Below are 109,146 nucleotides of genomic sequence, written 5' to 3' on the forward strand. Positions count from 1 at the left end.
GCTTCGGCGTCCGTGCCGCTCTCGTAGCTGTTGCCCATCAGGAACATCGTGTCGACGCCGGTCGCAGCCTTCGTTACCGATGCCGCATCATCGAGATCGCCGGCGACGACCTCGACGCCTGCGGCGGCCAGCCGCTTTGCGCCGTCGCTCTCCGGCTTGCGTGATATCGCCCTGACGCGATGTCCCCGCGAAATCAATGCGCGTACCACAGCGCCGCCCTGCTGGCCGGTCGCACCCGTTACCAGAACGCTTCTCGTATTGCTCATGTCGCTACTCCTTGTCGTTGGCGATATGGCAGAGGTAAGACCTGTCGCATTGAACCATAATGACCTATAGTTGGGAAACATCGTGCCACTGGTGAATACAATGCTCGACCTCAACGATATTGCCGTCTTTACCCGCGTCATCGAGGCCGGCAGCTTCACCGCCGCCGCCCGGCTGCTCGCCATGCCGAAGACGACGGTCAGCCGCCGCATCGCCGCGCTCGAGCGCGAGGTCGGCGTGCGGCTCCTGCAGCGCACCACCCGCAGCCTCAGGCTGACCGATGCCGGACGCCTCTATTACGAAGAGAGCAGCCAGGCGCTGCGCGCCCTCGAACAGGCCAATCTCCGCCTCGCCGAGGCACGCGCCGAACCCGCCGGCACGATCCGCATCTCGGCGCCTGTCGCCTTCGGCGGCCATTTCCTCGCGGCTGCGATCTTCGATTTCCTGGCGACCTACCCGAAAGCAAAGGTCGAATTGCGCCTGACCGACGACCGGCTGAACCTCATCGAAAACGGCATCGACCTCGCTTTCCGCACCGGCATTCTGGAAGATTCCACCCTGATCGCCCGCAAGCTCGGCTCGACGCACAGGGTTCTCTGCGCCAGCCCCGATTACCTCGCCCGCTGCGGCGCGCCCGATCAGCCGGCGGATCTCGCCCGCCACGACTGCGTCATTGCCGGCCAATCCGCCCAGGCGCAATGGCTGCTCGAAGGGCCGCACGGCCAGGAAACAGTTGCGGTATTGGGCCGTTTCGCCGCCAATGAAATGCAGGCGGTCATGGCCGCCGCGATCGCCGGCTACGGCATCGCCCAACTGCCGCGCACCGTCGCCGAATCCTGCTTCAGGAACGGTAGGCTGCGCCGCATTCTTCCAGACTATACCACGCCGGCCGGCGGCCTGCATGTCGTCTATCCGAGCAGCCAGCATCTGTCGCCGCTGGTCAAGGCATTCATCCAGGTGGCGGCCGAGCGCCTGAATGCGGTAAACGAGAGCAGCGATCTCGCGATCGTCTTGCGCTAGCCCCCGCGATGCCGCCGGCCTCGTTCACCGCCAAAGGAAGTCCGGTCCGGTGCTCTGCGATGTGAGCGTCAGCGTTCCGTCTGGCTGAACGACGTAGCTCTCGAAAACGCGATCGCCGAACTGGCCGAGAAAAGTGTGCTTGACCACCGTTCCCGGGCGATAGGGCGAATGAACGACCTTACCGCCATAGGTGAGACTATGAGGAACAGGCTGCGGCTCGCCGCCGACGCTGGCGCAGGCAGTGAGTGTGAAGAGAATGGCAATGAGCGTGTGCTTCATCTGGAATATCTTTCCTGCGAAAGCATCCCCGGCATGATGCCACAATCAATCCGGACGCCAAGAGAGAAGTGGCGCCTGCCTGTCACACCTCCTTCAGCACCACCTTGCCATCAAGGCTTCCGATCAAGGTCGCGCTCGCCTGATTGAGGCCGGCGACCTCGACGGCAATGCCGTGCGCCCTGAAGCGCTGCACCACCTTGTCGAGCGCAGCAACGGCGGTGATGTCCCAGAAATGCGCCTCGGACACATCGATCAGCACGGATTTGCCGATCGCATCCTGGACGTCGAAAGCTTCGACGAAGACGTCGGCGGAGGCGAAGAACACCTGGCCGGACACACGGTAGGCGATCCGCCCGCCCGTGTCTGGCGCCACCTCCACCCGCAACAGGCGGGCGACCTTGAAGGTGAAGAACACGCCGCTGAGCAGCACGCCGACGGTCACCCCGAGCGCCAGGTTGGCGGTGAAGACGGTGACGATAACAGTCGCCACCATGACGGCGCTCGACATTCTGGGATGGACCACCACGGCTCGAAGCGACGACCAGTCGAACGTGTCGATCGACACCATGACCATGATCGCCACCAGCGCGGCAACCGGAACCTCGGAGACCCAGGGCTTCAGCAGCACCATCAGGATCAGCAGGAAAGCGCTGGCGAAGAGCGTGGAGAGCCGGCCGCGGCCGCCATATTTCACATTGCTCACCGTCTGGCCGATCATGCCGCAGCCGGCGATGCCGCCGAACAGGCTTGCGGCCGCATTGGCGAGGCCGAGCCCGGTGCATTCGCGGTTCTTCGAGCTCGGCGTGTCCGTGAGATCGTCGACGACGCTCGCGGTCATCATCGATTCCAACAGCCCGACCATGGCGATGGCAAGCGCTGGTCCGGCGATGATCCGGAGGGTTTCCAGCGTCAGCGGCACCGCCGGCCACCCGAAGACGGGCAGCGAATCCGGCAGCTTGCCGAGATCGGCGACAGTGAGAACGGGAAGCCCGAACCCGATCGAGGCGACGGTGAGAATCAGGATGTAGATCAGCGGCGACGGGATCACTGTGGTGATGCGCGGCGTGAGATAGATGATCGCAAGCCCGGCACCCAGCACGGCATATTCCATCCAGCCGGCGCCGATGATGTGCGGCATCTGCGCGGCAAAGATCAGGATGGCAAGCGCATTGACGAAGCCAGTGCGCACGGACTTTGAGACGAAGCGCATCAGCACGCCGAGCCGCAGCAGCCCGAACGCGATCTGCAGCAGCCCCGCCAGCAGCCCGGCCGCAAACAGATAGGGCAGTCCATGGGCGTGCACCAGCGGTGCTGCGACCAGTGCAACCGACCCGGCCGCCGCCGAAATCATCGCCGGCCGTCCGCCGGTAAATGCAATGACGATGCCGATGACGAAGGAGGCGTAAAGCCCCACCTCGGGATCGACGCCGGCCACGAAGGAGAAGGCGATCACCTCCGGGATCAGGGCGAAGGTCGCCACGGCGCCGGCAAGCATTTCGCGCATGGGATTGGCGGACCAATCGCGACGGATGGAGGAAAGCAGCATCTGTTGAAGTCTCGCAAAGCAGGCCCGACGCACTCTGTCGAGCGGTCGCGTGACGGCATGCCGGTTTTGCGTTGTCTGGCGGATCGGCGGCCAGAAGAGCCACCCGGGGTCTCACCGGGTCCGTGGTGAATGCCGGTGGTATAGACGAGATTTTTGCCGCAGCGCAACATTCAAATTCGCGAAAGCGAAAAGCAAAAGCAGCCCCGGGCTCTGGCGCCTGTCAATCTCCCGATCAGACCGCCGCCTTGCTGTTATCGAAATCTCTGCGTCGGGCCGCCTCTGCCCGCGAGAGCGCGCTGACGATTCTCTCGTCGGTGAAGGGCTTGGAGATCACGTCGAGCGCCCCTTCGATACCGTGGCCGACATTTTCCGGACTGCCGGTCACGAAGATGACATCCACGCCGTGGCGGTCGATCAGCCGGCGCGCCAGCTGGGCGCCGCTCGCCCCATCGGAGAGACTGAGATCGACGAGCGCCACATCGCTTCTATGAGCGTAGGCAAGCGCCTGCTCCACCGTCGAAACTGGCCCGATAGTCTGGTGTCCGGCCTCTTGAGCGATGCGTTCCAGCTCCAGAGCGATGATATTCTCATCTTCAACGATCATGACCTTCATGGACAAGTCTCCCTTATCGGACCGCGGGCACACCCCAGGCAGCGGGTACAACGCCGACTGCGCAGGAATGTTTCCACCTTGCATTGAATTTCTTTCACAGAGTCGGACCCCGTCGCTCGGCATGCCCTCTCAACGATGGCGTTCCGGCCGAGGGAGATAGGCCGACGCCGAACAAACCGAGGCGCACCAGCCTCGGTTAATGAGCGCCCTTCGCTCAGGTGTCTACGTTACTCGTCCCTGCGCAGGAACCAGCCGATGGCGGAGTCGTTCCGGCATCGGGACAGCGGCAATTGCCGGACGGAATGGATGCGGCTGATCCCTCCCTCGCCGTCCATCTCCACGTCCATGCAGGCGCAGGCATAGCCGTGCGTGGCATTGGTGTAGACATATTCGCCGGCCGTAAGGTCGGGGATCTTGTCCATTCCTTCGGCCTTGTAGCCGCTGCCATTCTCCACGATGATCCAGCCGCCGTCGGCATCTTTGAGCGACCAGTTCGCCGTCGAAGGATTGTCCAGCCAGCCGCAGCGCCTCTCGGCATGCGCCGCCGCCGGTGCGAGAAGCATCATCAAAACAAACGCATGCAATCTCATCATCGCCCCTCAGTCTCGCCGGCCACTATGCTTGGTCAGTGGCCGGCAAGGCAACCGAGGCAATCTTAGATCTCCATCATCGCGCCAGCTCTCACGATTTCCCCTTGGCGCTTTCCTCCCGGAACGCCGCCTCGCCGGCGTCGGAGACCTCGACCCATTTCTTGTCGGGCTCGTCATCGGCAGTATAACTGTCGTGCCAGTTCCACCACTTATAGGTCGGGGTCTGCGGATAACCTTCGGGCGACTCCTCCCAGACTTCCTGGCGGCCGAGTGGGGTGATGTCGAGATAGTTCCAGGTGCCGCCCATCTGCTCGTCGCCGCGGTTGTTGATGAAATAGGTGCGGAAGATGCGCTCGCCGTCGCGGAAGAACACGTTGGTGCCGTGCCACTCGTCGACGCCGAAATCCTTGTCGAAGCTGTCGGTGATCGTAACCCACGGGATCGTCGTCCATCCCATCCGCGCCTTCAGCCGCGCGATGTCGGCCTGCGGCGCCCGCGAGGCAAAGACCAGGGTGGTGTCGCGGGCATTGAGATGGGCGACATGGGCGACCTGATCGGCCACCATCGAACAGCCGCGGCAGGCATGTTCGGGCCAGCCGAAGACGCCAGGCTCATAGAAGGCGCGGTAGAGGATGAGCTGGTGGCGGCCCTCGAACAGGTCGCGCAGGCTGACCTTGCCCTGCGGCCCTTCGAATGCATAGTCCTTCTCCACCGCCATCCACGGCATGCGCCGGCGCTCGGCGGCAAGCGCGTCGCGGGCGCGGCTCTGAGCCTTTTCCTTGACGAGCATCTGCTTCCAGGCAGCTTCCCAGGCTGCCTGCGACACGACTGCGGGTGTGTGCATGGCCATCTGTCCGCCGTTCTCTGTTGTGGTCATTTTGAAATCTCCTGGTTGCGGCGGATTCCCGCGCCTCTGGATGCAAAGGGCGCTTCCGTCCGCTGCTTGTCACTGTTGCAGGAGATAGTCTGGCAGCGGATCTCGGCCAGTGGGAGTAACAAGTGTGGCGCTATTCCGTAAGCCGTCTCATCGGCAGCCCTGCCATTTGCGAGCCCGTGGGCGAAGTACTCGCTCCGCCCGTTTCCAAGACCGCCATCGGTCGACCTGGAGTTCAGCAAGGACGAAGGATCTCATCTGGAAAGGCCTGCTCGCCCTCGTCGGTTCCCTTGTACGCGGCCTATATCGCCGACGAGTTGTTGGGCGGCGAAGCTCTCGGATGGATCGGCGGATACTGCAGTAGGTCCCGGCGCAATGCGATCGTCGAGCCGGTGCGATATTCGACTGGACGGCGATCTACCCGATAGAAATGGCGATGATCGGGAGAGTCGCCAAAGGCGAGTATCGGAAGCTTGCTCTTAGGTTAGAACAGGATGATTTTAAGCTGGGTGGACCCAAAATCATCCTGTTCTAAATTAAACAGTTAGAGCATGATGTCATAAGAAAACCGCTCACACCTTTCGCCACCATGCTCTGGGCGACGGATTGTTCGATATGACGACAGCCTCTTCCAGTGAATCGACCAGGCACGGCAGCGCCAGGATCTGCCGCGGCTGCTGGGATCAGATGCATATGCCGATCCCGATCGGCGGCCCGCTCGCTTTGCCTTTCCGTGCCTTGGGCATTACCCGCAGCAAGATGAACCCCGATATCTGCACGATCTGCGAGCGCTCCTTCCAATATGTCAAGAAGCAGCGCCAGATCACCGTCGACGCCACCATCCTGTTTGCCGATATCCGGGGATACACAGATTTGTCGGAGCGCATCGAGGCAGTGCAGCTGAGCGAGATCGTCAGCCTGTTCCAGGATCGCTGCGCGCAGGCGATCTGGGCGCATGACGGCATCGTCAACAAGCAGATGGGCGACGGCCTGATGGCGATCTTCAATTTTCCCATTGTGAGGAAAGATCACGCCAGCGCCGCGATCCTGGCCGCGCAGGAAATCCAGCGAAACTGCGCCGCGGCGCTGAACGGCCTGGCGCTCGACGCCCTGCCCGGCCGCACCCTCGGCGTCGGCGTCGGCATCCATTCCGGCGAAGTCCAGATCGGCGAATTCTCCAGCTTCCGCAGCGATTTCACCGCAATCGGCGGCGTCGTCAACCAGGCGGCAAGGCTGGAATCCCAGGCCGCCGCGGGCGAGATTCTGATCTCGGCGGAAACGGCTGCGAAGGCTGCCGATCTCGCGGCAGGCGCCGAAACGCGCATGCTTTCGCTGAAGGGCATCGAGCAGCCGGTTCAGGCACGGGTGCTGGTCAAGCGGTGAGCGACGGCGATTGCGGTCTTCTCAAAGCATCATCCCGCCGCCACCATGGCAGCCGCAGTTTCTCACGCTGTGATTGCGAAACATATTCGGCTACCAGCCGGTTAATCCTCCGGAAACAAACATCGCCTATCTCTAAGCTATTTTAATAGCTGGGGTATCTCATGGGCAGTTTTTCTCTGTTTCACTGGTTGATCGTCTTGATCCTGTTCGGCGTGCCATTGTTCTTCGTCTTCAGAAAACCGCTGGTTGGGCCGAACCGCTTCGGCAGCCGGCCGCCGGCCATGGGTTTCGGCCAGGCGATTGGAAGCTATTTCAAGAACTATGTGAACTTCAGCGGCAGAGCGAGCCGTTCGGAATTCTGGTATTCGACGCTCTTCGTCTTTCTCGTCGCCATCGCTTTGTATGTCGTGGATCGGACCGAAACCTTGAGCCGGATCTGGTCGCTGGCTACGCTTCTTCCGACGATCGCCATGGCCGCCCGACGTCTTCACGACGTCAACCGAAGCGGATGGTGGCAGCTTCTCGCACTGCTATTTCCCATTGGATCGGTTGTCGTGCTCGTATGGTACTGCAGGGCGTCGACAGTGGATGATTCCAGGGAAGCCGTCTTCGCGTGAGAAAATTGTGAGGATGGTCCTCGCGGGTTGAGCGGGTCCGAGGCACCTGTCATCGTCGCTACGCGGACTGCGGGGTGCGCGGTCCGCTTCTAAAACACCGCCTTCTATTTTTCCGCGATGCATTTAACTTTCCGGCAGGAAATGGAGCAACGCTGCGGACGCTGAGAGCGCATCGCCCTTGGCGGAGACCGCCTACACCACTCCGGCAAGGACAACCCGCCGCTCGAAATCCTGTTCTGCCCGGCCTGCGCCTGCAAAAGACGGCTACGGCCGCATGGCCGTCAACCAGCGGCTACCCCCCGGAACTCGTCGCCGACCTGCCGATCCACCATTTCGATCGCCCAACACATTCGACGACAACCCCTCAACGGGCGCTGCGTGACGGATCTGTAGTTTTTGACGGCATCAGGAAGGGGACCGGCGAGATTGGCAAAAGCCCGCCTCTGCTCAGAACTTCATGCTAATCAATTCCGGAAAATCATAGTATCGCAGCCGCTTATCGTGGCAGCGAGAGTCGTTCTTTTTCAGGTACAGTATCATGTTGTGTTGCAAGCCCAGGCCGATATAGGACCAGTTTGGATTGCTACGTTCCGTCGTACGCGTGCAATAAGCATAGATCTGCTTTTCCGGATTAAGCAGAACCACGCTGGAAATCTCGGCCTTTACGAAGTTCCCCGATTTAATGGTTCCCCGCAGAGCGTCGACGTACTCGCGTTTAATTGCATTGGAAGGCGGCCGCTGGGAATCCGCAACGGATTGCGGCACCGGAGTTTGGCATCCGGCCAGTGCCAGCAGGGCAGCGCAGGCAAGGAATTTAATCTTCATTCAATTGCAGCTCCTGGATCTAGGTCGAAGGATCGGATTTTCGAATGGCGAGGGCTGCAAACAGCGAGTATCGTGCCGCCCTCGCCCCTTCGTCAGGTTTTCATCCCGTTCATCTCAGGAAACGGGTAGTAACGCAGCCGCTTGTCGTGGCAGCGATCGTCGTTCACCGTCGCGCCCAGGATTTGGCCATCTGTGAAGGAGACGCCGAGATAGGCCCAGTCGCCCCAGCCGCGCTTGGGCACTATCCGCACACAATAAGCATAGATCTTCTTCTCGGGATCGAGCAGCACGACGCTCGAAATCCGGGCCCAAACGACTTCTCCCGCTTCGTGTCTGTAAGTTCTCTTGAAGACAATGTTGACGAAGTTCTGCCGGACGTCATTCGAGGGAGGGCGCTGGGAATCTGCAACGGATTGTGACACGGGGGCGTTGCAGCCGGCTAACATCAGCAAGGCAGCGAAAGCAAGAAGTTTTATTCTCATTCAGTCGGATCTCCAAAGAATCGGAGCGTGAAAAACGCTGCGCATTCCTACAAACACAGCGGGAATATTATTTGCAATACATGAGTATGAATATTGTTGACGCGGCGCAGGTGGCCGCGTGACGGGTGAATACGGCTGCGTCGCTTCCTCTATACCGGCGAGTTTGAAACGGGACTTCCGGCCCCCGTCTGATCATCATCGTCGATCGCCACGCCGGCTTCCAGCGCCGCAAGGATGAAAGCCTGCCGCACCGTCTCGGCCGGCATGCGCCCGGCAAGCCAGGCACGGCAGAAATCGATCGCCCGCTGCTGATGGACGCCGCCATTGACCGGCCAGTCGGAGACAAGTGCGTAGAGCGCATCCTGCGGTGAGCGGAGAACCAGCCGTTCGCCGGTATCAAGATCGATCGAGATCGGTTTCTTCCAGAAGGCGGAATGGTCACTAATGGCAGGAGCACCTGAGCTGGAGTGAAAGAAACGAAATGCGAGGTGGCAATTTCGGTTCCAGCACAGATTCGTGACGCATCTTTGCCGGTCATGTAGCTGCAGGAAGCGACGCTGCGGCATGTTCTTCGAGGCTAGCACCATGGGTTGCGCGCCTCAGATGGCGGGCGTCGGAGTGCCACGCGCTATAGAGACGTTGGAGGAGACAAGCGTTTTGCATCCGCCCGCTGCTGCGCACCGCCTCGCGCCAGCGACCAGGAGAGCCTTATCAGGCCGCCTTATCATCCTGCCCAACCACATTCCTGGAATATGACGGCGCCCAGGGCGAATTGCGCAACCTGGACGCAAAGTGACCCCTCGTAAACCCCGTCCGTCAGCCGGGCAACTTGCAGCCCTTGCTCATGCCGGCGGACTGCATGGCGGAAACCTTGCCCTTGGAAACGGCAACGTCGCCTTCCTTGTCCCCTCCGGCAACGCTGCCGATCGGGACGCCGACGAGGAAGACCCCGAAGGCATCGCCGTTCGCAGCGCTGATCTGCTGCTTCGACAGGCCGTCGAGTTTGACCTGCTCCTTCTTGAGTTCGACTGCGAGCGCCTGGCAGCTGAGGTTGGTATAGGCCGCCATCGGAATATCGGCCTGCACGATGGCGTCAGGACGTTTGGCGCAACTGGCCAGCGCCGCTGCCGCCGCGAATGCGATAATGATCTTGTTCATGAATGGTCCCCAATTCCCGCAGTAGCTGTACCACTGCCGCGCGCAGTGCGGGAGGCGACATATCCTTCAACCACAGACTTTTATTCCGGCAAAACTTGAACCCGGCAAAATGGAATAATGCCCCGCAACGGCCGCATTGTTGCGAAAATCCGAACGATTCATTCGTTTCCCTTTTGTACTCTTCCCTCTTCCCTTTCGTGCTGACTCTCTCCATATTCGCGCCATGGCCAAATCTCCGAAGAAATCCCCCGCCTCGAATGGTTTCGAAGAAGCCCCTCAATCGTCCTTCGAGGGCGCTCCCCTGTCAGGCTCCGTTGCCGATTGGGTGAAGCAGCTGGAGGCCGATGCCGAGGCGGCGGGCGTCGAGTCGCAGAGCGAAATCGCCTCCAAGGCCGGCAAGCACCGCAAGAAGGTGGAGAACGAGGCGCGCAAGCATTCCGAGGCCGTCAGCGTCAACAACAAGGCAACGGCGAGCAAGAGCGCCCGCGGCACCTCGATGGGCGGCTCGACCGACCCGAAGACCCGCGCCGCCGCCGGGCTCAATCCTGTGGCCGGTATGAATACGACGCTGGAGGAGGCCTCTTCGCTGCAGGCAGGCACCGCCGTCACCGCCACCGTCGAGGCGCTGTCGGCGCTGATCGAGAGCGGCAACCCGCTGCACAAGAACGGCAAGATCTGGATGCCGCACCGCCCTGCCCGGCCGGAGAAATCCGAAGGCGGCATCCAGATCCGCATGCAGTCGGATTACGAGCCGGCCGGCGACCAACCGACAGCCATCCGCGATCTCGTCGAGGGCCTGGAGAATGGCGACCGCAGCCAGGTGCTGCTCGGCGTCACCGGCTCCGGCAAGACTTTCACCATGGCCAAGGTGATCGAGGCGACGCAGCGCCCGGCCGTCATTCTGGCGCCGAACAAGACGCTGGCTGCCCAGCTCTATTCCGAATTCAAGAACTTCTTCCCCGACAATGCGGTGGAATATTTCGTTTCCTACTATGATTATTACCAGCCGGAAGCCTATGTGCCGCGCTCCGACACCTATATCGAGAAGGAAAGCTCGATCAACGAGCAGATCGACCGCATGCGCCACTCGGCGACGCGTTCGCTGCTCGAACGCGACGACTGCATCATCGTCGCCTCGGTCTCCTGCATCTATGGTATCGGCTCGGTCGAGACCTACACGGCGATGACCTTCCAGATGTCGGTCGGCGATCGGCTGGACCAGCGCCAGCTGCTGGCCGATCTCGTGGCCCAGCAATATAAGCGCCGCGACATGGATTTCACCCGTGGCTCCTTCCGGGTGCGCGGCGACACGATCGAGCTCTTCCCCGCCCACTTGGAAGACGCGGCCTGGCGCATCTCGATGTTCGGCGACGAGATCGACGCCATCACCGAGTTCGATCCGCTCACCGGCCAGAAGGTCGGCGATTTGAAATCAGTAAAGATCTACGCCAATTCGCACTATGTCACGCCGCGCCCGACGCTGAACGGCGCCATCAAGTCGATCAAGGAAGAGCTGCGGCTGCGCCTGGCCGAGCTTGAGAAGGCCGGCCGCCTGCTGGAGGCCCAGCGCTTGGAGCAGCGCACCCGCTACGATATAGAAATGCTCGAAGCCACAGGTTCCTGCCAGGGCATCGAGAACTATTCGCGCTACCTCACCGGCCGCGACCCCGGCGATCCGCCGCCGACCCTGTTCGAATATATCCCCGATAACGCCCTCGTCTTCATCGACGAAAGCCATGTCACCGTGCCGCAGATCGGCGGCATGTACCGGGGCGACTTCCGCCGTAAGGCAACGCTGGCCGAATACGGCTTCCGCCTGCCCTCCTGCATGGACAACCGGCCGCTGCGCTTCGAGGAATGGGACGCCATGCGCCCCGACACCATCGCCGTTTCAGCCACCCCGGGCGGCTGGGAGATGGAACAGTCCGGCGGCGTCTTCGCCGAACAGGTGATCCGCCCGACAGGCCTGATCGACCCACCGGTAGAGGTCCGCTCGGCCCGCAGCCAGGTCGACGACGTGCTCGGCGAAATCCGCGAGACTGCGGCCAAGGGTTACCGCACCCTCTGCACCGTGCTGACCAAGCGCATGGCCGAGGACCTGACCGAATATCTGCATGAACAGGGCGTGCGCGTCCGCTACATGCACAGCGACATCGACACGCTTGAACGTATCGAGATCCTCCGCGATCTCCGCCTCGGCGCCTTCGACGTGCTCGTCGGCATCAACCTGCTGCGCGAGGGCCTCGACATTCCCGAATGCGGCTTCGTCGCAATTCTCGACGCCGACAAGGAAGGTTTCCTGCGCTCCGAGACATCGCTGATCCAGACGATCGGCCGCGCCGCGCGTAACGTCGACGGCAAGGTCATCCTCTATGCCGACCAGATCACCGGCTCGATGAAGCGCGCCATGGAGGAAACCGGCCGCCGCCGCGAAAAGCAGATGGTCTATAACGCCGAGCACGGCATCACCCCGGAATCCGTCAAGGCCAGGATCTCCGACATCCTCGACAGCGTCTACGAACGCGATCACGTCCGCGCCGATATCTCGGGCGTGTCGGGCAAGGGCTTCGCCGATGGCGGCAACCTCGTCGGCAACAACCTGCAGACCCATCTCAACGCGCTCGAAAAGGGCATGCGCGACGCCGCCGCCGACCTCGACTTCGAAAAGGCCGCCCGCCTCCGCGACGAAATCAAACGCCTGAAGGCCGCCGAACTGGCGGTCATGGACGACCCGATGGCGAGAGAAGAAGCGAAGGCCATGGAAGGCGTCAGACGGAACGCCAAAGCGACCCGCGAATCCCTTCTCCCCACCGGGGGTCCGGAGGACGGGTCGAGACAAGCGGCTCGACCCGGGTCGGTGCCCGGCAGGGCGAATGAGGGGGCCACACCCTCCTACTTCTCAAGACCCAGCCTCGACGACATGGGCCCGGGCACAGACACCACCACGCCCCTCTTCCGCAAACCCCATCTCGACGATATGGGCCGCGACATCGCCGAACCCGCCAAGAAGAGCCTGTTCCGCAAAAACGACCTCGACGAAATGACCGTCGGCCGCACGGAAAAGCCGATCATTGGCCACCTGCCGGAAAAGCCCGATGCCGCCAAGGGAACGAAGCGGTTTTCGCCACTGCTCGAAGGCCAGCCGGAACGCGATGATGTACGACCGGTGGTCAGAGGGAAGACAGGCGTGGGGAGCTACGAGGACCCAGGCGAGCAGAAGCGCAAGGGGCGGACGAAGGGGAAGACTGGGCGGCCGGGACGGTAAGGCGAATGCGGCGCTGAGTGACGGAGCCCACTCCGCAGATTACCAACGCAGCGAACGACCCTACCCACTTTCACCCAAAACCGGTCCTCCCCGTCCCCGCCACCAGCGCAAAGTAAATCCGCTCCACCCGACAGGCCGCACTCCTGGCGCTCGCCTCATACCCCGCCGCCGGCCATCCGCGTCGAGGGCTGCCGTCGGCGGCGATCAGCCAGTACCAGCGTTCGTCCGACCCCGTCAGATCGATCTTGAAGATCCGCCCCATGCAGGCATCGCCGTAGAAGCCGATGAAATCGTCGCCGGGCTTCTCCTTCCACGAGTGACGCCATCTCCCCCGCGGCGTCTCACCGCTGATGACCATCTCCCAGCTCTTCCAGCCGTTATAATCCGATTGTGCCGTCAGCGAGCCGTCATAGAGTTTCGGCTCGATCTGCAGGCAGCCTTCCAGAAACTCCGCGACCGAGTTGCAAACGGTGCTCCACGCCTCGTCACTGTGCCAGGTCAGCTTGTACGCCAACTCATCGGAGACATTCTTCAAGGCTGCAGCCACGGCGGAGGCGACGCCTTCCCTGCTCGCCGGTTCGCCGCGCAGCCTGATGCGGACATAGGTGCAGAGAAAATCTGCGGTATCCCGGGCGATCGGTTCGATGACATGGAGCTTTCGGCGCTTGCCGACCTCATAGCCGCCGAAATCCCGGATGCGACGCTGAGGCTGTTTGCGAAGGGCATTGTTGAGGAACGACCTGAGAAGCGTTCCGATATTGTCTTGCATGCGTTTCCTCTCCTCGCGAGGATGTCTCTGCCGCATGGTTTCGTGTATGGCTCCGCCCGAGCCGGTAAAATCAGAGCAATTCCGGCGAATTGCCATACGCTTTTGCCGGCATTGCTCTAGATCAGCGTCGGTTCCGGATCGTCCTCGACCTCTTCGATGATCTCCGGCCTGTCATTCTTAGGAGAGCCGACATCCCGGCCGATCTTCCACATCGTCATCAGCTCTGCCGGGAAAGGTTTCATGAGATCGTTCGGGTCCGGTTCAGGTGACAGCCACCGCTCGTAATCCGCGCGATGCAGGATCACCGGCATGCGGTCATGAATCACAGCCATCATCTCGTTCGGCTCACAGGTGACGACGGCGAAGTTGCGGATGGACACGCCCTTCTCATCCGTCCACGTCTCCCGGACGCCGGCGAGCGCAAAAGGCGACCCGTCCGTCATGGCGATGGCATAGGGCTGCTTGTTCTTGCCGTTCCCGTGAATGTCCTTCCATTCGAAGAAGCCATTGATCGGAATGAGGCAGCGCCGCGACCGGTATGCCGAACGGAACATGCCGTTGGAAGCGATGGTCTCACAGCGGATGTTGACCGGCGGCGGCCGGCCGCCCGGCTTGGCCCAGGACGGCATCAGACCCCAGCGCGCGGTGACGAATATGGGGCCGGACGTATCGGGTTCGCGCACGATATCCCTGATGATAATAGGATAATCCTGCGATGGCGCTCCATTCCAGCGGGGGAAGCGATTTCCCAGCCCGTCGATATCCCCGCCCTTCACCGCAAAGGCGAAATTGCTGATCAATTCTTCAAGCGAGGTTTTAACGAAGATGCGTCCGCACATCGTGCTCTCTGTCGATGGAGTATTAGATGTTCCGATTATGTTCTCGACAGCGATGTCGTCAACCAAGCGTCAGTTGTGCCCGTTCAGAAATGCCTCTTCGCGGGCCTCGAATGAAGGGGAGAAGGGGGCGCCCTCGTGTTGAGACCAAGAGAATGGCCAGAACCAGCGATCGATCCCATTGCGAAGCAAGCGGAATTGGCAGAAAAACACGTCCGGCAAGCGACGCGACAATCGAATCGGAAATCACCCATGCCCGAACTTCGCATCGACCCCTTCCCCTCCGCCGCCGAACTCAACGCCCTCTGGTCGGCCGCCTGGAGCACGCCTAAAGCACCGGATTTCTCCCGCATTCTGTCCCGCAGCCTTGCCCATATCGGCGCCTATCACGACGACAGACTCGTCGGCTTCGTCAACGTCGCCTGGGATGGCGGCATTCATGCCTTCATCCTCGACCCCTCAGTTCATCCCGCCATGCGCCGCCAGGGAATTGCGACGCGGTTGGTCAGGGAAGCGACGAGAGTTGCGCGGGAGCGCGGCGCTGAGTGGCTGCATGTCGATTTCGAGCCGCACCTGACCGGCTTCTACCGCTCCTGCGGATTTACCGCTACCACGGCGGGTCTCATCAAGCTTGCATGAGAGCTCTCACTGGAAGCCGTGCTTAAACGGCAGGCGCCACGCCCGTCATCACACGGGTAGCGACGCCGATGGTCAGGCGCCGACGCGCAATGCCAATGCGCGCCAAGCGACTACAGTTTTTCACGCTTATACCGCGAGCTTATGCCCGCACAGGACGGGTATGAATTAAAAGACTAAAATACGACTTTTGGTTTGCAAATTCAAAGTGTTTCCCCAGTATTTCAGCCTTACTTTTTCGTTAAAAAACCAAGAAAAAATCACAATTTTTCATTGAAAACTTCATTAATGGTTGGCATAGATCCCCGAAGGGTTGTCGTCCGCTGAGCCAATAAACAGTTCTTTCGGGGATTTCTCATTTTTCAGAGTAAAACGCATCTTTGGGGAAGATTAAAATATGGCCTTGAACATTCTGGATACGAACGGCGACACAATTAACAACACCGGCACTGAATTCGAAGCCTATGACGTTATCCGCTACTCTGAAGCCAATCCTTCCGAAACTGTCTCTCTCACCGTCTCAGATTCCTCCGCGGCAGATCTGGCCGACGAGCTGGGCTCGGTATCCGCCAACGTGACCGGCTCGAGCGGCGACAACACGATCACGACAGGTGCCGGCAACGACACCATCTCAGGCGGCGACGGCGCGGACACGCTGAACGGCGGCGCTGGCGACGACACGATCTACGGCAATGCCGGCAACGACAAATTGATCGGCGGTGACGGCAACGATAGTATCACCGACGGTGGTTTTGGCTTTTTGACCGGACCTGATGGCAGCCCCCAGCCAGAAGTCGTTGACATTGACGGCGGCGACGGCGACGATTTGATAACCATTGAGAGATTCGCTCCGCTGATATCGGGAACGATCGATGGCGGTGCCGGGGTCGACATGTTGCGTGCCTCGGCGCTCCGGGGCTTGACGATCAAGAACGTCGAAGTGCTTGAATTGGCTGATTTTCAGGTTAGCGGTTCGAGTGCACAGTTCGAAAGCTTTGATAAGATCGCCAGATCGACCGATCCAGTCTTCAGTTTTGCCCCCTCACTGGTAGTGACGGATAGCGCCCACCTCGATCTTTCCGACGAACTGGGAGATCTCGGGACCCTTGTCCGCGGCTTCTCCGGCATTGACGTCAAAACCGGCGACGGCGACGATGAGTTTGCCGGCAGTAACGTCAACGACATTTTCGACGGCAGCGGCGGTAGCGATCTCATCAATGGCAACGACGGCGATGATAAACTGACCGGCGGCGCCGGCAATGACACCATTAATGGCGGCGCGGGCATCGACACGGCTGCATTCACAGGCAATTTCGCTGATTACTCCTTCGCCGTCGACGATGGCAGCCGCGTCGTGACGAGCGTGCTTGATGGTACGGATAGACTGACAGACATCGAATTGGCGCGCTTTGCCGATGGCGTCTACGACTTCGCGACGGAAACCTTCATGGTCAACAGCACCGAGCCGGGCACCCCGCTGAATATCCTGGACACCAACGGCGCCACGATTACCAAGACCGGCGCGGAGTTCGAAGCCTACGATCTCATCCGCGACTCCGAAATCAATCCTCTCGTTGCGGCTCACCTGGTCATCTCGGATTCCGGGACGGTAGACCTTTCCGACGAACTGGGCTCGGGCGCAGCAGATGTCACGGGCTCAGGCGGGGATAATGTGATCACAACAGGCGCAGGCAATGACACCATCGCAGGCGGCGACGGCGCAGATACGCTGGACGGCGGTGCCGGAAATGATTGGATCAATGGTGGAGTTGGCAATGACACACTGAATGGCGGCGACGGCAATGACCACATCTCTGGCGACGTCGGGAACGACGTGATCAGAGGCGGTGCAGGCAACGATACAATCGACGATGGTGAGCTTTTCGGCTTAGGTCCGGAAGTCATTGACATCAACGCGGGCGACGGCAACGATTCTATAAGCGTAGGGACATTGGCTCCGCTGAATTCCGGAATGATTGATGGCGGCGATGGGATCGATACGCTGCAAGCCGCTTCGCTCCGGGGCCTGACGCTCAAAAACATCGAAGTCCTTGAGACGGCAGGATGGTCGGTCGCCGGATCGAGCGCACAGTTCGAAAGCTTCGATAAAATCGTCTGGTCGACCGATCCGTTTGGCGATTTTCCCGCCGCGGTGACACTGACGGACAGCGCTCACCTCGATCTCGCCGACGAGTTGGGAGATCTAGGAGCGTTCGTCGACGGCGATGCAGTCGGCATTGACGTCAAGACCGGCGGCGGTGACGATGAGTTTACGGGCACCGACGGCAACGACATTTTCGACGGCAGCGGCGGCAACGACATCCTCATTGGCAATGCCGGCGATGACAAATTGATCGGCGGCGCTGGCAACGACACCATTAATGGCGGCGCGGGCATCGACACGGCCTTGTTCGCAGGCAATTTCGCCGACTATTCCTTTGCGTTGAACAATGGCGACTACATCCCGACAAGTGTTGCGGAGGGGACGGATACGCTGACAGGCGTCGAATTCGCCCGCTTTGCCAACGGCTCCTACGATTTCGCCACGGAAAGCTTCACAAGCAGCGATACCCAACCGAATGTGCCTTTGAATATCCTCGATACATATGGCTTCATAACGACCATGACCGGCGCTGAGTTCGAAGCCTACGATGTCATCCGCAACTCACCAACCGATCCTCTCGCCCCCGTCATTCTGTTCCTTTCAGATTCCGGGACGGTAGACCTTTCCGATGAACTGGGCTCGGCCGTCGCAGATGTGACCGACTTCGGCGGAGGCGATTCGATCATCACCACAGGCGCAGGCAGCGATAAAATCGCGGGCGGTTACGGCGCAGACACGCTGAGCGGCGGCGGCGGAAACGATTGGATTCATGGGGGAGATGGCAACGACACTCTGAATGGTGGTGACGGGAGTGATTTGCTCACGGGAGGAGATGGCAATGATATTCTAAATGGCGGTGACGGCAGTGACCAGCTCTCGGGCAACGTCGGGAATGACGTCATCAGGGGCGGCGCGGGCAACGATTTTATCTCCGATGGTGAACTGTTCGATGTTGCCCCTGAGGTCTACGACATCGATGCGGGCGACGGCGACGATTCCATAACTATACAACGATATGATCCAGTGGTTTCCGGAACCGTCGATGGCGGCGCCGGGATTGATACCTTGCAAGCCTCCACGCTGACAGGCCTCACCATCAAGAACATCGAAACTCTTCAAACGGTTGGCCATTTGGTTGATGGTCGAGCGCGCAGTTCGAAAACTTTGATGAGATCGATTCATTCGACGATTCTCGCCCCTCATTGGCCGTGACGGATGGCACCCATCTCGATCTTTCCGACGAGCTGGGGGATCGCGGCGCTTTCGTTACCGGCTATGCCTCTGGCATCGACGTCAAGACCGGCGGCGGCGCCGACGAGTTTGTCGGCACCAACGGCAACGACATTTTCGACGGCAGTGGCGGCAACGACCTTTTCAATGGCCGTACCGGCGACGACAAATTGATCGGCGGCGCCGGCATCGACACCGCGATCTTTTCAGGCAATTTCGCCAATTATTCCCTGGCTTTGAACAATGGCGATCACATCCTGACCAGCGCCGAGGAAGGAACCGATACGCTGACAGGCATCGAATTCGCGCGTTTTGCCGATGGCGTCTACGATTTCGCCACGGAAACATTCAAATTCAACAATACCGCGCCCACGGATATCAAGCTCTCGAAAACCGCCCTCTCGGAGGACACGCCGATCTGGACGACGGCCGGACTGCTCAGCGCCAAGGACGCCGATGGCGACGCCCTCACCTACACGCTGCTCGATGGCGCGGGCGACCACTTCCGTCTGAAGGGCAACCGCATCGTCACCTCGAAGGCGCTGGACTACGAGACGGACAAGTCGCACACGATCAAGGTTGCCGTCTCCGACGGCAGGGTCACGGTCGAAAAGGACATCACCATCAACGTCCTCGACGTCAACGAAGTCCCGGTTAACAAGGCGCCGATCAATCTCGCCTTCTCGCGCAGCTCGATCTCCGAGAATGTCGCGATCGGCACCTCGGTCGGCCTGCTTACGGCACGCGATCCGGAGGGCGGCATGGTGAAATGGCGGCTGACGGACGATGCGGACGGCACCTTCAAGCTGGTAGGCAACAAGATCCAGACCAAGGCCGCCATCGACTTCGAGAACACGCACAGCCTGACCTTTACCGCCGAGGCCTATGATGCGGCAGGCAACATCACCAGCCACGATTTCACGCTTGCCGTGAAGGACATCTTCGAGCCGGCGTCTTCCAGCCTGCTGCACGACGCTTTGATCTAACCTCGACACCGCCATTGCGGGGGACGCAGACCTGCGTCCCCTCGGACGCGGAATGCACCCGAATGGCTCAATGAAATCAGCAGCGCCGGAAATTGAGCCGGCGCGCCCACTTAAACCAGCACCATGCTCACGGTGCTGCGAGCTTCCAACCTGCGGCTGCCGAACCTCCGAATGAGGCCACCGTCCCGTCATCCGTTCTTGTAAAATTACAACGCATCTTTTGGGGAAAGTTAAAATATGGCCTTGAATATTCTGGACACGAATGGCGCCACCATTACCAGGACCGGCGCTGAGTTCGAAGCCTACGACGTCATCCGCCACTCTGAAGCCGCTCCCCTCGTCACCGTCAGCCTCGCCGTTTCAGATTCCGGCGTGGCAGATCTGGCCGACGAGTTAGGCTCCGTAGCGGTCAACGTGACGGGCTCGAGCGGCGACAACACGATCACCACGGGCGCAGGCAACGACATCATATTGGGTGGCGACGGCGCAGACACGCTGAGCGGCAGCGCCGGAAACGACACGATCTATGGCGGAGTTGGCAATGACACGCTGAATGGCGGCGACGGCGATGACAGGCTCTTCGGCGACGCTGGCAATGACGTCATCAAGGGCGGTGCAGGTGACGATGTAATTGTCGACGAAGGTTATACCAACGACGTCTTCAATATTGATGCAGGTGAGGGCAAGGACCTTGTGTCGTTGTCACAGGGTTTTACCAGTACGCCATCCGGAAAAGTCGATGGCGGCCCCGGAGTCGACACACTGCAAGCCAACAACCTCAGCGGCTTGACGATCAAAAGCTTCGAAATCCTAGACACACACGGATTCGATGTTGTCGGATCGGCCGCGCAGTTCGAAAGCTTCGAGAAGATTATTCCCGGCACGGTCGGTCCCTCCCCCACCACCACCTTGCGGTTGACAGACGGCGCACATGTCGACCTCTCGCAGGAGCTAGGCCCCGGCCTGATCTACATTTCTCCTGACAATTACGCCACAGGTATCGACGTCACGACCGGCGGCACCAGAGATTACCTGACCGGGTTAGGCGGAAATGACATCCTCGACGGCGGCGCCGGTGACGACCACGTCTGGGGCAATGAGGGAGATGACCGGTTGACTGGTGGGGCCGGCAACGACACCATCGAAGGCGGCAACGGAAACGACGTCATCAGGGGCGGCATCGGCAACGACAAGATCGTCGATGGTCAAATTACTGGCTCCAACCCCGAAGCATTCGACATTGATGCTGGCGACGGCAATGACACCGTGATCTTGCAGAACGACAACAGCGGGATTTCCGGAATAGTCGACGGCGGCGCAGGCACTGACAAGCTGCAAGCCGGCATGCTGACTGGCCTGACAATCAAGAACTTTGAAATCCTTGATACGGGAGTGTGGGCTACCGGCTCGGCGGCACAGTTCGAAAGCTTCGACAAGATCACAAACACAGATAATCCGGCCAATACCGTCCTCATGCGAGTGACCGACGGCGCCCATCTGGATCTTTCCGACGAACTGGGAAGCCGCAAAGTCCAAATCGTCGGCATTGGCTCCAGCATGGACGTGACTACGGGTGGCGGCGACGACCGCCTGGGCGGCACTGCTGGTAACGACACTTTGGACGGCGGAGACGGCAATGACGGGCTGTCCGGCGGTCTCGGCAATGACATCCTCAAGGGCGGTGCGGGCAACGACAATATCAGCGATGGTAGCGGTATTTTGAGCAACGTCCAAGAGGCCTTCAATATCGATGCCGGAAGTGGCAATGACACCGTGGTTTTGGATGTGGGTCGCTGGGCACAATTGTCGGGGACGGTCGATGGCGGCGCCGACACTGACACACTCAAGGCAACGGACTTCGGAGCGTTGACGATCAAGAACTTCGAAATCCTCGACACGCTGGGGCGCGAAGTCACAGGATCGTCCGCGCAGTTCGAAAGCTTCGATAAGATCGTCAGCTCGACCGGGTCGACCGAGCAGTTTCCCATAAGGCTGGTATTGACGGACAGCGTTCATCTCGATCTTTCCGACGAGCTGGCAAACAATTGGGCCACCGTCGGCAGCGCGGGCTCCGCCATTGACGTCAAGACCGGCGGCGGCGACGACCATCTATACGGCGCCACTAGCAATGACACCTTGGACGGCGGCGCCGGCAATGACACGATCTATGGTAATGCCGGCAATGACAAGTTGATCGGCGGCGCGGGCAACGACGCGATCTTCGACGGCGACAATGTTTCCACCGCCCCTGAGACTTTCGATATTGACGCCGGCGACGGCAATGATGCCATCAACCTGCGATCACACTCTTCGGCGCTCTCCGGATCAATCGATGGCGGCGCCGGCACGGACACGTTGCGCGTGATCGAACCCACATTAGACCCCGGGGAGGAATTCATCGGGCTTGCCGGCCTGGTGATTAAAAACGTCGAAATTCTCGAAACGGCAGGAGCCGAGGTTCTCGCTTCGGCTGCTCAGTTCGAAAGCTTCGACAAGATTGTCAAATATGACAAGCCAGGTTATGAGAATGATGTCATCGCATTGACATTGACGGACAGCGCCCATGCCGATCTCTCCGACGAGTTGGCAAACCGCAACGTCGACATCTTCGGTACCGCCTTCGGCATCGACGTCAAGACCGGCGGCGGCGATGATTACTTCTTCGGAACTGACGGCAACGACAGATTTGAGGGCGGCGCCGGCAATGACGTGCTGTTTGGCGGCACCGGCATCGATACGGCGGTTTTCTCCGACAAATTCGCCAATTATTCCTTTGCGCTTAACAGCGGCAGCCACGTCCTGACAAGCGTCCTGGAGGGCAAGGATACGCTGAACGACGTCGAATTCGCGCGCTTTGCCGATGGCATCTACGATTTCGCCAAGGGAACGTTCACGCCCGACGGCGCCAATTCCGCGCCGACCAACATTCAGCTTTCGAAAACTTCCCTGTTGGAGAACACCCCGATCTGGACCACGGTCGGACTGCTCAGCGCCAAGGACGCCGACGGCGACGTCCTCACCTACAAACTCATCGACGGGGCCGACGATCACTTCCGCCTGAATGGCAATCGCATCGTCACCTCCAAGGCTTTGGACTACGAGACGGCCAAGTCGCACACGATCAAGGTGGCGGTCTCCGACGGCAAAGTCACGGTCGAAAAGGACATCACGATCAGCGTCCTCGACGTCAACGAAGCCCCGGTTAACAAGGCGCCGATCAACCTGACCTTCTCACGCAGCTCGATCTCCGAGAATGTCGCGATCGGCACATCGGTCGGTCTTCTCTCAGCCGTCGATCCGGAAGGCGGTGCGGTGAAATGGCGGCTGACCGACGATGCGGACGGCGCCTTCAAGCTGGTCGGCAACAAGATTCAGACCAAGGCTGCGATCGACTTCGAGAGCACCCACAGCCTGACCTTCACTGCCGAGGCCTATGACGCGGCTGGCAACATCACCAGCCACGATTTCACCCTGGCCGTGAAGGACGTCTTCGAGCCGTCGATTTCGGCCCTGTCGCATGAAGCGCTGATCTAACCGCAATATGATCGCCGGTGGAGGCAGTTACGCACCACCGGCGGGCCTTCCTGTCTAGCAGTCCCACCGGCCGAACTTTCCTGGTCATCGCCCGGCAGACACCAGCTTGAGACGGCGAGGCCGCCCAGCGGCCGCTCCCGAACAGCCCTATCCCAAAATGCATCTCCACCTTGACGCCCGTTTCGGATATGATTCTTCGCTCATCGGAGGAGAGCCTGCATGCGTCTGCCCACATTCATCCTCGCCTTTGCCGTGACAGCGCTCGCAGCCTTGCCCGCATCGGCAGAGACCTACAAGGCGCCGAAGGCGCTGCTCAAGGCGCTCTATAGTTACAACACCGACAACAGCGATGCCGAGGCGCCCTCTCCCTATTCGATCTTTTTCTCCGACCATCTGAACGAGCTCCTCCAGGCCGATCTCGACAATACGCCCGAGGGCGAGGTCGGCGCGATCGACTTCGATCCGGTCATCGCGGGCCAGGACGGCACGGCGAGCGACGTCAGGATCGGCCAGCCGATCCTGCTCGACGACAAGGCCGAGGTGGAGGTGCAGTTCGAAAACGGCGACGAGGTGACGCTCTTCTACACCCTGGTCAAGGAGCATGGCGGCTGGAAGGTCGACGACATCGCCAATCAGAAAGGGGACAATCCCTGGAGCCTGAGCGCGTTGCTGGGGAATGAGCAGTAGGCGGGGGCCTTGGGTGCCCTCCCGCGACGAGGATAGAGCGGGCAATTGCACTAGGCGTACAATAAAGCCGCAGCGCCAAAGAGAGCCCTCATGGTGAGGAGGCCCAAGGGGCCGTCTCGAACCACGAGGGCGGGCGCGGAAGCTCCTTACCTGCATCCCACAAAGCCCCATGGAGAATCGAAGGAAATGGCGCCGGTGGCCGCCCCCGTCCTTCGAGGCTTCGCCCTGCGGGCTACGCACCTCAGGATGAGGGCGGAGCAAAGACGGCACGAGGAATACGGGAGGCAGACTCTGCGATCGCTTCACGATGAGGGCTGATCGGTGTGCCCTGCCGCTCCGTCCGTAACTTCTCAAAGCCCATGCCCGGCTATCGAATCCGCCGCCTCATCCCATTTCGGCACGGAATCCCACTATGGCACAGCCGTGCAAGGAACCGCTAACTTTTCCTCAAGTATCTGAATCTTCGGCATTTCCCGGCATCGATGCAGGCATGCCAAAATAATCCCGCTTGCTTTTTGCCCGAAAAGCTGGCACCAATTCACCTACTCGGGCATTTGCATGCCGGTGACTGGACTGATGTGGTAATCCCTTCCGTTTGGAAGGCGGCGCGGGACTACCCGCCTACGTAGACGTTCTTTCCCCGTACGTGACTTCTCCGACTGACCCTTCGTCCCAATCGATCGGGGCGAAAGCTAAAGCCGTCCGCTTCCTCTCGGGGGCGCGGATACTACACAGACTAAGGGAAAAGGACGATCCCAATGGCCACCAAGGGCACCGTAAAATTCTTCAACCAGGACAAGGGTTTTGGTTTCATCACGCCGGACGGCGGCGCTAAGGACGTTTTCGTCCATATCTCTGCGCTGCAGGCTTCTGGCATCCAGTCGCTGCGCGAAGGCCAGCAGGTTACCTTCGACACCGAGCCGGACCGCATGGGCAAGGGCCCGAAGGCCGTCAACATCTCGGCTTCGTAAGTCAGATTTCCGCTTCGGCGGCATGAACGGCGCTCCGCGAGGGGCGCCGTTTCTGTTTGCGGCATGAACGTCATTTGTCGATCGCACCGCCAGATGTTATATGCGCCCTGAAGAGATGATCCTGCCCCGCGGCGGTGCGCAGCACCCATCGCGGCGCCCAGAGAACCACGAATAACGGAACGTCGATGACGCAGAAGAGCCCGATTTTTGCGGTCGCCCCGATGATCGACTGGACGGATCGGCATTGCCGCTATTTCCATCGTCAGATCAGCGGGCAGGCGCTGCTCTATACCGAGATGGTGGTGGCCGATGCGATCATCCACGGTCCGCGCGACCGGCTGCTCGGCCACGACGCCGCCGAGCATCCGCTGGCGCTGCAACTCGGCGGATCTGACCCGGCAAAGCTTGCCGAGGCGGTGAAGATCGCCGAACCCTATGGTTATGACGAGATCAACCTCAATGTCGGCTGCCCCTCCGATCGCGTGCAGTCGGGCACCTTCGGCGCCTGCCTGATGCTGACGCCGAAGACGGTGGCCGAATGCATTGCGGCCATGAAGGCCGTCGCGACCGTGCCGGTCACGGTGAAATGCCGCATCGGCGTTGACGAGCAGGAGCCGGAACAGGCGCTGCCGGAGCTGATCACCCACGTTCTGGATGCCGGCGCCGACGCGATCTGGATCCATGCCCGCAAGGCCTGGCTGAAGGGCCTGAGCCCCAAGGAAAACCGTGAGATCCCGCCGCTCGATTATGAGATCGTCTATCGGATGAAGCAGCGCTGGCCCAATGTCGTCATCGGTATCAATGGCGGTGTTCGCACGCTGGATGAAGCCGCAGCCCATCTGGAACATGTCGACGGCGTCATGCTCGGCCGCGCCGCCTACCAGAATGCCGCGATCCTTGCCGAGGTCGATCAGCGCTTCTTCGGTGCGCCGGCGGCCGAACCGGATTGGGAAGGGCTGCGCGATCGGATGATGGCCTATGCCGAACGCCACATCGCGGGCGGCGGCCGGCTGCAGCACGTCGCCCGCCACATGGTCGGCCTCTTCACCGGCCTGCCCGGCGCCCGGCGCTACCGCCAGATCCTCTCGACCGACGCGACGAAAAGCGGTGCCGGGCCGGAGGTGCTGGCTGCGGCCTTTGCCGCTGTGGATTTTTCGGGGACGGAGCAGGAAGCGGTCAGCGCCTGACGTTGGGTGATGTCCTTGTCATGACGACCGCGCCATCGGCAGCAGGCTCTTCTTCTCGATCCGGCCCGCCACCGAAAACACCAGGATTTCCGTCTCTTTGTCGATCCGGCTGCCATCCATCAATCGGACGATATCATCGACGCCGCCGACCGGACTGCCGTCGATGGCGAGGATATAATCGCCCTCCTGCAGCCCTCCCTTTGCCGCCGGCCCTTCCGGCTCGACGCGGCGGATACGGACGGACGTCGTCTGCACCGTGCCCGCCGCGAGCGCCACCCGGCGCGGCAGCACGATGGTGTCGCCAGCGATGCCGATAAAGGCACGCCTCACCTGCCCGTAGCGGAGGATTTCCGAGACGACGAAATTGGCGGTGTTCGACGCCACGGCAAAGGCGATGCTCTGCGCGCCCTGGATGACGGCGGTGTTGACGCCAATAACCTCCCCGCTGGAAGACACCAGCGGCCCGCCTGAATTGCCGGGATTGAGCGCCGCATCGGTCTGGATGACATCTTCCATCAGCCGACCGCTGGCCGCCCGCATCGACCGGCCGAGCGCCGAAAGGATGCCGGCGGTGACTGTCCATTCGAAGCCGAGCGGGTTTCCGATCGCGATGGCGATATGGCCCCGGCGCAAGCGCTGGGAATCTCCGAGTTTCGCCCAGGCGCCGGTGCTTGAATTGGCGCGAATGAGGGCGATATCGGTATCGACATCGCGGCCGAGCACGCGGCCCTCGGTGACGACGCCATCGGGCGTGGTGATGCGAACGACCTTGGCATCGTCGACAACGTGACTGTTGGTGATGATCAAACCGTCAGGCGAGATGGCGAAGCCCGAACCATGCCCCTGCCGGCCTCCCGCCCTCTCGATCCGGCTGACCGCCGGCCCGACGATGTCGACGGCTGCTGCGATCGATTGCGAATAGGCATCGATCAGCGCCCCGTCATTCTGAGGCACTATCTTCTTGTCCATGTAACCCATGATCTGATCCTCACGCGGCAGCAACGGCCGTCCCGCCGCCGGCGAAGCGGCCGCGGTTGCGGCGGTTCGCCATGCTGATGTTGTGTAGGGATTAGATGGTTGGGCGATGAACCGCGTTCAAGGGAGCAAGGAGGCGTCCGGCAATGCAGGCGGCAACAACGTGATCACACCTGCCCGGAAAGATATATCGAACTATCCGCAGAGCCATATTGAACGAATATTAGAAAAATGGCTCATTACAGACATTCGCCGTCAGATCAGCCACCCCGCCAGGCCAAGATCCACCCGGGTGACGAGCGGCTGAGACCGGAGATCAGAAAGAATGTGCAGCGCGAAGCAGCCATGCCAGCAACGCCATCCCGCCGCCTCATGGAAGATCGGAGCACTGACCCAGCAAACCTCTGTCATATCAATACAATAGAAAGAGGAATTCAATATCGAAATCAGCATGCCGCAAGCCGAGTGATCCCTCAGCTGCGACCTTCCTACCCCGGCCCTCCGGGGCAAACAGCGCTCGCGGTCCTACCAATTCTGCGGGCAACAGCCCAAACTTTCGACCGCATAAACCCAACCCCACCAAGGAACCACAACATGAGCAAAGTCACCACCAAGGACGGCGTCGAGATCTTCTACAAGGATTGGGGGCCGAAGACCGCCCAGCCGATCATGTTCCATCACGGCTGGCCGCTATGTTCCGACGACTGGGACGCCCAGATGCTGTTCTTCCTCGAAAAGGGCTTCCGGGTCGTCGCCCATGACCGGCGCGGCCACGGCCGCTCCACCCAGGTGGGCGACGGGCACGACATGGATCATTACGCCGCCGATGCCGCAGCCGTCGTCGAGCATCTCGATCTCAGGAACACCGTCCATGTTGGCCACTCCACCGGCGGCGGCGAAGCGACCCATTATGTCGCCCGCTATGGCCAGCCGCAGGGCCGCGTCGCCAAGCTCGTCATCATCGGCGCCGTGCCGCCCATCATGGTGAAAACGGAGGCCAATCCCGGCGGTCTGCCGATCGAAGTCTTCGACGGCCTGCGCGCGCAGCTCGCCGCAAACCGCGCGCAGTTCTATTACGATCTGCCGGCCGGCCCGTTCTACAGCTTCAACCGGCCCGGCGCGAAGGTGATGCAGCCGGTCATCAACAATTGGTGGCGCCAGGGCATGATCGGCGGTGCCAAGGCGCATTACGACGGCATCAAGGCCTTCTCGGAAACCGATTTCACCGAAGACCTGAAGATCATCACCGTGCCGACATTCGTCATGCACGGTGACGATGACCAGATCGTGCCGATCGCCGACTCCGCTCTGCTTTCATCCAAGCTGCTGCAGAACGGCACGCTGAAGGTCTATGAGAAACTCCCGCACGGCATGTGCACCACCCATGCCGACATCATCAACCCCGACATCCTCGCCTTCATCAAGGGCTGACCGATCAATCCGCCGGGCGCCGATCAGGTGCCCGGCGGCCGCATCACCGGCGCGGCGAAATCATCAACCGCCGGCTTCAGCAAACGGGTGCGATCGGGTTAGGCCGATCGATTGGCCGGTTACGCATTTTCTCATGAAACCGTTTTCGCCGATTTGCGTTTAGCGGCCATGAAAAGAGAACGTGAACCCTCATCAAAGGCTTACCGGCAGGATCGTTTCGAAAATACCGAGCGAGCCGCCAAGGAAACCATCGAGGCTGAGCAGCGGGCTCGCCGGGAGAAAACCAAGCGGCTGAAAGAACTGCGCCTGTCGCAGCAAAGCGGCAAGGACCCCGCAACCCGGTAGATCTCACGCTCTCGGTCCGGCCGACGCGCCCACGATCTCGTGCCTGCCGCGTTTCCCTCGTTCATATTTTTTCGGGGCGCCCCCTGAATTGTTTTGACTTCGGACGTTCGTCCACCTTGCAGATCAGAGATCGCGAAATTATCTTTTTTTCACTGTAGCGATTCACGGCATCGAAAAGGGCCGATTGCGATGTCAGACAAGCTGTTCAGCACGCGCGACGAACCGCTCGCATCCGAAGACCTCGATGTGTGCAGGCGTGTACACGAAGCCCTCTGCAACGGGCTGAATATCGACAGATCGGGCGCGGAAGCCGACCGCCTTGGCGCTCTGATCATCGAGCTTTACCGCCAAGGTGTGCATGACGAGAACCAGCTTCGATTGCTGGCCGGCGGTAGGTGATCCGCTAACGCGCCATCCGCCTTGCCCTCGAATTCAACATATCCTCCAGTCTCCCCGCAGGGACGCGCCCCTGCGTCGTCCCGGCGGCCAAGCTCCACATCACCCGCGATACGTTAGTAGAGACGCACATACATCGACCCTCCCATCCCGAAATGAACCGATTGCCTTTCCCTGCGTTATACCTCCGATACATCCGTTTACCCAAGGTGAGTGAAATGAACAGATTCGCCATCATTGCTCTGTCGATAGCGACGGCCTTCTCCGGAATGCCGGCGTCGGCAGGTCCGGCTTTCGTACCGAGTCCCGCGCAATCGGCGGCACAGCCGGCGCCGGGAAATACCGACCACAGGACCATGACCGTCGGCTGCAATCCATATTCCATTGTCTGCTCAAACTATGGCGATACCCGCAGATACAATCGCCACAACTACAGCGACCGTCACAACTACAGCGACCGTCATTATCGAGGTGATCGGTATTATCGAGGCGACCGCTACGGCCGCTACAATCGCCGATATCACGATCATGACAATAGCGGCGCCATCATCGGTGGCCTGGCGGCAGGCGCCCTCCTCGGCGGCATCATCGCCTCCCAGCCGCGCGCCTATTCGTCAAGTGGCTATAGCTCGCACGAAGACTATTGCTACAGCCGCTACCGGTCCTACCGCGCCTACGACAATACCTACCAGCCGAACTACGGCCCGCGCCGTCAATGCCGGTGAACCGGTCCACCCGTCAGCAGAGGCCTCGCATGAAAATGCGGGGCTTTTTTAATGCCGCGCGGATAACGCCTCCCCCACAAAACAACGCATTTCGCTTCCCGCAGGCCGGCACCGTGCTTATCTTCCGGCTCCAGCGGCGGATCGTGCTGAATTGCTGCGCCGCCGGATATTGCGGGGGTGATCGATGGCATCTGCAGATACAACAAAACCCGTCGGCCGCGTCGTCCTGCTAGCGCCGGACCTCGAAAACCTGCCGGGTTTCGAAACAGCGCTCGCCGCCGGCTGGTCTCCCGACCCACGCCGCGCCGGTGCAAAGCCTATATTTTCGGCAATCTCCACCGACCACGCCAAGATAGATCGAAATTCCTCGACGAACTTAATTCGGATAACAAGCAGCATCCGCTGACCACCCACCTGTTCTGGATCTGGGACGGCGAATTTTGCGGCAGCATCAGCTTGCGTTTTCAAGCCGGTACTGAGGAACTGCCGCCCGATGTGTCTGGCCATGTAGGATATTCCGTCGTGCCTTGGAAACAGCGCAAACGGCCACGCGACCACCGCCCTGAAATTGCTGTTGGCCGTCGCAAAGAAGGAAGGTCTCGACCGCCTGGTCATCCTCTGCAACGAGGACAATCACGCCTCACGGCGTGTGATCGAACGCAATGGCGGTGAATTGTTTTTGCGCGGCCCGCATCCCTCCGGCAGGCCCGATCGGATCAAACTGTATTTTTGGCTGAGGCCCGGAGCCACGGGCTGACGTGCGCGACGGATTTTCAGGCGGACGGAGCACGGTCCCGCTTTGCTCCGTCCGTCGCCCAGCGTGGAGCGTGGCTGGGGCTGTCGCGGCGACTGGCAGCACAGCTGCGCATCTTTTCCAAAGCTCGCGGCCGGTTTCGGCTTCCTCTCCGTCCATTGCGACAGCGCGCCGTATTTGGCGGCGACAGCCCCCATCCGTCCGGGCGACCAACCGAAGGCGTCGCAAGCGGCGCATTTCGGCTTTCGTCTCTTCACGAGACACCCCTCTCCGCCTTCATCGTCGCGGCGCTGCTTGCAGCCCCGCTCGCAATACTGCACTCGCTTCACGGAAAACCGGCGTTCGCGAGCGGCCTCATGATGGAGGTCCGATGACGATCTGGTCGGCTGCCGCGCAATAGGCCGAGAAGGCCTGAAGATAGGCCTGCACCCTGGAACGGTTCTCCGGTGTCTCGACGGCCTGAAACACTTCGGGCGGTTCCAGCTTCATCAGGGGAAGCCGCAGGAAGATATCGCCTGCGAACCGATCGGTGATGGTCGCAAGGATAATCCGCAGTCCTGCCAGCATGTCATCGCCGCGATGCGACGCGTGCAGCAGCGCGATCGGCTTGTGGACGATCTGCTCGCCAGACACCAGCCAGTCGATCGCATTTTTGAGACCGCCGGGGATGGATCGCACATATTCCGGGCTGGCAATGATCACCCCGTCGCTCTGGGCGATCAGATCGACGAAATCCCGCACCGCCGCCGGCAAGAATTTCCCCTCGAGATCAGGCGAGAACACCGGCAAATCTCCCACGCCATCGAAGATGGCAATTTCGATCTCACTTGGTGCGACGGCGCTGACAGCCCGCAGCATGGCTGTATTGGTGGAGTTGCGCCGAGCGCTGCCGGATATCGCGAGAATCTTCATGACCCAAACAGCGACCGATTGATCGGGGCTGTCAACGCAAAAGGCTGCGGCGCCGCGCGTCTTTTCGGACAGGCAAGCGACGCTGCGGCGCTTCGAATTGCGCGATTGAGTGATTGGCAAACGCGACTTTTGCTTGCACTGGCTGAGCCGGGCGTTAGCTTGGGTTCCAATCCTGACAGCTGCCGAATCGGCGGGAAATACACATGACGGCTTTGATCGAGGCACGGGGCGTCAGCAAACGCTTCCGGCAGCACAAGAGATTTCCGGGCCTGCTCGGCGCCCTGAAAACATTGGTGACCAACGAATACACCGAAGTTCTGGCGGTTTCCGACATCGATTTCGACGTCGCGGCCGGCGAAGCGGTCGGTTATCTCGGCCCCAATGGCGCCGGCAAATCCACGATGATCAAGATGATGACCGGCATCCTGGTGCCGAGCGCCGGCGCGCTCTCCGTGCTCGGCCGCACGCCGCATCTCAGCCGGATGGACAATGCGCGCGAGATCGGCGTCGTCTTCGGCCAGCGCAGCCAGCTGTGGTGGGACCTGCCGCTGGTCGACAGTTTTACCTTGCACCAGCGCATCTATGGCATCCCCCTTGCCCGCTATGCGGACAATCTCCGGCGCTTCAGCGAGTTGCTCGATCTCACGCCCTTTCTCGATCGTGCGGTGCGCCAGCTCAGCCTCGGCCAGCGCATGCGCGCCGAGATCGTGATGTCGCTGCTGCATGATCCGAAGATCCTCTTTCTCGACGAACCCACAATCGGGCTGGATGTCGTCGCCAAGGACGCCGTGCGGCGCTTCCTTGCCGAGATCAACCGCGAGCGCGGCGTCACCATCATCCTGACCACCCACGACCTGCAGGACATTGAGACCATCTGCCCGCGGCTGATCATGGTCGATCACTCGAGGCTGATTTTCGACGGCGAATTGAGGAGCCTGCGCGCCGCATTGGGCTCGGCCCGGCGGCTGACACTTGAATTTGCCAGCGACCCCGGGCCGCTGCCGCTCAGCACGGCTTCGCTCGTCAGCGACGAGGGCCTGCGCAAGAATTATCTGATCGAACGCGAAGACGTTTCGCTGGTCAGGATCCTGTCGGAGGTGGGAAGCGACCGCGGCCTCAAGGATGTGGCCTTGCACGAGCCCGACATCGAAGAAGTGATCCGCACCTTCTACCAGGGCCGAAACGCCAGAGCCCGGGCATCATGAGCGCTTATCTCGCCTTCACCCGCAGTTCGTTCCATTCCCAGCTCGCCTACCGCAACGAGGTCTGAGCCAACATTTTTGGCAAACTGGTGCAGGTCGTCGCACGGGTCGCCATCTGGCAGGCCGCCTATGCCGGGGTTGGCGCAATGGTGGTCGAAGGGGTCTCGCTGCAGCAGATGGTGACCTATGCCCTGCTTGGCGGTGCGGTGATGGGCGCCACCCGGCCTGAAAGGATCATCGGCGAGATCGGCCGGTCGCTCAAGACAGGCGACATCGCTGTCTGGTTGCTGAAGCCGCTATCCTACCCGCTCTACATCTTCGCCAATGAATGCGGCAGTTTCGGCTATCGCCTGATGACCCAGGTTATCCCAACGATAGCCTTCACCGCGTTGTTTTACGGCATGCTGCCGCCGGCAGGCCTGTTCCATGCCCTGATGTTCATCGCCTTCTGGGCGCTGTCCTTCATCCTGCTGTCCCTGATGTCGATGCTCTTCGGCCTCATCGCCTTCTGGCTGATGACGAGTTTTTCGCTCGACTGGATCCTCGGCGCCTTGCTGCAATTTTTCTCCGGCCTGTTGGTGCCCTTCTGGTTCTTTCCCGAGCCGCTGGCGACGATCGCCCGCCATCTGCCTTTCGCCTGGGTCGTCTATTATCCCAATGCCGTCTATCTCGGCAGGCTTTCGGCTGCCGACACCTGGCTTCACCTCGGCCTTGGTCTCGGCTGGGCCGGATTGTTCCTCTTGGGTGTCATTTGGCTATGGCGCTGCGCCTCCACCCACATCACCGTGCAGGGAGGCTGACCGTGCTCCTTCATCACCTCCGCGTCATTCCGCTGCTGGTGCGCATGTATGTGCGCTCGCAGATGGAATATCGCGGCGCCTTCTGGCTCGATCGTCTTGCGCAGATCCTCTCCTATGGCAGCGTCTTCGCCACCATCGGCATCCTGCTTGCGCGATTCGACACGCTCGGCGGCTGGAGCTGGTCGGAACTCGCGCTGCTCTACAGCTTCCAGCTGCTGGCCTACTCCCTCGGCGCTGCGATGAGCTTCACGCAGCTGCGCGACCTTGAGGAACTGGTGCGTCTCGGCACCTACGATGCGCTGCTGGTCAAGCCTTTCAGCCCCTGGGTCTATCTGATCTTTTCCGGCCTCAATATCGGCTATGCCGGCCACATCATCCTTGCCGTGCCGCTGCTCGGCTGGGCGGTTTGCTCCGTCGATTTCGCCTGGTCGGTCCCTTCAGCCCTGTTCCTCGTCGCCGCACTTTTCAGCGCAACCTTGATCACCGCAGCCCTCATCACGATGATCGGCGCCACCGCGCTGATCTGGGTGCGCTCCAACCATCTGTTCTCGATCTTCTTCGGTTTCTGGGAGCTGATGCGCTACCCGCTCAACATATTTCCCGGCAGCATCCAGATCACCCTCGTCACCGCCGTTCCGCTGGCGCTGACCAGCTCGGTCCCCGTGGCCGCCCTGCTCGGCAAACCCGTCCCCATCCTGGGGGACTGGGCCGGGCCTGTGGCTCTGGCGGCCGGCCCGATCTGGGTGCTGATCGCAATGGCGCACTGGCGCTACGCCACCGGCAAATACCAGGGCGCCGGCGGCTGATCGGGCCGGCTGAGCTCCCACGTTATCAGCATACCGGCGCCGAGGATCTCGCGCGGACCTCCAGGAACGCCGCCGTCAGCTTGGCCAGCACCTGCGAGGTGCATGTTCCGTTGGCGCCGCCGATCGGATCGGCGATATGGATTTGCCGTAGATCCTCCATGAATTCGTCCCAGAGCGGCGGCCCGCCTTCTTCGAGAAGTTGCGCGCGGATGCTCAGCTCCTCGCTGACAGGCAGATGGCGCCGCCCCCAGGCGCCGATCATCGCGAAGACCGGAACGAGCTGGATCGCCGGCTCCATCAGGCTGTAGATCGCCTTCTGGCTGTGGCTCGGATCATCCCGTTTGCTGATGAAGCCGAGCGAGAGCAGCCGCTTCAGCCTGGCTGCCAGAATGTTGGAGGCAATGCCCTCCTCGGAATGCGTCAGGAGATCGCGGAAATGGCGGCGGTTGCCAAACATGATGTCGCGGATGATGATGAGGCTCCACCTGTCGCCCAGCACCTCCATCGTCAGGTTGATCGGGCAGCCCGATCGCAATTCGATATCCACGTTTATAATCTCCTAAAAACTGATTGCATTATAGGATCAGTCATGCAACATAGCAACCAGTTTCATTATGCAATCAGATGGAGGCTAACATGACCAAAGTGCGCGTCGCAGGGTTTTCCCTTTCCGTAGACGGTTTTGGCGCCGGTCCGGAGCAGACCATGCAAGATCCGCTCGGCAAGCGGGGACCGGAAATGTTTCAATGGTTTTTCCATACCCGCACTTTCCGCGCGATGCAGGGAAAAGACGACGGATCGCAGGGCATTGACGAAGATTATGCCGCCCGCGCCATGGCCAATTTCGGCGCCTTCATCCTCGGGCGCAACATGTTCGGCCCCATCCGTGGCGATTGGCCGGATGAGGCCTGGAAGGGCTGGTGGGGGCCGAACCCGCCCTATCACGCGCCAACCTTTATTTTGACGCATTATCCCCGTGAACCGATCGTCATGGAGGGCGGCACGACGTTTCACTTCATCACCGGCGGCATCGATGAGGCGCTCGACAATGCGATGGCTGCGGCCGGCGGCAAGGACGTGAAGATCGGCGGCGGCGTCAGCACCGTCCGCCAATATCTGCAGGCCGGCCTCATCGACGAACTGCATTTCGCCATCTCGCCCGTCGTGCTCGGTAAGGGCGAAGCGATGTTCACCGGCATCGACCTGCCTGCCCTCGGCTTCCGCGTCGCCGAGCATGTGGCCAGCGAACATGCCACGCATATCGTGCTGGCAAAATAAACCGCCGGGAGCAGGCCGTCACGAATGCGTGAGGATGTAACGAAGGAAAGGTCGATCGCGAAGAAGGGATAGAGGCAGACATCAGGAGCACCGCCATGAAACACTCGACCGCGTTCACTCTTCCGATCATCACCGCGATCCTTGGTCTCGGCACCCTTGCCCCGGCCTCTGCAGGTCAGTCGCCTGCGGTCGTCGAGTTATTCACCAGCCAGGGCTGCTCCTCCTGCCCTCCGGCCAATGCCAATCTCGTCAAGCTGAGCAATGATCCGAACGTGCTCGCATTGAGTTTCTCGGTGACCTACTGGGATTATCTCGGATGGAAGGATATTTTCGGAAAACCGGAATTCACCGAGCGGCAGGTAAGCTATGAACCTGCCCTCGGCCAGTCCGGCCCGTTCACCCCGCAAATGGTGATCAACGGCCACCTCTCGACCGTCGGCAACGACCTCAATGAGATCAGAAGCACACTCGCTTCCGAGCCGGCCCTGACAGGTCCCGAGATCAAGCTATCCGGGGACGCGGCCATGATCGACGCGGCGAAAGGGCATGCTCGGCCCGCCGACATCTGGCTGGTCCGCTATGCCAAGGGCACAGTCGAAGTGCCGGTCGCCAGAGGCGAGAACGCCGGCGAAACCCTGCCGCACGCGCATGTCGTGCACGCACTGACGCATCTCGGCACCTGGCGGGGCAAGGCATCGCGTTTTACGATTCCGGCCGCAACCGACGACCTCAGCACGGCAATCCTCCTTCAGGAAAAGAACAGCCGCAGGATTGTCGCCGCAGCGACCGACTGATCTAATCCGGCATCACCCGGTACACGCAAGCCGTTCCCTCAACGCCTCCGGGAGGAGCCTCGAACGCCACCAGCCGATGACCGGAAAGCAGGTCGCCAACGCCAGGCGCTGAAAACAGCGCTTCGGAAATGCAGATCTCACCGGCGTCGGCCAGCTCCGATCGAACCGTCTGTTATGTATCCGTCATCTGCGACATCTCCTATCCAGGCCGCGTCAACGGACCATCTCGGTCCGAGATCCCGCTTCGCAACCGGCCGTCACCAAACCGTGTCCAAATAGCTGTGGCATTGCGGCACAATGAGCGTAACCATCGGCCCATCGGATCATCGGCACGACCGCTTGAGAGACCATAGTGCTCTTGCCGCTTCACGGAGGGTGCGAATGTGCTCTTATCGCTTATTTCACTCGACGATCGTGAGATAACCATTGTCACCGATGCCGTTCGGCAATGGTGCTGCGAGAAAAAACTCGACATCGACAGCGTCGAAGGACGCCGCGCCATCACCGTCGCCGTCGACCTCGTTCAGACGAATATCGGCCGCGACATGCTTTTTGCCGAGCTGTCGAAGCAATTGGATCACATTAGGACGCCGACAGGGCCGCACCAAATGCTTCCCCCAGGCGGATGAACGGCGAGCGCCGGCTGGGTGCGACGCTGCTTCTCCTCCCTCACCTGTACTCGTCACAGGAATCTAGCCACTGCGCGTCGGCGCCGTGAATGAGTCTTGCCAAGCTAAGAAATCTCCTACGCCCAAAGACTTGGGCGCACTGGTTTCCTGTGACGAGCACAGGAATGACCAAGTGAAAAAATGGACGGTCTGGACCCACTAAGACAGGCGCTTCTCGAAGAACGTGTCTGGATATGGGTCGTCGTTGAAACGGTCGATCTCCTCCCAGCCGGTTCCGCGATAGAGCTGCTGTGCCTCGGCCAACGCACTGTTCGTATCCAGGCGCAAAAGCTTGACGGACAGCTCACGGGCGATGGTCTCGGCTTCTGTCATCAGCCGAGTTGCGAGCCCGAGGCCCCGCGCGGATGGGGCGACCCACAGCCTTTTGATCTCCGCAATCTCGCCGCCACTGCCCTTCAACCCGACGCAGCCGATCGGCAGGCCATCTGACATGGCCACCAGGAAGGCACCGCGCGGACGGATCATATCCCTGGCGTCGGGATCGCGGGAAAGCGATACGTCGAATCCCTTCTCGAAGCGGCGTGCAAGTTCGCCGTAATATTCGCTCAGGCAATAGCTGGCATGCTCGTGTCGAGGGTCTTGCTCCTCAAGCACAATCTGGTCGCGCCCCAGCGAGGAAGCGACAATATCCATGGCCTGCAGCAACTCCTCCGGGCGGCGATGCCGCGCCAGAAATGATTTCGCCTGCGCATTGGAAAGCGCTTCATAAGCCTGAAACTCGGATCGGCCGGTTTCGGTCAATCTGGCGACGCGGCGACGCGCGTCCTGAGGGTTCGGCACCGTCTCGATCAGACCCTCGTCTTCCAGGCTGCGCAACAGACGGCTCATCAAGCCGGAATCGAGTCTGAGATAATCGCGGATCGAGGCAACATCCGCTTGTCCCAGGCCGATCGAATTGAGCACGCGGGCAGCACCAAGCGGACGACCGCGTCCAAGGAAAGATGTATCGAGAGCGCCGACTTCGGAGGTGACGGCACGGTTGAAGCGACGGACGCGAGAGATAGGATCGCAAGCCATATTATCTGACTTAAGTCAGATAAATGCCTCCGTCAATCGCGCGCATCAGACATCTGGCCGGTCGGCGGCTTGCTGCCGCCTCGCGGATCACCATTCCCTCGCCTATGGGTTGGTAACATCCCGCAATGCCTCTCCCCGTGTTCCGTTTTACCGTCCACATCCTGATCGTTCTCATTCTGACGCTGCTCACGCAGGTCGGCGGCCTCGCCTATCTCATTGCCCTCGCCGCGTCCCGCGCCTGGGGCATCCGCCGCTTTCCGGCGAAGCTCGCCATCTTCCTGCTTTTTTATGCCGGCGCGTCGTTTGCCGCGGGGCTCGCAGCCCCGATGTTCGGGCGGGTTCCCCTCTCCTGCCTATCGGGCACCGCGGACACGCTCGTGGTCCGCTCCCCGATCTACTGCGTGCTGAACCGCAATTACGTCACACCTGACCTGCGCGATCTGGCAAAGGCGCTTGCCGCCCACATGAACGAGGAATTCCCCGGCACCGTCACCGTCGCGCTGGATGCGAATTTCCCCTTTGTGAATGGCTTTCCGCGGCTTCCGCATCTGTCGCATGCTGACGGGAAAAAGCTTGACTTCGCCTATTATTACAAGAATGCCGACGGCGCCTTCCTGAATGGCGCCACCCGCTCCCCGATCGGTTATTTCGCCTTCGAAGAGCCGGCACCGGGCGACGAACTGCCATGCGAAGGCCGCAACGACTGGCTGACCACACGCTGGAATTTCGACATCCTGCAGCCGTTGTTTCCGGCCTATGGCATCGAGCAGCAGCGCACATCGGCCGCGGTCGCGTGGCTGACTAGCGAGGGCGTGGCACGCTTCCGCCTGCAGAAGATCTTCATCGAGCCGCATCTGAAGAACGCGCTTGGCATTACTGACAGCCATGTCCGCTTTCAAGGTTGCCGCGCCGCCCGCCACGACGACCATATCCATATCCAGGTCGACTGACCGTAGCTGCGAGATCGCAAAAGCGCTTTTGTGGACAAGGCGCCACGCGCACCTATCGCAACGGCAGCTCGTAGCTCCGCTTCAGCGTTTCCATCGGCACGTCGGTTTTGACGCTGAGAACGCTTGGAATGCGCGTCAGGTGGTCGGCCTGGAAACGCCAATAGCTGTGAAGATCAGCGGTGACGATCCGCAGCACGGCGTCGCATTCGCCCGTCGTCAGGTAGCATTCCATCACCTCGGGAAACCGCCTGACGGCTTCGGCGAAACGCAGCGTGACCTCGGCATCCTGGGTGTTGAACCATACGCGGGCAAAAACCGTCAGGCCTGCCCCGACCTTTGCCGGATCCAGCACAGCAACATAGCGATCGATAATACCCGCCTCTTCCAAGAGCCGCACGCGGCGCAGGCAGGGCGAAGGCGACAGCCCAACCTCCTTTGCCAGCTCGACATTCGAAATGCGCCCGTCACGCTGGAGAACGCGCAGGATATGGCGATCGATCGCATCGAGGATTGTCGGCATTTTATAGCTCCAGAATCTAATAAAATGGCGTAATATGCCAAATAATCGCAATTTTCAGGACTCTTCGCAAGCTCATTGCGCAAGACATGACCTATCGTTCCAAGGATCGATATGGAGACGGTTGATGGCAGGAAAGATCGATAAAATCGTGCTCGCTTATTCCGGCGGCTTGGATACCTCGATCATTCTCAAATGGTTGCACGAGACCTACGGCTGCGAGGTCGTGACCTTCACCGCCGATCTCGGCCAGGGCGTGGAGCTCGAGCCGGCACGGGCGAAGGCGGCAATGGCTGGGGTCGAGGACATCCGCATCGTCGATCTGCGGGAGGAATTCGTCCGCGACTTCGTCTTTCCGATGCTGCGCGCCAATACGCTTTACGAGGGGCAGTATCTGCTCGGCAGCTCCATCGCCCGGCCCCTGATTGCCAAGCATCTGGTCACTATCGCCCGGCAGGTCGGTGCTGATGCCGTAGCCCATGGCTCGACAGGCAAGGGCAATGACCAGGTCCGGTTCGAGCTCGCCGTCAATGCGCTCGATCCATCGATCAAGGTCATTGCTCCCTGGCGCCAATGGAACATCCGCTCCCGCATGCAGCTTCAGGAATATGCCGAGATGCATCGGATCCCGGTGCCGAAGGACAAGCGCGGTGAAGCGCCCTTCTCGATCGACGCCAACCTGCTGCACACTTCCACCGAAGGCAAGATCCTCGAAAATCCGGCCGAGGTTGCGCCCGACTACATCTATCAGCGCACGGTCGATCCCGTCGATGCTCCAGATACCCCCGAGACCGTCACCATCGGCTTCGAAAGCGGCGACCCGGTGTCCGTGAACGGCAAAACGATGACGCCGGCCGCCTTGCTCACCGAGCTCAACAGCTTCGGCGGCCGGCATGGTGTCGGGCGGCTCGATCTCGTTGAAAACCGCTTCATCGGCATGAAGTCGCGGGGAGTCTACGAGACACCGGGAGGGACGATCCTGCTTGCGGCCCATCGCGACATTGAATCGATCACGCTCGACCGTGCCGCCGCACATCTGAAGGATGAGATGATGCCCCGCTACGCCGAACTGATCTACAACGGCTTCTGGTTCTCTCCCGAGCGGGACATGCTGCAGGCGCTGATCGACCGGAGCCAGGACTTCGTCAGCGGCGAAGTGACGGTGAGGCTCTATAAGGGAAGCGCCTCGGTCATTTCCCGCACCTCGCCCTGCTCACTCTATTCCGCCGACCTCGTCACCTTTGAGGAAAGCGCCATCGCCTATGATCATCACGACGCCGAAGGCTTCATCAGGCTCAATGGATTGCGGCTGCGGAGCTGGGGGGCCCGGAACGGACGTTGAGCACCTGCCTTTCAACCCGCCAATCACCTTCCCCGGCCCCTGCGATGTCCACATCAGCGCCATCCTTTCCAGTACTTTCGGCCCACTTCCGATGCGGCCGTACGCTGGAATTTCCTTCACACTCAAGCCTGCCAAGGTGCACTTGGAACGGCGAAACCAATTTCAAACGATTTTAAAAATTCTCGCCCGAAAGCTAATCGATTTTAATTTTATGATTAAAATTTTCTTGTTGCAGCGCAGTAGAATTTAAACATTATTTCTTCAGATGCTCAGTCTGTCCGTTGGAGGAACTCGCATGACTATGACATTTCCGCTAACTGAGAAGCGCGACGCAGAGGCGCTGCTGAAACACTTGACGTTGCACAAACTCAGCTGTCCGGGAAACTGCGTCGTGTCGCTCAAGACTTACGTTGCCTACGTCTCGTCGTCTCACACGACGGCACTCGGCACCGCCCGTACCGCCTGGTAGGGATCGACTGTCGCGGGCTTTTTGCCGGATGTTTGTGCCTTTCGCTCATCCTCTAGGCGCCCGCCGCTAACACTCCCCATCGTCGTCTGCCTCGATAGGCATCTTCTCCCCGCTGGGGGGGGAGACGAGAAGCTGCGTCACGGAAGGCGGGACGTGGCCTCGGCGGTTTGCGAAAAATTATCGCATGCCCGTCGCGGCAAACGGCCGTTGCGGTGCTTGCAAAAATTCCTATGCTGGGCGCCGCCGATGGCGATGAAAACCTGAGTCATCCCAGGTTAGTGCGATAGGAATCTCGGGGCACCTCAATGACGACTCTCAGCCGCCCTGATCTCAGCGACATCCATCATGGCGACTGGGTGGATCGTCGATTACCGGCCACCTGGCGGCCATACACGCGGCTGGCAAGGCTGGATCGTCCAGTCGGAATATGGCTGACGCTTTTCCCGTGCTGGGCTGCCCTGATCCAGGTATCGCACGGCCTGCCGGACCTCGGGGAACTCGTGATCTTCTCTATCGGCGCCTTGCTGATGAGAAGCGCCGGTTCCACCGTCAACGACATCGCCGATCGGAAGTTTGACGGCCATGTGGAGCGGACTCGTTTCCGGCCGCTTGCAAGCGGAGAACTCCGCACGCTGCAAGCCTTCGTCTTTCTGGCCCTGGAACTCATGGCTGCGGCCTCGCTTCTTGCCTTTCTGACACCCTATACACGCCTGGTGGCGATATCGGTTCTGCCGCTCGTCTTCCTTTATCCGCTCTGCAAACGCTTCACCCATTGGCCACAGGCCGTCCTGGGCGCGGCGTTCAATTGGGGGATGCTGATGGCATGGGCCGAGATTGCCGGCCATATCCCGGCCGGCGCCGTTCTGATGTGGGCCGGGGCCATCGCCTGGCAGATCGGTTATGATACGGTTTATGCCTATGTCGACGTGAGGGATGACACCCGCCTCGGCCTGAAATCCACGGCGATCCTGTTTGGACGGCGCGGCAAAACGTGGATCGGCTTGTTCTATGCTCTGGCCGTTGGAGCGTGGTCGCTCGGCGGCTGGCTGTTGGAGATGTCGCCGCCTTATGCGGTCGCAATGCTGGTGATCGCGGCCCACCTTGCCTGGCAGACCCGGCGGATCGACCTTGCCCGCCCGGATCTGAATTATCGCCTGTTTCTCGCCAATATCCTGACGAGCGTGCTGCTCGCCGGCGCGGCTTTGGCAGGCACATGGTGAGCAGTTCGAGGACGTGACCCCATGACCTATCTCAAACAGGGCCTGCTCAGTGCGGCCATGATGCTGGCCGCAGCGATGGTATCCGGGCAACAAGCGCATGCCGAGCCATGCGAACAGGAAACTTTCGAAGAGGCGAAATACGTCGTCTGTACGCTGGATGCGGGGAAGGCCGACCTGCGCCTGTTCTGGAAAGGCGCCGATGGCGAGCCATACCGCGCCTTTTCAAGTGTTGCCGAAGCCGTTCGCGCCGAGGGGAAAACGCTGACCTTGGCCGTCAACGCCGGCATGTACCGGGCCGATTTTTCCCCGATGGGGCTGTATGTCGAAAATAGCAGGGAACTGAAACCCGCCAATACAGCAAAGGCCGAAAGCTCCGCCGGCCAGGTGCCGAATTTCTACAAGAAGCCGAACGGCGTGTTCTTTCTGGGTGAAACTGGCGCCGCCATACTGCCGACCGATGAATTTTTGAAACGTGCGCCCAAGGTGCGGTTCGCCACGCAGTCCGGCCCGATGCTCGTGATCGCCGGCAAGCTCAACCCGATCTTCATTCCCGGCTCGACGGACCGAACCCGCCGAAGCGGTGTCGGCATCTGGGGGGCCGGCACGGTTCGCTTGGCGATCAGCGAAGACGGGGTGAATTTCCAAGATTTCGCGCGGCTCTTCCGCGACCGGCTGGAATGCCCGGATGCTTTGTTTCTCGATGGCGGACGAGGTGTGGGGCTTTACGATCCGGCAATGGGCCGCAACGACCGCTCCTGGCACGGCGGCTACGGCCCGATCTTCGGGCTTGTCGAGTAGCCTATCCCTTCCCCGCACGTGCCATCTCGGCGCGCATCCAGCTGGAGTCTCCCCAGGTGGAAAGCCAGATCATCAGATCGGTCAGGGCGCCGATGACGGGCAGGAGCAATGCGTGGCTCAGACCCCGCCTCTTCTGGCTATCTTCGGCTTTCCGGAGATGCGCCAGCTCCTGTTCCTGTATCGACCCGATAAGGGCATTCAGCTCGGGATCGCGCTCGGTAAGGAAAGCCAATTGGTCTTCGAGATGCGATGGACCGTGCTTTCGACCGCCTCGGTGCAGATCCAGATCATGTCGCGTCCGCCAAGCGCCGTCAGCATGCCGAGCACGAAACCGCCGAGACTCCAGAATGCCATGACGCGGCAGGGCTTGGCGCTCCTTGCAGGCATCGCCTCGCGAAATAGGCGGCAATGCTCGATCTCGTCCTCACGCATTTCTTCCAGCGCCGGCACGATGTCAGGAAACAGCCGCCGGGCGATCAGAATCTGGGCGCCATAGATCCGGATAGCGCCGAATTCGCCCGCATGATTGACCTTCAGAATACGGCGGATGGTGACATCGGGGTCGCGTAGACCCGAGATGCCCGACGAATTGAACATGACCACCCTGCCCCCATTTGCCCGACTGCAACAGACAGGAATGCCTCCGCTCTCGTCAAGGGGCGCCGACCCTCCTAAAATGCGCGATCAGCCTCCGGGCGAGGCCGGTGATGGTTCCTCGATGTCTTCGGGAATGAAGCCGCCGGTCTGGCGTTTCCACAGGCGGGCAAACAGCCCGTCCCGTTCGACCAGTTCGTCCGGCCTGCCCTCCTCTATGATCCGCCCGTGATCGAGCACGACGATCCTGTCCATCCTGGCGATGGTTGAGAGGCGGTGCGCGATGGCGATCACCGTCTTTCCCTCCATGACGAGGTTCAGCCTTTCCTGGATGGCGGCTTCAGATTCGCTGTCGAGGGCTGAGGTCGCCTCATCGAGCACCAGAATCGGTGCGTCCTTCAGCAGAACGCGGGCGATTGCCACGCGCTGGCGCTGGCCGCCGGAGAGCTTGATGCCGCGGTCGCCGACGAAGGCTTCATAACCCCTGCGGCCCTCGCCGTCCGAAAGATCGGCAATGAAGGCATCGGCGCTTGCCATCTTCGCCACCTCTTCGATCTCGTCCATCGTCGCCTCCGGCCGGCCGTAACGGATATTGTCGCCGACCGAACGGTGCAGCAGCGCGACGTCCTGGGCGATGACGCCAATGGCGCGGCGAAGGCTCGCCTGCGTCACCGCGCGGATATCCTGCCCGTCGATCAGGATCGCGCCGTCGCCAATGTCGTAGAAGCGTAAGAGCAGATTTGCGAGCGTTGTCTTTCCGGCCCCGGACAGGCCGACCAGGCCCACCTTCTCGCCGGGCCGGACCGTCAGCGACAGCTCGTCGATAACCGGCTTGCCCGACTTGTAGGCGAAGCGGACATTTTCGAAACGGATTTCACCACGCTCGGCGACAAGGTCCTTCGCATCCGGCCGGTCGGTGATGCTGGGCGGTGTCGTCATAACAGGCATGGCATCCTTGATCGTGCCGATCGCCTGGAATATCTGTTGGCCCATCTGCAGGAAGACGAATATCTGCGTTGACAGCCGGTTGAGAATGTAGACCGCCCCGACGAATTCGCCGACCGTGAGAAAGCCTTTGACGAGGCCGGAAAATCCGATCGCCAACATGGTCAGCCACAGCAGCGTATTGAGAACCACGACCGTCAATTCCGACGAACGATAAATGCGCTGTTCGCTGTGCTGCGTCTGCACGGCCTTTCCTATGATGCGGCGGATCGCGCCTGCCTCGCTATCTTCAGCCGCAAACTGCTTGATCATCTGCATATTGGTGTAGAGATCGGTGATGGCGCCGGCGACCAGGCTGCGCTGCTTGGCGGTGCGGCGCGAGCGCTCGACGAAGATCGGCACGATCCTGGCGGTGAATACGACATTGAGTACGATCCATATGACGACAGGCAGGGCAAGCTGCCACGCGAGCGCGCTCAGCAGGATCACGGAGCCCACCAACTGCATGAGGAAGCGTGGGATGGACTGGAAGGCGGCAAGGATCTGCTGCTGGACGGCGGAAGAGACCTGCTGCAGCCGGGAGGAAACCTGGCCGGCATAGAGATCATGGAAAAAGGCAAGGTCCTGCCGCTCGACAGCCTTGTGGCCTTGCCATTGAATGGCAGCCGGCATGCCGATGCCGAGCGTGTGCGAATTCAATGTATTGAGCATGAACGACACAATCGGCATGACCGGAAAAATCAGCAAGCCGAGAATGGTCAACAGCAGCCATTCATCGCGCAGGAAGGCGGGAGCGCCCTGTTGCGTCACGCCATCGACGATGACCGAAAGTCCCCAGACGATCGTCAGGTTGATCACTTCGAACACCATGGAGCAAACTGCCAGCGCAATCAGCACACCCCGAAACATCGAGATGAAATGCAGGAGCACCGTTACCGGTCCCTTCGACGGCAGCGGCCGATAGGGAATATCGAGCGGCCGGATCAAGGTTTCGAAGGGACGGTAGATCGCATCTGAAATCGACATGGGCCACTCGGATCAAAAATCGGGAGAAGGCGTGGACTCAGCTACGCAGGGTCGCATGGGACCACCTTCCGACTGCAATCTCAACTAGAAACTTCAAAAAATCGACGAGATGGAAGTTTATCGCGAAAGCCCGCTTGGGAACATGAAAAGCCAGGCGCCCGAACGCCCCAGTTGCGGTCATCGCGCCGTTGGGGCACGATACCGTCACGGAACAGTAAGCGGGATCGGACCGACCATCATGCTGACGGGCTCATGTCATTGCGGTAAGGCGGGCTGGACGCTCGAAGGCGATCCCGGCTCGATTACCGCCTGCAACTGCACCCTCTGCCGCCGCTACGGAACCCTCTGGGCCTATGACTACGAAGGCGAGAGGATCGCGCTCACCGGGCAGACCGCCTCCTACACCCGCTCCGGCCGGGAGACCTCGTCCCTCGAAATATTGTTCTGCCCATCCTGCGCCTGCGTCTTGAGCTGGCGCGGCCTGCGGCTTCAGAAAGACGGCCGCCGGCGCATGGCGGTCAACATGCGGCTTGCGCCACCGGATCTCGTTGCCGATCTGCCCATCGATCATTTCGACGGGTTGGACACGTTCGAAGACCTTCCTTCCAAAGGGCGCTGCGTGCGCGACCTCTGGTTCTGACAGCCCGCCGCCTCTCTGCTTCGGAGGGCGACGGCGCCTCAGCCGCGCCGAGCCGCCTCGATCGCAGCAATGTCGATCTTCCGCATCGTCATCATCGCATCGAAAGCACGCTTTGCTTGGCCGCCACCCGCCGCCAGCGCTTCGGAAAGGACACGCGGCGTGATCTGCCAGGACACGCCCCATTTATCCTTGCACCAGCCGCACTCACTTTCCTGGCCGCCATTGCCGACAATGGCGTTCCAGTAGCGGTCGGTTTCCTCCTGATCGTCGGTTGCGATCTGGAACGAGAAAGCCTCACTGTGTTTGAACGTGGGGCCGCCGTTCAGGCCGATGCAGGCAATCCCCGCCACTGTGAATTCAACAACCAGCACGTCTCCCTGCTTGCCATCCGGATAATCTCCCGGCGCCCGAATGACGGCGCCCACGGCACTGTCGGGAAACGTCGCGGCATAAAAGCGGGCAGCCGCCTCGGCGTCTTTGTCGTACCATACGCAGATCGTGTTCTTTGCCATTGCGCGGGTCCTTTCGCTTTTCGTTTCGCATTTCCTCCGTGAAATAAGAAGCAAACCGTGTTTCTCCAGCCCTTACAGCTTATTTCCTCTACGACTGCTGAGCGCTCCTACATCGTCGATGCCGCCGAGCCTCTCGGTGGCCATCGCCATCATTCAGGTTCAATTCGGGGACTTCGGAACAAGGGAGATTGCGGCGCCTCCGAAACACGGGTTTCGGACGGGCCGCCTTGATCCACTCGCCACGGTGGATCGACGCGGTTCGATCCGGCGAAATAAAGGATGATGCGGTTGCCGCCAGGATCGAGCAATTCCGCTTCGCGCCAGAGCCAACTCTTGTCCTCGGGGCCGCTCACGAAACGAAGACCGGCCTCGCTGAGACGGCCAACCGTCTCGTCCAGCCTCTCGCACTCGAAATAGACTGTGGTTCCACCACCGCCATTTTCGCCCTGATGCAGGGAGAAGGTGCTGTCTCCGTCCGGGCAGGCGAAGCGCGCATACCGTGGACGGGCGTCGACGACGGGTCTGAGACCAAGGACGCAGTAGAAATTCCAGCCCGCATCGAGGTCAGGCATCGTAACGGTCACCTGGTTCAGGCGCATGATCTCTCCTCCCCTGTCAGTTCGTCGAAAAGTTCCGGCAATTATGGGACCACGATATCTATAAAAACAAAGAGCTGAGACGGTCGCATGAATCAAATTCTAAGCGACACGCTTTTTGTGTTCTTGCCACAAATCTCGTGTCAGACTGCGCAAGCTGCGCATCGCCTGCGCGCCGATCGAAAGGGCCGAAGCCATGCACAAGTTCACCGTCACCCTCACACGCGAGATCGAGGCAGATACCGCCGAAGAGGCCGCCTTGCTCGTCTACCAGGAGCTTTCCAGGGAACCGGTCCCTGACAGCTATTCGGTCACCGACGAGACGAAGGCAACCATCGAGATAAAGCTGGACCGGAATAAGGCTGACGAATTCGCAAGCATCGATCACACCGCCGACCCCGGCAACTGGTAACCTCAGATCGGCACCGGAGATCCGGCTTTTCGTTGAGAGCCGAATACGGTAGTTGCAAATTCCCTTCTCCGGCGCGAGTGCCGAATGTAAACAGCCGCTCCATAGGAAATATTGCGAGCCAAGGAAACACCGTGACCTCCCCGATCAAAATAGCGGTCGCCGGCGCGAACGGCCGCATGGGCCGCACCATCGTGCCGCTGCTGGCCGCTGATCCGGCTTTTGCCTTCGTCGGCGGCCCGGCCGTGAGGGCTCTGCGGGCGCCGGGCTGATCGACCGTTCGGTCGCAATCGCGACCGCCGACGTTATCCTGGATTTCACGACGGGGCGTGCGGCCGCCGAACTTGCCGGCTTGTGCGCATCAGCAGGCGGCCCGGCTCTGGTGATCGGGGCGACGGGTTTCGAGCTGGATGAACTGGAGCGGATCACGGAGGCCGCCCGGACGATTCCGATTCTGCGCTCCGGCAATTTCTCCATCGGCCTGAATATCCTGCTCAGCCTCGTCGCTCAGGCCGCGCGCGCCCTTCCCGCTGAAGGTTGGGATATCGAAATTCTCGAAGCCCATCACAACAGGAAGATCGATGCACCATCCGGCACGGCGCTGATGCTTGGCGAAGCAGCCGCCGAGGGCCGCGGCGTTTCCCTCGCCTCCGTCGAGCGTCGCGGCCGCGACGGCATCACCAGCGAGCGGCCGCCCGGCGAAATCGGCTTCGCCGTGTTGCGCGCCGGCGGGCTCGTCGGAGAACACAGCGTGCTGTTTGCATCAGCCGAGGAAGTCGTGACGCTCTCGCATTCGGCTCTCGATCGCGGCATGTTCGCCCGCGGCGCACTTGCCGCCGCCCGCTGGATCGCAGGCCGCACACCCGGCGAATACGGCATGCGAGATGTCCTGGGCCTGCCGTGAGAAACGGTTCAGAGGATATCGAGGATTGCCGAAGCAGCAAGGTCGGCCATGCGATCTCCGTTGCCGGAACCCGGCCGGCTAAGAGCGCGGTGCCCTCCAACGTCCCTCATCCTGAGGTGCGCAGCCCACAGGGCGAAGCCTCGAAGGACACGCCGCAACGCTGCTCCTTGCATGCCTCCGATGTCGAAACACCCGCCTCCTCCTTCGAGTCCCCTGCGGGGCACTTTAGGATGAGGCCCTCTGGAATTTAGCGGGGGCGTCCGCCTCTCGCCCCTACTCGCGCCAACGCCCCTCGAAAGAGCAAGACGAGGCGCCGGCGGTTCAAGAATGCAGGGAGCAATGCTGCGGCATGTCCTTCGAGGCTCCGCCCTGTGGGCTACGCACCTCAGGATGAGGGGCGTTGGAGGATGCCGTCCACTCATTTGACGTCATGGATCTCCTGCTCTCGTCTCCTAAAGACCCAGCAATGAACTGCATGAAAACAAAGACTTGAAGCCTACTCATGAATCAAAATCTCCGCCGACACACCCAACTTATCGAGGATCGCAGAGGCGACGGCGACTTCTGTTCCGGCGAGACCCACGGAGCAGAACAGCGTTATCTCCTCGGGTGATCTCCGTCCGGCCGCCTTCCCGGCAATGATGTCGGCAAGATCGGCCATGCGATCTTCGTTGCCGGAGCCGGCGAGGAAAAAGGACGATGCGTAGGCCCGGGTCTGTTCGGGAGAATCCGTCGCGATCACGGCGGCGGCATCCGCGACATCAAGTCCGAGTTCGTATCCCTGAAGCGTTTTCGGGCCGACCGTGTTGACGTGCGCGCCGGGCTTCAGATCGCGCGCATGGATGACGGGCTTTCGGCTCGTCGTCGCGCAGATGACGATATCGGCCTCATCAACGGCCTCAGCGACGCTTTCGACAGGTTCCACCTCCAGCCCCAGGACGTCCTGCATCTCGCTTGCGAAGGCGGCGCGTTTTTTCTCGTCGCGGCTATAGACGCGGGCGCGGTCCAGTTTTCGAACGGCGGCGGCCGCGGCAAGCTGGGTTCGGGCTTGCGCACCGCTGCCGATGATCCCGACGGTCCTGGCATCAGGCCCGCTGAGATGGCGGACGGCCAGACCTCCGATGGCACCGGTCCTGAGGTTGCCGAGGCGCTCCCGGAGAACAATGCCCTTGAGCCTGGCGTCGTCGGCCGACCACACCGCGACGATCTGCGAATGCTCCGCCCCGTCGAATGTTTCGTAGACGCGGAAACCCGCGAGCGGTTTGTCGCCAAGCATGCCGCCGACGGTGAAGACGAGATCGCCTCGATCGGCAAAGGACACATGATGCCGGGGCGGAGAAACCAGCCGATTGCCGGCTCTCGCGACAAAAGCGGTCTCGAGCGCATCGATGGCGACACGCATCAATGCATTGCCGACCAGATCCTCGTCTTTCAGAATTCTCGTCACGGCAAACCTCCAGCCTATGCCGGCATCCTCCGACCCCAACCGCGGTTGAGGTCAATAGGTCAGTTAAAGCGATTGCGCTGAAATTCCGCGTGAGGCCTAATCGACCAAACGGCGGGCCATGATGACGTCGTCGATCTCCCGGCCCTCTTCCACAACCCCGGCAGGGATCCTGCCGACCTCGGAGAAGCCCTGTCGCTGATAAAACCGGATTGCCGCCGGGTTCTCCGCGCTGACGAAGAGTTCCAACTGGCGGATGCCGATTTGGCGAGCGTGGTCGGAAACCGCCTGCAGCAGCCTCTGGGCAAGACCCGTTCCACGCAGGTCGGCGCGCACATAGACCGAGACGATCGTGGCGCGATGCGCCATCTTGCTCGACCGTTGCCGAAACAGCCCCATGATTCCGACGGGGGCGGAGTCCTGAAACGCAATGAAAACCGGCTCGCTCAGGCGGTTACACCACTCCTCGAGGGAAAGAGCCGCCCAGTCTTCGTAACGGCTGGCAAAGGAGGCGGGTTCGGCGCGAAGCGCTTCCAGACGAATGCGCCGGAAAGCTTCCACCTCGTCTGCCTGGATAAGCCTGATCGTCACACCGCCTGCATCCATCGGAAACCTCCTGGGATATCTCACCACCGTCATTACAGAGGGCTCCGGCCGATGCAAGCGCGGAAGATTTGGCAGGAATCGCCCCACCTCGCCTCCCACATCCCTGTGTTCGGGCTTTGACCCGGGGGATGTCACAGGGATCCAGCGCGCCTAAGTCCTTGGGCGCGGGAGGGGTCTTCTTCAAAGCCGCATAGAGTCATTCACGGCCGAGCACAGGAATGAAGGAGGATAGGTGTGGCCTCGATAACAGGTAGCGAGGGCACCGGGATTTGGCCCTGGCTATGTTGCGCCAGCGCCCGGGGGAGCTTCACTGCGGCCCCCGGCGACAAGCTCGAAGGGCGAGGCCGATGTCCCGCCTGCAATCACTGCGCCGGGGTTCCCACCCGGCCACCCTTGCGGACGCCCGACTGATCCCCGGCGGTCGGCTGGTTCGTTGGCCGGAGGTCCCATTGATCAGACGGGCGGGCGGCCGGTCGCTCGGTCGCCGGTTCGGGCGTCGACCGTACGACCAGATTGTCCGGCTGCTCGGTTGACCCCGTCGCCGCTTCATCAGTTGACAACTCGGTCGCTTGATCGCTCGGCTTGACCATCTTGAAGGGTGCAATCTGATTGATAATGACGAGAAGAACTATCCCGACCATCATGCAGACCAGCGTATAGAGAGCGAAATACTTCAGTGCATAACCCTCGCTGATTGGCAGAGCGGCCTTGACAGCGGCGCGAAATGATATTTTCGCATTATTGGAGGATACTTGTAGAAAAGGCAATAGATTTTAAGCATATGTTAAGCATTTCAGAAATTTCCAGCATATGACAAGGTAGTTATTGGATGGAAATAAGGAAACAACTCCCGCACTGCTCGATTTATCTTAAGCATCCCGGTAAAGGCGAGAAGCCCGCGTGGCTGCTTATTCCACGCTGACGCCATTGGCGAGAGGGTTCGCCAAGACAATGCCGGCGATATAGGCTAGATTGCGCGGTGCCGGCAGCCTGGTTTCGAGGTACGCCTTCGGGGTCGGCAGGGGGATCCCGATGTCGGCCATTGCATCTCTGTTTCAGGAAGCCGCCCAGCTTGCGGCGGGGTTTCGGCAGGCAGCACCTCCCCGCCACCTGCCCACTCACGACTATGCCGCCTCACTTGCCTGTTTCGACGAGCCGCTGCCGGCCGCCGGTTCCGACATGCTCGATGTCGTCAGGCAACTGGCGAATGATGCCGAACCCGGGCTGCATGCAACCACCGGCCCACGCTTCTTCGGCTGGGTCATCGGCGGCTCTCATCCTGTCGGCGTCGCAGCCGATTTCCTCACCAGCGCCTGGGGCCAGAATGCCGGAAACCATACCGCCGCTCCGGCCGCGGCCGCCGTCGAGACCGTCGCTGCGAGATGGCTTCTCGATCTCCTGAAGCTGCCGGCTGAAAGCTCGGTCGGCTTCGTCACGGGCGCGACGGTGGCGAACTTCACCTGCCTTGCCGCCGCCCGCGGCGAGGTGCTGCGCCAAGTCGGCTGGGATGCCGATGCCAAGGGCCTGTTCGGCGCGCCCGAAATCACCGTGCTGATCGGTGACGACGCCCACACGACGGTGTTCTCTGCGCTGCAATTCCTGGGCCTCGGCCATGATCGCGTGCTGCGCGTGCGCACCGATGTTGTGGGACGGATGGATCCGGCCGCGCTGGAGGGCGCGCTCGATACGGTCTCCGGTCCCGTCATCGCCATTCTCCAGGCAGGGCAGATCAATACCGGCGCTTTCGACGACTTCGCCGCCATCATTCCACTGTTGAAAGCGAAAGGCGCCTGGGTCCATATCGACGGCGCCTTCGGCCTCTGGGCACAGGCGTCGGTGAAGACCAGCCATCTCAGCCGCGGCATCGAAGCCGCCGAAAGCTGGGCGACTGACGGCCACAAATGGCTGCAGACACCCTATGATTGCGGCTATGCGATCGTCCGCAACGAACTCGCCCATCGCCGCGCCATGACGATCGCCGCAAGCTATCTGCCGCTTGCGGGCGAAGGCGAGCGTGATCCCTCCCATTACGTGCCGGAGTTATCAAGAAGGGCGCGCGGCTTTGCCACCTGGGCGATGCTGAAACATCTCGGCCGCGAAGGTGTGGCCGCCCTCATCGACCAGTGCTGCGCCTCGGCACGGGTTGCAGCTGATCTACTCGGGCGCGAGCCCGGCATCGCCATTCTAAACGAGGTAACGCTGAACCAGCTCGTTATCCGCTTCGGAGCTGGCCACCCGGACGAAGAAGGTGATGCGCTGACCCGAAAGACGATCGAAAAGATCCAGACAGATGGCCTGATCTTCGCCGGCGGCGCCAAATGGCACGGCCGCGACGTCTTGCGCCTCTCCGTCACCAATTTCCAGACGACATCGGACCAGGCGGAACTGGCGGCGGAGAGCATCATCGCTGCGTTCAGGAGCGTCAGCGGCAATTCCCGCCCGTGCTAACGCGCCGATGCGTCCTTTGCTGGGATGCAGCGACACCATCCGCTGACACAAGCCGCACCCTCTCTCCGCCCTCATCCTGAGGTGCCCCGACGGGGCCTCGAAGGACGAGGTCGGCCATCGGCGCTGACGAACTCAGCTTCGCCGCGACAAGCCGGCATCATCGTCGCACTGCGACGACCGAGCTGGCGCGATATCTGGACAGTTGCACCCGGTTGGATTGATTGCCGCCGAACAGGTAGACGTACTGCCGGCGCTGGTCGATGTGATCGAAAAGGCTCACATGAAAGCGCTTGCCGGTGCGGATGACCACGACATCCCCTCGCCGGGCGGCCCAGAAGAACACCGGCTTGCCGAACTTCCTCCAGGACGCCGCCATGTTGGGATTGGGCGGCGGCTCGCGCGCCGATCGCTTGGCAATAAAGGCCAGGAACGCCCCGCACCACGACACCCTGCGGGGATTGACGCTGAGGAAGGAGATGGAGCGTTCGTGCATGCTTTTGTACTTCGATGCCGTGCCCAGCATGTCCGCCTCACAGGGCACGGCAAGCGCCGTGAGGACGATGACGAGAATAACCTTCATAGTTACCCACCATTGTTTTGTATAAACGCTGAACTTCTGAAATGTGGCGAAGAATAAAACAGGCGCAGCAACGTAAATGCCAATTATGGCGTGATTTAGAAACAACTAATACTGGCATTTTGGCGGCAGAAATTGGTCTGAATCAAGGCGTCGAGCCGGCGCAGGCGGGCCTCCCTTGGGGCCGGACACGACTATTGAAAATCCCGCAAAACGCATGGTTTGCAGGCGGAAAGGCTGGAGTTTCACCCATCCGAACCGGTTTCACGACGAGGAGACGGACCGCACCCGCAAGTGATTGAGCAACAAGATCATTCGCCAAAGAGTTGACAGCACTGCGCACACCTGGTCATCACCTATACGAGCTATATTTCCGATAGCCATGAGTAATACTTCGCAGCGACAGGAAATACATTGCATTCGCTGCCCTTCACCGGCAAAAAACCAGGGGGCCACCCCTTCCAGTCGCGGACGTGGACGCTGCCGAACGGCGGCTAGCCGGCGCGGCGAGTTAACCGTGGGGTTGCACCGGTTCGGGCTGGCCTGTAACCGGGGCAGGATCGGCGGCAAGCGCCCTGGTGACCAGAAGTGCCGCGGCAAGAACAGGGACCACTGCCCAGTAGGAAAAGCGGATGCCGACGTGTTCGGCAACGAATCCGAGCAGCGGCGGCCCGGCGAAAAACACGAGAAACGTTGTCTGCCCGAGTGCTGCGACGCTGACCGGTGCGGGTCTATCCGTGCGTCGGGCCGCAGCCGAGATGGCAAGCGGATAGACCGATGAACAGCCGATCCCCGTCAGGCCAAAGCCCGCGAGCGCCACAACAGGATGCGTCGCCGTCGCAACCATCACGACACCGATGGCCGTGATCGCAAGGAGAGTTATTGCCACCGGGCGTGGATTGAAGCGGTCGATGACAGGGTCCATGCCGAGCCGCCCGATGGCGATCAGCAAGGAGAAGATGGTCACGCCGAGCCCGCCGACGAATGGTTGGACGGCAAATACGTCGCGCATATAGATCGCCGACCAATCGACGCTTGCACCTTCCGCTAGAAGCGGAGCTGCGCCGACGAGGCAAAGGGGCAGCAGCCCGCGGGTGGGAAAGGCGATAAGCGGTGCATGTCCGGGGTGAGCATCGCGCCGCTTGGGCGCATTCTCGATCCCGGAGAAAACGATCGACCCCGCAATCAAGACAATGACGAAGGTGAGGAAGGTATGCAGTTCGATGGAGACGGCAGCCTGCCGCAAGCCGGCGGCAACCAGGGCGGTGAGGCAGAAGCCTAGGCTCCACATGCCGTGCGCCCGGCTCATGATGCGGTATCCGAGCAGCGCCTCGTGGCGATCGGTTTCGATATTGGCGTTGATCTCGAATGCCCCGGTGAAAATGCCGGCAATGAAGAACAATGGCACCGCCAGTTCAGCTGAAGGCATCCAGGGGATCAGCGCCAAAAACAGCGATGCGCCGAAGACAGTGACGAAGGCGGTTCTGCGCGCACCGAGCCGCTCGATGAACCTCACCGAGAACGTCAGCCCGCAGAGAACACCTAACGACAAGACAGCGAGCAAAAGGCCGAGCTCTCCTTCAGCCAGGCCGAACTTGCGCTGAAGGTCGGGCAGCCGCGAAAGAAATGCACCGACGGAAAGGGCCACGGCAAATTGAATGAAGAAAATGCGATGATGCGGCTTCATCTCGGGACTTGCTCCGATTGGGGCGGATTGAAGCCCAGGCATCCGAGCGGCATAACCGGACATTCCGACGAAATGGCGACTGGCCCCAAAGTCCGCGGTTCCCGTGGTTATCTCCCACCGTTGCTGACAGTTCCTGTCAGCATGCCGGCGCCGCCGTTCCTTTCAGAGGGTTGGCGGCTTGCAGCAAGCAGTTATCGGGCCGACCGCTTGTGACATCACGAGAGGATGGTGCCCGCCTCAGCCCGCCTTCTCCCCTCACAAAAGATTCGCGCCCACATCAATTTACTTGCCGTTCTGCAATGCGGCATATGTTTGTGTTCATGGCCAAGTGGCATGAGCGGGGAACCATGACGTCAACACATGCAGACAATAAGGGTGAAGGTGCCAGCCGAAAGGGCTTTGCCGGACTGGTCGTCGGCGCGATCGGCGTCGTCTATGGCGATATCGGCACCAGCCCGCTCTATGCCCTTCGTGAGGCGCTGAGGCCGTTTGCCGCCGATGGCGTGCACGAGGCCGAGGTCATCGGTCTCATTTCGCTGATGGTCTGGACGCTGACGATCATTGTGACCTTCAAATATGTGCTCTTCCTTCTCAGGGCGGACAATGACGGCGAAGGCGGCACGCTTTCGCTTCTCGCCCTCCTGATGAAGAAGATGGGACGAAACGTCCCCGTGCTCTTCTTCGCCGGCCTGATTGGAGCGGCTCTCTTCATCGGCGATGCAATGATCACACCAGCTCTGTCGGTCATGTCGGCGCTCGAAGGCCTGAAGCTCGTCACACCGGCCTTTGCCGACTACGTCCCGCTGGCTTCGGCTGCGATCATGATCGTTCTGTTTGGCGTCCAGTCGCGGGGAACGGCTGCCGTCTCGATGTTTTTCGGGCCGATCACGGTGTTGTGGTTTCTGGCGATGGCGGCGGGCGGCCTGATTCATATCGGTGACGACTGGGCGATTCTGGAGGCGCTCAATCCGGTCAATGCATTCCTGTTCCTCACCCATGCCGGCACTGTCGGCCTCATCGTGCTCGGCGCCGTCTTTCTGACTGTCACCGGCTGCGAAGCGCTCTATGCCGATCTCGGGCATTTCGGGCGCCGCCCGATCCAGACGGCATGGTTCGTGCTCGTCTTTCCGGCCTTGCTTCTCAACTACCTCGGACAAGGCGCGCTCGTTCTCGCCCATCCCGAAACGGCTGCCAATCCATTCTTTCTGATGTATCCCGATTGGGCCTTGCTGCCGGTGGTTCTGCTCGCGACGATGGCGACGATTATTGCCAGCCAGGCTGTTATCACCGGTGCGTTTTCGCTGGCCCGCTCGGCGGTTCACCTCGGCTTCCTGCCGCGGCTCAGGATCAAGTTCACGTCGGAGACCAACACCGGCCAGATCTATGTGCCGAGCGTCAATCTTGTCCTCCTGGTTGGCGTCTTGATGCTGATCTTTTCCTTCGGCGACTCCGAGTCGCTGGCGACGGCCTATGGCATCTCGGTGACCGGAACCATGGTCATCTCGACCATGCTGGTCTTCCAGTTCCTGCGTGCCGTCTGGGGCTACTCCCTCGTGCTCGCCGCTGCCCTGCTGCTGCCGCTCTTCCTCATCGAAGTCCTGTTCCTGGCGGCCAACCTCTTGAAGATCTACGATGGTGGCTGGGTTCCGGTCGCCCTTGCGCTGGCGATCATGATCCTGATGTGGACATGGACCCGCGGGCAGGCCTATCTGAAGCGGCTGCGCGCCAACAACGAGATCCCGCTCGATTCCTTCATCAGATCGATCGAGCGCAAGTCGGAACATTCGCCGGTCACCGTTCCGGGAACGGCAGTCTTCCTGACCAGCGTCCCGGATCGGACGCCGAATGTTCTGCTCCACAATCTCAAGCACAACCACGTGCTTCACCAACAGAACGTCATCCTGACCGTCTGGACGGCAGACGAACCTTATGTCCCCGACACCAGGCGCATCAAGATCAGCCAGCTCTCGCCGCGCTTCGTGCGCCTTGATCTCACCTTCGGCTTCATGGACGATCCCGATGTCACCAGGGCGCTGGCGCTTTGCCGGGAGGGAGGTTTCAAGTTCGAGATCATGAAGACCTCCTTCTATCTCGGCCGTCGGAACCTTGTGAGGACGCCGAACACCGGCCTGCCGGGCTGGCAGGAGCGCATATTCATGGGATTGGAAGGCTTGGCGATCGATCCCTCCGATTACTTCAACCTGCCGTCAAACCGCGTCGTCGAGCTCGGCGAACAGATTGCCATTTAGAGCGGGATGCAGAAGGCGGAAAAATTCCTGTGGGCGGATAGGCGCGCGTCGCGGGCTCCGCGGCGTAAGACACTGAACGTCAGGCCTTGGCCGAGATCGCGCTCAGTTCCTCGAGGTCAAGATCCCGTTCCAGCTCGTCCAACGTCTCGTCGTCGATGTCGCCGGCGCGGTGGAGACGAATGAGCTCCCGGCGTCCTGTCGCAACCGCTTCGAGAACGACGTCAAAATGAGCATGGAGCATCGGCACGTAGTGCTCGGTTCTCTCGGCATAGTCGACGATCGCTGTCGCCCTGCGCTGATAGCGCTCCAGCAATTGCGGATGGATGAGCTTTCCCTCTGCGTCATAGGCCAGGTTTTGCACGGTCCCGAGCTGTACCTGTGCCATGGCGGCTTCCGCCTGGCTCATTGTCAGGGGCGCTCTTTCCGTCTCCGGCGCCAGCCGCGCCCAGGCAATCACCCGCCCTAATGTCGTGCCCTGCACGAGCACGGTCCCGAGAATGACGGCAAAGGACGTGGCGAGGATGAAGTCACGGCCCGGGAAGCCCTCCGGCAAGCTCAGCGCCAAGGCGAGCGTAACCACGCCGCGCACGCCCGCCCAGCTCAGAACGGTCGCACCGCCGGCTCCGAGCGGCCGGGTCCGCGTGAACCCCAGGGCTGCACATGACTTGATGACGAGATCGGAGGCGAAGACCCAGGCAAAACGCGCGACGACGAGTGTCACGAGCACTGCGAGCATCGGCAGCCCCATCGTCGCGACCACGGTGGTAAGGCCGCCGCCACGTTCGACGACATCCCGAAGCGACAGCCCGATCAATGTGAAGACCGCAGCTTCCATCAGGAAGATCATCACCGTCCAGAACGACGTGCCTCGCATGCGGGTCGCCGCTGAAAATACCGTGTGCTGGTGCCAGGAAGCGATCAGGCCCGTGGTCACGGTGGCAATGACGCCGGAAACATGCAGCAGTTCGCCGAGCAGATAGGAAATCCAGCCGAGCAGCACGGTGGCTGCAATGATCAGATAGTCGTCGCCGAGGTGCCGGATGAGTTTGACCCATGCCGCTCCGACCACGATGCCGACGACGGCGCCGCCCAGCGCCAACACGAAGAAGCTGCCGACCGCCTCCCCCGCGCTGAAGGCTCCGGTTGCTGCAGCGGCGACGGCAAAACGGAAGAGAACCAGGCCGCTTGCATCGTTAAGCAGGCTCTCGCCTTCCAGCAATATCTGAAGCCGCCGTGGCAGCCTGACGCGCTCTAGCACGGCGCGCGCCGACACCGCGTCCGGCGGCGCAACGATCGCGCCCAGTGCGGCGCAGGCGCCCCAGGGAAGTGATGGAAAGATAAGATGGACCACAACGGCCACGACGGCGCAGGTGAAGAATACCGCGCCGACGGCAAGCGAGGCGATCCCGATCATATGGCGCCGCAGCCGCGACAGCGCAATCGACCAGGCGCCATCCATCAACAGCGGCGGCAGGAAGATGACCAGCACCAGCTCGGGATCGACAGTGATCGCCGGCAGCCCCGGCACAAACGCCAGCAAAGCGCCACCGGTCAGCAGCGCCACCGACGGCGGCAGCCCGAGCCTATGGGCCGCATACTGCAGCGCGATGATCGCGAGAAACATCGCGATAACGAGCTCGAATAAATGGGTTGGTTCCATGTGCCCTGCCCTGGCTCAGCAACGAATGTCGGATGTGTGCTGCAAAGAGTTACAGCGACCTTGCGCATCTGGAAAGACGCGGTCGCCCTACAAGGGCTGCTAAAGCGGGATTGGCCGTTTTGGTATCAAGATTGGCGACCTCGCGCTCTCGCTGCCATCGATCATTGCCTGGATTTAATTGGAGTTTCCTGCGCATCCCCCTTACATGCTGCGTCTTCGGGAAAGGAAGACCCATGAAAAGGCGGACCCTGGTGCTTGCAGGTGCGACCATTGTCGCTTCCACCGTGGCTGCGGCGGCGATCTGGCCACGGCGGCATGTCACTATTGCCGCCAGGACATTCGACTGGAAGGGAACGGATTTTCTAAGCGGCGGCACAAAGTCGGTCGCATTGGAAAAGCTGCCTGCGCCGCTGTTCCGCAGCCGTCCGAATTGTGTCGTGACATCAGCCCAGACCCTTGGCCCCTGCCATGTCAACAATATTCCGGCCCGTCAGGACGTCGCGGAAGGAACGGCCGGACTGCCCCTGCGGCTGGCCGTTCGCATCGTCCATGCCGCCGATTGCCGGCCGATCGACAATGTCGACATCGAAATCTGGCATACCGATCATCGTGGCATCTATTCCGGCCGCGAGGCGGCCGACATGTGTACGCTCGGCGACGCCGAGGCAATCAGCGGGCTGGCCTTTCGCGGGCGCCAGCTGACGGATGCAGAGGGGCAGGCCAGCTTCCTGACGGTCTATCCCGGATGGTACAAGGGCCGCACGCCGCATGTTCACTGCCGCATCCTCGTCGACGGCAAGGAGCTTCTGGTCAGCCAGATCTATTTCGACGATACGCTGAGCGACATCATTTATGGCGAGCATCCGGACTATCGTGGACGCCCTCCCCGCGATACCCGCAATGAACAGGACGGCCTTATCCCCGAGGATGCCGCCGATCACATGTTCGATTTCGAGAAGCTCGACGGCGGCGTGCTGTCCGCCACCATCACGATCGGCCTCTCTTCTTAGTCCGGCGCGCGGCGAATCCTGCATCCGCCATGAAACCAGATGCAGGTTTCCTGCGTATTACCCTCAACAGCAGAAGAGAAGCCGCGAGGGATGATGGCATGGTCAGAAATGAAAACGTAGCATCCACCGCCAGACATGCCGCCGAGCAAGGGCTGGCGAGGTTGATGATGAGGCTTCCCGCGACGCGGGCAACGATTAGAGCGGCTGCGGCGAGCGACCCCGATTTTTACGAAATGTGCGGCGCCTATGGTGAAGCCTGCGCCGTCCTTGATCGCATGCGCAAGGATAGGTCGGCCGACCTGGCGATCGTCACCGAATACGAGATCATCTGCGCGGAAATCGAAATCGACGTCACCAGGACCCTGCTCGGCGACCAGTAGCGCTTTCGTCGCCACGGCTTGGAGCCGTAGCGGCGATGCTTGGCTATTTTCTCAGTGCAGCAAGCCATTTTGAAGGATGGAAAAGTTGGGCACGTCGGCTTCTGCGTGATGCAAAGGCGCGATCTCATGATGGAAAATTCCACCGCCGTTTTCACCGGGGCCGGCGAAATCCGCGACCTCTATCGTCACGCCGTGATCGCCGTTCCCCAGAGTCAGCCCGTGCTTTTCGAAGGCCGCGTTGCCGAAGTGGCGAAGCAGCAGGGTTCCCTCCGATACACTGTCTTCCCCGATAGAGTTGCTGTGGTGAGCATCGAGCTTATCTGATGCAGCTTTGTCGGAACCAAGCTTCAGTCCGTCATGGGAAGAGTGGCTGGCGTCCGACATCAGGCTGACGCTTGCATCCGTGGCAACGAGGCTGTTGGCGCTTGCAAGCGTGGCCTGGCCCTCTTCGATCGTCGTATTGTCGCTGACCGGAAAGGTGCCTGCGGCGATGATCGTCGGGGAGATGCTGTAGGGCGTGACGTCGCTCGCGATGAAATTGTCATGGAAGGAGCCGGATGCCGGCCGGTCGACCTTTAGCGCCGCCTGAGTGAGGTCATCGAAGAGGTTACCGTAGACATCGATGCCCTCTCGAACATAGGTTGTCGTTCCTGCTGAGCTGACCACAACGCCCCATACACCGTCATGGATGTAGTTGCCTGATATATCGTAGTCCCTGGTGTCGCCCTGATCGCCGAGACCGATGGCATAGGACCAGCTATAGCCGCCATAGCCCGAGATATCGTTGTCGTGAATGGCAATGTTCGTTCCGGCTTGCGCGCTAATGCCGAAGCCGCCGCCGCTGATAGTATTGCCTTCGATAACAGCATCCACCGCCCGCACGATCGTCAATACGCCCTTGGGCGTCACCGCACCTGTCTGGTCGAGACTATTGCCGCTGATCAGGATGTTGCTGCTGTCGTTTATCTGGACGGCATCCGCCGTGGTGCCATGGGCGTTGGTGATGGTATTGTTGAGGAGAGTGACCCCATTGAACTTTTCCACCCAGATGCCGTCGCCGTTCACATCGTTGATGGTGCTGTTTTCGATGGTGATGTTCGAGCCGGTCCGGAAGGTGACGGAACCGGTCTTGGACAATCCGGTGTGATCGATCTCGACATTGTTGATCGTCCAATTCGAAACATAGCCGCCATAGATGGCCGCACCCGATGTGTCCGAAATCTTGATATTCTCGATGACGATGTTCGAGGCGTAAAGGCTGTGAATGCCGTCGCCGGGGCTATGGATGACGGGGGCGTCGCCGACCCCATAGCTGCCGATCGTGATCGGGGCGCCGACAGTGCCCGAATATTTGAGGTCTAGCTGATCGTTGAACACGCTTCCGGCGGCAAGCAGCACGCTGTCGCCGGGCTGCAGCTTCAAATTTTCTACCGCCCAAAACGTCGCAAAAGGCGAAGCCTCGCTCGTTCCGGCGTTGCTGTTGGATCCTGTCGCTGAATTCACATAGTAAACTGTCATATCGCCATTTTTCTGATGATTTCGCAGCTGTTGGGGGTTGGCTGCGATGGATCTTTTGGAGGCGGCGAATACAGGCCATATCGAAAGGCCCTATTACCAAGGCGGCGGCTGGCAGGCCCGCGAGCCTGCCCGCGTCAGGGAAGGCGCCGACGTTGGTACACATCAATGATCGCAACTTACGGGAAGATAAGCAATGAAACATCCACCGAAAGGTGAATGAACTATACTGACTGTACCGTTCCGCGACGCAGGTCGATGCGAACGGGGCGCATGAAGATGCCGCCCACTTGGAACGTCTCTTTTCGAGGCACAGTCAAGTTGGGCGAGTGCTCCAGCACTCGCCCAACGGAGAGCATTGGGAAGCCGCGCTCTGCGTCGCTCCAGGCTTCCCCCTTAGCTCAGCACGCCATCCGCATGGATGAAGACGGTCAGCGTGTCCGCATCGCTATGATGCGAGGTTCCATCGTCGATCCCGTACTTGAAGGACTCGCTTACGTATCCATTATGGTCGCCATGGTCGGGGAGCTTCGTGTCGTCGAGCGTGTAGGCATAGTTTCCTTCCCTGTCCACGTGGATGGAACCATAGTCCCCGGTCAGCGTCAGGCCGTGTTTGCCGACGGTTTCGTTCCCGAAGCGGCGAAGCACCAGGGTATCATTGTCCGAGCTGTCGTTTTCGAGGAGATTGCCGTGATGGGCAGCATCCGCATCGTTCAGGATCTTCAAGTTGTCATGGACGGCGACAACCGCTGAATCCACGGCCGCCTCCGTCGTTGCGGCAGCCTTGGTCTCGGTGCTTGCAAGCGTCGTCTCGACATTTGCAACCGTGTGGTTGTTACTGACGGAAAAGGTGTGCGCGTCGACGATGGCGGGCGATATGCTGGTGGCCCTGACGCCGGTCTCGATGGTATTGTTAGTGAAGGAGCCGGATGCCGGCCTGTCGACCTTCAGCGCCGCCTGGGTGAGGTCGTCGAAGACGTTGTCGTGGACCTTGATATTCGTGAGGGTATAGTTGCTGCCGGTGGCGCCGCTGACGGCCACGCCCCAGGCGCCGTCGTGAATATGGTTGCCCGATATGTCGTAATCCCGCACGTTGCCCTGATCGCCGAGGCCGACGGCGAAGGACCAGCTGTAACCGTGATATCCCGATATGTCGTTGTCGCGGATGGCGACGTTCTTGCCCCCGGGCGCGCTGATGCCGAAGCCGCCGCCGCTCAGAACGTTGTGCTCGACCACTGCATCGGTCGCCCGCACCAACGCGATCACGCCCTTCGGGCTATCGGCATGGCTCTGGTCGAGATGATTGCCCTTGATCAGAACATTGCTGCCGTCGTTGATCTGCACGGCATCTGCCGTCGAGCCATTCGCGCCGGTGACGGTATTGTTGAGAAGTTTGACGCCGGCGACCTTTTCGATCCAGAAGCCGTCGCCTTTGACATCGGATATCTTGCTGTCTTCGACCGTGACATTCTTGCTGTTCCTGAAGGTGACGGCACCGGCGTTTTCCGACATTCCGGACTTGGCGATCTCGACATTGCGGACCGTCCAGTTGGTGACATCGCCGCCATAAATGGCCGCACCGCCGGTGTTCGATATCTTGAGGTTCTCGATGACGATGTTCGAGGCATAAAGACTGTGAATGCCATCGCCGCCGCTGTGGATGACGGGTGCGGCCCCCGTCCCATAACTGCCGATCTTGATCGGCGCACTCTCGCTGCCGGAATGTTTGATATCCAACTGCTCGTTGAACACGCTTCCCTTGGCAAGAAGCACGCTGTCGCCCGGTTTCAGCCCCAAGGATTCCACTTTGAACAAAGTCGCAAAAGCCGATTTCTGGTCCGTCCCGCCGTTGCGGTCGGAGCCAGTCGCTGAGTTCACATAGTAGATTGTCATATCACCAATGTTGCCCTGTTCGTCGGATCGCTACATCGCCACTGGAATCGACCGGGACCGGCCGTCCGAATGCGGCGGGGGGCAACCCGCCACGGCAAAAAGGCGATAAAATGTTATCAATGCGGCAACGGGCCGGTTTGCGGTCGTTCTTCCACAGGCGAGGGCGGCGCTGCGGGAAAGCTGCAACTTGGCCCGAGAAAGCAGCGACTTCGAGGCGAATAAATCGAGGGATTTTGAAGGAACATACCTCACGTTAAAGCTGTACGGCTGGTGATTCTGCTCTTCGCTTGCGCTCATCAAAGCCAAGCTATGAAAGATGTGCCGTGTAGGCCCCTCTCACCCGCTCGCCCGCAATGCCGCCCTCAGCGGCAGCCGCGTCGCCGCCAGCGCAGGCAACGCCCCGCCGATCACGCCGACCGCCAGTCCGAGCAAACCCGCGGTCAAAATCACATCGGGGGTGACATCGAGTTGGAAGACCATCTTCGTATTGTTGGCGCCCATCGTGCTCGCCTGCCAGCCGTTAAAGGCAAGCCGTGAGGCGATGACGCCAACTGCCGCCCCCGCCGCCGACAGCAGCACCGCCTCGACCCAGGTGGCGGCGAAGGCCGGCATGCGGGAAAAGCCGAGCAGGCGCAGCGTGGCGATCTCGGTCGCGCGGTCGGAGACCGAGCTCATCATCGTGTTCAAGGCACCCGCCGTCGCGCCGATCGCCATCAGCAGCGCGATCGGCCAACCGAACAGGCGGATCAGGTTCTCGGTGCGCTCGGCCTGCGCCGCATAGAGATCGGCCTCGGGGATGGCTGTGAGCGGCGTGCCCGATATATCGGACAGCCGCTCGCGCAGCGCCGCCAGCGCTCTTGCAGGGTCGCCGCCGGCAAGCCGCACACGCAGGCTCTGCACCTGCCCCTGGCGGCCGAAGGCCGATTGCACCGCGTCTAGATGCGCCCAGATCTCGGATTCGAAGGCGCTGCCGCCGGCGGTGAAATGGCCGGCAACGGTCCAGTCGACGGCGCCGAACCGCACCCTCTGGCCGACGGCAAAGCCCGGGAAAGCGTCTGCGATGCGGGCGCCGACGACGATCTCCCTCGCGCCGGATGCAAACAGCCGCCCCTGCGAAAGCCGGGCGCGGCCGCGCAGATTGGGCCCCGCAGGATCCATGCCGCGCAGCGACAGCGTCTGCTCGGCACCGTCGCTCCCCCTCACATCGATCGGCACGATGATCTCACGCGACAATGCCAACCCGCCGGCGCCATCGCGCGCAATCCCGGTATCGCCGCTGATCGCGGCAAGGCTGCGGATCGCATCTGCCGGCACGTCGGAGCCGGTTTCCTGGTTGGTTCCGCCGCCGAGGATGACGGCGATATCCGGCGAACCGGCGCCGGCAAGGGCGGCCTCGAAACCGCGTGCCATCGCCAGAAAGCCAGACAGCACCGCCACCACGAGGGCGACCGATAGCACCATCGACAGCGAAATCGCCAGCCGCCGCGGCAGGCTGCCGAGATTGACTCTGATCATGAGAAAAGTCTGCTTAAGCGCTGATGACATTGGCTTATCTCGTTTTGAAGGCGTTGACGATCGCCGGGCGCATGGCGTTCACGGCCGGCAGTAGCCCGGTCAGCAGGCCGAGAGCCGCAATGATCGCGACGGATTTCATCAGCACTGCGCCGCTGAAGACGAGGCCGAATTCCGGCCCGATCGAGAGCGTCGCGAGCTTGGCGAGAATGAGCCCGCCCGCCCCGCCGACGGCGAAGATGAACAGCGTCTCGCCGAGAATGAGCGTCACGATCCGCCCGCGGGAAAAGCCGAGCACCTTCATCACGCCGAGTTCGAAGCGGCGCTCCCTGACGGCAAAGAGCATGGTGTTGACCGATATCATCAGGATCGTCACGAAGGCGGCGCCGACGACGAGGCTGACGATCAGCCCGACATCGGCGAACTGCCGGAGAAAGGCTTCGAGGAACTGTTTTTCCGATTGCGTCCTGGTCTCAGCCGCGGAATTGGCAAACAGCGCGTCGATGCGCGCCGCCAGCACGCCCGAGGCGACACCATCGCGCGGGCGCACCACGAAGACGTCGACCGTATCCCTGTCCCGCGCGCGGGCTGAGTTGATCATGTCGTAGCGGGCGAGCATGAAATAGGTGTCGGTGCCGGCATCGGCCCCCTCGAAGATGCCCGCGATGGTGAAGCTCCAATTCCGGCTGCCGTCGGCCTTCAGGAGCTGGCTGGTGAGGCCGATGCGCTGGCCGACCGACCAGCCCTGCGCCTCAGCCAGCGCCCTGCCGACGAGCACCCGGTCGCCGCCTTCTTCCAGCGCTGCGATCAGCTCAGGTGTCAGCCCGAGTTCGGCGCCATTGGCGGCGGCAATCGCCCTCGGATCGACCGCGCTGACGGCCACAACATTCTTGTCGACCTCGACGAAGCCGCGCATGCGCGCGGTATAGGCGACGGCCGCGACATCGCCCTCAGCCGCAATGCGGTTGAGATAGGCAATCGGCAGCGGCAGCCCCCGGCCCGCTTTGTTGAACACGCCGAGCAGGTCGTCGCTGGCGCCGGCCGCCCCCTGGCTGCCGCTGACGAAACTCGCCGTCAGTCCGTAAATCAGGAAGGCGATGCCGACCGATAACATCAGCAGAATCGCCCGCAGCCGCTTGCGCCAGGCATTGCGCCGCATCAGCAGGAAGAAGGTCATCGGCCTTCCCCCTCGACGAATTCGCCCTTGTTGAGAGTGAGCGTGCGCCGGGCAAAGGCGGCAGCCTCGGGATCGTGCGTGACCATGATGATGGTCTTCCGAAGTTCGCGATTGAGGAAGCCCAGTATCTCCAGAATATCATTGGCCGATTTCCGGTCGAGATCGCCGGTCGGCTCGTCGCAGAGAATGAGGTCGGGATCGGCGACGATGGCCCGCGCAATGCCGACGCGCTGCTGCTGCCCGCCCGACATGCTCGACGGAAACTGCCGCTGCCGCCCGGCAAGCCCGACCAGATCCATCACCGTATCGACACGCGCCCGCCGCTCCTTGCCCCCGAGCCGCTTCAACAGCAGCGGCAGCTCGATATTCTCCGCCGCATTCAGCATCGGCAACAAATGGTAGAACTGGAAGACGATGCCCATGCTGTGCGCTCGCCAGGCGGCCCTCGCCCCTTCACCCATTTGCTCGAGATGGCTGCGCCCGATCCGGATCTCGCCGGCATCAGCGCTGTCGATGCCACCCAGCATATTCAGCAGCGTCGACTTCCCCGAACCCGACGGCCCCATGACCGCAACGAAATCGCCGCGCGGAATGGCAAGGTCGAGCCCCGAGAAGATCGGTATCGTTTCCGCCCCGATCCTGAACGCCTTCCTGACGCCGGCAAGCGCGATATAGGGGTCTTGAGTGTCGGTCATTGCTTTGCTCCTTGGTGGTTTATTGATGGGTGGTTGAAATCCGGCCGCCGGAGGCCGCCCTCGTCCTTCGAGGCCCCTGCGTGGCACCTCAGGATGAGGTCGGAGAGAGGTCCGCGGCTTGCCGCACCGAAGCTGCGGCCGCGTGGCTCATCAACCAGCCTCCCCACAACACGGCACACCAGTCAGCCCTCATCCTGAGGTGCGCAGGCCAACGGCCGGAGCCTCGAAGGACGTGGGCGGGTGATGAGCACCAGTGCTCCCCTCACCCACCAGCAGCCGGATGCGCGCCGCCATGAAGGGCCGCAAGCCCGAAGGCGGCTGAGATAGCGACAGACGAAGCGTCACCGTCCCCTTCTCCCGCGAAATGACAGGCGCGATCTTCGACACCTCGACCGCAAAGGGCTGGCCGGGAAAGCTGTCGAGCACCGCCTCGCCTGATAGGCCGGCCCGCATCAGCGCGATATTGGCCTCGGCCACATCGGCATCGATGACCAGGCTGGTCGTATCGGTGATGATGAGCAGGCTTTCATCCTCCCGCACGCTGTCCTCGCGCGACAGCACCGTGTCGCCGACATGCGCGGCAAGCCACGTGACTGTGCCGGAGATCGGCGCCCGCACGGTCAACGCCTCCACCTGTTCGCGCGCCTTGTCGATATCAAGCTCGGCCTTCTCGACATCCTGTCGAGCCTGCAGGGCGGCATTCTCGGCCGTGTCAAAAGCCGTTTTCGCCTGCTCCAGCGCCTGCGCCGACATGGCCTCGCGCCCGGCCAGCCGTTCGGTGCGCACAAGCGAGGACCGCGCCTGGGCAAGCTCGATATTCCTCGCATCAACCGCCAACACCGCCGCCCGCCCCGATTTCTCCGCGCCCCGAAGCGAAAAGCGCGCGCCGGCATCGTCGAGCCGCACCAGCACCTGACCCGCCGCCACCCTATCGCCCGCCTCCACCTCGACCGCGACGATCCGGCCTTCATATTTCGAAAAGACAGTGGCGATATCGGGCGCAACGACATAACCGGAGCCGGTGATTTCCCGGGTCGATGCCACCGTGCTCTTCACGCCATCGTCGGCCGGGAAACGCACTCCCTCGACCGCGGCACCGCCCTTGGCTGGCGCCTCCACTCCATAAGCGGATATCGCAAGGTCGTTGCCCGAAAACCCGGCAAGCGCGGTCTCGATGCGCCCCAGCATCTCAGGTCCATAGAGCACCACCGCCAGCGATACCGTCGCCGCAAGGCCGAGCATTGCGCCGGGGATCATGCGCCGCCGGGCATGGGGCTCCGGCGGCTCCGTCTTGAAGGCCGCGGGCTCGATCGAAAGCGATCTCAGCTTGGCGGCAAGGTTTCGGTCATGTTCTGATGTCGTGTTCATGACGGCAAACATCGCCGACCCAACAGGATTCGCGACCTTGAACACGATCCAGGGAGTCCTCGATCGCGATTGTGTACGTGGGATTTCCCAGCGTGCTGACAGAAAGTTCTGCGATGACGTAACCTACCCTCCATCATTCCTTTGCACTCGGGGCTTTGCCCAAGGGATGTCACAGGAATGACGGAAGAGAGGTCGCGGCTCTCAGGCAAAGATCTACGCCGGAGCCTCGAAGGATGAGGGCGGGTGGCTAAGCCCCCTTCTTCTGCCGCCATGCCAGCGGCGTCATATCCGTCACCCGCCGGAATTCGCGGTTGAAGTTGGACTTCGTCTGGAAGCCGACCTCGAACATGACTTCGGTCACCGATTGCTGGGTAGCGGCAAGCAGCCGGCAGGCTTCGCCGATCCTGTAGTCATTGACATATTGCGAGACGTTCTTGTCCATCGCCCGGTTGATTGCCGCCGAGATCTGGCGGGCCGGAATGCCGGTCTTGCGGGCCAGCCGATCGAGATTGAGATTGGCGTCGCGATAGAGTTTTCGGGCCTCCATCAGCGCGTCGACGGCGGCGATCGTCTCCTTGTCCTCGCTCGTCTCCGGCCGCGGCGCCGCCTCCACCATCTCGGCCGGCGCCCGGCTTCGGCTGGCAGCCGCCGCCGCGATGCCGAGGATGACGAGGACGGCGAGATTTCCGATACTGATCAGCATCAGCGCCCGCGCGCTATGTGCCGAGGTGAGGTCGAGGAAGACGAAGGTATCGATCGCGGCCGAGAGACACAGGGCGGCGGCGGTAAAAATGATTGCCCGGTAGGCCGGCACCGCCCCTTCGAAGGGTGCCAGCCGCAGTGCATCGGCGCCCGGGCGCATCAGAAGCAGGATAGCCAGCGCATAACCGACGAAGATCAGCACCAGCGCGATGTCGATCGCCTCCCGCCAGACGGCCGTCAGAAGCAGGATAAGGGCGGCGGGCACTGCATGCAGGGCGACCCGCGCCGGCAGCGGCCGCCGGCTGGTCTTCACCAGCCGGGAAACCCCGGCATAGGCAAGCGGCGGCACCATCGCCGCAATCACGGGTGCGACCAACCCGATGGCCTGGACTCCATAGCCCCAACGCAGGCCGGAGAGCACGGATTGCAGTGCCGCGAGCAGGATGAGCGCCAGAAACGGCCGGTTCGGCACCGCCTCCTCGTCGCGCCGGAGGACGGTAACGAAGAGGACAATCAGCAGAAGGGCAACGGCGAAGGGAAGCGGAATAAACAGCATGGCCTGACAGGATCGTGGCGAATAGGCGGCCATCATTGCCGAGATCATCGCCCGGCGCGACCTCCATCATGTTTTAGCACGCGTTTTAGTCGGGATTTTTGGGTTGGTCTCCCCGGGGATCCGCCGGGATCAGCGGCGATCCAGGAAAGCGAGCACCCGGGTGGTGAGAAGCGCGGTCGCAGCCGCGTCATAAGACGGAAGCGAGCTGTCGGCAAAATAGTGCTGATCCCCCGGGTAGAGGAAAAGCTCCGCCTCCTCGACCGTCGCCACGATCTCGCGGGCGGCGTCGATATCGCCCTCACCTACGAAAATCGGATCGTTGTCCATCCCGTGGATCTGGACGGCGACGCCGTCCGGCCAAGGCCCGAAGGCCCACTCGCCGCTGATCGGCAGGCAGGAGTAGAAAAGCAGAGCCCCGCGGGCGCCAGGCCGTGTCTGTGCCAGCTTCTGCGCCGGCAGCACGCCGAATGAGAATCCGGCATAGACCAGTTCGCGAGGCAGTTCGTCGGCAACCCGGACGCCGCGCTCCCTGATGGCGTCGAATCCGATCTCGCCGATATGGGCAAGCCCCTCCTCGATGCTGTCGAATATGCGCCCGTCGAACAGATCAGGCGTGTGCACGATGTGGCCGGCGGCCCTGATCTCGTCGGCGAAGGCGCGCACTCCCCGGGTCAATCCCTGTGCGTGGTGGAACAGCAAAATCTCGGCCATCATTGCTTCCGGTTGGGATGGTTGGGCCTATTCGATGAAAAGTTCGGACCCGATGACCGATATCTAAGGCGTAGCGCCGAAGAAGGCCAGCCGGGTGAAAATTGTATAGTCCGCTTCCGATACCATCAGCGCGACGAAAACCAGCACCAGCAGCGGCGGCAGCAGGATGGCGTAGACCAGCGCCAGCCGTTCCCAGGCCATGTGCATGAAGACGGCGACAATCAGACCGGCCTTCAGCATCATGAACAAAAGGATCAGCGTCCACCTCAGATAGCTCTGGACGCCGAGATAATCGACCATGTAGGACGCCGCGCTGAGCACGAAGAGCAGCCCCCAGACGAGGAGATAAAGCCGGATCGGATGCTGTTGTCCGGTGTGCGTTTGTGCATGCACCGCTTGGCTTTGGGCATGCGCCGTTGTCTCGCTCATGACGACCTCACCACAGATAAAAAAACGCGAAGATGAAGACCCAGACCAGGTCGACGAAGTGCCAGTAGAGGCCCATGATCTCGACGGCCTCATAACGCCCTCTCCGGCTGGTGAAGAAGCCGCGCCGTTCCACGTCGAAATCGCCGCGCCAGACCTTGCGGGCGACGATGAGCAGGAAGATGACGCCGATCGTCACGTGGGTGCCGTGAAAGCCCGTTATCATGAAGAAAGTCGATCCGAACTGTGCTGCCCCCCACGGGTTTTCCCAGGGGCGCACGCCTTCGGTGATCAGCTTGGTCCATTCGAAGGCCTGCATGCTGACGAAGGTTGCGCCAAGAAGTGCGGTCAGCAGCATCAGTATCGCGGTCACGCGGCGGTCGCGGCGATATCCGAAATTGACCGCCATCGCCATGGTGCCGCTGCTCGAGATCAGCACGAAGGTCATGATCGCGATCAAGATTAACGGCACGTCCTGGCCACCGATATGCAGCGCGAAAACCTCGCTCGGATTGGGCCAGGCGACGGGCGTCGACATGCGGGCGGTCATATAAGCGATCAGGAAACAGCCGAAGACGAAGGTGTCGCTCAACAGAAAGATCCACATCATCGCCTTGCCCCAGGAGGCAGTCTTGAAGGCGCGCTGATCCGAGCTGAAATCGGCGGCGACACCGCGGAGGCCCGCGGGCCTGAGGTCTGCCTCGCCGTGTGTCTGGACAGAATGTGCCATCTTCAAATCCCCTAGCTTATCAACGTGCGGCAGAGGTCAACGAAATCGTTCGCCCAGCCGGCAAAGAGCGCGAAGAGCAAAAGCCAGACGGCGAGCATGAAATGCGAATAGATGGCCGAAAGATCGACGCTGAGGCGCAGCCTCTCCGGCGCAACGTCGGCCGAGAATGCCTTGACAGTCGTGTGCGCGAGCACGGCGAGCCCGCCGAGGATATGCAGGCCGTGCAGGCCGGTGAGCATATAGAAGAAGCTGTTGGCGGGATTGTCGGCCAGCACGTAGCCGGCCGCCGTCAGCTCCCGCCATGCCTGGATCTGGCCGACGAGGAAGAAGACCGCAAGCGCAAGTCCTGTCACAAGCGCTGGTCGCAGGGCCTCCATGCGGCCGTGCCGTGCTTCACCTTTGGCCCATTGCAGCGCGGCACTGCTGAGCGCGAGCGCTACGGTGTTCACCCAGAGGAGGCGCGGAACCGGCATCCCCCACCAGTCGGCCGATGCCGCACGCATGAAATAAGCGCTGACGGCAAGGCTGAAGAGCGCGCCGACGACGCCAAGAAACACGAAGAGGCCGATCTTTACCGCCGGCACGGGCGGCCGCTCAGTGCCATGATGGTCCGGCAACTGCACCGAGCCGGTTTCCAGCCAGGGCTTCGAGGTCAGGCGCTGCCCGGCCAACCACCAGATCATGATGGCGGCGATGGCGGCGAGGAAGATCAGCACGACGCTCATGCCGGAACCTCCCGTGTGACGCCATCGCCTGCCGGCACATTCTGGGGAATGAAATCCTCGGCCGCCCCCGGCACGCTGTAGTCATAGGCCCAGCGGTAGACGACAGGCAGATCCTTGCCCCAGTTGCCATGCGCCGGCGGCGTCTGCGGCGTCTGCCATTCGAGCGTCGTTGCCCGCCACGGATTGCCGCCTGCCTCCCTGCCCCGGAAAAGGCTCCAGACCAGATTGAACAGGAAGACCATCTGCCCGGCCCCGACGACAAGCGCCATTACCGTAATGAAGATGTTCAACGTGTGGGCCGAAGGCGGAACGAAGGCCGTCTCTCCCATCTCGAAATAGCGGCGCGGCACGCCGAGCAGGCCGAGATAATGCATCGGGAAGAAGATCGCATAGGTGCCGAGGAAGGTGATCCAGAAGTGGATCTGGCCGAGCGTCTCGTCCAGCATGCGTCCCGTCACCTTCGGATACCAGTGATAGATCGCCCCGAAGATGACGAGGATCGGCGCCACACCCATGACCATGTGGAAATGCGCGACGACGAACATCGTGTCCGACAGCGGCACGTCGACGACGACATTGCCGAGAAAGAGGCCGGTCAGGCCGCCATTGACGAAGGTGACGATGAAGGCGAGCGCAAACAGCATCGGCAGCGTCAGGTGGATGTCGCCGCGCCACAGCGTCAGCACCCAGTTATAGACCTTGATCGCCGTCGGGATGGCGATGATCAGCGTCGTGGTGGCGAAGAAGAAGCCGAAGGCCGGGTGCATGCCGCTGACATACATATGGTGCGCCCAGACGACGAAGCTTAAGCCCCCGATGATGACGATCGCCCAGACCATCATGCGGTAGCCGAAGATGTTCTTGCGCGCATGCGTGCTGATCAGGTCGGAGACGATGCCGAAGGCCGGCAGTGCGACGATATAGACCTCCGGATGCCCGAAGAACCAGAACAGGTGCTGGAACAGGATCGGGCTGCCGCCGCCATGCTGCAGCTGCGTGCCCATTTCGACGATGGCAGGCATGAAAAAGCTGGTGCCGAGCACGCGGTCGAACAGCATCATCACGCAGGCGACGAAGAGTGCCGGAAAGGCGAGCAGCGCCATCACGGTGGCGGTGAAGATGCCCCAGACGGTGAGCGGCATCCGCATCAGCGTCATCCCCCGCGCCCGTCCCTGCAGCACGGTCACCACATAGTTCAGCCCGCCCATGGTGAAGCCGATGATGAAGACGATCAGCGAGGTGAGCATCAGCAGGATGCCCCAGTCCTTGCCTCCAGGTGTGCCGGAGAGAACGGACTGCGGTGGATAGAGCGTCCAGCCGGCCCCTGTCGGGCCGCCGGGGGCGAAAAAGCCGGCTGCGAGGATCAGCACCGCGAGCAGATAGATCCAGTAGCTCAGCATGTTCGCGTAGGGGAATACCATGTCGCGGGCGCCGACCATCAGCGGAATGAGATAGTTGCCGAAGCCGCCGAGGAACAGCGCGGTCAAGAGATAGATCACCATGATCATGCCGTGCATGGTGATGAACTGGTAATAGTGATCGGCATCGATGAAGGAGAGAGCGCCGGGAAAGGCCAGCTGAATCCGCATCAGCCAGGAGAGCACCAGCGCCACCAGCCCGATCGAGATGGCAGTGATCGAATATTGCACGGCGATAATCTTCGCATCCTGGCTGAACACATATTTGGTCCACCAGCTGTGCGGATGATAGAGTTCGACATCCTCGACTTCAGCGGAGGGGATGCCGTCGGATGGAATCTCGACCATGATCTCTCTTCCCTTTCCCGCCGGTCAGCAAGTGGCTCCGGCGGCTGCGCCGAAGTCAGTTCGCCGGCGGCGGCTCTCCCGATGACGCCGTAAGCTGGGTGAACGTCTGCTGCTGTCCGAGCCAGGTCTGGTAGTCCGCATCGTCGTCGACCACGACAGTGCCGCGCATTTGCGGATGGCCGACGCCGCAGAGTTCGGCGCAGAGAATCTCGAAGGTGCCCGTCCGCGTCGGCGTGAACCAGAAATAGGTGATCATGCCGGGAATCATGTCCATCTTGGCGCGGAATTCCGGCACGTAGAAATCGTGGAGCACATCGACGGAGCGCAGCAATATATGCACCGGTTTGCCCACGGGCAGATGGAGCTCGCCGCCCTCGATGATGACATCGTCGAGGCCGCTTGCGTCGTTCTTGTCGAGCCCGAGCGGATTTTCGGCGGTGACATCTCGCGTCTCGGCACGGCCGAGCTTTCCGTCAGCGCCCGGCAGGCGGAAGCTCCACAGCCACTGCTGGCTGACGACCTCGACCGACGCGGCATCGGCAGGCACAGTAATGAACTGGTTCCACACGATGAGGCCGGGCGCCAGCATCGCCGCGACGCCGACCGCCGTTCCCCCGCCCAGCAGCAATTCCAGCCGGCGGTTCTCGGGCTCATAATGCGCCCGGTTGCCGGGCCTGTGCCGGAAGCGGAAGACGCAATAGGCCATGAACAAGACCACCGCCACGAAGACGATGCCGGTGATCCAGAAGGTGATGACGAGGGTACTATCGATATAGGTCCAGTTGGACGCAATCGGCGTCCACCACCACGGGCTCAGCACGTGGAACAGCACGGAGCCGACGACAATCAGGACGAGGATCAGCACGACAGCCATGTCCGCTCCTCCTCGAGCCGGTTGACCGTGAAACCGCATTCCGCAAAAAGTCCGTGTTTATTATCGCACAGATAGAAAATATCGGCAATTACGGCAATTTAGGCATGCGCCACCGGCCGCGAGCCGTCATTTGGAGTATTGCCCGTCACTGAGAGTATTGCTTGAGATAGGCGATGAGATCGGTGATTTCCTTGTCGTCCTTCACGCCGACGAAGGCCATCTTCGTGCCCTTCACCTTGGCTTTCGGATTGTGCAGATAATCACGCAGCACCGTCTCGTCCCAGACCAGACCGCCTTCACCGGCGGCCTTCATTGCGGCCGAATAGGCGAAATCGGGGTGCGTACCGGCCTTCCTGCCGAACAGCTTGTTCAGCGACGGACCGACCTTGTTGGTATCGGACTCGACGACATGACAGGTCGAACATTTCTTGAAAACAGTGGCGCCCGCCGTCGCATCACCCTCCTGTGCCCCGGCATGACCGGGGATAAGGGCAGTCGCAGTTGCACCAATCAGCAGAACAACACGGTAGTCCATGGCAAACCTCATCCTCCTAAAGGTCGCCAGCCACTCACACCCTCCATTATCTCTCGCGTGTGGGTGGTGGTTGTTATGTCTCGAAGCTTAGTCCTTCGCGGATGCAAGTCAATCGCCTCGACGGCTTGGGTCGCCCCAACGCATCTGAGATCCGATAAACCCGACGCGGATAACAGCCATTACACCCCGATCGAAAGCGCCTCCCTGACCGCCAACTCGGCCATGGCAAGCGCCGCCTCGCGAGTCCGGGCGGCGGCGATGAAGCGGCCGTTGTGGCAAAAGCTCGCACCCTCTATCCCGCAAACCGCCTCCAGTTCTCCATTGGCAAGACCAGCCCATGCTGCCGGCAGATCGGCCCTCAGCTCGAAGCCGTCCTCGGCGCGGCGGATGCCGGTCACGCACCAATCCTTTTCGCGCGGGTGGACGACGAACAGCAGGTGATCGGCGCCCGCCTTGATGATGGCGGGACGGAATGGCATTCCCCTCGGCAACTCCAGAACGCGCCCCTGCCCCGTAGCCTCGATGGCGCGATGCACCATCGCCTCGGCCCGCAATTTTGCGGCACTCTGGGCGATCCTCGCCTCAACGAAAATGCGGGCAATGGCAAGCGCCGCGTGGAAGGCGCGATCGTCGGCCTCGGGTTCTGCTTCGTCGAAAACCGGTTTCAGCGTCTCCAGCAGCACCGGCAGGGTCAAGCCCGCCAACGGCCCCGAGGGGCTGAGCGCACCATTGTCGGTCAGATCGATGGGCAGCACGAAGCTCGCATCGAAAGAGCCGTACAGCACCTCGATATGCCCTTCTGGAAGGCCGGAGGCTGCGAGATAATCACGGCCGTAATGCTTCCAGATCAAGCCGAAAGAGCTGTAGGGCTGGCCATCTTCGCGCATCGGCGCGCCACGCTGGTGGTGATCGAATATCCCGGCAGCAGGATCATAGGCGCCGCCGACATCGTAGATGATGCGGTCTTTGCCCGGCGTGATCCATTCCGACGCCCGGCTGCGGACGATACGCGCCTGCGGGAAAAGCCGGGTCAATATGACACTCGACAGCAATTCATCGGCATGGAAGCCACCGGAATGGGTGACGAGGAAATCGGGGATCATGGGAGCTATGCGCCTTGTCGTTCGCGGAGGGTCCGCTTGCGGGTCGGAACCAGATAGCCGTTGCCGGCGGCGATCTCAACCCGTCCTCGGCGCATTTCACTTCTGCCTAGCGGTTTTGGCAAAAACGGCGTGCACCGAGACAAGGGTCTAAGGCAGCGCCGGTCCTGGCTGCCTTGCAACAAGCGCACGACTAGCCGCCGCGCCGGCATGAAGGCAGATGAGGCCGATCGCGGCCAGCGAATTGATCAGCAGGACATTTGCCACGACCGATGCCGAAAACGCTCCCTCGCCTGACGGAAGCACCGCCGTCGCGGCAAAGAGCACGCCTTCATAGGCAACGAAGCCGGCCATGAAAGCGCCAACCGCGGTGACGCTGAGGCCGGCCGTAAGGCGAAGCATGCCAAGCGCTGCCGCCAGGGATGCGAATGCCGCAATACCGATCGCCAGACCCCAGGCATAACTGTCCCAAGTCTGGGGATAGCCGAGGACGAAATACCCGACCATCTGATTGGCAAGCCAGGCGAGCAGCACCGCCGTCACCGCCATCCGCCGCGGCAGAATCACCGCCGATACCGCCGCCAAGGCCACGAAGGGTGTGACGCAGGCAAAAAGCAGGCTGAGAACGACACTCGCACCAGAAATGATGACGACCCAGGCGACAGCAAAGCCCGGGAGGACGGGGCGAAGGGGAAACTGATTTCGTTCGAGCATCTCGAAACTCCGTTCAACCGGGCGCGCGCGCCCTTGGAAATCATACGCCAGTCCAGGAAAAAGGCCAACGAGGTCACAAGCATGGTCAGCTCAGATGAAGATCCTCTGCGATGAACCGGCGGCAGCCTTCCAGTCGCCCTCCTCAAAGCATATTCCATCGGTGAATTGTCCGCGGGAGTTCTTCGTTCCTACTACCTTGCTTTGCAAAAATCAGCCTGTAAGTTGTAACAGAGGCCGGGGTTTTGCGAGGGGGTTTTTGATGGAGGCAAGATACAGGCTCGGCGGCATTTTCTGCCTGCTCCTGGCTGGCGCGATCGGCTGGCAGGCGATTTGGCAGCCGCTGCAGGAGGCAAGTCTCGGTGCCGATACCGTCACCTGGATGCCACGCGCCACCGTCGTCATCGGGCTGTGTTTGGTTGTCGGCGTCTATTTTCTGACAACCGGCAATCGATATCCCTATCGCGATATCGCGCGGCAAACGCTGACACCCGTCGGATGGGTCCTATGCGCAATGATCGGCATCGTCGCTTTGGCCGGCTTTTTCGGCATGGACATGATGCTGCGCTCGATGGGCTACCAGTGACGGACCAACCGTTTCAGAGGTCAGCCACAAAGTGCATAAAATAGGCGTGCGCCGCTTCCGCTGTCATGGGCGCGGCACTCCCCGACGCCCCTCATGCTGAGGCGCGCAGCCCGAGAGGGCGGAGCCTCGAAGCACGCGCCGCAACGCTGCTTCTTGCATCATCCGGCGTCGGAGCACCCGCCTCGCCCTTCGAGGCTTCGGCCGATGGCCTACGCACCTCAGGATGAAGCTCTCTTTGAGCGTTGACGCAGCAGCATCCCTTTCCTCTCCTGGGCTCGGCATCCTCCATCGCCCCTCATGCTGAGGGGCGGAGCCTGTGAGGGCGGAGCCTCGAAGCACCCCGCAACGCTGCTTCTTGCATCATCCGGCGTCGGAGCGGCGCCCGCCTCGCCCTTCGAGGCCCTTGCGGGGCACCTCAGGATGAGGCTCTCCTGGAAGCTGCGCAACACTCTCCTGCACCAGCGATTGCAAGCGCGGCATACGCCAACGCCCTCATGCTGAGGTGCGCAGCCCGTGAGGGCGGAGCCTCGAAGCACGCGCCGCAACGCTGCTCCCTGCTACAACGCATCCAGCGGAATCTTCAGATATCGCCGGCCGTTGCCCTCCGGCTCCGGCAGTCTGCCTCCCCGAATATTCACCTGCAGTGCGTGCAGCATCAGCTTCGGTTTCGCCAGCGTGCGGTCGCGGGCCTGGCGCAGCGCCACAAAGCCGGCCTCGTCGATACCTGCTATATGCGGATTGGCGCGCTTCTGGGCGGCCACCGTACTTTCCCAGCGCGGGTGACGGCCGCCGGGCTGATAATCGTGGCCGGAAAACAGCCTGATGTCCTCCGGCAGCGACAGGATGGCCTGGATCGAGTGCCAGAGGGCGCTGGCGCTGCCGCCGGGGAAATCCGTGCGCGCCGTGCCGGAATCCGGGGTGAACACGGTGTCGTGCACGAAGGCGGCGTCACCGATCACATAGGTCACCGAGGCAAGCGTATGGCCGGGCGAGAACATCACGCGGGCTTCAAGCCCGCCGATCTCGAAAGTGTCGCCATCGGCAAACAGCCGGTCCCATTGCGAGCCGTCGGTCTCGAGCGCCGGCCAATTGTAGATCTCCTTCCAAAGCGTCTGGACGTCGGTGACATGGGCGCCGATCGCGGTCGGCGCGCGGGTCTTTCCTTTGAGGTAGTGCGCGGCGGAGAAATGGTCGGCATGCGGATGCGTGTCGAGGATCCATTCGACCGTCAGTCCCTCGCTTTCGATATAAGCGAGGATGGCGTCGGCATTGGCCGTTCCCGTCGCGCCCGACATTTCGTCGAAATCGAGCACCGGGTCGATGATGGCGCAGCGTTTCGTCACCGGGTCTGAAACGACATATTGCACGCTGCTGGTGCGGGGTTCGAAGAAGGCCTTCACGACAGTCGCCTGCCCTGCCCGCTTTTCCAGCCAGCGGCGCGCGCCCGCAAGATCGAAGCCGAGGTTTTGACCGAAGGCCTCCACTTCCCCGGGCTGCATCCGCCCGTCGAGCACTTCCCCCAGCGCATAGAGCGTCAGCGCCCGAGTACCGCTCTTGCAATGCGCGACGACCGGCCCCTTCGCTTGCATCGTCGCCGCCTGGAAGGCACGGATATCGGCCTCGGTGATCTCGGATCCCTTCACCGGCACGAAGCTGTAGGAAAGGCCGGCAGCAGCGGCCGCCGCCTTTTCCGCTACATTGCCGGGTTGCCCCGGCTCCTCGCCGTCCGGCCGGTCATTGATGACGGCGGTAAAACCGTCTGCCGCAAAAGTAGCAAAACCGGCGGCATCGGGCTGCCCCGCCACCGATATCAGCTCATTGACCCTCATCAATGTCATCGAAGTTCTCGCGCCGCCCTCAGCATGCAGTATCGCATGTATATCGATACAATCTCACAAGTATATTGCCGAACGCAAGAATAGTCTCCTTGCACTCTCCGCGCCTGTCGCCGGCTCGCAAATCCTGGCGATGCCGGCGCAAGACGCCCCCAAGTGTTGCGCCGGCGCAAGGCCGCCCTGATGAGTCAGCGCCGTTGCACGCCTGTCAACCCGAGCGCCAGCGTCATGTCGTTGACGATCCCCAATCGCGCTTCGATCACCGCGATTTTCGCGGGCGTATCGGCACCAAAAGCTTCGATATCGATGAATAATTGCTCACGCCTGGCATAACCGTGTCGAACAAGACAGCCGCATTCCTGAAACTCGACATATCCACTCCCACGATTGTAGCATTCGGATAGTGTCGCGCGTCCTCACCCCTGCGCCGGCGCGTTGATCATCGCCTCGATATTGTATCCATCGGGATCGAGAACGAAACAGGCGTAATAGTTCTCGCCATAATCCGGCCGCGGGCCGGGCGCGCCGTTGTCCCGGGCGCCGGCATCAAGGGCCGCGCGATAAAACGCTTCGACCTCCGCCCTGCTGTGGACCCGGAAGGCGACGTGCAGACGCGTGAAGGGCGGCTTGTCGTCGGTGCGCTGAATCTCGAACAGGCTGCCGCCGACATCGAAGGCCCAGAACACCCCCTCCTTCCCGAAGGCGAGGCGATAGCCCAGAGGTTCGAGAGCACTTTCGTAGAACGACTTGCTCTTCTCAAGCTCACTCACGGCGATGGTTATATGATCGATCATGTCACGCCATCCCTGTCGTTCGGTTTCCTGGTGATTGACGTCTGCTCCCTTCGAGCCTGTCACGCCGACCTCCCGATGGCAATGCCGCCATCAGCCCTTTGGGCCGCCGAGATGATGCTATTGGCGGGCTCGGCGGCCTGATGGCTTGACGTCAGTCGCATAATCCACTGCCGCGACTGACGTTTTCAAACCGTGCCTAAGCCGCTAGACGTGCCCCTCGCCTCCAATACCGGCTAACGCGGTAAATGGCGCGGCGCCAACCGCGCCGGACACCAAAATGTCACTATACGCCGCGCCCGCCCCAATCGTCGGCAGGCAATCGGCGAGTTCTGCGACGCGGCAGTCGAACAGAACGGGCAAGTCTACCTCGATCATCTCCAGGATCGCATCGTCGAGTTCGGAAGGCCTCTCGCAGCGGATACCGTGTCCTCCATAGGCTTCCGCAAGTTTCACGAAATCCGGGTTTCCGTGCTGCCGAACCCTTCCCTGACCGCCGTTGTTGAGAATGAAGATCTTGATCGGTGCGTTGTGCTGCACGGCGGCCGACATTTCCTTCATCGTCAACTGCACGGAGGCATCGCCCGCTATGTCGATGACGAGACTGTTGGGATTGGCAATCTGCACCCCGAGGGCGGCGGGCAGCCCGTATCCCATCGTCCCCAGGCCGCCTGATATCATGCAGCGGTTCGGCTGCTCGAAGCGGTAATATTGCGCCGCCCATATCTGATGCCGGCCGACCTCCGTCGTGATGTAGGTTTCCCGATCTTTTGTGAGTTCATAAAGCCGCTCGATGGCATATTGCGGCATGATGACGTCCTCGCGCATCGCGTAGGAAAACGATCGCCGTGCCCGCCAGCCCGCAATCATGCTCCACCATTCGGTCAGTCTCGCGCGGTCCGGCGCCCGCGGCAGCGCCCGCCACAGACGAATGAGGTCGGCAAGCACGCCGGCGGCATCGCCCCGAATAGCGATATCGGCGCGCACGGTCTTGTTGAGTGCGGAAGCGTCGATATCGATCTGAATCTTCCGGGAATTCGGTGAGAAACCATCGGCGCCGGCAGCAAGCCCGCCGTCGAAGCGCGCCCCGATGCAGAGCATGAGGTCGCAGTCCTGCATCGCCATGTTGGCCTCATGGGAGCCGTGAAGCCCTACCATCTTCAGCCAGTTCGGGCTCGAAGCCGGATGGGCGCCGAGCCCCATCAGCGTCGACGTGACGGGAAAGCCGGTGAGATCGGCCAATTCGCGCAGCAGCTTTACCGCTTCAGGGCCGGAATTGATAACGCCGCCACCGACACCGATAACCGGCCGGCGCGCCGTTGCCATCAGAGCGATCGCTGCCTCGATCTCGCTCGTGGTGCCGCAGCGCTCCGGCTGGTAGCTCGGTCTCGGGGCAACAGCCGCCGGCGGCGTGTAGCTGCCGCTCGCAAACAGCACATCCTTGGGCATGTCGACCAGAACCGGGCCGGGCCGCCCGGATTTGGCGATGCGAAAGGCCTCGTGGATGGCCGCCGCAAGCTCATTGACGTCGCCGACCAGCCGATTGTATTTCGTGCAGGCTCGGGTGATGCCGACGGTGTCGCATTCCTGAAACGCATCGGATCCGATCAGCGTCGTCGGCACCTGGCCGGCGAGGCAGACGAGCGGCACGGAATCCATCAAGGCATCCTGAAGGGGCGTGATCCCGTTGGTGACGCCAGGGCCTGATGTCACCAGCATGACGCCGACCTTACCCGTCGAGCGGGCATATCCCTCGGCGGCATGGCCGGCGCCCTGCTCATGGCGAACCAGAATGTGCCTGATGTCTTCCTGCTGGAAAAGCTCGTCGTAAATCGGCAGCACGGCAGCGCCGGGATAGCCGAAAATATGCTGGACGCCGTTGTCTCTCAGCGCCTGGAGAACGATTTCCGCGCCGGTCATCTGCGCGCGCGGGGTGTCGATGGAATGACGGGATCTCATGGTTCCGTTCCTTGATCAGTGTGACGATGTGTGGAAAGTCCGACGAGGCGCCCGCCCCGGATTCAGGGCATAAAAAAAGGCCCCGTCAGGAGCCTGCTTACCGCGCATGGGAGCTTTCGCCGGATGGTTACACCATCCTGCCCACGCGCCCGATCACCACTGCCAGAACCATTGCGATTTTCATGGCAGCATAGCTAAAGGCAAATGGAGGCATCGTCAATGCTCCCGGAGAAATTGCACTTCGGGAGGCAGGTAGCCTGTGGGGAAGCGGCAGACCGGGTCGCCGGTGGTTGCATCGTCGCCGGCATCCCGCTTCGCAGGCGGATAAGCAAGGTTAGTCCTGGCTCTGCAAGCGGTCCATCACCTGCAGCAGGAGATCGGCGCAGGCCTTCATCGGTTCGTCCTCGGCGCATTGAAGATCGATCCGGGTGTTCCCGTCCTCGATCCGGAAATGAGCGGCCTTGGACGGCGGCGGCAGCATCGGGCGATGACCGCGGAAACCACGGAAGCCCCTGTCGTCACGGAAACCCATATCGCCCCTCGACCCATGCCACCGGTAATCGGGGCGATCTCTTGGCCGCGCATCCGGCTCGTCCGTCATCCGCTCGTCACCACCGGAAGCAGACGGAGGCGGAGGCGGCGGCGGTGGCGAGGCCGGATCGGTCGCCGCGGGCGGGGTCTCGGTGGCTGGCGGAGGGGGCGGTTGTTGCGCGAAGGCAGTGCCGGCCAGTGCGGCAAGAGCAAGGCCCGAAAGGAGAAGTTTTTGCATGGGGATCGTTCCTTTATCGGAAATAAGAAGCACGTCTGTAAACACCGCAGCGCGGCTTTGGTTCATGCCCTGTTGGCTCGTGAACGAAATCAGCAACGGCCGGGGCCACGATCCCCCGAAGACGACGATCACTGGAGTGTCGCCCCGAGACGTCTTTCGCCTCGCCTCCGCCTTGTTGGGCGGCTATCCTAGGCGTCGATTCGCTGGCCACGACGAGGGCGTGGCGTGAAAGAACATCAAGGAGAGTGCGATGACGGACGCCAAGAGCGGCATTTCGGGACTGCGGCCGCATATTACAGTAATCGGCGTCGGCGGTGGTGGGGGCAATGCGATCAACAATATGATCGCGGAAAAGCTGGCGGGCGTTGAATTCATCGCCGCAAATACGGACGCCCAGGTCCTCGCCACATCAAAGGCGACGCGGCGCATTCAACTCGGTGCGAACGTGACGGAGGGCCTCGGCGCCGGTTCGCTGCCGGAGATCGGCCATGCGGCTGCCGAGGAGTCGATCGATGAGATCATGGATCACCTGGCGGGATCGCATATGTGTTTCGTCACCGCCGGCATGGGCGGCGGGACGGGCACGGGTGCTGCCCCAGTTATCGCGCGCGCCGCGCGTGCCGCTGGCATCCTGACCGTCGGCGTCGTCACCAAGCCGTTTACCTTCGAGGGCAATCGCCGTATGCGGACGGCGGAAGTCGGCATCGAGGCGCTTCGCCAGGCAGCCGATACCGTTATCGTCATTCCCAATCAGAACCTCTTCCGCATTGCCGACGCGAAAACCACTTTCGCCGATGCGTTCATGACCGCCGACCGAGTGCTCTATGCCGGCGTCGGCTGCATTACCGATCTCATCGTCAAGGAAGGCCTGATCAATCTCGATTTTGCCGACGTGAAGTCGGTCATGCAGGGCATGGGCCGCGCCATGATGGGCACCGGCGAAGCCTCCGGCGAGAGCCGCGCAATGAAGGCGGCGGAAGCGGCAATTGCCAACCCGCTTCTCGACGACATCTCGATGAAGGGCGCCAGGGGCGTGCTGATCTCGATCTCCGGTGGTTCGGATATGACGCTGTTCGAAGTCGACGAAGCGGCAAGCCGCATTCGCGACGAGGTGCAAGATGACGCCGATATCGTCGTCGGCGCCATCTTCGACCGCGGCCTTGACGGCAAGTTCCGCGTCTCGGTCGTGGCGACGGGACTGGAAGGCAGCTCCCTGCCTGCATCCGCGCCTCACGCCCCCGCCGAACAGATCCAGACGCGTACGCTGCAATAGCATCGCCACTACTATAGCAGCCTGCTCACGACGGAGCTGCCCAATAAACGTTGCCCCGCCATATGGAAAACGGGCGGGGCAGCGTCAGGATTCGGCCAGAATACTTGCCGCGTCGGACGTGCGCGACGCTACGGCAATTTCCGTTCTGCCCGTGGGTGGCAACGGGCCGGCGCGCCATAGCCCATCAGGATTAGGCATCCGCCGTCGCTCTTCCCTATTGTCGATGCTTCGCTGATGGGGATTCCGCCGATCACGAGCGCAAGAGATCTACCGCCTGTTTGTTGCATTGCCGATCGCGCGTTCTGAAAAGTCACGTAAAGTATAAAACGCGCCAGAAATTCCGCCAATTCCGTAATAAACACCGCCCCATATCAACAAGCTCAAAATAAAAGCCGCGATAAGAACTCGGATGGCCACGGAACATTTCTTTCCAACACGCCTAGTTTATTCAATATTAGAGATATATACTTACATAGGTTGAAAAGGTCAAATACAATTATTCAACCCACAATTCTTCGACGGAGCGGTATTAGGACGAGCATCGCGCGCCTGTGGCAGCACGTGATCAATGCCCCACCCATCAAATTCCCTCACTCATCCCAATAACTCCCCGATCTTCGCCACATCCTCCGCCGTCGCCGGATTATACACGACCATGCTGAGATCCGGCCTTCCATCCACCTGGAAGGCGGAATATTCGAAGGTGAGATGACCGAGGATGGGGTGGCGGATGTGCTTGGCGCCGTCGCCGTGGGTTTGCACATCGTTGTCGCGCCACATCGCCAGGAATTCGGGGCTCTTGCGGCAGAGTTCGTCGACGAGGGGTTCCACCTGTGCTGCCGCCCCGGCGCGAGCCGCGTCCACCCGGAAGGCTGCGACGACGAAGCGGGCGACACTTTCCCAATCATATTGGGCGGCGCGCACGCGAGGATCGAGGAAGATGAAGCGCAGCACGTTGCGCTCCTCCGGCGGCAGCGCGCCGTAATCGGTCAGAAGCACGGTCGCCGCCCGGTTCCAGGCGACGACATCCCATATCGCCGTCCGGATCAACGCCGGGCTCGGGTCCAGCGCATTGAGCACGCCCTGCAGCCGCGGCGTCACGCCCTCATGCCTGCGGTAGCGCACCTCAGGCGGCCTTCCGAGGCCGAGCAGGAAGAGATGTTCGCGCTCGACATCGGTCAGCATCAGCGCCCGCGAGATCCGGTCGAGCACGTCGGCCGACGGCGCCCCGCCGCGTCCCTGCTCCAGCCAGGTGTACCAGGTCGGGCTGATATTGGCGCGGCTCGCCACCTCCTCGCGGCGCAGGCCCGGCGTGCGGCGCCGCTCTGCCGCAAAGCCGAAGGCTTCGGGATCGAGCTTGGCGCGACGGTCCTTTAGATAGATGCCGAGCAGATTATCGGTGGCGACGAATTCGCTCATCCTGTTAGCCTTTATACCATGATAATCTCACTACTTTACCATGATGTTATCATGCCCGATATGTCTCTCCAACGCAAACCGGAGACATCACATGCGTGTATTTGTAACTGGAGCCACCGGCTGGGTGGGCTCGGCCGTCGTCAACGAGTTGATCGCCAACGGCCATCAGGTGCTCGGCCTCACCCGCTCGGAGAAGGGCGCAAACGAACTGGCGGCCGCCGGCGCAAAGGTTCATCGCGGCGCGCTCGATGACCTCGAGAGCCTCAGGAGCGGCGCTTCCGAGGCCGACGCCGTCATCCACACCGCCTTCAATCATGACTTCTCGAATTTCGCCCAAAACTGCGCCATGGACCAGCGCGCCATCGAGGCGCTTGGCGCCGCGCTCGAAGGCTCCGACCGCCCGCTGCTGGTCAGTTCGGGGATCGGTTTTGCGCCCGGCCGTATCGGCACCGAGCAGGACCCGCCCTTCCCGACGACTGACACCTATCCGCGCGCTTCCGAAGGCACGGCGGCCACACTCGCCGCGCGCGGCCTGCGTGCCTCGACCGTCCGGCTGCCACCCTCAGTGCACGGCCATGGCGATCATGGTTTCGTGCCGATCTTGGTCGAAACCGCCCGCAGGACCGGTGTTGCCGCTTATGTAGGCGACGGTGGGAACCGCTGGCCGGGCGTGCACCGGCTCGATGCCGCCCGCGTCTATCGCCTGGCACTGGAGCGTGGCGCCGAAGGCGGGCCGTTCCTTGCGGTCGCCGAACAAGGTGTGCCCATGAGGGACATTGCCGAGGTGATCGGCAGGCGGCTGAATGTGCCTGTCGTTTCACTTTCAGTGGAAGAGGCGGCGGAGCATTTCGGTTGGTTTGCGATGTTCGCCGGCTTCGATGTACCAACCTCGAGCGCTCACACCCGGGCGCTCATCGGCTGGGAGCCGGAGCAGCCGGGCCTTATCGCCGATATCGACCACCCGGCCTATTTCGGCGGCTGACGGATGTAAAACAGAGACTTAGCCGCCTCGCATGAATCAAATTCTATGCGACGTTCAACGCCTCCGGCCGTCATTCATATCGGCGGGATCGTAATTGATGTCCCAGTCCTTGCCCGGCTTCTGCTTGCCGGGCGGGTTCTTGTGCATCGTGGCATCTTCGGAGCCGGTGATGACGGTCGGCTTGGCGCTGGCAACGCCGCTGCTTTTCCGGTCGGCACGGGATTTTGCGAATTGGCCGGCCGCGTCGTTCTCAAGATTGGCCATTTCATTCGCCCTTCTGCTTCATCGCGTCGCCGAGATTTTTGGTCTCGGGGTCGCGGTTGTTTTCGCCCTTCGCGTCGCGATCGCGGTCGGGATCGTCCCTGGCTTTCAAATAGCCGCGCGGCGCATTTCCCTTCGGTCCCTCCCAGCGGGGAGACTGATCGGTGGTGCCGGGGGCGCCGTCTTTCGGTGTCGTCATGCCCATGTTCGTTTCTCCATGTTGAATTCGAACAACAGGCAAAACCCCGAACTGTTCCCGGCAAGTCTCACAAATAGCGAACAGCCAAACCCGGCGGTTAGTCCAGAAAATATGGAACAGTGTCGACTTCCATCGGTTGACCAGGGGTCGACCTCAAATATGGAGCCGAAAAATGAGCAAGACCAACGTCCGTGAAATTCAGAAACGCGCCGAACAGCAGGTCAAGAACACCAGCGCCGGCGGCCACCTCGGCGGCACCTATTTCGGCCAACAGCCGGACGGCAAGACCGCCTCGGAAAGCAGCAACGACAGCGCCAAGGCCCGGCCGAACGATGGGAGCAATTGAGGACGCATGCTGGTCCTCACATTCTCAGGACCACCGAGGATCCTTGTTAGGAGATCCTTCCAGCCCCCCGCATTCCTGTGCCCGTCACAGGTATCCAGCCACGGCGCGTTTGCGCAGTAAATAACCAAATGCACGCTTGAAGACTTCCGCGCCAAAAGACTTGGGCGCGCTCGATCCTGTGATCAGCGAAGGGATGAGGAGATTGGAGGGGGCACATATTAGGAAGCGGCATCCTCCAACTCCCGTTAAGCTGAAGTGCAGCCCACGGGCGGAGCCTCGAAGCACCGTCCAAGGCTGCTCCTTGCTATCAGTCGGCCCTTCGAGGTCCCCGTACTGCGCATCGGGTGAGGCTCTGCTAAACCGAGGCGCGCCCCCTCCGCATCCCACCTTGTCATTGATCGGCAATACCCCTGCCCTAGCTTCTGTTGGCGGCCAACCGGCTGCCGACGAAACTTTGAGCCAAGGCGGAGGGGCGACGTGGCAACCTATTCGATTGACGATGCGATCCGGGAGCTTGCCCCAGTTCTCGGCAAGGCGCCTGCGGGCGCCGTTGGCGGCGAATGGACCGCGACCACGATACAAGCCGGGCATTCCTCCCGCACGGGCGGCTACCTCGACGCCGAGGGAAAGCATGTCCGGGATGATTCAACGCACCCACTCAGCATCATCGGGGATGTTGTCGAGAAACTCGATGCGGCCGCGGCACAACCCTTCAACACGGTGTTGATCCGCTGGAAAAAGCCGAAATTTCACTTCATGCGCGCGCAGCTCACGCTCGAAACCAGATTTGACCCATCGATCGTCCCGCGCGGTCCCGACGACCCGATCTACGGGGCCGCAGCAGCCGCGCGGCGCACCTTCTGGCAAGGCCGCGGCACCTTGCGGGAGAGCTTCGCCGCCGAGCGCGGAACGGCTAACATCCACAACCAGACAAAATGGTTCGGCCCGCACCGCCGCATCCTCGCCATCGACAGCCCGGGAAGGCTGACGCTTGCCACCGATGGGCTCTCCACCCCCTGGGCCGGCATTTCCGAACCTGAGAACGGCGTCGAATGCGAACTTTTCATGGAGTTCGATGCCGCGACGCTGGATGAGGCCGGGATCGGAAATTGGGCGAACCTCTTGATCAACATCGGCGACCTCGTGGCCGACGGCCACCGCGTCGCCCGCGATGTCGAAAAACACGGCGCCATCCTGTTCTGCCGACTGACCGAGGATTACAGCCCGCTGTCCCGCATCGTGCTCAGCCGCCACACCGGCCAGATCGACGGGCTGCCATTCGGGCCGGTGCCGCTGATCCTGGTAACGCCGATCGCGGAGGCCGAGATCGACGGGCGTGACCCCGACGAGCAATGGGGAGTAACGGCCGCGCGCGAGGCGTTGGCGAAACGGGCGATCAGACTCTAGCCGTGGCCAGACGATTGCGGCGCCTTTTTCGCTCATCGTTTGCGCGCGCGGTCAATGCCTGTCGTGATCACAGACCGCCTCAGCCAAACAAGAAGTCGCCCGAGTTGAAATTACCAAGCCCGCCGAGGGTGGTGATGTTGTCGAATTCAGCAACCAGCACCGCGCCGCCGGCTGAACTTGGGTTCGGATCGTAGTAGACCGCCGCATGGCCCAGATCCGCATTGTGGAACACGAACAATGCCCCTGTGGTTATGTTGCTGTAACCATTGATGGTGCTTTGAACGGTTGCGTTCGTGACGCTCACGTCCGTTTTGACGCCAATCTCCGTGCCGGCAACATTGATCGTGCCGTTGTTTCCCACCTTCACGTTGTCCACGATTATATTGTTGTTGCCGATGACGAACTCCAACGCGCCGCCTCCGACGTCTAATTGGAACTTATCCACGGTTGTGCTATTCGTCCCAGCATTGAAGTCAGTCATATGGTTCGTGGTGGTGGCAAACCTTTGGAAAAAGAACGTGTCATTTCCCACGCCCCCGGTCAGGGTGTTGTTGCCAGCACCACCGTTGAGGGTGTCATCGCCGTCTTGGCCGAAAAGCGTGTCGTCACCTCCCAGCCCGAACATCATATCGTTACCGCCACCGCCGTAGAGCACATCGTCGCCCGTTCCTCCGCTCGGATTGTCCTGTGAGTTGCCATTGCCACCGGTGATGATCGTGAACGTCTCGGTCTTTTCGAAGGCCGGTCCTATAGGATCACCGGTCTGCGTCGCCATTACCGTCACTGAAAATGTACGGTTCGGCAATAGTTCATCCGAACTCAGCGTATTGCCGGTTATCGAAAACAAGCCTGGATGCGACTGCGAGGCAATGCTGAAGCTGAATCCACCCGTGTCGGCGTCAGTCGCGGTCAGCAGGCCACCGAACTCAAAACTATTGAAGTTGACGTTGTCCGCCGGAACGAAAGGCGTCAGCTTAATGTCACTCGGTGCCTGCCTGGCTGGTCCATCATCTGCGCCGGTGATGGCGACGACGATATTGTGGCTGGCCGTGCCGTCGAGCGAGCTGACGCTCAGCGTGTCGTTGACCGCGTCGCCCTGGTTCAGCGCCTGCGTCGCGGCCCGGCTGTTGTCGAGCGTATAGCTCCAGCTGCCGGTGGCGGCATTGAAGGTGAAGCTGCCATAGATGCCGTTAAGGGAAGCCGGGGCGGCAAACGCCGCCTCGCCGTCATCGACATCGCTGACCGTCAGCTTGCCGGAGGCATTCGGATCGCCGCTGCCGGCCGCACCCGCCTCGACCGTCGACCGATCGTCGCTCACCGTCGCATCGACGACGATCGACGCCGCATCGTTGGCGCCGGTGATGGCGACGACGATATTGTGGCTGGCCGTGCCGTCGAGCGAGCTGACGCTCAGCGTGTCGTTGACCGCGTCACCCTGGTTCAGCGCCTGCGTCGCTGCCCGGCTGTTGTCGAGCGTATAGCTCCAGCTGCCGGTGGCGGCATTGAAGGTGAAGCTGCCATAGATGCCGTTAAGCGAGGCCGGGGCGGCAAACACCGCCTCGCCGTCGTCGACATCGCTGACCGTCAGCTTGCCGGAGGCATTCGGATCGCCGCTGCCGGCCGCACCCGCCTCGACCGTCGCCCGATCGTCGGTGACCGTCGCATCGACGACGATCGACGCCGCATCGTTGGCGCCGGTGATGGCGACGACGATATTGTGGCTGGCCGTGCCGTCGAGCGAGCTGACGCTCAGCGTGTCGTTGACCGCGTCACCCTGGTTCAGCGCCTGCGTCGCTGCCCGGCTGTTGTCGAGCGTATAGCTCCAGCTGCCGGTGGCGGCATTGAAGCTGAAGCTGCCATAGATGCCGTTGAGCGAGGCCGGGGCGGCAAACACCGCCTCGCCGTCATCGACATCGCTGACCGTCAGCTTGCCGGAGGCATTCGGATCGCCGCTGCCGGCCGCACCCGCCTCGACCGTCGACCGATCGTCGGTCACCGTCGCATCGACGACGATCGACGCCGCATCGTTGGCGCCGGTGATGGCGACGACGATATTGTGGCTGGCCGTGCCGTCGAGCGAGCTGACGCTCAGCGTGTCGTTGACCGCGTCGCCCTGGTTCAGCGCCTGCGTCGCTGCCCGGCTGTTGTCGAGCGTATAGCTCCAGCTGCCGGTGGCGGCATTGAAGGTGAAGCTGCCATAGATGCCGTTAAGGGAAGCCGGGGCGGCAAACGCCGCCTCGCCGTCATCGACATCGCTGACCGTCAGCTTGCCGGAGGCATTCGGATCGCCGCTGCCGGCCGCACCCGCCTCGACCGTCGACCGATCGTCGGTCACCGTCGCATCGACGACGATCGACGCCGCATCGTTGGCGCCGGTGATGGCGACGACGATATTGTGGCTGGCCGTGCCGTCGAGCGAGCTGACGCTCAGCGTGTCGTTGACCGCGTCGCCCTGGTTCAGCGCCTGCGTCGCTGCCCGGCTGTTGTCGAGCGTATAGCTCCAGCTGCCGGTGGCGGCATTGAAGGTGAAGCTGCCATAGATGCCGTTAAGCGAGGCCGGGGCGGCAAACGCCGCCTCGCCGTCATCGACATCGCTGACCGTCAGCTTGCCGGAGGCATTCGGATCGCCGCTGCCGGCCGCACCCGCCTCGACCGTCGACCGATCGTCGCTCACCGTCGCATCGACGACGATCGACGCCGCATCGTTGGCGCCGGTGATGGCGACGACGATATTGTGGCTGGCCGTGCCGTCGAGCGAGCTGACGCTCAGCGTGTCGTTGACCGCGTCGCCCTGGTTCAGCGCCTGCGTCGCTGCCCGGCTGTTGTCGAGCGTATAGCTCCAGCTGCCGGTGGCGGCATTGAAGCTGAAGCTGCCATAGATGCCGTTAAGCGAGGCCGGGGCGGCAAACACCGCCTCGCCGTCGTCGACATCGCTGACCGTCAGCTTGCCGGAGGCATTCGGATCGCCGCTGCCGGCCGCACCCGCCTCGACCGTCGCCCGATCGTCGGTGACCGTCGCATCGACGACGATCGACGCCGCATCGTTGGCGCCGGTGATGGCGACGACGATATTGTGGCTGGCCGTGCCGTCGAGCGAGCTGACGCTCAGCGTGTCGTTGACCGCGTCACCCTGGTTCAGCGCCTGCGTCGCTGCCCGGCTGTTGTCGAGCGTATAGCTCCAGCTGCCGGTGGCGGCATTGAAGGTGAAGCTGCCATAGATGCCGTTAAGCGAGGCCGGGGCGGCAAACATCGCCTCGCCGTCATCGACATCGCTGACCGTCAGCTTGCCGGAGGCATTCGGATCGCCGCTGCCGGCCGCACCCGCCTCGACCGTCGACCGATCGTCGGTCACCGTCGCATCGACGACGATCGACGCCGCATCGTTGGCGCCGGTGAGCGAGATCGAGACATTGGCCTCGCTCAGCGTGCCATTGCCGAGCCGTATCGCGTAGACGAAACTATCTTTGAGGATTTCACCGGCATTCAGCGTGTTGATATCCGCGCCCGAGCCCGCGATGCCACTTCCATCGCTCAGACGGTATTCGATCTTTCCATTGTTGATCCTGACCCAATTGCCGAGCAGGCTCTTCTCCCAGGCAGATGCCCCATTCGCTCCGACATCTTTCGCAAGAAGCTCATAGTCGGCGGTAATTGGATTGCCATCTCCGTCGTCGACGGAGAAGAGGGATTTGGCGTTCCCGCCAAGATCATTCGACATCACGTCAAGGGTTATGGTTTTGGTGGCCGCATTGTAGAGCTGGAGGCTGAGCAGCTGGTCTTCCGTCCAGATGTAAGAGTCATTATTCGCCTGCGGCGTATTGCTGAAAGAAGCCGTGCTTCCACCGCCGGTGCTTTGCGTACCCATCAATATACCCCCATAACACAAAACAAGTAACCCGGCATGGATTCAAGACTAATAAAACTGACATGGCACGCCGTAGCGCGCCGTCGCGCCGATATTGCCGACAACGACGCCAATTTTTCTTAAATCAGAACCGGAATACTCCCCACTCCTAATAAAGTGTTAACACATATACTTTGAAATGGAAGACGATTTTCTTGAGATAGTAAATTTCCTTCCGAATTGTTACGAGGGAGGCCTATTGTCAGACCGGCGCTGAGCCGCCGGCGGCGCGTTCCTGTCACCGATCACCGAGCACGAACTTGGCGAACCCGATTGCCGCCGGATCGAACGTCATCTGGCCGAGGCACAGTTGTCGCCGGAAAATGGCGTTCGACAGTTGCAATCGCCACTGGCGATAAGCCGCGATCCAGACCGGATCGCCGGCCTCCCCTTCGGCACCGTACCGCTGGTTCGCGCGACGGCGATCGCCGAGGCCGAAGTCGCAGGTGCGACGGCGGCGCGCCGATCATTTCATCGGGATGTCATGAAACTTCTTGTTCCGGACCGGCTTTTTACAACGAAGCCAAACTAGGAGCTCCAAATGTCCGGCGAAGAACGGTGCGACCGCCATCGTTCCAGTTCAGAACGCGTCAGTAGCCGAAGAAGCAGCCACCGCGTCCGTGCTCGAAGACATGTAAATGGGACTGGACGCCCGGCCACCTAGAACGCTCAACTCTCCGCCCGCATTCCGAGGAGATTAGCGGAATGGGGGGCGGAGGCAGAGGGCCGAGCCATGAGCAGAAGCAGCAAGCGACTGCGCGGGTCTATGCTTCAACCTGGCGCAACTTATTCGTTGATATCCGGCTCGATGACCCGGGCGAGATTGCGTAGCGACTCCTGCCAGCCGAGATAGCAGGCCTCGGGCGGGATGACATCCGGCACGCCTGCCTGAGTGATCTCCACCTCGGTGCCGACCGAGACCTTCTTCAGCGTCACGGTGACTTCCATTTCGCCCGGCAGGTTGGGGTCGTCGAACTTGTCGGTGTAGCGGACCCGTTCGCCGGGGACGAGCTCGAGAAATTCGCCGCCGAAGGCGTGGCTGTTGCCGGTCGTGAAGTTGCGGAACGACATTTTGAAAGTGCCGCCGACGGTCGGCTCCATATGATGCACGGTGCAGAGGAAACCGTTCGGCGGCAGCCATTTGGCGAGCGCATCCGCCTCGATGAAGGCACGATAGACCTTGTCCGGGCTGGTCGCGAAAACGCGGTGCAGGCGTATGGTGTTCGGCATTGTCGAGATCCTCTTGAATGGACGGAATGAACGAGCCTAGGACGGGCGTGGCTTGGCCGATCCGACACCGGATCGAATTTTTCTTCAAGAAAATTGCCCGCGCGGCCAAGCCGGTGTGTCCCGGCGAGCGGCTCAGCCGGGCATGCCGTCGAATTGCGGGAGATCGAGCGGGCGTGCCCATTTCAGCCGGCGCCTGGTGAACATTTCGACCGCCGGCTCGATCAGCTCGGGCCGGTCAAGGCTGCCGAGCGTCACGAAGACAAGGCCGGGAAAGCTTTCCAGGTTGCTGCTGAACAATCTGGCGCCGCAATCCGGGCAGAAGTTGCGGTCGAGCCCCTTGCCGGAAGCAGCGATGTAATGAAACGCTTTCGGGCGGCCGGCGATCAAGGCAAAATCATCCTGCGGTACGGCGAAGAATGTTGCCGCCTCGCCGCCCGACGCCTTCTTGCAATCCAGGCAATGGCAGTTGGCGATAAAGTTCGGGTCGATGTCGAATGCAAATTTTACCGCGCCGCAGGCGCACTGTCCCGTATATTTGCTAGTCATATCAGGTGTCCCACATCCCGAGTCCGAACGTCTTGCGATTCCGCCTCCTCTGGGCCGCGGTGGTGCCAGAGGCCGAAACGCCGAATTCCTAGCGGCTAAGCCGCGCCCTGCTTTTGCAAGGCATTAAGCAGCGTTTTAGCTGCCTGGCTTGAGGAGGCCGGGTTCTGGCCAGTGATGAGCAGGCCATCCTGGACGACATGCACGCCCCAATCCGCGGTCTTCGAAAACTTTGCGCCCTGCTCTTTCAGCACGTCCTCGAGCAGATAGGGAACGACTTCGACGAGGTGCATGGCCTCCTCTTCGGAATCGGTGAAACCCGTCACCGCCCGGTCCGCCGCGATGGGCTTTCCGTCGGGCGCCTTCACATTGGTGAGAATTCCAGGCGCGTGGCAGACGAGCGCCACGGGTTTTCCCGCCGAAAGCATATTCTCGATGAGCGACAGCGCATAACGGTCGTTCGTCAGGTCCCAGAGCGGGCCATGGCCGCCGGGGAAGAACACGCTGTCATAGTCGGCCTGGTGAATGTCGGACAGCTTCAAAGTGTTGGCGAGCGCCGCCGTTGCGGCTGCGTCTTGTTCGAACCGCCGCGTCTGTTCCGTCTGGAAGGCCGGCTCGTTGCTCTTCGGATCGAGCGGTGGCTGGCCCCCCTTTGGCGAGGCGAGCGTGATATCGACCCCGGCGTCACGGAAAACGAAGTACGGGGCGGCCAGCTCCTCGAGCCAGAATCCCGTTTTCCTGCCGGTATTTCCCAATTGATCATGCGATGTCAGAATCATGAGTATTTTCATTGCTCAGCTCCTTCAGCCGGTCGGCGGACAAAACCATCCGCATCCGGATTTACGGTAAAATACTGCCTGCAATCTCATGCTAAACGCCAGAAAACATAGATCGACCGCCCCCGCGACACAAGCTCTCCGTCTGCCGTTTGCGGGAATTGGCGCGCGTAAGCCTCTGTGAGATTTGGGGCTAAAGTGTATGAAGAAGAAGAAACGACGTCGCGTAAGCCCATTCGAGGGAGCTGGAAAGTGAGCAAGCCGAATTACCGGGACATCGCCCGCCAGGCCGGGGTGGGAACAGCAACGGTCGAGCGGGTGCTGAACGGGCGTGGCGGTGTTCGCCCCGAACTGGTCGAGAAGGTCATATCCGCCGCACGCCGCCTGGATTACCCGCGCAAGCTTCCCGAAACCCATCGCGGCCTGCTGAGGATAGAAGTGCTGATGGTTCGCCCGGAGACGAGCTTCTACCGTCGGCTTTCACATGCTTTCCAGAGAATTGCCGCCACCCTCGATCCCTTGGTCGTGGTGCATCGCAGCTTCACCGACGAGATGAACGCCGAGAGGATTGCGCGACGCATCCTGTCGACCGACCTTTCCCGGGCCGGGCTGATCCTTGCGGTGCCCAGCAGCCCGGTGATCAGTGCCGCGGTGGAGAAGGTCAATGCGCAAGGCCTGCCGGTCGTCCACGTGGTCACTCGCGCTTCCGAGCGCGTCGGCGAATTCATCGGCATCGACAATGTCGCCGCCGGCCGGACAGCGGCTCTTTACATCAGCCGGATGGCGCTGCGGATCGGGGCTGTCGTTGCGATCTGCCATCCCATCTATCAGGTGCATCGCGATCGGATCCGCGGCTTTTCGGCCTATTTTCAAGAATATCCCGGCGCCTCCAGTTTTGAATGGCTGGGGTTTGGCGGCGATGAGGAGCGCCTCAGCGCGGATCTCTTGTGGTCGGCGCTGGAGATGTATCCCGACCTTGCCGGCCTCTACAATGCCGGCGGCGCCAACGCCGCGCTGATCGAGGTGCTTCGCCGGCATCCGCGCGGGCGCGAGGTATTTTTCGTCGGGCACGAGCTGACCGATTACACGCGTGCGGCGCTGCAGGACGGCATCATGGATGTGGTGCTGGATCAGGCGCCGGAGGCGCAGGCGCGCCGGGCGCTGGATCTCGTTCTGAACAGAATCGGCTTGACCGATATCAAACCGGACCAGGCACCGATCCGTTTCATTACCATCACCAAGGAAGCGCTTTGATCTAATCAGATCAAGGAAGGCTTCGGCATTTTCAGGCGCCCCTGCTAGTTTCGCGTCAGAGATATGAGGGCGGGCGCGGAAACATCCGGCGTCCGGAGGAGATGCCAATGGATGATCTGAAATTCGGCAAGCGCAACAAGCGCGGCGACTGGGCGCCGGACCAGCCGGCCGAGACTGCGCCGCTTTTTGCCTTTCCGCCGCGGCTGACGGCGGTCCTGAAATGGCTGCCGCATTATTTCCTTCCCTGGAACCTGATTTTTGCGCTCTCTGCGCTCGCCTATTGGGCCTGGATCATTCCCCCGGTCGAGACGATGCAAACCCTCAGCCCTGGCTGGATCGCCTGGCTCTATGCGGTGAACGCCATTTCGGTCTTGCTGTTCTACGGCGCCTTCGAACTGCATCTCTACGTGTTGAAGCGGCAGGAAAACCGCTTCAAGTACAATGGCAAATTCCCGGCCGACAACAAGAGCAAGGCCTTCTGGTTCAAAAGCCAGAACCTCGACAATATCCTGCGCACCTTCCTGTCAGGCGTGACTATCTGGACCGCCGTCGAGGTGGGGATGCTCTGGGCCTATGCCAACGGCTACGCTCCCTGGCTGAGATTCACGGAAAATCCATGGACGCTGGCACTTGTCGCGCTCGTGGTGCCGATCATTCACGAATTCCACTTCTTCTGCATACACCGGCTGATCCACACACCTCTGCTCTACAAATGGGTGCACTCGGTCCACCACAATTCGGTGAACCCTTCGCCGTGGTCGTCGCTGTCGATGCATCCTGTGGAACATCTGCTCTATTTCGCAACGGCCTTCTACCATCTGCTCCTGCCCTCCAACCCGATTATCATGCTCTACCAGCTGCATTATGCCGGTTTCGGGGCAATTCCCGGCCATGTCGGCTTCGACAAGGTCGAGATCGGCAAGGAGAAACTGGTCGATAGCCACGCCTATGCGCATTACCTCCACCACAAATATTTCGAGGTGAACTACGGCGACGCGCTGATCCCGCTCGATAAATGGTTCGGCACCTGGCACGACGGCTCGCCCGAAGGCGAAGCCCAGATGCAGGAGCGCTACCGCAGGCGGAAGGAAAAACTTGCGGCCCGCAAGGCCCGCCTGGAAGTCGGGGGAGCCGCCGAATGACCTGGGTTTCAGCTGGCAAACTGGACGACATCGAACAGGAAGGCGCCATCCGCTTCGACCATGGCGGGCGCACCTACGCGATCTACCGTGGCCCGGATGACAGCGTCTACTGCACCGCCGGGCTCTGCACCCACGAGGCGATCCATCTCGCCGACGGATTGGTGATGGATTTCGAGGTGGAATGTCCGAAACATTCGGGCGCTTTTGACTATCGCACCGGCGAGGCCTTGCGACTTCCCGCCTGCGAGAACCTGAAAACCTATAAGGCCGAGGTGATCGACGGAGAGGTTCGCGTGGCCCTGGGTTAACGCATGTCGCCCGCAACTGCCCAGCGCTTTAGGCCTAGTTTTTTACGGCCTGACGCCGGCCGCTCTTTCCACGGAGAACACATGGACGGTATCGTCATCATCGGGGCGGGCGAAGCCGGCACCCGGGCAGCCTTTGCCCTGCGCGAGGCGGGCTATTCCCGGCCCGTCACACTGGTCGGAGCCGAGCCTCATCTGCCCTATGAACGGCCTCCCCTATCGAAGACCGTCGATGACGCGGTGCAGATGAAGCTGATCTGCGCGGCGGAAGCGCTGGAGACCGCCGGTATTAGCTATCTCAAGGGCTTGTCGGCCGCCGAGCTGGATGCCGGCGCCGGAACGGTGCGCTTGAGCGACGGGCAGCTGCTGCGCTACGACAAGCTGCTGCTGGCGACCGGCGCGCGGCCGAGACGGCTCACATGCCCCGGCGCAGCCGGAGCACTCGACTTCCGGACCCACGCCGACGCCGAAGCGATCTTCTCCCGTGTTGCGCCGGGCCGGAGCGTGGCGATCATCGGCGCCGGGCTGATCGGGATGGAACTTGCAGCGGTCCTCCGCGGGAAGGACGTCGCGGTCAACGTCATCGAAGCGGCGCCGAAACCTTTGGGCCGCGCCGTCCCTGCCGGCTTTGCCGAAAAGCTGCACGCCAGACATGCTGCGGAAGGTGTGCGCTTTCACCTCGACAAGGGCGTGAGGGCGATCGGCGTCGACGGCGTCACCTTGACCGATGGCAGCGTCGTGCATGCCGATCTCGTCGTCAGCGCCATCGGCGTCCTGCCCGAGATCGCCTTGGCGGAAGCAGCGGGACTGGCAACGGGTAACGGGGTCCTGACGGACGCCAATCTTCGCACCAGCGCAGCCAATGTTTTCGCCGCCGGCGATTGCGCGGCGGTCGCCCAACCCGGCGGCGGACACGTTCGCTTTGAAAGCTGGCGGAACGCCAGGATGCAGGCCGAGACCGCCGCGCGGAACATGGCCGGCGCGGCCGAGACGTTTACCGCCCTCCCCTGGTTCTGGTCCGACCAGTATGATCTCGGCCTGCAGGTGGCGGGGCTGCCGCAGCCCGCCCATCAGATCGTTCCGCGTTCGATCGCCGGCGGCGAGCTAGAATTCTATCTGGACGATGGGCGTCTGGTGGCCGCGGCGGGTCTTGGCAGCGGCAATAGCCTCGCCAAGGACATCAAGCTTGCCGAGATGCTGATCTCAGCAGCGATCAGCCCCAGCCCCGCCGAACTGGCCGACCCCGGCATAAACCTCAAAACGCTTCTGAAAAGCGCGAGAGCCGCATGATGCAGAAGCTACAGGTCTTCCAATCGCTCTGGGCCATGGAGCGCCGGCACACGGATGGGGTCGAGCGCACACTCGACGAGAACATCGCGATGATCTCAGGGGCGGGCTTCGACGGCATCAGCGCCCATTACACCAACCGCCTGGATGTCGTTGCCCTCAACCAGGCCATCCGGGGCACCGGCTTGAAGGTTGAAGGCGTCTGCTTCCCCCGCTGTGTCGACGATCTGCGCCTGCCGCTGGAACTGGCGGCGGAGTTTCCGGTCAGCCACATCAACCTGCAACCCGATATCCGCCCGCGCCGCATCGATGCCTGCCTGCCGCTTGTCGATGGCTGGATGCGGCTCGCTGGGGATGCCTGCATTCCCGTGTTCATCGAAACACATCGCGACAGGATGACCGCGGACCTGTTCTTCACGCTGGATCTGCTCGATCAGCGCCCCGAACTGCCGCTACTGGCCGACCTGTCGCATTTCCTGGTCGGCCGCGAATTCGCCTTTCCGGTCGATGAGGAGAACCACGCTTCTATCCGACGCATCCTGCAGAACGCCCACGCATTTCAGGGGCGGGTTGCCTCGCGGGAGCAGGTGCAGATCGAGATTTTCTTTCCGCATCACCGGCCTTGGGTCGACCTCTTCCTCGAGTGGTGGGACTATGGTTTTCGCCACTGGCGCTCACGCGCCGCCGATGACGCCGAGCTGATCTTTACCTGCGAATTGGGCCCCAAACCTTATGCGATCACGGGCAGAGACGGCAACGACTCGACCGACAGATGGGCGGAGTCCCTGGCGCTTCGGCAGATGGTGCATGAGCTCTGGGCCGCCACTGCCTGAATCCCGTTAACTCAGCCTGCCGATTGTGGAAAACCCCTGTTGGATCAGTATAGTTGTGCCCTACATCGTAAAGGTGTCGGCCGAGGTTTGGGATTGTGAATCAGGAGTGCCTAATGTAAATCTTGACGAGTACAAGTTGTGCGACAGTTGATTTGCTAGGATATCTGGTTAGGACATTCGACTGGGAGAGCTCGAAGATGCGGAAAATTCGTGCGGCCAGCTCGGCCCTCGGACAGACACAGGCAGAAGCTCCGAGTTCGATCGACCGGCTTCTGTTCTTTGACCGCGACTTCAATCCCATCGAGAATTTCCTGGGCAATGAGCTACCTGCTTCCGTCAAACCGGCAGCGTCACTTTGGGAGCATTTTCCACAGCTGGACAAATCGGCGATTACGCTGGCTTTCCGCTCATTGGATGACAGCGTCCAGCCATTGCGAATATCGGGCGATCTGGGCGGGTCCGGGTCGCACGGGCTGACAATCTATCGGATCGGAAACCTTTTTGCCGTGGTCCGCTCCGATGAGCTTGTTGACGATGAGCGGGCAACTCTTCTGCATCTGGCGACCCACGATCCGCTGACGGGACTGCCGAACCGACGCCAGTTCAGCGACGACCTGGCTGAATTGTTGCAGGAGAGCGCAGGTTCAAACGAAACTCTGTCTCTGATGCAGCTCGACCTTGATGATTTCAAGCCGGTCAACGACACGCTTGGGCATCCGGCCGGCGACAAGCTTCTTCAATTTGCGGCAAGGCGTATCCAAGACTGCCTGACCAGCGATGACAGAGCCTATCGCCTGGCGGGCGACGAATTCACCGTCATTTCCAGGGGCTCGGGACATCCGGCCAAAGCTCACCGGTTGGCGGAAGCCTTGGTTGCCGCATTCAAAAAGCCTTTCACGATAGACGGCATCGCGGTCTTTGTCGGCACCAGCATCGGCATATCGACCGCTCCTCCGGATGGGACAAGTCCGGAGGAACTGATGAAGGCGTCGGACCTTGCGCTTTATGCCGCCAAGCAGGATGGACGCGGTCGGCCGAAAGCCTTTGATCCGGAAATGCTCGAATTGCTGGAGCAACGCGAACTGCTGCGCCGCAGCCTGCGCATGGCGCTGGCCCAACAGCAATTCTTTGTCGAATACCAGCCGATCTCCGAGGCCGGCTCCGTTGTCGGCTTCGAAGCATTGCTGAGATGGAACCATCCCCTGCTTGGAAAAATCCCACCGGCCTCATTTATTCCGATGGCCGAGGCTGACGGACTGATGCCCGAGATCGGCGCATGGGTTTTGGAGCAGGCATGCCGCGAGGCGATGAACTGGCCGGAGAACTACATCGTCGCCGTCAATTTGTCGGCGGCTGAATTTTTGACCAGCGGCCTCACGGATCGCGTATCGCAGACGCTGGACCTGGTCGGACTGCCGCCCGAGCGTCTGGAACTTGAGATCACCGAAAGCGTGCTGCTTGAGCGCACCGTCAACAATATCGACACGCTGAATACGCTCAACGTGCTGGGCATACGAATCTCGCTTGATGATTTCGGCACCGAATATTCTTCCCTGAGTTATCTGAAGACATTCCCTTTCGACACGATCAAAATCGACAAATACTTTATCACCGATCTGGAAAGCGATTCGAAAAGCCAGACGATCGTCCGTTGTATCGTGAACCTCGCACATGGTCTCGACATGCAGGTGACGGCCGAAGGAGTGGAGACGCCGGCTCAGGCGGAATGGTTGCACAGTGTGGGCTGCGACAGGCTTCAAGGCTATCTGGTGAGCAGGCCGCTTCCGGTCGAGGCGATGAGCGAGTTCATCAACCGGGCGGAAACATCCGTGAGCCACGCGCTGGTATAACGAACGAGAGATTTTTCGCCGTGCTTTTTGAGGACATCTGACGCCCCAGACAAACTGATGGAGGCTGTATTGGAAGAGCAAGCATCTGGCTTCGATGACCATGCATTGGCGCCGATGGTATCGCTGGAACTGAACGTTGCGATGTTCAAATCTCAGTGGCAGTTTTGCGACAGGATTACCGAATATCTCTCAGACATCCTCGGCCAGGGCCACAGCGATCCGGCTCGATATTCGAATTTTCTTTCCGTGGCGGCAAACGAGCTCATTGAACTCGCCTTCCGCTCGACGGGCGAGCCGGGAAGGATCAGTTTCAGTCTCTATCGGAGCGCGACGTTCAACCGGCTGAGAATTGCCTTTGCCCGCGAGGACCGCGGCACTGGTATGAAATCAACCGAACACCAGTCTCGCTCGGGCGCCGGATCCGACCTGACGTCCGACGGGACGATTATGCTCAAAGATCTGGCAACCATATTCCGCGCCGCCATCCGAATTGAGCAAGACGGCGCTCACGGCATGCAAATCATCGCGGATTTCCCCTCGGCCGAGGATTTTCAATGAACCTGCTCGCCCGCCCCTTCACCGTCCATTTTGATCCGACAAACCAGGAGCTGTTGCTGTCCGGCAAGATGCGGCCCGAAAGTCCAAACGAGATAGCCGATGCGCTCAGGCTGGTGCGGCAAAGTTTGGAAAAATATAGCGGCGTCATTTACCTGAATGTCAAACGCCTGACGCACATCAACATGACGGCCTTTGCAGCGCTTTCCGATATTCTGACGGCACACTGCCGGACCAGGCCGGAGCGGAAGATTATCATCATTACGTCGAGCGTGGTGGCCTGGTCGACCTCGTTGTTCCAGACCTTGGCGGCATCACAACCAAACCTGTCGGTTCAAGTCTACGATTCGGCCTTTTATCCGGGCCAGAGCTTTGTCGAAGATGAGAGCTTCATTCCCATTCTGCGCACCCAGACGAAAATGACCTGGAGGCACGAACGCGAATTGCTGCCGCGCCACGGTCTGCGCAACGGTCTGGTGATGGCCGATATCTGTTGCGGAATTGGTGATTTCGCCGCCTTGGTTCAGCGGGAATTCAAACCGGAGCGGCTTGTGGCGCTCGATCATTCCGTACGCAGCCTCGAATATGCCCGCCGGGTGGCTGCCGACTTCGATCTGCAGGGGATTGAGTATACCTATGGCGACGCCTCACAGATGCTGCTTCGGGACAATCAATTCGACTTTGTGACCTGCCGCCATTCGCTGCAGATTTTCAACCGTCCCGAGATGCTGCTGCGGGAGCTTTACCGCATCTGCAAGCCCGGGGGCCGCGTCTACATCACCAACGAAAAAAATTCGCATTGCCTGGGCGAGCCGCATGCCGAAACGATAAAATGGACTTACGAGGAAGTGGCCAAACTTTTCAGGCACTTCGACATGGATGTGGAGATGGGACCGAAAAGCCGCCACCTCCTCGCCGACGCCGGGTTCGATACCATCAAGGTCGATTGCTTCATGGTCACCAACCTTGACGGGGATCCTCAGGACTTCGCCGACATCATCGAAGCCTGGGAAAATGTCTATGCCGGTCAGATGGCGGTCCGGCGCGGCGACTCGCTGGATTTTATTCGCAGGTTCCGGCAAGGATTCAAAGACCACGTCTTTGCCGCGCTTCACCCCAAAGGTTATGCAGGCTGGCCGATCTGGGCGGCTTCCGGGCGAAAGCCATTATGATGGAGGCGAAATTAGCGAAGAGACCGGCAGGAATAGGCTTTCGGGCAAAGTTCATCCTGGTCGTCGGCGGAGCCGTCCTCTTCGACTTGCTGGTCAGCGGCGGGCTGGCGCTTTGGAACGTTCAGAGGCTGTCGCGTGACGCAACGCTCGAGGTCGGCCAGGGTCTTGAAGCGGCAAGCCAGGAGTACATCCGCACCTATGCGGATTCGACCGCGGCACAGGTGACTTTGCTGTTGCGGCAGGTTCATAGCGACGTCAGCACGCTGGCAGGCGTGCTCCAGGCGCAGATCGACGATCCCGCGCGCAATTCGGACGTCGGCGCGGCGATCGCCCGCACATCTCCCGGCAGCGTCAGCCTTTCCTACGATGAGCAAGGGAAGTGGGCCCAGAACGCTCCGGGCTCGGTCTCGGTCGTGAGCGTGTGGGGTTACCTGCTCGGACCAGACCGGAAGCCAAAGCCCGACGTCGAGAGCGATATCCGCACGAGTGCGGTTCTGGATCTTGTCGCGCCGAGCCTGCTGCAGCACGGTGCTTCGAAGCTGCAGATGTATTACATCGGCTCGAAAGAACGGCCGATCTTCAGAACGGCGCCTTATACCGACCAGGCCCAGACCTTCGACCGGCTTTATCCGGGCCATAACGAGGCCAGTTTCTGGGATTTCTTTTTCCCGGGACTTTACGAATCCTGGCAAGGCTGGGCCAAGGACATGAAAACGCGGCCGGTCGCCGGCGACATCACCCAGACTGCGCCCTATACGGACGCCATTACCGGGAAGCTGATCGTCAGTTTCTTTCATCCGCTATGGACAGCCGACAGGCAGGATGTCGCCGGGACGGCCGGCGCCGATATCACCCTCGACCAGCTGGCGCAGACGGTTGAAAATGTCAAAGTGGCCCAATCCGGCTTTGGGTTTCTGGCCATGTCCGACGGCAACGTCGTTGCGATCAACAGCACGGGCGAAAAAACCCTCGGCCTGCGTTCCGCGAGCGATCCGAACGGAGCCGGCGCCTTGACCGGCCTGGAGCGCTCCCTGAAGGGAAGCTCCCAGCCTGCCATCGCCAAACTGGCCCTTGACCGCGAACAGGGTATTCAGCACTTGCTGTTGCAGCAGGACGGCAATGAGGTGCCCTATATCGTTACCGTCAAGAAACTGCCTGCGACCAATCTCTGGGTCAGCGGCCCGGTTCGGCAAGAGGCGATGTTGCTTGGGGTGGTTGTACCCGAGCGAGAAATCGATGCCTCGCTCTATGCGGCCCAGGCCAAGATTTCAGAAGCGACGAACCGGATCGTGCTCTATCAAATTCTGGCGATCCTGATGTCGCTGCTGATCGTGACGATCGCGGTCTTTGCAGCCTCGAAACGAATAACCAGTGGAATCAGCGCCCTGGCTGGGGCGGCCAAACGGATTCAGGCAAGGGATTATTCCGTCAGGGTGGCCATCGCAAGCAGGGATGAAGTCGGTGAAGCCGGTGAAGCATTCAATCGCATGGCCGAAGAGATCAGCTATAACACCGAAAATCTCGAGCAACTGGTCGAAGAGCGAACCGCTCAGATCGAAGATGCAAAGGAAGAGATTTCGACGCTGAACGCACAGCTGCAGCGAGAAAACAGACGTCTTGGAACGGAGCTCGCCGTCGCCGAGAGAATCCAGCTGATGGTCCTTCCGCTGGATCAGGAGCTCGATGACTTTAAGGCGCTCGAGATCGCCGCCTATATGAGACCGGCGGAAGAAGTCGGCGGCGATTATTACGACGTACTGAAGAACGGCAGCCGGTTGAAGATCGGCATCGGCGACGTCACGGGACACGGGCTGGAAAGCGGCGTGTTGATGTTGATGGTTCAGTCCGTCGCCCGCGCCCTGCAGGAAGCGGGAAACACCGATGCCGTGCAATTTCTGACAAATCTGAACAGCGCTCTGTTTAAAAATATCGTCAGGACGAAAATCGACAAACACCTCACTCTGGCGTTTCTTGACTACGACGGAAAAGAGATGATCCTGTCGGGACAACATGAGGAAGTTGTCGTCGTGCGAGCGAACGGCGAGGTCGAACGTATAGACACCATGGATCTGGGCATACCGATCGGGCTGGAGGCCGATATATCAGCCTTCATCAAAACCCGTGAAATCGCGTTCGAACAGGGGGACCTCATACTCTTGCACACGGATGGCGTAACGGAAGCCGAAAACGACGCCGGAGAATTGTTCGGCATGGAACGGCTGTGCCGCGAAGCAGTGCGCTTGAAGGATCTGAGCGCTGAGAAAATCGTTGCCGAAATTGTGGCGACACTGATGCTCTTTATCGGATCGCAGAAGATCTATGACGACATCACGCTTCTCGCAGTACGGCATAGGTGAGACATGCCTCCGACGGTTTACGGCATCGAATCTCTGACTGACATAAGCCTGGATTCGGGCACGCGCCTCACCTTGACCGATGGACCGCTTGAGCTTGGATGGAAACACTCGGGCATGACGGCCGACTTCATCGCGGAGGTCATGGCACTGCGGTATTCGCGTTCGAAAAAAGAGTACATGCAGGCGCATCATGACATCGGATATCTCAGCAACGAGCTGATCGAAAACGCCGTGAAGTTTCGGCAGCCCGGCGAGATCCTCATTGAAGCCGGCATATCCGGGGGAAGCTTTTTGATACGGGTGAAGAACACCATCGACGGCGCCACAGCCTCGCGCTTTCAGCAACTATTGCGTCGCCTGCAATCGAAGGATCCAGGGGAACTTCTTCTTGAGCAAATCGAAATCAACGCCATATCGTCTGCAAGCGGGTCGGGCTTGGGCTTGCTGACACTTCTAAGCGATTACGACGCAAAAATGGCATGGGCATTCGAAGAGAATAATGATGAGCATATCATACTGACGACGACTGCGGCCGTGGCGATGCCGCCCTCCTCCAATCCGTGAGTGAAGAATGGAAATCAGCGACGAAAACTTCCGTGTATGGGCGGAGCAAAACGAAGTCTATTTCGACGGCGTATTCCGGCTCGCAGGACCGGACGCCTACGCACCGATCTATTCATTGATCTCAGGCCTGCTCCACGGCGGACACAAGCAGGTGACGTTCAATCTGACCAGTCTCGAGTTCCTCAATTCCTCCGGCATCAATCTCCTGGCCAAGTTGACCATCGAAGCCAGAAAGATGGGCGACCTGCTGCTGGTCGTCAAAGGCACCCACCAATATCCCTGGCAAGCCAAATCCCTGCCGAATTTGAAGAAGCTGCATCCACTTCTTGATTTGCGGTTGGCTTGAGTTGGGGCGTGCGCGCCCCGCGCCCCGTCATGCTCGGCCTTGAGCTGCCTTGAGCCGAGCATCCACGACATCAACCGGCGCCGTGGCATGGATCCTCGGCTCAAAGGCCGAGGATGACGGAGAGTGGGGCTGGCGCGAAGAGCACGACGCGGAGCCGGTTGACCGCCTCTCCAGAGGGCTTGAAACAGGAGGAGCGAGGAGGAGCGGAGGATTGGGCGCGGATGGCTCCTCATACTCCCTCACCCGGCTGCCGCCACCGACCGGGGTCGAGCCACGGGTCTCGACCCGTCCTCCGGACCCCCGTAAACGGGGCGAAGGGGATGTGCCGCAACGTCTCCGTTCCCCTCTTACCTCTTGCATGGCACGTCCCCTCTCCCCGTCATTACGGGGAGAGGGTTAGGGTGAGGGGCAGCCGGGTTAAAACGGACAGCAGTGGACTTGAGCCGAGCATTCACACGACACCCACCAGCAGCCGTGGCACCGTATGAGCGGGGGTTGGGCGTGGACGCCTCCTCACACTCCCTCATTCCTGTGCTCCTCAGGGCTTTGCCCGAGTGATGTCACAGGAATCCAGTGCGTCGAAGTCCTTGGGCGCGAAAGACTCCCTGGAAGTGCGATTCATTCACGGCGCGGACGCGCCGTGGCTGGATTCCTGTGACGGGCACAGGAATGAGGGAGGAGACGTGGGTGCGCACCATATTGCGAGCGACCTGCAGACATGCCTCTCGATCAATCTTCCCGTCGACCAGATTGGCCACGTGCCCACCTGCCCTCCGTCGCTCGGCCTTGAGCCACGGTCTCTGCCCAGAAGTTCGGCGAGAGCAGCCCCTCATCCGGCTGCCGCCACCTTCTCCCCGTAAACGGGGCGAAGGGCATGTGCCGCGGCCTCCCAGTCCCTCGCCAATCTCTCGCAGGGCACGTCCCCTCGCCCCGCGTGCGGGGAGAGGGCTAGGGTGAGGGGCTGCTATCGGCTGAACCGGACGCCCGTGGCCTTGTGCCGAGGATCCGCATGGCATCCACCGGTGCGCCGTGGCGTTCTCGGCCAAACTCCCCGGCACAAGGCACGTCGCGTGATGATTTATCGGGCCGGCACGCCTCTCCCCCTCACCAAGTCAGCTTGCCTTTGACCTGCCACTGAGAATTTCCTCCAGAATGGATTAGAGTCCGGCCTATTAAGGGACGGACGAATGAAGAAGCAGAGATTTACGGAAGAGCAGATTATCGGTGTGCTGAAGGAGCAGG

Annotated in this window: 101 protein-coding genes, 6 pseudogenes and 1 other annotated feature (1 of these 108 cut by a window edge); of the genes and pseudogenes, 50 read left to right on the forward strand and 57 right to left on the reverse strand. The window is 61.2% G+C overall.

Translation table 11 applies throughout. From position 1 onward, the window contains the following. On the reverse strand, positions 1-266 hold the beginning of the coding sequence (locus RLEG4DRAFT_RS21865) for an NmrA/HSCARG family protein (protein ID WP_003579977.1). The gene continues 616 nt to the left of window position 1, outside the view; only the first 266 of its 882 coding nucleotides appear in the window; it begins with the start codon at positions 264-266; its stop codon lies beyond the left edge, outside the window. A 100-nt stretch (positions 267-366) separates the two neighbouring features. Between RLEG4DRAFT_RS21865 and RLEG4DRAFT_RS21870 the strand changes: the two genes are divergently transcribed. Continuing rightward, entirely contained in the window at positions 367-1,284 is a 918-nt protein-coding gene (locus RLEG4DRAFT_RS21870) for a LysR family transcriptional regulator (RefSeq protein WP_037093970.1), read from the forward strand. A 24-nt stretch (positions 1,285-1,308) separates the two neighbouring features. On the opposite strand, the gene RLEG4DRAFT_RS21875 is transcribed toward RLEG4DRAFT_RS21870, so the two are convergent. From RLEG4DRAFT_RS21875 to RLEG4DRAFT_RS21895, 5 genes are all read right to left on the reverse strand, one after another. Further along, positions 1,309-1,563, reverse strand: coding sequence for a hypothetical protein (locus tag RLEG4DRAFT_RS21875; protein ID WP_003579981.1), 255 nt, complete (start codon positions 1,561-1,563; stop codon positions 1,309-1,311). 82 nt (positions 1,564-1,645) lie between these two features. Further along, positions 1,646-3,109 carry a SulP family inorganic anion transporter gene (locus RLEG4DRAFT_RS21880; protein WP_003579982.1) on the reverse strand — a complete coding sequence of 488 codons (1,464 nt, stop codon included), beginning with the start codon at positions 3,107-3,109 and terminating at the stop codon, positions 1,646-1,648. Positions 3,110-3,178: 69 nt separating this feature from the next. Then, positions 3,179-3,234, reverse strand: a sequence feature (sul1 is cis-regulatory element that is thought to sense ions involved in sulfur or methionine metabolism; They are found in Alphaproteobacteria). 107 nt (positions 3,235-3,341) lie between these two features. Then, positions 3,342-3,722, reverse strand: a complete 381-nt coding sequence (locus tag RLEG4DRAFT_RS21885) for a response regulator (protein ID WP_003579983.1) — start codon at positions 3,720-3,722, stop codon at positions 3,342-3,344. Between the two features lie 227 nt (positions 3,723-3,949). Continuing rightward, entirely contained in the window at positions 3,950-4,315 is a 366-nt protein-coding gene (locus tag RLEG4DRAFT_RS21890) for a DUF4087 domain-containing protein (RefSeq protein ID WP_037093972.1), read from the reverse strand. Between the two features lie 88 nt (positions 4,316-4,403). Next, positions 4,404-5,189, reverse strand: a complete 786-nt coding sequence (locus tag RLEG4DRAFT_RS21895; RefSeq protein ID WP_003579985.1) for a DUF899 domain-containing protein — start codon at positions 5,187-5,189, stop codon at positions 4,404-4,406. Positions 5,190-5,801: 612 nt separating this feature from the next. Between RLEG4DRAFT_RS21895 and RLEG4DRAFT_RS21905 the strand changes: the two genes are divergently transcribed. Both RLEG4DRAFT_RS21905 and RLEG4DRAFT_RS21910 read left to right on the forward strand, forming a co-directional pair. Beyond that, positions 5,802-6,569, forward strand: coding sequence for an adenylate/guanylate cyclase domain-containing protein (locus RLEG4DRAFT_RS21905; RefSeq protein WP_003579986.1), 768 nt, complete (start codon positions 5,802-5,804; stop codon positions 6,567-6,569). A gap of 161 nt (positions 6,570-6,730) precedes the next feature. Continuing rightward, positions 6,731-7,186 (forward strand): DUF805 domain-containing protein, encoded by a 456-nt coding sequence (locus RLEG4DRAFT_RS21910; protein WP_003579987.1) that lies wholly within the window; start codon positions 6,731-6,733, stop codon positions 7,184-7,186. A gap of 447 nt (positions 7,187-7,633) precedes the next feature. On the opposite strand, the gene RLEG4DRAFT_RS21915 is transcribed toward RLEG4DRAFT_RS21910, so the two are convergent. The 4 genes from RLEG4DRAFT_RS21915 to RLEG4DRAFT_RS21930 all read right to left on the reverse strand — a co-directional run bounded on the left by RLEG4DRAFT_RS21915 (position 7,634) and on the right by RLEG4DRAFT_RS21930 (position 9,651). Continuing rightward, positions 7,634-8,011: a hypothetical protein gene (locus RLEG4DRAFT_RS21915; protein ID WP_003579988.1), complete on the reverse strand. Its 378-nt coding sequence runs from the start codon at positions 8,009-8,011 to the stop codon at positions 7,634-7,636. Between the two features lie 92 nt (positions 8,012-8,103). Further along, entirely contained in the window at positions 8,104-8,493 is a 390-nt protein-coding gene (locus RLEG4DRAFT_RS21920; protein WP_003579989.1) for a hypothetical protein, read from the reverse strand. A 149-nt stretch (positions 8,494-8,642) separates the two neighbouring features. Next, complete coding sequence (locus tag RLEG4DRAFT_RS47130; RefSeq protein ID WP_003579990.1) at positions 8,643-9,080, reverse strand: DUF982 domain-containing protein; 438 nt, start codon at positions 9,078-9,080, stop codon at positions 8,643-8,645. Between the two features lie 229 nt (positions 9,081-9,309). After that, positions 9,310-9,651, reverse strand: a complete 342-nt coding sequence (locus RLEG4DRAFT_RS21930) for a hypothetical protein (protein ID WP_003579992.1) — start codon at positions 9,649-9,651, stop codon at positions 9,310-9,312. Positions 9,652-9,874: 223 nt separating this feature from the next. Between RLEG4DRAFT_RS21930 and uvrB the strand changes: the two genes are divergently transcribed. Continuing rightward, positions 9,875-12,916, forward strand: coding sequence for an excinuclease ABC subunit UvrB (gene uvrB / locus RLEG4DRAFT_RS21935; RefSeq protein ID WP_003579994.1), 3,042 nt, complete (start codon positions 9,875-9,877; stop codon positions 12,914-12,916). 70 nt (positions 12,917-12,986) lie between these two features. Here the strand turns inward: uvrB and RLEG4DRAFT_RS21940 are convergent, their stop codons facing one another. Together RLEG4DRAFT_RS21940 and RLEG4DRAFT_RS21945 are read right to left on the reverse strand one after the other, a co-directional pair. Beyond that, a complete protein-coding gene (locus tag RLEG4DRAFT_RS21940; protein ID WP_003579996.1) occupies positions 12,987-13,685 on the reverse strand; it encodes a hypothetical protein in 699 nt (232 codons plus the stop codon). A gap of 116 nt (positions 13,686-13,801) precedes the next feature. Then, positions 13,802-14,524 (reverse strand): SOS response-associated peptidase, encoded by a 723-nt coding sequence (locus RLEG4DRAFT_RS21945; protein ID WP_003579998.1) that lies wholly within the window; start codon positions 14,522-14,524, stop codon positions 13,802-13,804. 249 nt (positions 14,525-14,773) lie between these two features. Between RLEG4DRAFT_RS21945 and RLEG4DRAFT_RS21950 the strand changes: the two genes are divergently transcribed. The 7 genes from RLEG4DRAFT_RS21950 to dusA all read left to right on the forward strand — a co-directional run bounded on the left by RLEG4DRAFT_RS21950 (position 14,774) and on the right by dusA (position 25,856). Then, positions 14,774-15,160: a GNAT family N-acetyltransferase gene (locus RLEG4DRAFT_RS21950; RefSeq protein ID WP_003580000.1), complete on the forward strand. Its 387-nt coding sequence runs from the start codon at positions 14,774-14,776 to the stop codon at positions 15,158-15,160. 394 nt (positions 15,161-15,554) lie between these two features. Beyond that, on the forward strand, positions 15,555-18,473 hold the full coding sequence (locus RLEG4DRAFT_RS47135; RefSeq protein WP_003580002.1) for a calcium-binding protein: 2,919 nt from the start codon (positions 15,555-15,557) through the stop codon (positions 18,471-18,473). Next, positions 18,470-19,477, forward strand: coding sequence for a hypothetical protein (locus RLEG4DRAFT_RS52980; RefSeq protein WP_003580004.1), 1,008 nt, complete (start codon positions 18,470-18,472; stop codon positions 19,475-19,477). The genes RLEG4DRAFT_RS47135 and RLEG4DRAFT_RS52980 overlap by 4 nt, the downstream gene beginning before the upstream one ends. Before the next feature lie 237 nt (positions 19,478-19,714). Continuing rightward, positions 19,715-23,011, forward strand: coding sequence for a metal-binding protein (locus RLEG4DRAFT_RS21965; RefSeq protein ID WP_003580006.1), 3,297 nt, complete (start codon positions 19,715-19,717; stop codon positions 23,009-23,011). Positions 23,012-23,230: 219 nt separating this feature from the next. Beyond that, positions 23,231-23,698: a DUF3828 domain-containing protein gene (locus tag RLEG4DRAFT_RS21970; RefSeq protein ID WP_003580008.1), complete on the forward strand. Its 468-nt coding sequence runs from the start codon at positions 23,231-23,233 to the stop codon at positions 23,696-23,698. Positions 23,699-24,456: 758 nt separating this feature from the next. Next, positions 24,457-24,669, forward strand: a complete 213-nt coding sequence (locus tag RLEG4DRAFT_RS21975) for a cold-shock protein (RefSeq protein ID WP_003540801.1) — start codon at positions 24,457-24,459, stop codon at positions 24,667-24,669. A gap of 185 nt (positions 24,670-24,854) precedes the next feature. After that, a complete protein-coding gene (gene dusA, locus RLEG4DRAFT_RS21980) occupies positions 24,855-25,856 on the forward strand; it encodes a tRNA dihydrouridine(20/20a) synthase DusA (RefSeq protein WP_003580010.1) in 1,002 nt (333 codons plus the stop codon). Between the two features lie 18 nt (positions 25,857-25,874). On the opposite strand, the gene RLEG4DRAFT_RS21985 is transcribed toward dusA, so the two are convergent. Continuing rightward, on the reverse strand, positions 25,875-26,834 hold the full coding sequence (locus tag RLEG4DRAFT_RS21985) for a S1C family serine protease (protein ID WP_003580012.1): 960 nt from the start codon (positions 26,832-26,834) through the stop codon (positions 25,875-25,877). Between the two features lie 591 nt (positions 26,835-27,425). Here RLEG4DRAFT_RS21985 and RLEG4DRAFT_RS21995 point away from each other — a divergent pair. From RLEG4DRAFT_RS21995 to RLEG4DRAFT_RS22010, 5 genes and pseudogenes are all read left to right on the forward strand, one after another. Continuing rightward, entirely contained in the window at positions 27,426-28,262 is an 837-nt protein-coding gene (locus tag RLEG4DRAFT_RS21995; protein WP_003580014.1) for an alpha/beta fold hydrolase, read from the forward strand. Positions 28,263-28,373: 111 nt separating this feature from the next. Further along, entirely contained in the window at positions 28,374-28,607 is a 234-nt protein-coding gene (locus RLEG4DRAFT_RS39005) for a hypothetical protein (protein WP_085061919.1), read from the forward strand. 189 nt (positions 28,608-28,796) lie between these two features. Then, a complete protein-coding gene (locus tag RLEG4DRAFT_RS22000; protein ID WP_003580016.1) occupies positions 28,797-29,006 on the forward strand; it encodes a hypothetical protein in 210 nt (69 codons plus the stop codon). 215 nt (positions 29,007-29,221) lie between these two features. After that, complete coding sequence (locus RLEG4DRAFT_RS22005) at positions 29,222-29,728, forward strand: BA14K family protein (RefSeq protein ID WP_003580018.1); 507 nt, start codon at positions 29,222-29,224, stop codon at positions 29,726-29,728. A gap of 184 nt (positions 29,729-29,912) precedes the next feature. Continuing rightward, positions 29,913-30,485, forward strand: a pseudogene (locus RLEG4DRAFT_RS22010) (GNAT family N-acetyltransferase). 119 nt (positions 30,486-30,604) lie between these two features. Here the strand turns inward: RLEG4DRAFT_RS22010 and RLEG4DRAFT_RS47140 are convergent. Both RLEG4DRAFT_RS47140 and RLEG4DRAFT_RS22015 read right to left on the reverse strand, forming a co-directional pair. After that, positions 30,605-30,727, reverse strand: a pseudogene (locus RLEG4DRAFT_RS47140) (DUF3313 domain-containing protein); the annotation flags it as partial. A 109-nt stretch (positions 30,728-30,836) separates the two neighbouring features. Then, positions 30,837-31,394: an NADPH-dependent FMN reductase gene (locus RLEG4DRAFT_RS22015; protein ID WP_003580020.1), complete on the reverse strand. Its 558-nt coding sequence runs from the start codon at positions 31,392-31,394 to the stop codon at positions 30,837-30,839. A 203-nt stretch (positions 31,395-31,597) separates the two neighbouring features. Here RLEG4DRAFT_RS22015 and RLEG4DRAFT_RS22020 point away from each other — a divergent pair, with 203 nt between their 5' ends. The 3 genes and pseudogenes from RLEG4DRAFT_RS22020 (at position 31,598) to RLEG4DRAFT_RS22030 (ending at position 34,202) form a co-directional block, all read left to right on the forward strand. Beyond that, a complete protein-coding gene (locus tag RLEG4DRAFT_RS22020) occupies positions 31,598-32,599 on the forward strand; it encodes an ABC transporter ATP-binding protein (RefSeq protein ID WP_003580023.1) in 1,002 nt (333 codons plus the stop codon). Continuing rightward, positions 32,596-33,396, forward strand: a pseudogene (locus RLEG4DRAFT_RS22025) (ABC transporter permease). Before RLEG4DRAFT_RS22020 ends, RLEG4DRAFT_RS22025 begins: the two are co-directional and overlap by 4 nt. Then, a complete protein-coding gene (locus tag RLEG4DRAFT_RS22030) occupies positions 33,354-34,202 on the forward strand; it encodes an ABC transporter permease (RefSeq protein ID WP_171898231.1) in 849 nt (282 codons plus the stop codon). Before RLEG4DRAFT_RS22025 ends, RLEG4DRAFT_RS22030 begins: the two are co-directional and overlap by 43 nt. 25 nt (positions 34,203-34,227) lie before the next feature. On the opposite strand, the gene RLEG4DRAFT_RS22035 is transcribed toward RLEG4DRAFT_RS22030, so the two are convergent. Then, entirely contained in the window at positions 34,228-34,749 is a 522-nt protein-coding gene (locus RLEG4DRAFT_RS22035) for a winged helix-turn-helix transcriptional regulator (RefSeq protein ID WP_003580030.1), read from the reverse strand. Positions 34,750-34,838: 89 nt separating this feature from the next. Here RLEG4DRAFT_RS22035 and RLEG4DRAFT_RS22040 point away from each other — a divergent pair, with 89 nt between their 5' ends. From RLEG4DRAFT_RS22040 to RLEG4DRAFT_RS47150, 3 genes are all read left to right on the forward strand, one after another. Further along, positions 34,839-35,480 carry a dihydrofolate reductase family protein gene (locus RLEG4DRAFT_RS22040; RefSeq protein WP_003580032.1) on the forward strand — a complete coding sequence of 214 codons (642 nt, stop codon included), beginning with the start codon at positions 34,839-34,841 and terminating at the stop codon, positions 35,478-35,480. Between the two features lie 95 nt (positions 35,481-35,575). Next, complete coding sequence (locus tag RLEG4DRAFT_RS22045; protein ID WP_003580034.1) at positions 35,576-36,274, forward strand: DUF1223 domain-containing protein; 699 nt, start codon at positions 35,576-35,578, stop codon at positions 36,272-36,274. Between the two features lie 383 nt (positions 36,275-36,657). Continuing rightward, positions 36,658-36,903: a hypothetical protein gene (locus tag RLEG4DRAFT_RS47150; protein ID WP_003580035.1), complete on the forward strand. Its 246-nt coding sequence runs from the start codon at positions 36,658-36,660 to the stop codon at positions 36,901-36,903. A 198-nt stretch (positions 36,904-37,101) separates the two neighbouring features. On the opposite strand, the gene RLEG4DRAFT_RS22055 is transcribed toward RLEG4DRAFT_RS47150, so the two are convergent. After that, positions 37,102-37,980: a bifunctional helix-turn-helix transcriptional regulator/GNAT family N-acetyltransferase gene (locus tag RLEG4DRAFT_RS22055; protein ID WP_003580037.1), complete on the reverse strand. Its 879-nt coding sequence runs from the start codon at positions 37,978-37,980 to the stop codon at positions 37,102-37,104. Between the two features lie 125 nt (positions 37,981-38,105). On the opposite strand from RLEG4DRAFT_RS22055, the gene RLEG4DRAFT_RS22060 reads away from it, so the two are divergent. Continuing rightward, positions 38,106-38,930 (forward strand): hypothetical protein, encoded by an 825-nt coding sequence (locus RLEG4DRAFT_RS22060; RefSeq protein ID WP_003580038.1) that lies wholly within the window; start codon positions 38,106-38,108, stop codon positions 38,928-38,930. A gap of 52 nt (positions 38,931-38,982) precedes the next feature. Here RLEG4DRAFT_RS22060 and RLEG4DRAFT_RS22065 read toward each other — a convergent pair whose 3' ends face one another. Then, positions 38,983-39,450 (reverse strand): Lrp/AsnC family transcriptional regulator, encoded by a 468-nt coding sequence (locus RLEG4DRAFT_RS22065; RefSeq protein WP_003580041.1) that lies wholly within the window; start codon positions 39,448-39,450, stop codon positions 38,983-38,985. A gap of 124 nt (positions 39,451-39,574) precedes the next feature. On the opposite strand from RLEG4DRAFT_RS22065, the gene RLEG4DRAFT_RS22070 reads away from it, so the two are divergent. The 4 genes from RLEG4DRAFT_RS22070 to RLEG4DRAFT_RS22080 all read left to right on the forward strand — a co-directional run bounded on the left by RLEG4DRAFT_RS22070 (position 39,575) and on the right by RLEG4DRAFT_RS22080 (position 43,276). Continuing rightward, entirely contained in the window at positions 39,575-40,789 is a 1,215-nt protein-coding gene (locus RLEG4DRAFT_RS22070) for an argininosuccinate synthase (RefSeq protein WP_003580043.1), read from the forward strand. A 295-nt stretch (positions 40,790-41,084) separates the two neighbouring features. Next, complete coding sequence (locus tag RLEG4DRAFT_RS40970) at positions 41,085-41,258, forward strand: hypothetical protein (protein WP_003580044.1); 174 nt, start codon at positions 41,085-41,087, stop codon at positions 41,256-41,258. 305 nt (positions 41,259-41,563) lie between these two features. Next, the gene (gene ubiA / locus RLEG4DRAFT_RS22075) at positions 41,564-42,478 is read left to right on the forward strand and encodes a 4-hydroxybenzoate octaprenyltransferase (protein ID WP_003580046.1); all 915 of its coding nucleotides are present in this window, start codon (positions 41,564-41,566) and stop codon (positions 42,476-42,478) included. A gap of 21 nt (positions 42,479-42,499) precedes the next feature. After that, positions 42,500-43,276: a phosphodiester glycosidase family protein gene (locus RLEG4DRAFT_RS22080; RefSeq protein WP_003580048.1), complete on the forward strand. Its 777-nt coding sequence runs from the start codon at positions 42,500-42,502 to the stop codon at positions 43,274-43,276. A gap of 1 nt (position 43,277) precedes the next feature. Here RLEG4DRAFT_RS22080 and RLEG4DRAFT_RS22085 read toward each other — a convergent pair. Then, a pseudogene (locus RLEG4DRAFT_RS22085) lies at positions 43,278-43,873 on the reverse strand (demethoxyubiquinone hydroxylase family protein). Positions 43,874-43,960: 87 nt separating this feature from the next. Beyond that, positions 43,961-45,841 (reverse strand): ABC transporter ATP-binding protein, encoded by a 1,881-nt coding sequence (locus RLEG4DRAFT_RS22090; protein ID WP_003580050.1) that lies wholly within the window; start codon positions 45,839-45,841, stop codon positions 43,961-43,963. Between the two features lie 238 nt (positions 45,842-46,079). Here RLEG4DRAFT_RS22090 and RLEG4DRAFT_RS22095 point away from each other — a divergent pair, with 238 nt between their 5' ends. Next, positions 46,080-46,481: a GFA family protein gene (locus tag RLEG4DRAFT_RS22095; RefSeq protein WP_003580051.1), complete on the forward strand. Its 402-nt coding sequence runs from the start codon at positions 46,080-46,082 to the stop codon at positions 46,479-46,481. Between the two features lie 38 nt (positions 46,482-46,519). Here RLEG4DRAFT_RS22095 and RLEG4DRAFT_RS22100 read toward each other — a convergent pair whose 3' ends face one another. Both RLEG4DRAFT_RS22100 and RLEG4DRAFT_RS22105 read right to left on the reverse strand, forming a co-directional pair. Next, entirely contained in the window at positions 46,520-46,993 is a 474-nt protein-coding gene (locus tag RLEG4DRAFT_RS22100) for a VOC family protein (protein WP_003580052.1), read from the reverse strand. 149 nt (positions 46,994-47,142) lie between these two features. After that, on the reverse strand, positions 47,143-47,592 hold the full coding sequence (locus RLEG4DRAFT_RS22105; protein WP_003580053.1) for a VOC family protein: 450 nt from the start codon (positions 47,590-47,592) through the stop codon (positions 47,143-47,145). Between the two features lie 193 nt (positions 47,593-47,785). On the opposite strand from RLEG4DRAFT_RS22105, the gene RLEG4DRAFT_RS22110 reads away from it, so the two are divergent. Then, positions 47,786-48,001, forward strand: coding sequence for a hypothetical protein (locus RLEG4DRAFT_RS22110; protein ID WP_003580054.1), 216 nt, complete (start codon positions 47,786-47,788; stop codon positions 47,999-48,001). A 131-nt stretch (positions 48,002-48,132) separates the two neighbouring features. Further along, positions 48,133-48,902: pseudogene (dapB, locus tag RLEG4DRAFT_RS22115) on the forward strand (4-hydroxy-tetrahydrodipicolinate reductase). A gap of 496 nt (positions 48,903-49,398) precedes the next feature. Here the strand turns inward: dapB and RLEG4DRAFT_RS22120 are convergent. The 4 genes from RLEG4DRAFT_RS22120 to RLEG4DRAFT_RS52985 all read right to left on the reverse strand — a co-directional run bounded on the left by RLEG4DRAFT_RS22120 (position 49,399) and on the right by RLEG4DRAFT_RS52985 (position 51,995). Further along, positions 49,399-50,349 carry an ornithine cyclodeaminase family protein gene (locus tag RLEG4DRAFT_RS22120; protein WP_003580057.1) on the reverse strand — a complete coding sequence of 317 codons (951 nt, stop codon included), beginning with the start codon at positions 50,347-50,349 and terminating at the stop codon, positions 49,399-49,401. A gap of 96 nt (positions 50,350-50,445) precedes the next feature. Further along, positions 50,446-50,952, reverse strand: coding sequence for a GNAT family N-acetyltransferase (locus tag RLEG4DRAFT_RS22125; protein WP_003580059.1), 507 nt, complete (start codon positions 50,950-50,952; stop codon positions 50,446-50,448). 362 nt (positions 50,953-51,314) lie between these two features. After that, positions 51,315-51,596, reverse strand: coding sequence for a hypothetical protein (locus RLEG4DRAFT_RS41130; RefSeq protein ID WP_348529947.1), 282 nt, complete (start codon positions 51,594-51,596; stop codon positions 51,315-51,317). A gap of 264 nt (positions 51,597-51,860) precedes the next feature. Continuing rightward, positions 51,861-51,995, reverse strand: coding sequence for a hypothetical protein (locus RLEG4DRAFT_RS52985; RefSeq protein ID WP_280804405.1), 135 nt, complete (start codon positions 51,993-51,995; stop codon positions 51,861-51,863). Between RLEG4DRAFT_RS52985 and RLEG4DRAFT_RS22135 the strand changes: the two genes are divergently transcribed. Next, positions 51,985-53,400, forward strand: a complete 1,416-nt coding sequence (locus RLEG4DRAFT_RS22135) for a pyridoxal phosphate-dependent decarboxylase family protein (protein WP_003580061.1) — start codon at positions 51,985-51,987, stop codon at positions 53,398-53,400. The two genes, RLEG4DRAFT_RS52985 and RLEG4DRAFT_RS22135, sit on opposite strands and share 11 nt — an antisense overlap. Before the next feature lie 157 nt (positions 53,401-53,557). Here RLEG4DRAFT_RS22135 and RLEG4DRAFT_RS22140 read toward each other — a convergent pair whose 3' ends face one another. Both RLEG4DRAFT_RS22140 and RLEG4DRAFT_RS22145 read right to left on the reverse strand, forming a co-directional pair. Continuing rightward, positions 53,558-53,980, reverse strand: a complete 423-nt coding sequence (locus RLEG4DRAFT_RS22140; protein ID WP_003580062.1) for a TIGR02594 family protein — start codon at positions 53,978-53,980, stop codon at positions 53,558-53,560. Positions 53,981-54,488: 508 nt separating this feature from the next. Then, a complete protein-coding gene (locus RLEG4DRAFT_RS22145) occupies positions 54,489-55,664 on the reverse strand; it encodes an MFS transporter (RefSeq protein WP_003580063.1) in 1,176 nt (391 codons plus the stop codon). Positions 55,665-56,011: 347 nt separating this feature from the next. On the opposite strand from RLEG4DRAFT_RS22145, the gene RLEG4DRAFT_RS22150 reads away from it, so the two are divergent. Then, positions 56,012-57,913, forward strand: coding sequence for a potassium transporter Kup (locus RLEG4DRAFT_RS22150; RefSeq protein WP_037094712.1), 1,902 nt, complete (start codon positions 56,012-56,014; stop codon positions 57,911-57,913). 79 nt (positions 57,914-57,992) lie between these two features. On the opposite strand, the gene RLEG4DRAFT_RS22155 is transcribed toward RLEG4DRAFT_RS22150, so the two are convergent. Beyond that, entirely contained in the window at positions 57,993-59,573 is a 1,581-nt protein-coding gene (locus RLEG4DRAFT_RS22155; protein WP_003580065.1) for a Na+/H+ antiporter, read from the reverse strand. 233 nt (positions 59,574-59,806) lie between these two features. On the opposite strand from RLEG4DRAFT_RS22155, the gene RLEG4DRAFT_RS22160 reads away from it, so the two are divergent. Together RLEG4DRAFT_RS22160 and RLEG4DRAFT_RS22165 are read left to right on the forward strand one after the other, a co-directional pair. Next, complete coding sequence (locus RLEG4DRAFT_RS22160; RefSeq protein ID WP_003580066.1) at positions 59,807-60,583, forward strand: protocatechuate 3,4-dioxygenase; 777 nt, start codon at positions 59,807-59,809, stop codon at positions 60,581-60,583. 98 nt (positions 60,584-60,681) lie between these two features. Continuing rightward, a complete protein-coding gene (locus RLEG4DRAFT_RS22165; protein ID WP_003580067.1) occupies positions 60,682-60,963 on the forward strand; it encodes a hypothetical protein in 282 nt (93 codons plus the stop codon). A 51-nt stretch (positions 60,964-61,014) separates the two neighbouring features. Here the strand turns inward: RLEG4DRAFT_RS22165 and RLEG4DRAFT_RS22170 are convergent, their stop codons facing one another. The 16 genes from RLEG4DRAFT_RS22170 to RLEG4DRAFT_RS22245 all read right to left on the reverse strand — a co-directional run bounded on the left by RLEG4DRAFT_RS22170 (position 61,015) and on the right by RLEG4DRAFT_RS22245 (position 77,962). Continuing rightward, on the reverse strand, positions 61,015-62,481 hold the full coding sequence (locus RLEG4DRAFT_RS22170; RefSeq protein ID WP_003580069.1) for a right-handed parallel beta-helix repeat-containing protein: 1,467 nt from the start codon (positions 62,479-62,481) through the stop codon (positions 61,015-61,017). A 393-nt stretch (positions 62,482-62,874) separates the two neighbouring features. Further along, the gene (locus RLEG4DRAFT_RS22175) at positions 62,875-64,371 is read right to left on the reverse strand and encodes a right-handed parallel beta-helix repeat-containing protein (protein WP_003580073.1); all 1,497 of its coding nucleotides are present in this window, start codon (positions 64,369-64,371) and stop codon (positions 62,875-62,877) included. 336 nt (positions 64,372-64,707) lie between these two features. Continuing rightward, the gene (locus tag RLEG4DRAFT_RS22180; RefSeq protein WP_003580075.1) at positions 64,708-65,916 is read right to left on the reverse strand and encodes an ABC transporter permease; all 1,209 of its coding nucleotides are present in this window, start codon (positions 65,914-65,916) and stop codon (positions 64,708-64,710) included. A gap of 4 nt (positions 65,917-65,920) precedes the next feature. Next, a complete protein-coding gene (locus RLEG4DRAFT_RS22185) occupies positions 65,921-67,060 on the reverse strand; it encodes an ABC transporter permease (RefSeq protein WP_003580077.1) in 1,140 nt (379 codons plus the stop codon). Then, entirely contained in the window at positions 67,057-67,755 is a 699-nt protein-coding gene (locus RLEG4DRAFT_RS22190; protein ID WP_003580080.1) for an ABC transporter ATP-binding protein, read from the reverse strand. Before RLEG4DRAFT_RS22190 ends, RLEG4DRAFT_RS22185 begins: the two co-directional genes overlap by 4 nt. A gap of 189 nt (positions 67,756-67,944) precedes the next feature. Further along, positions 67,945-69,168 carry an efflux RND transporter periplasmic adaptor subunit gene (locus RLEG4DRAFT_RS22195; protein WP_003580082.1) on the reverse strand — a complete coding sequence of 408 codons (1,224 nt, stop codon included), beginning with the start codon at positions 69,166-69,168 and terminating at the stop codon, positions 67,945-67,947. A 202-nt stretch (positions 69,169-69,370) separates the two neighbouring features. Next, on the reverse strand, positions 69,371-70,417 hold the full coding sequence (locus tag RLEG4DRAFT_RS22200) for a helix-turn-helix domain-containing protein (protein ID WP_171898271.1): 1,047 nt from the start codon (positions 70,415-70,417) through the stop codon (positions 69,371-69,373). Positions 70,418-70,510: 93 nt separating this feature from the next. Beyond that, entirely contained in the window at positions 70,511-71,092 is a 582-nt protein-coding gene (locus RLEG4DRAFT_RS22205; protein WP_003580086.1) for a dienelactone hydrolase family protein, read from the reverse strand. A gap of 63 nt (positions 71,093-71,155) precedes the next feature. After that, on the reverse strand, positions 71,156-71,521 hold the full coding sequence (locus RLEG4DRAFT_RS22210; RefSeq protein WP_003580088.1) for a cytochrome C oxidase subunit IV family protein: 366 nt from the start codon (positions 71,519-71,521) through the stop codon (positions 71,156-71,158). Between the two features lie 7 nt (positions 71,522-71,528). After that, positions 71,529-72,248, reverse strand: a complete 720-nt coding sequence (locus RLEG4DRAFT_RS22215; protein ID WP_003580090.1) for a heme-copper oxidase subunit III family protein — start codon at positions 72,246-72,248, stop codon at positions 71,529-71,531. 11 nt (positions 72,249-72,259) lie between these two features. After that, positions 72,260-72,973: a cytochrome c oxidase subunit 3 gene (locus RLEG4DRAFT_RS22220; protein ID WP_003580092.1), complete on the reverse strand. Its 714-nt coding sequence runs from the start codon at positions 72,971-72,973 to the stop codon at positions 72,260-72,262. Then, the gene (gene ctaD / locus RLEG4DRAFT_RS22225) at positions 72,970-74,739 is read right to left on the reverse strand and encodes a cytochrome c oxidase subunit I (protein ID WP_003580094.1); all 1,770 of its coding nucleotides are present in this window, start codon (positions 74,737-74,739) and stop codon (positions 72,970-72,972) included. Before ctaD ends, RLEG4DRAFT_RS22220 begins: the two co-directional genes overlap by 4 nt. A 55-nt stretch (positions 74,740-74,794) precedes the next feature. Next, complete coding sequence (locus RLEG4DRAFT_RS22230) at positions 74,795-75,613, reverse strand: cytochrome c oxidase subunit II (protein WP_003580095.1); 819 nt, start codon at positions 75,611-75,613, stop codon at positions 74,795-74,797. 145 nt (positions 75,614-75,758) lie between these two features. After that, complete coding sequence (locus tag RLEG4DRAFT_RS22235) at positions 75,759-76,148, reverse strand: c-type cytochrome (RefSeq protein ID WP_003580098.1); 390 nt, start codon at positions 76,146-76,148, stop codon at positions 75,759-75,761. 179 nt (positions 76,149-76,327) lie between these two features. Continuing rightward, positions 76,328-77,251 (reverse strand): MYG1 family protein, encoded by a 924-nt coding sequence (locus RLEG4DRAFT_RS22240; RefSeq protein WP_003580100.1) that lies wholly within the window; start codon positions 77,249-77,251, stop codon positions 76,328-76,330. Between the two features lie 147 nt (positions 77,252-77,398). After that, positions 77,399-77,962, reverse strand: a complete 564-nt coding sequence (locus tag RLEG4DRAFT_RS22245) for a hypothetical protein (RefSeq protein ID WP_003580103.1) — start codon at positions 77,960-77,962, stop codon at positions 77,399-77,401. Positions 77,963-78,221: 259 nt separating this feature from the next. Between RLEG4DRAFT_RS22245 and RLEG4DRAFT_RS22250 the strand changes: the two genes are divergently transcribed. Then, the gene (locus RLEG4DRAFT_RS22250) at positions 78,222-78,545 is read left to right on the forward strand and encodes a hypothetical protein (protein ID WP_003580105.1); all 324 of its coding nucleotides are present in this window, start codon (positions 78,222-78,224) and stop codon (positions 78,543-78,545) included. A 557-nt stretch (positions 78,546-79,102) separates the two neighbouring features. Here RLEG4DRAFT_RS22250 and blh read toward each other — a convergent pair. From blh to RLEG4DRAFT_RS22270, 5 genes and pseudogenes are all read right to left on the reverse strand, one after another. Next, positions 79,103-80,383: a bifunctional sulfur transferase/dioxygenase Blh gene (gene blh / locus RLEG4DRAFT_RS22255; protein ID WP_003580107.1), complete on the reverse strand. Its 1,281-nt coding sequence runs from the start codon at positions 80,381-80,383 to the stop codon at positions 79,103-79,105. A 185-nt stretch (positions 80,384-80,568) separates the two neighbouring features. Beyond that, a pseudogene (locus tag RLEG4DRAFT_RS47155) lies at positions 80,569-80,700 on the reverse strand (cupin domain-containing protein); the annotation flags it as partial. A gap of 96 nt (positions 80,701-80,796) precedes the next feature. Then, complete coding sequence (locus tag RLEG4DRAFT_RS22260) at positions 80,797-81,174, reverse strand: VOC family protein (protein WP_037093992.1); 378 nt, start codon at positions 81,172-81,174, stop codon at positions 80,797-80,799. Between the two features lie 204 nt (positions 81,175-81,378). Continuing rightward, positions 81,379-83,130, reverse strand: coding sequence for a biosynthetic-type acetolactate synthase large subunit (gene ilvB, locus RLEG4DRAFT_RS22265; protein ID WP_003580112.1), 1,752 nt, complete (start codon positions 83,128-83,130; stop codon positions 81,379-81,381). A 334-nt stretch (positions 83,131-83,464) separates the two neighbouring features. Further along, positions 83,465-83,899 carry a hypothetical protein gene (locus tag RLEG4DRAFT_RS22270; protein ID WP_037093994.1) on the reverse strand — a complete coding sequence of 145 codons (435 nt, stop codon included), beginning with the start codon at positions 83,897-83,899 and terminating at the stop codon, positions 83,465-83,467. A 250-nt stretch (positions 83,900-84,149) separates the two neighbouring features. Between RLEG4DRAFT_RS22270 and ftsZ the strand changes: the two genes are divergently transcribed. Then, positions 84,150-85,172, forward strand: coding sequence for a cell division protein FtsZ (gene ftsZ / locus RLEG4DRAFT_RS22280; protein ID WP_003580118.1), 1,023 nt, complete (start codon positions 84,150-84,152; stop codon positions 85,170-85,172). A 594-nt stretch (positions 85,173-85,766) separates the two neighbouring features. Here the strand turns inward: ftsZ and RLEG4DRAFT_RS22285 are convergent. After that, positions 85,767-86,591 (reverse strand): helix-turn-helix transcriptional regulator, encoded by an 825-nt coding sequence (locus tag RLEG4DRAFT_RS22285; RefSeq protein WP_003580120.1) that lies wholly within the window; start codon positions 86,589-86,591, stop codon positions 85,767-85,769. A gap of 91 nt (positions 86,592-86,682) precedes the next feature. Here RLEG4DRAFT_RS22285 and RLEG4DRAFT_RS22290 point away from each other — a divergent pair, with 91 nt between their 5' ends. After that, positions 86,683-87,573, forward strand: coding sequence for an SDR family oxidoreductase (locus RLEG4DRAFT_RS22290; protein WP_003580121.1), 891 nt, complete (start codon positions 86,683-86,685; stop codon positions 87,571-87,573). A 54-nt stretch (positions 87,574-87,627) separates the two neighbouring features. Here the strand turns inward: RLEG4DRAFT_RS22290 and RLEG4DRAFT_RS22295 are convergent, their stop codons facing one another. Next, positions 87,628-87,837 carry a hypothetical protein gene (locus tag RLEG4DRAFT_RS22295; protein ID WP_003580123.1) on the reverse strand — a complete coding sequence of 70 codons (210 nt, stop codon included), beginning with the start codon at positions 87,835-87,837 and terminating at the stop codon, positions 87,628-87,630. Position 87,838: 1 nt separating this feature from the next. Beyond that, the gene (locus RLEG4DRAFT_RS22300) at positions 87,839-88,039 is read right to left on the reverse strand and encodes a hypothetical protein (RefSeq protein WP_003580124.1); all 201 of its coding nucleotides are present in this window, start codon (positions 88,037-88,039) and stop codon (positions 87,839-87,841) included. A 166-nt stretch (positions 88,040-88,205) separates the two neighbouring features. On the opposite strand from RLEG4DRAFT_RS22300, the gene RLEG4DRAFT_RS40975 reads away from it, so the two are divergent. After that, on the forward strand, positions 88,206-88,379 hold the full coding sequence (locus tag RLEG4DRAFT_RS40975) for a hypothetical protein (protein WP_003580125.1): 174 nt from the start codon (positions 88,206-88,208) through the stop codon (positions 88,377-88,379). A 477-nt stretch (positions 88,380-88,856) separates the two neighbouring features. Next, positions 88,857-89,786: a hypothetical protein gene (locus RLEG4DRAFT_RS22305; protein WP_003580126.1), complete on the forward strand. Its 930-nt coding sequence runs from the start codon at positions 88,857-88,859 to the stop codon at positions 89,784-89,786. 79 nt (positions 89,787-89,865) lie between these two features. Here the strand turns inward: RLEG4DRAFT_RS22305 and RLEG4DRAFT_RS22310 are convergent, their stop codons facing one another. The 4 genes from RLEG4DRAFT_RS22310 to RLEG4DRAFT_RS22330 form a co-directional block, all read right to left on the reverse strand. Further along, positions 89,866-93,651, reverse strand: coding sequence for a beta strand repeat-containing protein (locus RLEG4DRAFT_RS22310; protein ID WP_003580127.1), 3,786 nt, complete (start codon positions 93,649-93,651; stop codon positions 89,866-89,868). A gap of 825 nt (positions 93,652-94,476) precedes the next feature. Next, on the reverse strand, positions 94,477-94,920 hold the full coding sequence (locus tag RLEG4DRAFT_RS22320; RefSeq protein ID WP_003580130.1) for an SRPBCC family protein: 444 nt from the start codon (positions 94,918-94,920) through the stop codon (positions 94,477-94,479). A gap of 132 nt (positions 94,921-95,052) precedes the next feature. Then, positions 95,053-95,466, reverse strand: a complete 414-nt coding sequence (locus tag RLEG4DRAFT_RS22325; protein WP_003580132.1) for a GFA family protein — start codon at positions 95,464-95,466, stop codon at positions 95,053-95,055. A 95-nt stretch (positions 95,467-95,561) separates the two neighbouring features. After that, entirely contained in the window at positions 95,562-96,254 is a 693-nt protein-coding gene (locus tag RLEG4DRAFT_RS22330) for a type 1 glutamine amidotransferase domain-containing protein (protein WP_003580134.1), read from the reverse strand. Positions 96,255-96,491: 237 nt separating this feature from the next. On the opposite strand from RLEG4DRAFT_RS22330, the gene RLEG4DRAFT_RS22335 reads away from it, so the two are divergent. From RLEG4DRAFT_RS22335 to RLEG4DRAFT_RS22385, 11 genes are all read left to right on the forward strand, one after another. After that, complete coding sequence (locus tag RLEG4DRAFT_RS22335) at positions 96,492-97,493, forward strand: LacI family DNA-binding transcriptional regulator (RefSeq protein WP_003580135.1); 1,002 nt, start codon at positions 96,492-96,494, stop codon at positions 97,491-97,493. A 107-nt stretch (positions 97,494-97,600) separates the two neighbouring features. Further along, a complete protein-coding gene (locus RLEG4DRAFT_RS22340; protein ID WP_003580138.1) occupies positions 97,601-98,635 on the forward strand; it encodes a sterol desaturase family protein in 1,035 nt (344 codons plus the stop codon). Continuing rightward, positions 98,632-98,943 (forward strand): MocE family 2Fe-2S type ferredoxin, encoded by a 312-nt coding sequence (locus RLEG4DRAFT_RS22345; RefSeq protein ID WP_003580139.1) that lies wholly within the window; start codon positions 98,632-98,634, stop codon positions 98,941-98,943. Before RLEG4DRAFT_RS22340 ends, RLEG4DRAFT_RS22345 begins: the two co-directional genes overlap by 4 nt. Positions 98,944-99,024: 81 nt before the next feature. After that, the gene (locus tag RLEG4DRAFT_RS22350; RefSeq protein WP_003580140.1) at positions 99,025-100,230 is read left to right on the forward strand and encodes an NAD(P)/FAD-dependent oxidoreductase; all 1,206 of its coding nucleotides are present in this window, start codon (positions 99,025-99,027) and stop codon (positions 100,228-100,230) included. Then, positions 100,227-101,060 carry a sugar phosphate isomerase/epimerase family protein gene (locus RLEG4DRAFT_RS22355; RefSeq protein WP_003580141.1) on the forward strand — a complete coding sequence of 278 codons (834 nt, stop codon included), beginning with the start codon at positions 100,227-100,229 and terminating at the stop codon, positions 101,058-101,060. Before RLEG4DRAFT_RS22350 ends, RLEG4DRAFT_RS22355 begins: the two co-directional genes overlap by 4 nt. Before the next feature lie 197 nt (positions 101,061-101,257). After that, positions 101,258-102,910 (forward strand): putative bifunctional diguanylate cyclase/phosphodiesterase, encoded by a 1,653-nt coding sequence (locus RLEG4DRAFT_RS22360; protein WP_003580142.1) that lies wholly within the window; start codon positions 101,258-101,260, stop codon positions 102,908-102,910. Positions 102,911-102,979: 69 nt separating this feature from the next. Beyond that, positions 102,980-103,468 (forward strand): hypothetical protein, encoded by a 489-nt coding sequence (locus RLEG4DRAFT_RS22365; RefSeq protein WP_003580143.1) that lies wholly within the window; start codon positions 102,980-102,982, stop codon positions 103,466-103,468. Continuing rightward, the gene (locus tag RLEG4DRAFT_RS22370) at positions 103,465-104,637 is read left to right on the forward strand and encodes a methyltransferase domain-containing protein (protein WP_003580144.1); all 1,173 of its coding nucleotides are present in this window, start codon (positions 103,465-103,467) and stop codon (positions 104,635-104,637) included. Before RLEG4DRAFT_RS22365 ends, RLEG4DRAFT_RS22370 begins: the two co-directional genes overlap by 4 nt. Further along, positions 104,634-106,994 (forward strand): SpoIIE family protein phosphatase, encoded by a 2,361-nt coding sequence (locus RLEG4DRAFT_RS22375; protein WP_003580146.1) that lies wholly within the window; start codon positions 104,634-104,636, stop codon positions 106,992-106,994. The genes RLEG4DRAFT_RS22370 and RLEG4DRAFT_RS22375 overlap by 4 nt, the downstream gene beginning before the upstream one ends. Before the next feature lie 3 nt (positions 106,995-106,997). Continuing rightward, complete coding sequence (locus tag RLEG4DRAFT_RS22380) at positions 106,998-107,558, forward strand: slr1658 superfamily regulator (protein WP_003580149.1); 561 nt, start codon at positions 106,998-107,000, stop codon at positions 107,556-107,558. A 7-nt stretch (positions 107,559-107,565) separates the two neighbouring features. Then, positions 107,566-107,904, forward strand: a complete 339-nt coding sequence (locus tag RLEG4DRAFT_RS22385; protein ID WP_003580150.1) for a slr1659 superfamily regulator — start codon at positions 107,566-107,568, stop codon at positions 107,902-107,904. Positions 107,905-109,146: the final 1,242 nt, after the last annotated feature.

The sequence above is a fragment of the Rhizobium leguminosarum bv. trifolii WSM2297 genome (assembly GCF_000271845.1).

Coding starts and splice junctions, on each gene's coding strand:
- RLEG4DRAFT_RS22350 (WP_003580140.1), top strand. CDS start 99,025: ATGGACGGTATCGTCATCATCGGGGCGGGCGAAGCCGGCACCCGGGCA.
- RLEG4DRAFT_RS22360 (WP_003580142.1), top strand. CDS start 101,258: ATGCGGAAAATTCGTGCGGCCAGCTCGGCCCTCGGACAGACACAGGCA.
- ubiA (WP_003580046.1), top strand. CDS start 41,564: ATGACGACTCTCAGCCGCCCTGATCTCAGCGACATCCATCATGGCGAC.
- RLEG4DRAFT_RS40970 (WP_003580044.1), top strand. CDS start 41,085: ATGACTATGACATTTCCGCTAACTGAGAAGCGCGACGCAGAGGCGCTG.
- RLEG4DRAFT_RS22370 (WP_003580144.1), top strand. CDS start 103,465: ATGAACCTGCTCGCCCGCCCCTTCACCGTCCATTTTGATCCGACAAAC.
- RLEG4DRAFT_RS22375 (WP_003580146.1), top strand. CDS start 104,634: ATGATGGAGGCGAAATTAGCGAAGAGACCGGCAGGAATAGGCTTTCGG.
- RLEG4DRAFT_RS22030 (WP_171898231.1), top strand. CDS start 33,354: ATGGCGCTGCGCCTCCACCCACATCACCGTGCAGGGAGGCTGACCGTG.
- RLEG4DRAFT_RS21890 (WP_037093972.1), bottom strand. CDS start 4,315: ATGATGAGATTGCATGCGTTTGTTTTGATGATGCTTCTCGCACCGGCG.
- RLEG4DRAFT_RS41130 (WP_348529947.1), bottom strand. CDS start 51,596: ATGATGGTCGGGATAGTTCTTCTCGTCATTATCAATCAGATTGCACCC.
- RLEG4DRAFT_RS22245 (WP_003580103.1), bottom strand. CDS start 77,962: ATGCTCGAACGAAATCAGTTTCCCCTTCGCCCCGTCCTCCCGGGCTTT.
- RLEG4DRAFT_RS21965 (WP_003580006.1), top strand. CDS start 19,715: ATGGCCTTGAATATTCTGGACACGAATGGCGCCACCATTACCAGGACC.
- RLEG4DRAFT_RS22340 (WP_003580138.1), top strand. CDS start 97,601: ATGGATGATCTGAAATTCGGCAAGCGCAACAAGCGCGGCGACTGGGCG.
- RLEG4DRAFT_RS22205 (WP_003580086.1), bottom strand. CDS start 71,092: ATGGCCGAGATTTTGCTGTTCCACCACGCACAGGGATTGACCCGGGGA.
- RLEG4DRAFT_RS47130 (WP_003579990.1), bottom strand. CDS start 9,080: ATGGTGCTAGCCTCGAAGAACATGCCGCAGCGTCGCTTCCTGCAGCTA.
- RLEG4DRAFT_RS21895 (WP_003579985.1), bottom strand. CDS start 5,189: ATGACCACAACAGAGAACGGCGGACAGATGGCCATGCACACACCCGCA.
- RLEG4DRAFT_RS21905 (WP_003579986.1), top strand. CDS start 5,802: ATGACGACAGCCTCTTCCAGTGAATCGACCAGGCACGGCAGCGCCAGG.
- RLEG4DRAFT_RS22095 (WP_003580051.1), top strand. CDS start 46,080: ATGCTGACGGGCTCATGTCATTGCGGTAAGGCGGGCTGGACGCTCGAA.
- RLEG4DRAFT_RS22295 (WP_003580123.1), bottom strand. CDS start 87,837: ATGGCCAATCTTGAGAACGACGCGGCCGGCCAATTCGCAAAATCCCGT.
- RLEG4DRAFT_RS22060 (WP_003580038.1), top strand. CDS start 38,106: ATGCCTCTCCCCGTGTTCCGTTTTACCGTCCACATCCTGATCGTTCTC.
- RLEG4DRAFT_RS21995 (WP_003580014.1), top strand. CDS start 27,426: ATGAGCAAAGTCACCACCAAGGACGGCGTCGAGATCTTCTACAAGGAT.
- RLEG4DRAFT_RS22100 (WP_003580052.1), bottom strand. CDS start 46,993: ATGGCAAAGAACACGATCTGCGTATGGTACGACAAAGACGCCGAGGCG.
- RLEG4DRAFT_RS22300 (WP_003580124.1), bottom strand. CDS start 88,039: ATGGGCATGACGACACCGAAAGACGGCGCCCCCGGCACCACCGATCAG.
- ftsZ (WP_003580118.1), top strand. CDS start 84,150: ATGACGGACGCCAAGAGCGGCATTTCGGGACTGCGGCCGCATATTACA.
- RLEG4DRAFT_RS21875 (WP_003579981.1), bottom strand. CDS start 1,563: ATGAAGCACACGCTCATTGCCATTCTCTTCACACTCACTGCCTGCGCC.
- RLEG4DRAFT_RS21975 (WP_003540801.1), top strand. CDS start 24,457: ATGGCCACCAAGGGCACCGTAAAATTCTTCAACCAGGACAAGGGTTTT.
- RLEG4DRAFT_RS21915 (WP_003579988.1), bottom strand. CDS start 8,011: ATGAAGATTAAATTCCTTGCCTGCGCTGCCCTGCTGGCACTGGCCGGA.
- RLEG4DRAFT_RS21985 (WP_003580012.1), bottom strand. CDS start 26,834: ATGGGTTACATGGACAAGAAGATAGTGCCTCAGAATGACGGGGCGCTG.
- RLEG4DRAFT_RS22020 (WP_003580023.1), top strand. CDS start 31,598: ATGACGGCTTTGATCGAGGCACGGGGCGTCAGCAAACGCTTCCGGCAG.
- RLEG4DRAFT_RS22175 (WP_003580073.1), bottom strand. CDS start 64,371: ATGACAATCTACTATGTGAACTCAGCGACTGGCTCCGACCGCAACGGC.
- RLEG4DRAFT_RS22215 (WP_003580090.1), bottom strand. CDS start 72,248: ATGGCACATTCTGTCCAGACACACGGCGAGGCAGACCTCAGGCCCGCG.
- RLEG4DRAFT_RS22110 (WP_003580054.1), top strand. CDS start 47,786: ATGCACAAGTTCACCGTCACCCTCACACGCGAGATCGAGGCAGATACC.
- RLEG4DRAFT_RS22345 (WP_003580139.1), top strand. CDS start 98,632: ATGACCTGGGTTTCAGCTGGCAAACTGGACGACATCGAACAGGAAGGC.
- RLEG4DRAFT_RS22000 (WP_003580016.1), top strand. CDS start 28,797: ATGTCAGACAAGCTGTTCAGCACGCGCGACGAACCGCTCGCATCCGAA.
- RLEG4DRAFT_RS22380 (WP_003580149.1), top strand. CDS start 106,998: ATGCCTCCGACGGTTTACGGCATCGAATCTCTGACTGACATAAGCCTG.
- RLEG4DRAFT_RS22235 (WP_003580098.1), bottom strand. CDS start 76,148: ATGGACTACCGTGTTGTTCTGCTGATTGGTGCAACTGCGACTGCCCTT.
- RLEG4DRAFT_RS22290 (WP_003580121.1), top strand. CDS start 86,683: ATGCGTGTATTTGTAACTGGAGCCACCGGCTGGGTGGGCTCGGCCGTC.
- RLEG4DRAFT_RS22240 (WP_003580100.1), bottom strand. CDS start 77,251: ATGATCCCCGATTTCCTCGTCACCCATTCCGGTGGCTTCCATGCCGAT.
- RLEG4DRAFT_RS22015 (WP_003580020.1), bottom strand. CDS start 31,394: ATGAAGATTCTCGCGATATCCGGCAGCGCTCGGCGCAACTCCACCAAT.
- RLEG4DRAFT_RS22090 (WP_003580050.1), bottom strand. CDS start 45,841: ATGTCGATTTCAGATGCGATCTACCGTCCCTTCGAAACCTTGATCCGG.
- RLEG4DRAFT_RS22160 (WP_003580066.1), top strand. CDS start 59,807: ATGAAAAGGCGGACCCTGGTGCTTGCAGGTGCGACCATTGTCGCTTCC.
- RLEG4DRAFT_RS22385 (WP_003580150.1), top strand. CDS start 107,566: ATGGAAATCAGCGACGAAAACTTCCGTGTATGGGCGGAGCAAAACGAA.
- blh (WP_003580107.1), bottom strand. CDS start 80,383: ATGACATTGATGAGGGTCAATGAGCTGATATCGGTGGCGGGGCAGCCC.
- RLEG4DRAFT_RS22185 (WP_003580077.1), bottom strand. CDS start 67,060: ATGACCTTCTTCCTGCTGATGCGGCGCAATGCCTGGCGCAAGCGGCTG.
- RLEG4DRAFT_RS21930 (WP_003579992.1), bottom strand. CDS start 9,651: ATGAACAAGATCATTATCGCATTCGCGGCGGCAGCGGCGCTGGCCAGT.
- RLEG4DRAFT_RS21950 (WP_003580000.1), top strand. CDS start 14,774: ATGCCCGAACTTCGCATCGACCCCTTCCCCTCCGCCGCCGAACTCAAC.
- RLEG4DRAFT_RS22260 (WP_037093992.1), bottom strand. CDS start 81,174: ATGATCGATCATATAACCATCGCCGTGAGTGAGCTTGAGAAGAGCAAG.
- RLEG4DRAFT_RS22330 (WP_003580134.1), bottom strand. CDS start 96,254: ATGAAAATACTCATGATTCTGACATCGCATGATCAATTGGGAAATACC.
- RLEG4DRAFT_RS22055 (WP_003580037.1), bottom strand. CDS start 37,980: ATGGCTTGCGATCCTATCTCTCGCGTCCGTCGCTTCAACCGTGCCGTC.
- RLEG4DRAFT_RS22270 (WP_037093994.1), bottom strand. CDS start 83,899: ATGCAAAAACTTCTCCTTTCGGGCCTTGCTCTTGCCGCACTGGCCGGC.
- RLEG4DRAFT_RS22065 (WP_003580041.1), bottom strand. CDS start 39,450: ATGCCGACAATCCTCGATGCGATCGATCGCCATATCCTGCGCGTTCTC.
- RLEG4DRAFT_RS22325 (WP_003580132.1), bottom strand. CDS start 95,466: ATGACTAGCAAATATACGGGACAGTGCGCCTGCGGCGCGGTAAAATTT.
- RLEG4DRAFT_RS22155 (WP_003580065.1), bottom strand. CDS start 59,573: ATGGAACCAACCCATTTATTCGAGCTCGTTATCGCGATGTTTCTCGCG.
- RLEG4DRAFT_RS22150 (WP_037094712.1), top strand. CDS start 56,012: ATGACGTCAACACATGCAGACAATAAGGGTGAAGGTGCCAGCCGAAAG.
- RLEG4DRAFT_RS21940 (WP_003579996.1), bottom strand. CDS start 13,685: ATGCAAGACAATATCGGAACGCTTCTCAGGTCGTTCCTCAACAATGCC.
- RLEG4DRAFT_RS22285 (WP_003580120.1), bottom strand. CDS start 86,591: ATGAGCGAATTCGTCGCCACCGATAATCTGCTCGGCATCTATCTAAAG.
- RLEG4DRAFT_RS22040 (WP_003580032.1), top strand. CDS start 34,839: ATGACCAAAGTGCGCGTCGCAGGGTTTTCCCTTTCCGTAGACGGTTTT.
- RLEG4DRAFT_RS22200 (WP_171898271.1), bottom strand. CDS start 70,417: ATGATGGCCGCCTATTCGCCACGATCCTGTCAGGCCATGCTGTTTATT.
- RLEG4DRAFT_RS22180 (WP_003580075.1), bottom strand. CDS start 65,916: ATGTCATCAGCGCTTAAGCAGACTTTTCTCATGATCAGAGTCAATCTC.
- RLEG4DRAFT_RS22105 (WP_003580053.1), bottom strand. CDS start 47,592: ATGCGCCTGAACCAGGTGACCGTTACGATGCCTGACCTCGATGCGGGC.
- uvrB (WP_003579994.1), top strand. CDS start 9,875: ATGGCCAAATCTCCGAAGAAATCCCCCGCCTCGAATGGTTTCGAAGAA.
- RLEG4DRAFT_RS21920 (WP_003579989.1), bottom strand. CDS start 8,493: ATGAGAATAAAACTTCTTGCTTTCGCTGCCTTGCTGATGTTAGCCGGC.
- dusA (WP_003580010.1), top strand. CDS start 24,855: ATGACGCAGAAGAGCCCGATTTTTGCGGTCGCCCCGATGATCGACTGG.
- RLEG4DRAFT_RS21870 (WP_037093970.1), top strand. CDS start 367: ATGCTCGACCTCAACGATATTGCCGTCTTTACCCGCGTCATCGAGGCC.
- RLEG4DRAFT_RS22220 (WP_003580092.1), bottom strand. CDS start 72,973: ATGAGCGTCGTGCTGATCTTCCTCGCCGCCATCGCCGCCATCATGATC.
- RLEG4DRAFT_RS22210 (WP_003580088.1), bottom strand. CDS start 71,521: ATGAGCGAGACAACGGCGCATGCCCAAAGCCAAGCGGTGCATGCACAA.
- RLEG4DRAFT_RS52985 (WP_280804405.1), bottom strand. CDS start 51,995: ATGGCCGACATCGGGATCCCCCTGCCGACCCCGAAGGCGTACCTCGAA.
- RLEG4DRAFT_RS21970 (WP_003580008.1), top strand. CDS start 23,231: ATGCGTCTGCCCACATTCATCCTCGCCTTTGCCGTGACAGCGCTCGCA.
- RLEG4DRAFT_RS22190 (WP_003580080.1), bottom strand. CDS start 67,755: ATGACCGACACTCAAGACCCCTATATCGCGCTTGCCGGCGTCAGGAAG.
- RLEG4DRAFT_RS22310 (WP_003580127.1), bottom strand. CDS start 93,651: ATGGGTACGCAAAGCACCGGCGGTGGAAGCACGGCTTCTTTCAGCAAT.
- RLEG4DRAFT_RS21885 (WP_003579983.1), bottom strand. CDS start 3,722: ATGAAGGTCATGATCGTTGAAGATGAGAATATCATCGCTCTGGAGCTG.
- RLEG4DRAFT_RS21910 (WP_003579987.1), top strand. CDS start 6,731: ATGGGCAGTTTTTCTCTGTTTCACTGGTTGATCGTCTTGATCCTGTTC.
- RLEG4DRAFT_RS22045 (WP_003580034.1), top strand. CDS start 35,576: ATGAAACACTCGACCGCGTTCACTCTTCCGATCATCACCGCGATCCTT.
- RLEG4DRAFT_RS22355 (WP_003580141.1), top strand. CDS start 100,227: ATGATGCAGAAGCTACAGGTCTTCCAATCGCTCTGGGCCATGGAGCGC.
- ctaD (WP_003580094.1), bottom strand. CDS start 74,739: ATGGTCGAGATTCCATCCGACGGCATCCCCTCCGCTGAAGTCGAGGAT.
- RLEG4DRAFT_RS21880 (WP_003579982.1), bottom strand. CDS start 3,109: ATGCTGCTTTCCTCCATCCGTCGCGATTGGTCCGCCAATCCCATGCGC.
- RLEG4DRAFT_RS22140 (WP_003580062.1), bottom strand. CDS start 53,980: ATGAAGGTTATTCTCGTCATCGTCCTCACGGCGCTTGCCGTGCCCTGT.
- RLEG4DRAFT_RS22125 (WP_003580059.1), bottom strand. CDS start 50,952: ATGGATGCAGGCGGTGTGACGATCAGGCTTATCCAGGCAGACGAGGTG.
- ilvB (WP_003580112.1), bottom strand. CDS start 83,130: ATGAGATCCCGTCATTCCATCGACACCCCGCGCGCGCAGATGACCGGC.
- RLEG4DRAFT_RS22165 (WP_003580067.1), top strand. CDS start 60,682: ATGGTCAGAAATGAAAACGTAGCATCCACCGCCAGACATGCCGCCGAG.
- RLEG4DRAFT_RS22135 (WP_003580061.1), top strand. CDS start 51,985: ATGTCGGCCATTGCATCTCTGTTTCAGGAAGCCGCCCAGCTTGCGGCG.
- RLEG4DRAFT_RS47135 (WP_003580002.1), top strand. CDS start 15,555: ATGGCCTTGAACATTCTGGATACGAACGGCGACACAATTAACAACACC.
- RLEG4DRAFT_RS22320 (WP_003580130.1), bottom strand. CDS start 94,920: ATGCCGAACACCATACGCCTGCACCGCGTTTTCGCGACCAGCCCGGAC.
- RLEG4DRAFT_RS22145 (WP_003580063.1), bottom strand. CDS start 55,664: ATGAAGCCGCATCATCGCATTTTCTTCATTCAATTTGCCGTGGCCCTT.
- RLEG4DRAFT_RS22070 (WP_003580043.1), top strand. CDS start 39,575: ATGGCAGGAAAGATCGATAAAATCGTGCTCGCTTATTCCGGCGGCTTG.
- RLEG4DRAFT_RS22080 (WP_003580048.1), top strand. CDS start 42,500: ATGACCTATCTCAAACAGGGCCTGCTCAGTGCGGCCATGATGCTGGCC.
- RLEG4DRAFT_RS22230 (WP_003580095.1), bottom strand. CDS start 75,613: ATGGCTGTCGTGCTGATCCTCGTCCTGATTGTCGTCGGCTCCGTGCTG.
- RLEG4DRAFT_RS22005 (WP_003580018.1), top strand. CDS start 29,222: ATGAACAGATTCGCCATCATTGCTCTGTCGATAGCGACGGCCTTCTCC.
- RLEG4DRAFT_RS22170 (WP_003580069.1), bottom strand. CDS start 62,481: ATGACAGTTTACTATGTGAATTCAGCGACAGGATCCAACAGCAACGCC.
- RLEG4DRAFT_RS21945 (WP_003579998.1), bottom strand. CDS start 14,524: ATGTGCGGACGCATCTTCGTTAAAACCTCGCTTGAAGAATTGATCAGC.
- RLEG4DRAFT_RS22250 (WP_003580105.1), top strand. CDS start 78,222: ATGGAGGCAAGATACAGGCTCGGCGGCATTTTCTGCCTGCTCCTGGCT.
- RLEG4DRAFT_RS40975 (WP_003580125.1), top strand. CDS start 88,206: ATGAGCAAGACCAACGTCCGTGAAATTCAGAAACGCGCCGAACAGCAG.